We start from the raw sequence: 115,343 nt of genomic DNA, 5'->3' as shown, positions 1-115,343 counted from the left end.
GTTTTAAAGAAAAGAATCACCCACTAAGAATATACATTGCAAAATATGAATCTGTTATTGTTTTTTTCAAACCATAATGATGGCAGCTTCGTCTAAAATGTAGGAAGAGGTGATAACTAGATGAGTGAGCTTAGGCATTTTTTGGTGACAATTGAAAGTTTGGAAGAAAAAGAACTGATCATTGATCAATTAATGCAAGAATATAGTGATGATCTTCTGCATCTCGTATATACATATGTAAAAAATCGAACGACAGCGGAGGATTTAACCCAAGAGATATTTATTAAGTGTTATGAAAAATTAGGTCAGTTTAGTCAACGATCTTCAATAAAAACTTGGGTATATCGAATCGCTTGCAATCATTGTAAAGACTATTTAAGAAGCTGGCATTATCGCAAAATAACGCTAAACGAGAAAATTTTTGATTATATCCCTTCCAAATCCATTCATGTTGAAGAGGAGATCATTGCGAAGAATGAAGAAGAAAGTTTGACTCAAGCTGTCATGAATTTACCAATTAAGTACAGAGAAGCAGTTTTTCTTCATTACTATGAGGAGATGCCATTAGCAGAGATAAGCAAAGTTACTTCTGTCAATATAAATACGATAAAAACTAGATTAAAACGAGCGAAGGAGTTACTTAAGGACAAGCTGATTAAGGAGGATTAATCAATGGACAATCCCTTCAATAATTTAAAGAATGTCATGAAAAAAACGGTCTTTAAGGATCTTACCTTTTCAAATGAGCGGAAAGATGCTGTGAAAGAAGCGATTCAAGGAAAACAGTCACAACTAAATCTCCATTCTTGGAAAGAGTCAACCATAATAGCTCTATTAGAAACACTTCAACTTGAATCAAGGGATGGATACGATATATCCACTCTTCTTTTTCAAAAACATGAACTTTGTTTCCAAAACAATGAAGGACAGCTCTATACCCTTTTACATCTGTTAGAAAACAAAGGAATCCTTTCCTCAAAGTGGATAAATGAAAAAAAATACTATACTTTGACCACAAAAGGGAAAAAATACGCAGCTGCATACAAACAAGAAAGCACGAAGCAACTTACATCTCTAAAACATTTAATTGAGGAGGCATCCTTATGAACTCTTCAAGATTTGATGAATTTTTATCTAAAGTAACATCTAAAGTAAAATCCAAAGAAGCTCACAAGATGATCAAAAAAGAACTAACCAATCACTTGGTAGAGTTAAGCCAAACCTTCCAAAAGGGTGGAGTATCTAAAGATGAAGCGGATGATAAGGCAATAAAAGAAATGGGTAACCCCTTCACCATTGGAGATAATTTAAACCGCATCCATAAGCCCAAAATGGATTGGCTTCTTATTTTTTTATTTATTATTATTGCTGGCATTAGCTTTCTTCCACTAGTAGGCGGTGTTCCTGAAATGGCAATATTCAATACCTTCTTTATTGGGCGGCAAGCAATCTGGTTAACACTTAGTATTTTAGTAATCGTAGGAATTTTATTCTTTGATTACAGAAAGCTAACAAAAAGTTGGGTGTTTTTTTTCGGAAGTGGTTTGGCACTGCTAATATTTACTAATATATCTGGTTATACAACAAATGGGATAAAGACGTGGATTTCTTTTTTTGGATATAGAATGAATGTAACAGTTCTCTCCTTATTTTTTCTGTTCCTTGCGTGGGCTGGTATCTTTAACAAAATTAATACATTTAAAAGCTGGAAAAAACAAATATTACTCTTTTTCTTATTTTGGAGCCCTATTTTTTTCTATATGATGCTTCCTAATATAATGTTTAGTATCATTTACTTTTTTTGTATAGGATCAATGTTTGCTTTTTCTCAAGTTCAGAAAAGGTTAGCTGTTAGCATAGGACTGGTTAATATGGCTGCAGGTTTAATTTTTTTAAGCACATTGATTACGTCCTATCGCAAAGATTACTTTTTTATTAGACTAGCTGCTTTTATTAATCCTGATGCTGATCCAAATGGAGCAGGATTTATGTACATTTTGGTTAAAGACATTTTATCAAATTCAGGCTGGTTCGGTCGGGGGCTCTACAACGATATTAATATCCAACAATTTCTGCCTGCAGCACATACAGATTTTGTTTTTCCTTATCTTGTCTATTCCCTAGGATGGTTATTTGGAATACTCCTATGTATAATCCTATTGATATTTATTTTACGAATTTCAATCAATGCGTTAATAACAAAGGATCTATTTGGAAGGCTGTTAGTAATCGGAGGTGCAACATTATTCACTGTTCCTACTTGCTGGAATGTCCTAATGGGCTTTGGAATTGTACCAATTATGGGCGTCTCCCTCCCTTTTATTAGCTATGGTGGAAGTATGCTGCTGTTTTACTCTGCAATACTTGGTCTCATTCTGAATGTGTACCGTAAAAAGGATTTTGTAGAGCCGACAATAACATATTTGCATTGAACCGTGTTTTTTAAAGAACTTTTTCGGGTACACAGCAATATTTTTAAAAATAATAAAGGGAAACCAAATTAACTCTCTGGCTTCCCTTTATTTATTTTTGTACCACATGCTCATTTTTTACTATTTATCAGTTTCTTTCGATTTGTCACCAGCGGGGGCTGCTCCAGCCACTTCTTCTCCACCACTATATCGAAAGTGTCCTTTGCGTACATCATAACCTCTGCAATAATTTTACTATATTGAGCCGTAAGATCGGTTCTCATCGTTACAGACATTGCATGTGAAATTAAGCTAATATCTACGGAATTTAATACATTTATCATAGAAAGGATAAGTTTATCTGAGAATGGTGAGAAAGTAGAGTCAGTTACTTCCATGCCAACGGTCACAGTCCCAAGCAGTCCTTCTTCCATTAGTAAATTATTGAAGAAGGAAATTTGCTTTTCACTTATCGTTTTTCCCTTTTTTATATGTTTTTTTAGACTCTTGTCTTTTACTACTTGAGCAAAGGCTAGCATTATAAGTATCGAAAAGTAATTACGCTCAATATTAAAAAATATCTCGGATAATTCTATGGCGTTCAACGGACGTTTAGCACCTATAAATCCTGTTAAAAAGGAATCCTTCTGGACAAATTCAATTTCTTTAGGGTAGTTCATTTTAGGCGGTCGATCATAAATGCCTTTTGACAACATCATCTTGACTGCTTTTCCGAACATTTCTGTAGAGGTATGAATACACTCTGTAAAAAAATCAAGCACATCAAGCCGAACGTTATTGGATGCAGTATAGCTAAAATTAATCATCCCTAAACGATTCATCATATAAATATAACTTAATGTAAACACATCATTGAATAATGGAGGGGCTGCAAAATTCACATCTCCTTCTGAAAAAGCAGCAGGCAACGGAAAGTTTTCTGAAAGGAAAAAGCTTTTTATCTTTTCTAATCGGACTTGTGAAACTTGTAGTGCCTCTTTTGCTAATGGAATAATTTCTTCATCTTGAAGATGATGCAAAAAGTATTTAAGAAAACATGAATTCATACTTTCTTGTAAATAAACACCCCAAAGACCACCAATTTCTGTGCAAGATAATTCAATATTTACTTGCTTTTTTTCAGATTCCAATGTGAAACTCCTCCTTCTTTATATTATAGATTTAGTATCCCATTTAAATTTTGCATTTACTCTTGATGAAAGGAGGAACAATGGAGGGAAGCATGCTTAACTGCTTATTTGGCGTGAATGATATTTAATTATAAAATAACGAATAATGAACCCAACAGCCAGACCAGGAATCAAAGACAATATTGGAAGCCATATGGGTCCAAAAAAAATACCAAAGTATTTGTTTGGAGAATACATAAGACCAACTGTGACAAAATAGGCCCCAAAAGCAAATGGAACATACGAATATGGCGGATTTTCCCCATCAGCAAATTTGTAAGCGTCATACATAGCATACATATATAGACAAGGGTAAAACATGAGCCATTGATGATTGACCACTAATTCAGCATCCATTATTTTTCCAAGAAAACTATACATAATAGCTTGATTAAAGAAACTGTTTACATTTATGATAAACTCTAAAAAGATAAAAACAAATCCTTTAAATAAATGTCTGTTTAAGAGTTGCCCAAAACCTGGAAAGGCTATGCTCCATAAAATGGCTTCTAATTTTTGTACTTTTTTCATAAATAATTAGTCTCCACTATTCTGTGGAAGGCTGTTTATTTTTTAATAAATCAATTTTTTTGATTAATCCAACAAACCCTCTAATTGTAAATAGGGTAAAACAAACACTGCCAAATGTATGGAAAATAGACCATTTTTCCCACTTAAATAGTTTAGTGTTTTTTTCAAAATACCATTGTCCAATACTCATGGGTACACTAAATAGTAAACTTTTGAGAAGAATCATAGGCAGCCTATCATTGTAAGAAATTTTAACCCAGATCACACTTAAAATAGGGAAAAATAATATATCATAAATGAGGTTAGTCTTAAATATTGATGGGAAGGGTCGGACTGGATAGGCAACTCTTTTCGTACCAACAACATAAGCATCCACTAGTGTTGCTAGAACTCCTTTTGAGAAAAAAACAACTAGGTTTTCTCGCATTTTTTCCCCTTTAAATAAGAATGGAACTGTACAAATACATATGCAAAAAAGTAGATTCAATAGTTTTTTCTCCATTTATGATATCCGCCTCTTCTATTATTAATATTTATAAAATTCCCTGGAAGATTTTATTTATGCGTAAAAACACTTCCTTTTTGATTTGATAAGATTCCTAATCTGAATAATGATTCTAGTACATTACATGGTTTATTACCTGAATAAAAAAACCTGATAATAAGCGTATTATCAGGAAAAGAAAAATTCTCTTTATTTTATGAATTTAACACGTTCTTCAAGTGGCTTAAATTCTTTTTCACCAGGTTGTGCAGTTGGATTTCCAAATGGAATTTGAGCAATTAATTTCCAAGTTGAAGGAATATTCCATTCCCTTTTTACTTCTTCATCAATTAGTGGGTTATAGTGCTGTAATGATGCACCTAGACCTTCTGCCTCTAATCCAGCCCAGACTACTAATTGGTGCATACCAGAAGCTTGTTCAGACCAAATAGGAAAATTATCAGCATATAAAGCAAATTGTTCTTGAAGGGCTTTAACAATTGCTTCATCTTCAAAAAATAAGACTGTACCATACCCTGCATTAAATGAATCCATTTTTTGCTGAGTTCCAGTGAAATCCCCATTTCCAACAACTTCTTTTAATGTCTTTGTTGTAATATCCCATAATTTATTATGGGCATCTCCAGTTAATACAACAAGACGCGCTGTTTGAGAGTTAAAGGCAGACGGAGTATATTTTACTGCAAATTCAATTATTTCCTTTATTCTCTCTTCAGATACGGAGATGTCTTTATTAATTCCATAATATGAACGTCTTTCTTTTAAAACAGAATAAAAATCTTTTGACATAAATAAAATCCTCCATAATTTTGATTTAATAAAATTGTGTATAATGCATCTATGCCAGCTTATCACTGTATACATGCTTGCTATTATTTTTCCCTATTCTTCATTTTATCAGTCAGTAATTGTATATCAAAAATCTTCTAATATGATATGAAATGCAATTTAGACTACAAAACCACTCTGCTGCAGCTTCACTTTTTGAATTCATAATAGATGCCTAATTTTTTCATAAAGAAGATGCACAATTGCATTCGCATTCTCACATGTGAATAAAGTTCCTTAGATTTCATTCGAGAACAAATAGGATCATTTGTTCTAAGTGCAAAAAAGCCGGCTTACTTGATAATCTGGAAGAGTGATTTCTTTTCTTAGCACTTTGGATCAATTCTTCCAATTGCATAAATTTCTTCATCAAAATGAAATTGGGCAACCTTCCCTATTACCAAATCACAGCCATATGATTTTGTTCCCCATAGCTCTATAGAATGTTCCGGCAATAGGATCATTGTTAGCAAAGAGAATCATTCCTTTCCAGTCCTAATCAAATTTACGAATTTCAAAAGGCAATAGGACACGTTCGATTTTCTCTCTATGTGATTCATATTGAGCAGACAGCATCAGCTTCTCACCCAAAATTTCTTGTGTTTCGTCATGTGCAAATCCTGGAGGATCTGTTGCAATTTCAAAGAGAATCTCTCCATGCTCTCTAAAGTAAATCGCATTGAAATAATTTCTATTCTTTCATTATTTTAATGCAGGAAACCCAGTGAAGTAAAAAAACCGCCATACACAAATGTAAAGGCGGTTCAAACTTTGAATATGGATAATAGTTGTCAGTTAAATGGTTGGATTAATGATTTAAATTGTATGGAACAAATGAACAATCGCTAAAATAATTTCTTGATATTTTTCATTACTATTCTGCTATTAGGAATACTTGGCATACTATCCATGCTAAAGCTTAAATCTTGATCAGGAATTTCATACTTTATTTGGGTTACTAAAAAATCAAGGCTTACTTTTAATACTTCAAGGGTTACCCACTCCCCTGCGCAGCGGTGACCCAAAAAATAATCACCACCACCTTGAGGGATAAAATCATATAAATTTTCTTTACGGTTTTCAAATCTTTTGGGATTAAATCGATCAGGATTATCCCAAATGCTTGTGTCATGATTTGTACCGTAGATATCCAGCAGCGTCAATGTGTCTTTTTTAAATGTATAGCCCTTCCAAGTAAAATCCTTTTTTACCAATGCCGCTACAAAAGGAAAAAAAGGATAGAAACGGCGGACTTCTTGTATAAACAGTTCAGGATATTTTGTATCATTGGTTTTCAGCTTTTTACCTTCTTCTGGATGATGATACAGGGCCAATGCTAGAAAGTTAATATATATGGCAATCGCCACAATTGGCCGTAAAATATTGATGATCTCTACAGCAACAGTCTTAGTATCAAGTAGATTTCCATCTGGATTACGGTACCAGACAAATTGCTCTAATACAGAATTCTTAGAAGGCTGTACGTTTCCTGCACGAACCTTATCAATAATATCTCCCATCCACTTTTCTACTTGATTTCTTGCGTTCCTCCCTTTCCAATGACTTGGACCTACTTTCGCAGCCGACTCGAACATTGCCCCTAAATCTTTTGACAGCTCAGCAGCTTTCTCTTCTGGAAGCGGTACATCTGCCCATTGGCAGGCGGTCCGGCACAAAAGTACCTGTACTTCATCATAAAGGGTAACTTCGTCCATATCCCTCCATTTATTTACTGCTGCCTGCCATTGTTCCTTTGTGATGTTAATCAGTTTTTTTAATTGATCTGGGGACATGATGGACATAAACATTTCTTTACGCTGTTTATGTTTCATATCGTCTAAACTTTGGACGCCATTTTTCCCGAACAATGTTTGCACCGCCCGATTAGGTGCTGCATTTTTTCTTTTGAACTTTTCAGTGTCATAAAAAACCTCAGCTGCTTCCTTTCCACCCATACAAATTACTTTACTTCCAAGTAAACGGGTTTCAAAGATATCAGATTGAAAGCTTCGGCGTCTATTTAAAATATACATATATCCTTCTCTCAAAAGGCTCAGACTATGATCCATTCCATCTTCTCGAGGTATTTGATTCGTATTTGACATAGGATCCATCTCCATTTTGTTAAGTTATACAATTATTCTTTGTCATCCTATCTGGTTTACTCACAAAAAGGTTGACAATGAAAAATATTTAATCATGAAAAAAATGGCGATTGGATAAAAAAAGCCGATCGGTGAATTGTCTCCAATCGGCTAATTGCTTTTATATTTAATCCTATTTAATCCACTCATTAAAGAATAAACGATAGCCTTCTCTCATCACCGTGTTTGAAAAGGCATCAAATGCGTAATTACGATTCTCCATAGATGCTTTAATTGGAACAGAAGCTGCCATATTAACAAGTTCAAACCAATTCTTTTCATTGCCGGAGAAGGAATACTTCGCACTGATATGATCATAGCATGGATGCTCTGGTTTAACGATAATCTTCCCCATTGCTAAAGCTTCAGTTAGAGGCATGGCGAAAGTGTCAAATTTAGAACAGCTCCAATATACCTTTGCAGAATTCATCAAGGTGAAAATTTCATCTTGTGATAGAGCAAACTGGAGTTTCACATTACTTGGAATTTGATATTTCTTCATACTTTCTCGATATCGTTCGCCACCGAAAACCATAAACACTTCTTTATCCGGGTTTTTATGTGCATACTCAATCACTAGATCAGGGCGCCGATTTTCTTCATCTCTGCCAATCCAAAGGATGCGATTATCTACAACTTGAGATGGATCATAGTATTTATTCGCAAGAGTTTCATTGAACCCAATTGGAATAACCGTTACATCATGAACACCATAATGACGTGCCATTTCCTTTTTCAAAAAATCGGTTTGGACAATTGCCTTATCCACAATTTGATAGAAAGGCTTCATCATCTCATATCCTGTCAAAGCCGGATCTGGGAAACTATGTGGAAAAAGCACACTATTTTTCAAGAACATTTTTAAATAAGTAAAACCAGACACTGTGTAGATAACGTGATCAATTTTTTGAGAATAAATTTGATCTAGTACGATATCATAGTTAACAAGATCTCCTTTTTCATGTTCGTATCCAGGAAGCCAGTCATATCCGCTCACATGCCGTTCTGGTGAAATAAAAATAATTTCAATGCCTAGCTCTTCTCCAATCACTTTAAGACGTTCAGCGAAGATACGTGGGCCTTGTGCCTCCGTAAATTGTATTTTTCTCATTACTAATCCAACTTTTGTCATTACTTTACCCCTTATTAAACATATAAATGTTGTTATTGAATAAAGTTATTTTACCATAATATGAATAAGAAAAAATTCTACTAATCCTTAACAGTAAAAATCCACTTGTTTTTAATGGATAACAAGTGGATTTTCGGAGTTTGCTCCGTATTATTGACCAGAAGTTAACTCTGTTCGTACATGTTCAATTTCCTCTTGTGTAGCTGTTTGTGCAGGCTTATAATCCCCTTTTTGAAGAGCATAATTATAAACTGTTCTCTGCCGGGACTCATCTGCATTTCTTAATTGAATTAATGTTTGTCTTAGCTCTGTATTATTTGCATCGCTAATATAGCCTGCATAGCTTTTTAAACTTGCATTTAATCCATTTAAATAATCATTAACAATATCTTTATCTTGCAGCACGAATAGTCCCCCTTATTGTAAGAATGTTAGAAGCTGCTGTTGCGCTGTTTTTGCTGCTTGAGCATCTCTTTGCAGCATCGTTTTTAACTCAGAATCCATAGCTGTTTGAGCATAAGCTTCTAATTTGTTGGCGATCATTCCATGTTCGCCAATGATTCTTCGCAAATTTTCCACTTCTGTTTGTGTCAACGATTGCATTATGTCCTATTCCCCTTTCTTGAGTATTCAAATTTAGCATTTCCATGAAAAAAAATGTAATTCTTTATTTATTGAATAAGTGAAAAAGAGAAAGTACATATCTAAATGGACTCTCCCTTTTCTTTCTGCTCATTCTTGCTTTTCCATGACAATACTAATGGCTCCAAGGTACTTTTCATATTTTTTAAAAGTATTTCGCATGTCTTCTATTCGTTTTCTCGCGTCTGGATTCACAGCGATATTTTTGACAATTGTAGCAAACCCCTTTACACCCTCATCCTGAATCATCCGCTTCTTTTCTAATAAATACATAGGCCGCATTTCGATGATTACAACATTGAACCCTTTATTTTCAAAAAGAGATTTCCATTCAAATACTGTCAGAGGTTTCGCATTTACACGAATCACATTCGCTAAGTCACGCTGGATCGTCGATTTTAATTCCTCATCAATCGTATTAGGATTTAAGCAGAGTTCATGAATCCCATATCTTCCGCCTTTGCGTAAGATTCGATAAGCCTCTTCGATAATCTCTTCTTTTTGCTTCGGTGATTGCATTGTTAGCATCGCTTCTCCGTATAAGACATTTACCGATTGACTTGGCAGTTTTGTATTTTGAGCATCACCAATAATACAAGCTGCCTTCTCAGGAGGCAAATATTTATTAACCTGTTTGGCAGCATCATCATTTTGTTCAATGGCAATATAAGAGTTAGGATTCTTATCTAGGACGATTTTTGATGTAACCCCAAGTCCAGGAGCAAATTCCGCAACATCATCATCTTCTGTGATATGTAAGTGTTCGATCATCTTTTTTGTTAGTTCAATTCCACCAGGGCGCAGAACACGTTTTCCCATTTTAGCAAGTAGCCAGTGACCAGGCATTTTTGAAAAATCGGTTTGTATTATTGAAGTCAAAATATCACTTCCCTCGACTTATTGATAATGATAATTGTTATCAATTACTATTATATGAATAGCCCAAACTTTATGTCAAGTGATCCTGTACTAGTAATATTAAAAAAAGCCATTATTACAAAATGTAATAATAGCTTCCTAACTTATTTTTGCATAAAGGCTTCAATATCCTCTACTGAACGAATGATATCCTTAGTAAGCACCTCATAACCTGTCTCTGTTACTAATACATCATCTTCAATTCGAATGCCGATTTCTTCATCCGCTATATAAAGACCTGGCTCTACAGTAAGTACCATTCCAGGCTGCAGAACTAAATCTTTATAACTTCCAACATCATGTGTATCTAATCCGAGAAAATGGCTGACACCATGATAATAGTACTCACTAATCTCATGTTCCTCTTTTATTAAGCCCATCTTTATACATTCATCTGCAAGTACTTTCTTTGTCATTTCATTTAACTTTGCAAATGGTACGCCTGGTTTAATAAGAGCGGTTGTTTCTCTCAAAGCTTTTAAGACGATATTGTAATACATTTTTTGCTTTTCTGTAAATTTCCCATTAACAGGAAACGTGTAGCTAATATCGGCATTATAATATTCAAATTGCGCCCCTAAATCAAGAAGAACGAGAGTACCGTCTTCGGCAAAAGCATTATTTTTCTCATAATGAAGGACTGTTCCATTTCCCCCACTGGCAACAATTGTTGGAAATGCATGCTCTTTCACGCCCTCAGAATTTAAAATAAAGTCAAAATGGGCTTCAAGCTGATATTCCTTCATTCCTGGCTTAGCATGCTTCATGACATTTCTAATGCCATTTTGGGTAATTTCAATCGCTTTTTTGATCTTTTCAATTTCTGCCGGTTTTTTATAAACACGAAGCTCACTTATGACTGGATAAACATTATTTATATGTACATATGGATAATTTGTTTGGATTTTACGAGCAAATTGCTGTGCCTTTGTTGTCACAGAATCTAATTCTCTTCGTTCTAAATCTAAATAAACGTGAAAAACTGATTCTGAAATAAGGGTTTGAGACAATGTAGATTCGAATTGATCAAGATATAAAATATTCTCTATTCCAGAAGTTTCTATTGCCTCACTGATGGTAATGGATTTCCCAACCCACTTTTCTAAGACAGGATCAGATTTTTCAATAAAAAGGAATTCTTCCACTTTACTTCCTTTTTTTCGAGCTATAAATATAATATTTGGTTCGTCGATCCCTGTTATATAGTAAAAATTTCGATTAGGTACAAACTTATAGGCTTCATCCGCTGACTTTTGCGGTGCTTTTCCTCCAAATAAAATAAGAAGAGACTCGTCTTTTAATTCTTCATATAAATGATTACGATTAGTAATGAAAAAATCCTTGTGCATAATATTCCCTCTTTTCGAAAGATATGAAAATATAAGTATATCATAACATACTTGTTTTCACTTACTCCATATAGTGTAATTCGATTTTTACATGATGTTTTTCGTTAGCAGACTGCTTATCTATTACTTTCCAGTTTAAAGAGATGAAGTTTTGTAAGTCCTCAATCTGGCTTTTTGTTAATACCAGACCATCTAAGTAAAAATCAAAGTCCTGATAATCAATATTCTCCACTAAATCATATTTAATCTTCAATAGTGTTTTTAGTGCATTTTTTGTGAGAAAAGTAATTGTATACCCATTTATGATGGCTTTTTCTAACTTTTCTGTATGGGTTCGATAAAAATCAATAAACGTTTGCCAGTCTGGAATCCCTTCGCCATAAGGAGTAAATTCCTTGCTATCACCGTTTTTAAGTAAATGAATCATTTCGAAATCTGTTGTTCCGCTTCTTCGTATCATCTCAATCATTATTGCATGATTAAGTGCGAGTTTTTCTCTGTTCAATCGCTCTTTCACTCCCAGGTAAAATAATATATGATCACTGACGTTAAAGGTTATTGGAACAAAGAAACAATAGTGTCACTTATACTAACTATTAAAATGCTTTGTCCAAACCCACAAATGATGCCGGTAAATAATCTTATTGTATTATTGCTCACTCTATACTTCTTCTTCTGCGTCCAGCCATCAATGATCATTGGAATATTTAGAAATAATCCTAGCCATATTGAAATATGTATATCAATAAGAAGTAATATCGGAAAGAAAAGATACCCTATTAATATCCCTGTACATCTTGCACATAATGGCAAAGTATACCCTTTAATGGTTATGCATCTGTTTTTCATTCGATGACAGGGGACAATTGCTAATACTCTATTCATCTTAATTACAATCTGGCCCGCAATCACAGTCTAGATCGGGTCCACAATCACAATCAGGCATGCAATCAAACTTTTTTTTTCGATTTTTCTTTTTTCCATAATAGAAAACAATGATTAGGAGTATGATAGTTCCTATTCCAATGGAAACAACGCCGAAAAGTATATTCCCGTTCAACATTAAAGTCGTGCCGACAACTATCGAAATTATTAAGCCGGTTAGTAACAAGAAAAACATAAACCTCACCTACTTATTCGTCCCTTATTAACTGCTATAATCTGCATTCCTTAAAAAGTCCCTTACTACCATCAGATACTCATCAGTTTCTTCTATATAAGGCATATGTGCACTGTTTTCAAAAATATGGAATTTAGCTCCAGGTGTAAGGCTGCTAAAATATTCAGTTGATTCTGGGGTCGCTTCATCATATCGGCCACATGTATATAATGTTGGGATAGCAATTTCCTTTAATTGTGAAGTGCAATCAAAGTTTTTCAAATTTCCAGTTACGTGAAACTCTGACGGCCCCCACATGATATTATAAATAGCTGGATTTTTGTATTGTCCTCCTTGTTTTAAGAAAGTAGGCAACGGGTCAAGACGACAGACAAAGTGCTTATTGAATTCAGCGGTCGCCGCTTTATATTCCTCTAAGTCTGTTGTTCCATTTTCTTCACATGCTTGTAAAGTAGCTTGAACCTCTTTTGATAATTGCTTGCGATTTCGATCCTGGTCTTCGGCCCAAAGCGGAGCACTTAAACAAGGGCTTGAAAAAATAATACTTTCTACACCTGCTGGTTTTGATAGAATATAAGCAGCTGCTAATGTTGTTCCCCAAGAATGCCCGAGAATATGAACTTTGTCTAAGCAAAGTTCTGTTCTAATTTGTACTAATTCTTCAACAAATCTTTCAATCTTCCATAAGGAGGTGTCCTCTGGCCGATCCGACTTTCCACAGCCTAATTGATCATAAAAGATAACTGGACGATCTTCTGAAAGAACCTTAAGACCCTGCAAAGAATAATGTGAAGAACCCGGCCCTCCGTGGAGTATAATTACAGGGGTTTTATCTGTATGCTTATCATGAATCTGATACCACACGTTCCCTCCTGTAACTCTTATGAATCCTTCTTTGACTCTCATATCAATCTCTCCTATCATTCTATGAATATAGTTTACCTTTTTAATTATATATGAACATTTTTCTATAATGCCTATTGATTTCCTTTAATTTAATTAGTTACAAAGTTTAAATTATTTTTACGAAATAATCAATAAAACACAAAAGTTCAGAAGAATCTGATATAATTATCATATTTAAATCATTTTTTTAGATGATTTACATGATTTCCCCTACTATCGCGTATTTTCCCCCCTCAGAATTTTTTCATTTTGCTAAGCAGCTGCTTCGTCATGTACCGTCACAATCAAAATCAATTTATTTAAGGAGGCTTACCTATGTACGAAATTAAAGGACAAGAAAAATTATTTATTTACACGGGTCCTGATGGATCTGGAAGGAAGACGATTTCTAAGATGGTCGCGACCATGTTTGATATGGAAACCGTTCTTTCCTATACGACAAGACCTCCACGTCATTATGAACAAGATGGCGAAGATTATCATTTTGTTGATACTGAAGCTTTTATTAAAATGGAGGAGAACCATGAATTTCTTGAAAGTGTTGAAATTGATGGATTCTATTACGGTATTCGAGAAGAAGATATTATAAAGGCTTTTGAATCACATGCTCTTGTTTATTTAACCTTAAATCCTGAAGGAACAGAAAAATTAAAATTGATGTATGGGGATCGCGTTATTCGCTTTTTTATCTATGCTGACAGAGATACGGTTATAAAGAGACATAAAGCTAGAGAGGATAAAGAGGAAGATATTAATCGTCATCTGGCTCACTATAACGAAATTATGGGTTATAAGACAAATTGCGAATATACTTTTGAAAATTATGATTCACCGCAAGTCTCTTTTCAAGTAAGTGAAGTGGTTGAAAGCATACTAGATCGGGATATTATTATAACAGATTATTAATATTAAAAAACTGCCGCTCAAATGAACGGCAGTTTTTTATACATCAAGATTATTTTACTAACTCTAACTCAACCGGAATAAATTCATCCACAGTTTCGTCGTTAGCCACTTTTAACGCTGTAGTTACACCTTGCTGACCAATAATGGCAGGCTTTTGAGCTACCGTTGCGGCCATATTTCCACTTTCAACAGCCTTCACTGCATCGTCAGTTGCATCAAAACCTACAACAATTACATCAGTTAAGCCAGCTGCTTGTATTGCTTCTAACGCGCCTAATGCCATTTCATCGTTATGAGCAAATACTGCTTGGATATCTTTATTTCCTTGCAAAATATTTTCCATTACAGATAAGCCTTTTGCACGGTCAAAATCTGCCGCTTGTTTAGCAACTACTTCAACATCTGCAACAGCATCTACAGCTTTATGGAAACCTTCTCCACGCTCACGAGCTGCTGATGATCCGGGAATTCCTTCCAATTCAACGACTTTCCCTTTATTTCCTAACTTTTCTAAAATGAATTTTCCAGCCATTTCACCGCCAGCTACGTTATCAGAAGCAATATGTGCTACTACCTCTCCGCCTTCAGCACTACGGTCTACTGTGATTACAGGGATATTTGCATTATTTGCTGATTCAATTGCTACTGCTACTGCAGCAGAATCTGTTGGGTTAACTAGTAATACATCAACACCCTGCTGAATTAAATCTTCAATATCACTTACTTGTTTAGCAGAATCGTTTTGTGCATCTACTGTTACAATTTCCGCACCTTGTGCTTTTGCTTCATCTTCTGCACCTTGTTTAAGAGAAACGAAAAATGGATTGTTCAAAGTAGAAACAGAAAGACCAATTTTTACACTATCATCCTTTTTACCGCCAGTTTCTTTTTCGCTCTTATCTGATGATCCGGGAGCCTCTGTTGAACAGCCAGCTAATAAAACCATCATTAATGTGATAAACAAAAATCCTTTAAATGCTTTTTTCACGTAATTGACCTCCTAAAATGTATGAATTAAATAAGATGCTCTTGCGGACAAATTTGCTCTAAACATTATATTATGCCGCTTTTTTTCGATCTAATAGAACTGCGAGAAGAATGACACCTCCTTTAACTACTTGTTGATAAAAGGAACTTACATTCATCAAATTTAATCCATTATTTAAAACCCCAATGATGAGGGCTCCAATCAATGTTCCAAAAATCCAGCCTTTTCCGCCAGACAAACTTGTTCCGCCTAATACAACAGCTGCAATTGCATCTAATTCATAGGATGCCCCTGCGGTAGGCTGAGCAGAATTCAAACGAGATGTTAAAATAATTCCTGCAAGTGCAGATAATGTTCCTGTAATGGAATAAATCCAAATTTTCACTTTGTCTACACGAATTCCAGATAAAATAGATGCTTCTTCATTCCCGCCAATTGCGTAAACTTTACGGCCGAATGTAGTCTTCTTTAGGATAAAGTAAAGGATACAATAGGAAATGAGCATCCAAATAACAGGAACCGGTATCCAGCCTAGGTATCCACGCCCCATTAATTCGAAAAACTGACTATCTGATAAGCCTGTAATTGGACGTCCTTCAGTATAAACGAGAGTTAATCCGCGAAAAATAGTCATTGTTGCTAGTGTGGCAATGAAAGGAGCGACCTTCCCTTTTGTAATAATGAATCCATTAATTGCCCCCATTACAGCACCTGCTAGTAAGCCAATAAGAATGGCTAAGATTGGGTCCATTCCACTAGCTAATAAACCAGCAGTTACAGCAGATGAAAGAGCTAGTATTGACCCGACCGAGAGATCAATTCCTCCTGTTAAAATAACAAATGTCATTCCGAATGCGATTAAAGCATTGATTGATACTTGACGTAGTACATTAAAGATATTGTCCAATGTTAAAAAGCTTGGACTTACAATAGCTAGAATGACTGTGATGATGACTAATCCTAGTAAAGGTCCTAATTTTTGTAACTGTTTCGAAAATAAAGCTGAGGACTTCATTTTTTATTTCCCCCTGTCGCGGCTTGCATGATCATTTCTTGGTCAGCCTCGGACTTATTTAATATTGCGGATACTTTCCCTTCATGAATAACAAGGATTCGGTCGCTCATTCCTAAAATTTCTGGAAGCTCAGAAGAAACCATAATAATGGAAACGCCTAATTTTGTTAATTCATTCATGATTTGATAAATTTCTTTTTTTGCTCCTACATCGACACCGCGAGTTGGCTCATCTAATATTAAGATTTTTGGGTTAATTCCTAACCATTTCCCAATAACGATCTTTTGCTGATTTCCGCCACTGAGTGATTTTACTAATTGTTCGCTGCTGGATGTTTTAACATGCAGCTTTTGAATCATCTCATCAACAAAACTAGCTTCCTCTTTTGCAGAAATGATATTCTTTTTCGAAATTTTCTTAAGATTGGTCAATGAGAAGTTTTCTCTTACAGATAAATCGAGTACTAGACCTTCACTTTTACGATCTTCCGTAATAAAGCCGATCCCAGCTTTTATCGCATCATATGGTGATTTGATTTTTGTCTCTTTTCCATCAATAAATAGCTTTCCTTCCTGTATCCTCCGATAGCCAAAGATCGCTTCCATAATTTCCGTCCGGCCAGCACCCATTAAACCGGCTACTCCGAGAATTTCTCCTTGATGAATAGAAAAATGTACGTTTTCAAACGATCCCTTACTTGTGAAATTTTCTACTTTTAACCTTTCAGAACCTATAGCTGTATCTCGTTCCGGGAAGCGGTCACCTAGCTGCCTGCCAACCATCATTTTGACAATTTCATCAAAGTTTGTTTCTGGAATCGCTTTCACACCAATGAATTGTCCATCTCGTAAAACAGATATTCGATCGCAGATTTGAAATATTTCCTCCATTCGATGAGAAATATAGACAATTCCGACGCCTTGTTCTTTAAGGGAATGGATCACTTTAAACAAGGCTTCAATTTCTCGATCTGTTAATGCTGCAGTAGGCTCGTCCATAATTAATACTTCCGTATTTGCGGCAACCGCTCGAGCAATTTCAATCATTTGCTGCTGACCGACAGATAAATTGCCAGCCTCAATGGCAGGATCTATATCGATCCCTAGACGGTTTAAGTATTCTTTCGTCTTTTGCTTCATTTCTTTATCTTTTGTCATTCCGAATCTACCGAATGTCAGTTCTTTTCCTAAAAACATATTTTCGGTGACTGTTAAATATGGAATGATATTTAGCTCTTGATGAATAACGGCAATTCCAGCCATTTCTGCTTCTTTCGCATTTTTGAAATGTACCTCACTCCCACGAACAGAAACAGTTCCGGCATCTCTTTCATATATACCTGTTAAAATTTTCATTAAGGTTGATTTACCAGCCCCATTTTCTCCCATAAGGGCATGTACTTCCCCAGGCATAATTTCAAAGTCTACTTTTTCCAAAACGATATTTCCGGAGAACGCTTTAGAAATACCTTTCATTTGAATCATTGGTTGGCTATTCATATTAGAATATCACTCCTGCATGTAAAATAATGTTTGCATATGGAGTTACTTCACCTGTTCGGATGACTGCTTTTGCCTTTTTTGTTAGTGCCTTAAATTCTTCGTGAGAAATATACTCTATTGATACATCTTTAAGAATAGAGGTAACCTTCTCATCAATTTGTTTGTTTTGCTCCTTAATTTCTACAGCAAGTGTTGCATTTTCCACTGCCATATCCTCAAGCAATGTTTCTAGCGTATCAATGAAACTAGGGTCTCCCTGTTTTAATGCTAAATCGATTCGAATCGTTTCATCTGGAATAGGAAGTCCACAATCAGCAATAACAATTGTATCGGTATGTCCAAGTCGCGCAAGCACTTCAGATATATGACTATTTAAAATCCCTAACTTTTTCATTTTCTCTTTTCTCCTCTTTGCTGCAGGAATTCCTCTACCTCCTGGAGGGTAGGCATTCCGCCTTGAGCACCAAATTTTGTTACGGATAAGGCAGCAGCAGCGTTAGCGAAATGGCAGGCTTCTTCTAGCTGATAACCGATACTTAAGCAATAAGCAAGTGCGCCATTAAACGTATCCCCTGCACCTGTTGTATCCACAACATCCACGTTGAAACTAGGAATTTGGCGTTCATTCCCCTTCAAAATGGAAACACCTTTTGCACCTTTTGTAACAATGCACTTTTTGATAATTTCTTTTCTTTCTTCGTCTGTCCAATCAGAAGAAGAAAGCAGCATTTCTTGTTCATGCTCATTTGGTGTAATATAGTCAATTTTTGATAAAAGCTCTTTTGATAAAAGCTGAATCGGTGCTGGATTTAAAATGATTGTTGCATGATGCTTGCTGGCAATTTCGACTGCTTTCTCAACCGTCTCTAAAGGAATTTCCAGCTGAAGTAAAACAACATCACTCTCTGCAATCATTTTTTCTAATCTTTCGATGTAAACAGGTGTGACTTGATAGTTGGCTCCCGGAACGACAATGATACTGTTATCTCCATCAAAAACTGTTATAGTAGCTGTCCCAGTTGAAGTTTCTGTAACCGGTTCCACATTTTGCACATCTATTCCTTGATTATTTAAATGCTGTTTTAACTCTTTGCCAAATGTATCTTTTCCGACACACCCGATCATGCTTACATCTGCGCCTAATCTTGCAGCTGCAACAGCCTGATTTGCCCCTTTGCCACCGGGGATGGTGTGAAACGCTTTTCCTAAAACCGTTTCACCCATTTTTGGAAGGATATTTGTACTTGTTACAATATCCATATTAATACTGCCGATGACAGTGATTTTCTTTTTTGTCATTATTTTCACCTCAAGACCTTAGTTGATTGACCTATTTTTAAAGATACTTTAAATTCTTGCTGGGCAGGATTTACAGCTTTTCCTTCAATCATATCAAGTAAAAGTTTAGCTGCTGACTCCCCTAATTCATATATAGGCTGTGCCATCGTTGTAATTTCTGGACTTGTAAGTTCACAAAGCTGAATGCCATCAAAACCAATCAAGGAAAGATCTTGTGGAATTCGTATTCCCATTTGTGTTGCTGCCTTCAATACGCCTAAAGCCATATAGTCATTCCCTGCAAAGATTCCATCAATATCACGGTGCTTGGATAATAGGACCATTGTCGCCTTCGCAGTTTCTAAAACGTTATAATTTCCATTGATAATGTAGTCCTTATTAAACCAAGGCTCATTGCATACTTCACTTAAATAGCCTTTATAACGTTCGTCTGCATTAATGACACTTACTGGACCGCGGACATGGGCAATTTTTTTGCAACCAATCTTTTTTAGATATTGTACCGCTTCCTTTGCTCCTTCATAATTGTTGACAGAAACAGATGGAATACTTTGATGTATTGGACGGTCAAGCGAAACGATTGGAATATTATTTTTCTCAATATAGTTCGGTGTAAGTGTACTTGTAACAATAATCACACCGTCCACATATTTTTGCTTCATGACATCAAAATATTTTTTTTCCTTATCCTCATGTTCATCTGAATTGCAAAGGATTAATGTATAATCATTGTTATTCAAAACATCCTCAATCGCTCTGGCTATTTCAGGGAAAAACGGGTTTTTAATATCAGGTACGATGAGAGCAATTGTTTTAGATTGTTTTTTAAAAAGACTTCTAGCAACCGCATTTGGTTTATAGTCTAATTTCTCTATGGCTTTTAAAACTTTTTTTCTCGTATCTTCATTTACATAGCCATTGTTATTTAACACTCTTGAAACAGTTGCGACAGATACATTCGCTTCGTTTGCTACATCTTTAATTGTGCTCACATCATACCTTCTTTCCGAAAAAACATGTAACCGGTTACACACAAGAATAAAAAAATAGTTTTCTATAAATATAAAGAAAAACTTTGTATTTGGTAACTTCAGATTGTTTACTATTTACTAATAGGTAATCGCTTACAAATAGTTTTTAATAATATTCCCTCTACTGATTTGCATAGGGAACTTTAATTGAATTTTAATTGCTTAAAAAGTATTTGTCAATAGATTAATAGAGGAATTCAGCATGAAAATTCTTGCATTCTCATGCGATCCTCTATTCCCGCTTTCTTCATTCACCCAATCATTCGGTTTGAATAGGATAGGTAAAAATGTTAAAAGGATGGAGTAGTATGCCGATATCATTTCCTGTAAGTATAAGAACAGAAAAGATAAGTAACGGGAAGGATAAAAATATTTATTATCCTCAAGTGTATAAAATGAAAAATGTAAAATTAGAACAAAATATCAATCAAAGGATTGTCCATCAGACCCAGCAGCTGGTTAATGAATTAGTTGGTGGCGATCCATCATCAGTCGTTGAAATAATCGGTTCTTATGAATTGAAAAATAACCAGCGGGAGGTTCTTAGCTTATCACTTTCGAATTATACGTACCATTATCATGCGGCACATGGAATGACGATTATTAAATCTTTAACATTCGATCTAAAGAAAGGAAAGCCTTGCGAGCTTAAAGATTTATTTAAGCCAGGAAGCGATTATGTTAAACGGCTTTCCATGCTCATACAGAAACAAATTAAACAGCGGGATATACAGCTACTCAATCCATTTACAGGAATTAAGCCAAATCAAGACTTTTATATAGCAGATAAAGCATTAGTCATCTATTTTCAGCTTTATGAAATAACACCTTATGTATTTGGCTTCCCTATGTTTCCAATTTCCGTCTATGAGCTGATGGATATCATTGATGAAAATGGCCCGCTTGGCAGGATGGCTGAAAATAATTAATGCCGATCTTTTTATGAAATGCAGCTTTTACACATTTACGACATGCCTAGGAATTTCTCCATTTAAGACCCTAAGGAGATTATCTGAAGCAACTTCTGCCATTTTCATACGTGTTACAATGCTGGCACTTCCTATATGGGGAAGTGTCACTACATTTGGTAATGTGAGCAGCGGGTGATCTAATGAGACCGGTTCCTGTTCAAAAACGTCAAGACCTGCTGCCCAAATTTGCCCTAGAGATAGCGCTTGATAAAGGTCATTTTCATTTACAATTCCTCCGCGAGCAGTGTTTATCAAAATGGCACTATCCTTCATTAATTGGAAATGCTCTTTCCGAATCATATTATGTGTATCGGTCGTATAAGGAGTCATAATACAAACAAAATCAGATTTTCTTAATAAGTCCTCTAAAGACGCAAAATGTAACCCTAATTCTTCCTCAGCCTGAAGCTTCCTGTTTCGGCTATGGTAGAGGATGTTCATATTGAACCCCTTTGCTCTTCTTGCCAGTGCTTCACCAATTCTCCCTAATCCAATTATTCCTATTGTAGATTGATAGATATCTTGTCCGGTTAACTGCATGGGAGACCATGTCTGCCATTGTCCGGCTCGCAAAAAAGCAGAAGCTTCTGTAATCCTTCTAGCAGTTGCCATTAAAAGAGCAAAGGTTAGGTCAGCGGTTGTTTCTGTTAATACACCTGGGGTATTAGTAACCATGATCCCTTTTTTTGAGGCTGCTTCAATATCAATATTGTTATAGCCAACTGCCATGTTGCTAATTACTTTGAGCTTTGTAGCTTTACTTAATATTTCTTCATCAATTGTTTCGGTTAATAAGCAAAATAATCCATCGATCTCACCCATTTTTTCTTCCAGTACATCACGAGGAACTGGCGTATCTTCATGCTCCCAAACAGAAACATCACAGCTTTTCTCAAGGTGCTTTATAATCGGAACAGGTATTTTTCTAGTTATGTAAATTTTTGGCATCAACATAATTCCCTCCATCTTATTAGAATGATACACCCTTAAGTAATCTCATTATTTGCTCAGTACGCTCAATCGTCCATTTTTCAGAGCTTGCCATAGCCGTTTCAAGTGAATATGGACCTGGTACGATGGAAAATGCGCTGTTAATTCCAAGCTCGTTTATTTGATTTCCGTTTAATTGTAAGCTTCCGCATAATGCAATAACTGGAATTTGCTGCTTTTTTGCATATTTACTGACCCCAGTGATTACTTTTCCTGAAAAAGTTTGGCTATCAAGTTTTCCCTCACCCGTTATGATAAGGTTCGCCTTTTCTATTCTTTCTTCAAATTGAATCGATTCCATTACAACATCAATTCCAGATCGTATTTCAGCCTGTAAAAAGGCAGATAATGCGGCACCCATTCCACCAGCCGCTCCCCCTCCAACAATCTGGCTGACATCCATCTTTTTTTGCTTCTGAACAATTTTACTATAATGTAATAATGCTTGGTCCAGATTAATTACGTCGCTGGCAGAAGCGCCTTTTTGCGGACCGAAAATGGCTGAAGCTCCATTCGGACCACATAATGGATTCGTTACATCACTTGCAATTAAAATGGAAGATTCTTTAATGCGCGGATCTAGTCCTGCATCATCAATAAATGCCAAATTTATTAAAGCTTCCCCACCTTCAGCTAGTTCGTGTCCATCATTTGAGAAAAATCTTACCCCTAATGCTTTTAGCATCCCGGTGCCTCCATCATTTGTTGCACTTCCACCGAGGCCAATAATAAACTTACGATAGTTTCTATCGAGTGCATGCTTGATAAGCTCGCCTGTTCCATAAGTAGTTGCCAACAAGGGGTTTCTTTCGTCTTCCGATAATAGTGTAAGACCAGATGCTTGAGCCATCTCTATTACTGCTGTCTTTTGATCAGATAGTAATCCAATTGAAGCCAGTACTGGTTTTCCTAATGGTCCCTTTACTTCAACTTCTATGAAAGTACCTCTGGAAGCTAAGACGAGTGTTTCCATTGTCCCCTCCCCGCCATCCGCTAAAGGAAGTTCGATTACATCAGCTTCCGGAAAAACATGTTGCACACCTGTTTTTACAGCGGTACAAATCTCACGGGCTGTGATTGCGCCCTTAAAGGAATCAGGTGCAACGACTATTTTCACTGAAATACCTCCTTTATGCTCTACGGATAAAATATACCTTAAACTAGAAATCTAATACCCCTTTGAAACATCAACTTGATTAAGCAATTTCTCTTTTTTTTCAATGATCCTAAATGTGTCAATAAAACATGAAATTGCTTCATTCAGATCTGTTACCGCTGAAATATGAGGAGTGATAATGAGGTCATCTCTTCCCCATAATGCTGAGTCATTTGGAAGAGGTTCAGCAGTAAGTACGTCTAATACTGCGCACCTTATTTTTCCTGTATTCAACCCCTCTATCATTGCACTTTCATCAACTGTCGCCCCCCTGCCGACATTAATAAAAGCAGCTCCTTTAAAGTGGTTAAATATCTCGTCATCTATAAGTTTCATTGTTTCCTTTGTCAAAGGCAGTGTACTTATAACCCAATCTGCAAGTGTTAATAATGAACCCGCAGAAGCAGGTTTCGTGATCTCTTTGAAAAACTCCTTTTGCTTTCCACTTTGAGATACGCCATAAACGGTCGCGCCAAACCGATGAAATGTCTTTGCAACTGCTTGTCCAATTTCTCCTGAACCAAAAATAACAATTGTTAAATCCTTCACCATTTTTGGTGTCTTTGTCGCCCATTCCTTTTCGACTTGTTTTTCCTTAAAATACTTATGAAATTGGAGATCACTTAACACATAGCTCAAGCAATACTCACTAATTCTTTCACCAAAAGAGCAAATGGTACGAGTAAGAAGAGTATCCTCCTTCCATCCATCAACTTCTAGAAAGTTATTTACGCCTGCATTAAAGGAATGAACCCATTTTAAATTTGAAGGATTGAAGTTAGAACACGGTTTAGATCCAACATATGCATCTGCCCACGATAAATCATCTAAAGTTATTTCATCTACAGGAATAAATCGGAAATTTAGAGATTCATCATTGGTTATTTGTTTTTGAAAAAGTTCTTCATATTTTCCAGCAACAAGAATATTTTTAATGTCCATCAGAATTCCTCCAAATCATTTTGAGCGAAATAGGACACAACAAGTAGATTTATACTTTTTGTTGTCCCTTATTATTAACTACTGTCATTACATTCCGAAAAACGATAGAATTGCTTTAATTACTTGTAAACTCTTGCTTCACTATTTAACTGAAGCTATAACATGTTATTTCAATGGCATAAGCATAAGGCGGATTGTCTGAATTGTTTTTTTATTTAACAATCGATAACTATCATATCATTTCATTTTAACTTGAATAATCTAGGGACGTTCCACTTGTTTTTAAGCGTTAAGCAAACAGAAAATACACAGGCATTCGCATGGAAAATATCATGGATGGAGCTTGCTCTTATATAAGAATCGGGTACAATGACTAGAATGATAGAGATGGACTCCCCTAGTTTTTTAATTCTTCTTTAGTTATAGAATAGTAATCATAACCTTCGAAATAATCATATTGCTTATCAATATTTTGTAATGAATATGATTTTATTAAGTATATGAACAGAAGCAATGTTTTCAGTGTGGACAGTTGTGACTATACGGTCTAATTTTATTACATTAAAACCATAGTCTATCAATGCCTTTACTTGCTGGAAACTTAATAATATAGTTCAATTTCTTTTTCATTTAAATCGTAAGGTCCCAATCCACAATATCCGATAAAAGTATTGGAATCCCTAATAGTTATTCCAAAATTGAATGGGCACTTGTAAACATGTCCATGGCACCCCAATTCATCATTCATTCGCAAATAGAAATTGTAATCTATATTCCAATTATTGAAATAACTTATTTTCATAAATAAATATACCATAATTTGTATGAATGGTAGTTAGTTCAATGGAAAATTAGGGACTAATCACTAATCGTTTACTAGTATTACAATAGATAAAGCTCCTTCAATAAAATAGAAAATACCTAGTACGAACTAGGTATTGCTGTTTTATATGAACTGGAGAGTTGTGAATTATTGAATATGATTGCTAATCGAATGAGTGAGGGCGGTATGCCTCCTGAAAGCTATTATTAATTCTGCAATAAAGTATAGAACTGCGATTGGCCAAATCAAATTCCATACTGGCTCTACTCTTTCATAGAATCCAGCGATTTCAGGATGAATGAATTTTAAACATACAAAGGATAAAGCAACCCAGCAGATTGAAAAAGGAAGACAAATATGGCCATGCAACTGAAGTGGAAGGCTTGAATAATCCCACCATTGCCTGTTAAAGAACTTTTGTAGCAGTACCCCACTTACATATTCAACAAAAGTTGGGATTAGGAAGCATAGAAGGATGACAATCATCCAATTCGTTTCGGGTGTGACTAAATAAACCAGCAGCAATGGAGCAAAACCATACATAGGTTTAAAAGGACCAAAGAAAAAGTTTGGTTTGAAAAATTTACGGTTGATGATGAGGTTATAACAGTTCTCTAATAGCCAGCCCATAAGAGAATAAATAGTAAAAAAATAAATGATCAAAGCTGCTTCATTCATTAATCCCATTTGTGGAAAATGAAGAACAATATCATTTAAAAAAATGCTCATTTATGAATCTACCTCCACCTAAAATGATTTCTCACTATAGGATTTGCAGGCAATTATATATATATACTAATATTTAGTTCTTTTACATTTTTTTAATAGCCTAAAAACATATCAGCAAAAAAATGCAGTGTGTTTGGATTTTGGACTACACTTAGTGTAAATTAACGCCACACCTAGCTTATCCAAATTTCTTTGGACTCTTTTATTTGCCATTCTCCATCTTTATAGTGAACTATACATTCAACACCAATCGCTCCTTTCCCAGACCGAAATTTAGAACCTTCAAATAAAATAGTATGGTTGAATTTAAAATCGACTTTCTCAATTCTTAAAAGTACACCATCCAATGTCATAGTAATGGGATTATAGTATCCCTTCTCCTCTAGTTCCCCGAAAGTGGCATCCATTGTTATTACTTTATATTTTTCTTTGAAAAAATTTAAAATTTCTCTTTTTTGCTCATTATTTAATTCTTCAAAATTACTCATGTCAATTGCTATAAATTCCATATCACGACTCAACGCTGGATCTTTTTCCATTATGGAGTTTAATACAATCGTGTAAATTTCCCCTAAGTGGTCTTTTGAATTTTCTCCGTTATTACATGCTGTAAGAAGAAATGTAATGATAAAAAGAGTTAATATCCATTTAATCTTCAAATAAATCCCCCTTTATATTTTATTCAAAAAAGTTTAGCGATTAATGTACACAAGAACATTCATTTGCAATCGTTATATGATGAGTTTCAAATCATGCTTTATCTTTAATTATACCAACTTTCTTAATAGTGAATGCCTATATCTCTTTTCATCGGAAGGATAACTAACAGCATAGCAAAAAGGTCCTATTCTTTTGAGAATGGGACCTCTGATTATAACTTAAATTATGCATTTGTATTATTTTCCCGAATCCGGTACAAAAACTTTACTTGAATCCTATCCTACGATAAGATTCGTTTTTCCCCATTAATTGCCTGAATCGGGTCAATATTTTGAGTAAATTCCAGTGTACCTACATATTCCCCTTTTTCATCCCGGACAGCAAAATAGCGAATGTATACATATTTATCTCGGAACTTAATATAGAAATCTTCCTGGTCCTTTATGCCGGATTTAAAGTCTGCTAATAGTTCCTCCACTACATGAACACTTCTTGGCGGATGGCAGTTTTGGACGGTTCGTCCGATGACTGCTTTTGTACGTGCAAAGATTCTTTCTTTCCCATGTGAGAAGTAGCGGACGACATCTTCCTGATCAATGAATGTAATATCAACAGGCAGATGATTGAGAAGCAGCTCAAGCTGTTTTAAGGATAGTAAGCCTGTCTCCATTTTTATATATCCATCGGAAACGGCTTTCTCACTAATTTCATTTCTGTCAGGCTTCCACTCTCCAGCAGGGCCAGTTAAACAAAAGCCAATTTCATCACTTTCACGAGCTATTTTCACCCATTCATCCTCTGTTAAGTTTTGCAAGGCCATTGGGAACAAGATGTTTTCTTCTCGATAAATCATATTAATGACTTCTTGAATGATAAAGTTGACGACTCCTGCAACAGCCTGCTTATCCCCATCATAATTTGTTAATTTTTGCTTTGCTTCTTTAATGGAATCACGGATAAAATCATCAATCCTCCACATATTGTTGGTCGGCCCATAAATGCCGTACTTTTCTAAATAAGGGAATATTAAATTTTCCTTTCGGCTATAATGCTTATCAATATCCAGTAAAAGATTGCAATCTTCTAGTAATTGATAGACATTTTCTTCAGAATCATCTTTAATAAATTGCTCAAAATGTGCCTGAACCTTTGTCTTTATAAGCTTGTCAATTTCTTTGTTTTCCAATATAAATGTATGGACCGGATGACCGGGTTCATCCTCTGGATGCTTGCTTCGAGGTGTCACTTCAATTGAATCTCTGAAAATCTCTGTGTGCAAAGAATATAATCGCTGAATTTCTTCTACCGGTAATTCGTTGTCTAGCATTTCTTCGTGTTTCAGCTGAGAGATTTCCTCAACAGTTACCTTCCCGAGAAATGCATCGAAATGCGCTTTCACTTCCTTCACGTTTTTACCATTATAAAGATCTTTAAATATTTGCCTCAAGACAGTCAGACGTTCTGTATGGTTATTGGATGGCTGTTCACGGTTATTAATGAATTCACTCATTCTGATTCTCCTTCATTTCATATCATAAAAACAATATAAGTGATAATGCTTCTCGTGAATAAAATACCATTAATCTAAACGAGGGATTGTGATTCATATCATGGAAAGGGAAAATATCTGCTATTGAATGACTTTGAGTAAGGAAACTTGAAACTTTATCCGTGCTGAGCCGTAAAGTAATTGTAGAGAACGACAATAAGTATGAGGAGAATCATAATGAAAAAACTTTTTTTATCACTTACTGTACTCGTATTGTTTATGTTAAGTGGGTGTTCGTTCTTGGGGGAAGTCAATGATTCATTAGAGTATGCCAACAAGGCGACAGATCATATAAACACATTAAAAGATTTTGCTGAAACAGCACCGCAGATGATACAAGATGCCGCTGCGAATGGAGAATCAAAAGAGGAATTAGAAAATCAAATAAAAACGCTCATTGAAAAAATGGAAAAATTTAATGCAATTGATCCTCCAGCAATAGCCGAAGATATCCACCGACAGCTTGTTGAAAAGAATATGATCATTATCGAGGAAATGAATCAGGTAATGTCTGACGGTGAAATTATATTGGATCAATTGGAATCTACAGAGATATTTACTACCATCAATGAGTTTACAGCATTATTAAATCAATTGAATGAATTAGGATTATAAATGAGCTCCACCAAAAGGTGAAGCTCATTTTTATATTTATAAACAATGCATTAATTCCTCCGCCTCATCCCATGGGACTGAATAACCTTGTCCCTTTGAACAAAAGATGGAGGAAGAAGTGTATGCAGGATCAGCATTCTTATCGTAATCAATTTTTTCTATTACGTCTTTTTTATTATGACAGCGTTCATAGCCTGCAAACCGAAGACTTATCGTACCTTTTCCATGTGTGAAAGCAGCCAGCTGTGTACTATAGTTCATGAAGGTTGCTACAGGTACTGTTCCTGTTAGAATCACCTTATTTCCTTCGGTTAGAGGTGGTTCGAATTTGCCAGATGCTGTTTGAATATCTGCTAATACACGTCCCATCTGATCGATATCTACTTTGATCTTATACTGATAAATGGGTTCGAGTAAAATGTTTGAGGCTTTTTCAAGGCCTTGTCGTAAAGCCCGATAGGCAGCCTCCCTAAAATCGCCGCCAGATGTATGTTTATTATGGGCTCTGCCAGTTAACAATGTTATCTTCACATCAGTAAGAGGGGATCCAGTTAAAAGACCATTATGTTCTCTTTCAAATAAATGCTGTTCAATTACGTTTTGGTTCCCTATAGTCAAATCGTCAGCATGACAAGCATTACAGAAGGTAATTCCGCTATTTCTTTCGCCGGGCTCTAATTTAAGATGTACTTCAGCATAATGCCCTAAAGGCTCGAAATGTCCGTAGCCTACAGCAGATGTATCAATTGTTTCTTTATATAGGATCTCTGGCTCCTCAAAAGAAACTTTTAACTGAAACCGTTCTAAAACTACTTGTTCTAATACCTCAAGCTGAATGGTCCCCATGACATGAATATGTATCTGCTGCAGACTTTCTTCCCATATTACATTTAATGAAGGATCTTCTGCATCCAATATTTTGAAGAAGCGCAATGCTTCTTTTATATTTACAGATGGTTCGAAATTAACTTTGGATCTTAGTGTTGGTACCATTTCAAAATCAACGGTCTCGGTCTTTTCACCAATGTAATTCCCTATAGTTGTCATTGATAACCCTGTAACAGCGAAAAGTTCGCCAGCATTAACATGATCGACTGTTTTATATTTATTCCCGCCATAAACGCGTATTTGGGTGACTTTTTCTGAAATCTCATGTTGACCATTCCAGTATCTTACTTCATCTCGAACTTTCATGCTGCCGCTTAATGCCTTAATAAAAGAGATTCTTGTTCCATTCTCATCGTGCCGAATTTTATAGACACGTCCTGAGAAGGGTGCTTCAGGCGCATAATCCGTAACTGTTAATTGATTAAATACCTCTAGAAAATGATCGATTCCAATATCCTGAAGTGCTGATCCGCTTCCACAGAGGAAAAGTTGGTTTTGATTAATCATTTCCTGTAGTGTCTTTAGCCATAAATCTTTTTGATATCCGGTTTCCATGTATTGCTCTAAAAGATGCTCATTACGCTCAGCTGCAAATTCAATGAATTCCTCATCCATCTCACCATCATTAAAGGAGTCTGTTATTAAAAAGATATCCTTTGTTAGGTTAAGTTTAATCTCCTCAAGCACACTTTCCACATTTGCTCCAACACGATCTGTCTTGTTGATAAAGAAAAATGTAGGCACTTGATACCTTCTTAAAAGCGTCCAGACGGTTTCCGTATGTCCTTCAATTCCTTCTACCGCACTAATGATAATGATGGCATAATCCATCACTTGAATAGCTCGCTCCATTTCAGGAGAAAAATCGACGTGGCCCGGTGTATCAATTAGAAAATAGGTTGAATTTTGATAACTGAATATGGCCTGATCTGCAAAAACGGTAATTCCACGTTGCCGTTCTATTTCATGGCTATCTAGAAATGCGTCCTTATGATCCACTCTGCCTCTTTGTTTAATACTTTTTGTATGATAAAGAATCTGTTCAGAAAATGTTGTTTTTCCAGCATCCACATGTGCTAATATTCCGATCGTTTTATTCATTCTATACCCTTTCTGCTTTGGAATTGTTCCATTCCATTATAACAAATGCTCTTTTCCTGTGAAAAATGTAAAATTCCCGTGAATAAGAAGGATTTAATATGTAAAAGAAGAATAAGGAATGGTATTCAATTTAAGGAGGACTTAAAAATGTATCATACAATTGAAGAATTTACGAATGAATGGAATCATGAAGCCAATTTAACTCAGAAGGTTTTGGATCATCTCACAGATGAATCCTTATCATTGAAAGCTACTCCAGAGTATCGCACATTAGGCAGTTTAGCATGGCATCTCGTTACGTCCCTTCATGAAATGCTTTCACGGACAGGACTTGATTTTGTTGGTGCAGAGCATGAAGCTATCGTGCCAGTAAGTGCTAAGGAAATTGCTGACAGCTACCGCACTGCAAGCGATAATATGATTGCTGCAATGAAAAAACAATGGACAGATCACACATTAAATGATCTTGATGATATGTATGGAGAGAAATGGCCGAAAAGCCTTACTTTATCTGTTCTGAACTCACATCAAATTCATCACAGAGGTCAATTAACTGTTTTAATGCGTCTAGCAGGTCTAAGAGTACCAGGCATGTATGGTCCTTCACGGGAAGAATGGGCAGAGGCTGGAATGGAAGCACCTACGAATTAAAACTTAATGAATCGAATCTGTCAAAATATAAAAGGAATATATATTTGAAAGAACAGCTTTAGAAGTTCAATGGGATGATATAGATACATCAAAGGGATATGGAAAGGTTATCTTTTATATCCCTTTATCTTTAATCAGTGCTGAACATCAAGTGAATAATATGGAATATAAAAAGGGCAAAATTCCTTGTATTAGAAATTCACCCGATTGTTTAAATATAAAACAATTTAACTTTTTCAACTTCTTTTGATAAAAATGTTCCCTATACTTTCTCATTCATCCAATTTATTGTTTTCTTAATTCCATCACTATACGTCGTCCACGGTAGGGTTCCAATTTTTTCTTCATACTTTTTACCGCTCAAAATTACCGGTTCCTTTGTTAAGTACATCATCTCTACCATCTCCCTCATAAATGGCTGAAACATTCCTAGGAAGAAAATCATTTTATTTGACACAATTCTAATCGACTTTTTATATCCTAGCTCCTTACGTAAAATCTCAATAATTTCTTCACCCGTTATCGGATGCGCTGATGGGATATTCCAGCTTTGATTGTAAGTATCCTTTCTAGAAGCTAGCTCCACCATCGCCTTTGCACCATCAAAAGTAAAAATAAACTCTCGTGCTACCTTGAGATCACCAACAAAATTTGCAGATTTGTTTTGAACTACATTTTTGAGAGTTTCATGAAGGATCGTACTTTCTGCGTTAGGTCCGTACAAATCTGGCATATGGACAATTAAATAAGGAACGTTATTTCTCTTCAATGTTTGTTCCATTGCAAGTCTGATTTTACCCTTTTTTGTATGTGGTTCTTTCTTGGCATCTTCACTTATTTCTAATTTGGTGTGCCTCCCATAAGCATAAATATTATCCACTAAGGCAATTTTTGCTTGTTGTATCTTAGCAACCCGAACCAAAGTTTCCATGCACAATGGATGTTTCTTATCCCAATCTTGATAAGGAAAACTAACTGCATGAAAGATTACATCCACGCCATTCGCTGCCTCGAGTACCTCCTTTTCCACTAATGCATCCCCTGAAAAAATAGTTATCCTTGATTCATGCTGATAAAGTGAATGTAATTTTTCTTTTCCTCTAGCAAAAGCAACTACATTCACCCCTCGATTATTCAATTCACGAACTAATGCATAGCCTATTCCACCCGACGCACCTAGTACTAATGCTTTTTCCATAAATATCTTCCTCTCCTTATTATTAACCACTGGTCAAATAATACAAAAAAAAATAAATACAAACTCTAAATCAGAATATGATTTAGAGCAGTTCTATCCATTTAATCCTTTTACTATAAAATTTACATGTAACTTAGCAGCTGGCTTTGCTTCGTTAAAATTTTCAACATATCCACGGTAATGAGAGACAAAACCATGAAGTGCTATAAATGCAGACCATATATCTATTATCTCATGTTTTTTCTCGGACAAGGATTGGACTGTTTGGGCAAACTTTTGATAACTAAGGTTGGCTGCTGCTTGAGATAAACTATCTACCTCCGTATTTCTTACCATAAACATAATTTCATACTGGCTTTGATGGTTTAAACCAAACTCAATAAAACGAATAAAAACGTTATAGAGCTTTGTTGTGTTATCCTCAGGACCTTGAATGGATTCATCCAACAAGTTGTTTAGTTCAGAAAAGTCATCTTCTACAATCGCATAAAACAGTTCAGCTTTATTTTTAAAGTGGTAATAAATCGCTCCATGACTGCAGTCTAGCTGTTTTGCAATGCTTCGCATGGAAACATGATGAAACCCCTGTTTTACAAACTGAGTTCGTGCTTTTTGCAAGATGCTCTCTCTTGTCAGTTCTTGAGAAGTGGTTTTACGCGGGGACATCCTTTCAGCTCCTTTATTGACCATTGGTTAATAATAATTATAACACTTATTTGTTCGATATAAAAGTAGTCTCCTGTATCTTTAATTACCTATTAAAAAAATAAACATAATGCATAACATTAAATTTAACAAGTTTTGTTCCCAATTCGAGCCTATAGGGGTAGATATTTCTTTTATAAATACCTAAAATGGTACAATAACCATGAAAGGATGTGTAAGTATGGCGATTACATTACCGCATATTGAAGATGCCAACCGGACTGCTTATCTTCCGCCAAAGGGAGAATTTGAACAATTTACAGATGAATCCCACTATGCTGAAAAGGTTCGTGAATGGGGATTATCATCTACCAAAGAAGTAAAGAAGGAATTCTGGTACAAGGAAAGAGATCATCAGCGCCTTGTTACCATTAAAGGGTATGAGACATACGGGCAAGGTGGAGAATTTAATACGATCATTGTCGAATTCCAGGATGGGAACCTAAGCTGTATTCATCCTGCTTATCTAAAGGAAATGCAGGCATCAAGCTTTGGGAAAGTATCATTTTCTAATGTGGCAGAACCATCCTCTGCACCAGTGCAAAAAAGCGAAAAAGTAAATGCACCTAAACAAACGGCTGTAAAAAAAGATGAAGCACCAAAAAAAGAAAAACAAGCAAAAATTCAATTACCAGAGGAAAAGGTACATTTCACTGGGACGGTTAAGCAATTTGCTTTAAGCTGGAACCATTTTAATGAAGAAAATGATGAAGTCGTCGTTCTTGAAAACGTTGTGATTGAACAGGAAAATCCAATTGAAGTGGGACTTGCCTGGTGTGCTCACTCAAAAACCTTGAAGAAATTTGAACTTGCTCCAGGTGAAAAACTTGAATTCGACGGAAAAATCGTAAAGAAGAAATTGCCTAATGGTAAAGATGTTGAAGAGGAATTCATTGTAGGTGATCCAGTTTTATACAAAGTAAATAATCCATCAAAAATGAAAAAAAGCTAAAAGAATGACCATATTCTTTTAGCTTTTTTGCTTGAAATTACCACCTCTCCTCCCTTCCCTTTTTTGTTACACTTTTAAGGTTGAAGGATTATATGGAGGGATTAATGGATGAAAAAAATATATCTGCTGCTTGCGATCCTATTCATTTTTTCAGGAGGATTTGTGGCAGGCTCTTTATTTTCAGTAAAAAATAATTCGTCAGACCTATTGGACATCGGTCAAATTCCTCAGTCTTCGAAAGCATTAGAACAAAAGGCGCTGCCTAAGTTAGAACACTCAGCATCCAACTTGCTGATTGGCTATGTTCAGGATTTTCGGGATCCGTCTGTGGTAAATTACAATCAATTAACCCATGTGATTTTTTCATTTGCTCATCCGACGAAAGATGGAAATGTATTATTAAATGGTGACACTGCGTTAGAGCATTTACGAACAATGGTCTCGAAAGCCCATCAAAATAACTCGAAAGCAATACTAGCCGTTGGTGGCTGGTTTCATATGAATGGCGGAGAATCATATGATTATTTTAAAGTTGCAATTGCTGCTCCTCTTGCACGTACAAAGCTTGTTAAAGAACTTATGAATTTAACTGAAAATGAGAATTTAGATGGCATTGATATTGATTTTGAACATCCTCGTTCACAGGAAGATGCAGTGAACCTCAATGCTTTTATTCAAGAATTAAGCTCGAAGCTTCACCTTCAGGGAAAGGAACTTTCCATCGCTGTACATTCAAAGATTCATAGTGTAACTGGAACTGAGCTTGGTTTTGTTGTGTACGAGCCTTCTATGTTTCAGTATGTTGATCATGTAAACATTATGGCGTATGACGGCCAATGGGATGGCGGATATAATGCGGCAAATTTATCCCCCTATCCGTTTACTGAGAATATCGTAAATTATTGGACGACACTTTTTGATAAACACAATATATCAAAAGAAAAGCTTGTACTTGGGGTTCCTTTCTATGCACAACCGGAGGATCCAAAAAGTAAACAAGTTTCCTATGAGGCACTTATAAAAAATGATCCTGACAATGCAGGCAAAGATTCTGTAAAATTGAATGGGACTACCTATTTTTATAATGGAGCAGAAACGATTCAAAAGAAAACAAAACTCGCACTTACTAATGGCTTTGGCGGCATGATGATATGGGAAGTGGGGCTAGATGCCAAGGGTGTGTATAGTTTGACAGCAGCAATTTCAGAGGAAATGAAGGAAATTAAGTAATTAGCAAGATTAACTTATTTAAGTATGTTCTTTTGGGGAGGTAATTATAAAAGCGATGAAATAACTTGCTGAAAAATTCGAACATAAATGTCTATGAATTTGCTACATTTGTATAAAGAAATTATGTTCGGACACGTATTCACTTGTTTTCACAAAATCTGTCTGATGTAGCCTCAAGTTTGGACATCCTAGTTTATAATCTATAATTCTGCTAAACTTGTCTAAAGCCAAAAACAGGGAACGAACCTATTTATGGTTTCGTCCCCTGTTTTCTTTTCGATTAGACACTCAGTTTATTTGTGTTCACTCTACAACTCAAATTCCCATTCTTCTTTTAACAGCAAGTAAAGGATTAATAAAGTATCTTCAATTTCACGCCCGCTTTTTCCCTCTAATTGGAGTCCGGCCTTATTGAAGAGGATTTCAGCCACTTGAATAGTAAGTTCATTTCTTTCTTCTAAAGGCAATTGTGCAAATCGGCTGCAATACGTTTTAACCAAGTTCCATTCTTTCGCGCCTAATGTTTTCAAAGTCCATTCTTCTATTTGCAGCTCTTCTTTTGTAAGACCCCTTTTTACAATTTCCCGTTCAATCGCAGTCAGTTTCTTTTTCTTCTTAGCTTTTCGCTCATGAACAACAATCGTCCCTGCGACAAGATCGCCAATCCGCTTATGTTTTGAATGGAAAAAGATCATAATCAGCCCAAGAAAATAATTGGCTGGCAAGGAGTCAATGATTCGGAGCAGATTCCGGATAAAACTAGAAAGCAATGTTAAACTATGTCCATTATCCTGTATGACCCGAATCCCAATCAGTTTCTTTCCAATCGTTTTTCCGCCTGAAAAAAATTCGAAGACAAAGAAATAGCCCCAGTTAATGAGAAATATGACAATAATGGTAATCGCTAATGGAAGTGAACTCATCTCCAAAAGCATAATATCTGCTGTTCCATACATAAAAAAGAAAAAAGCAATGATGATTAGTATATTTACAACCATTAAGATCAACTGATCAATGATAAATGCAGCCGTTCGACTGCCTAAACCAGCAAGCTGAAATTGAAGGGAGACAAATTCAGGTGTTTTAATCCCCACATTTTCTTGATTCATTTAGTTTCCCTCTCTTCTGTTGTTGAATTTAGCTAAAGCGGTTTCTATTTTTCTACAAAATTACTATAATAAGGAGATAGAAACATGTTCCCATTATTAAAAAGTCATCACTAAAGAAGGTGTTAATTTGAATATTAAACAATTTGTTAAGCAGCATCGGGAGGAATGGAAGCAGCTGGAACAGCTCGTGACCACCCTCCATAAAAGGAGAAATCGCATTGCTGGTAAAGATATAGATCAGTTTCATCGGCTCTATCAAAAGGCAGCACAAAATCTGTCATACTGCCAAACATACTTTCCAACGGAAGAAGTCACACCATACTTAAATGGTCTGGTTTCAAAATCACATAATTTATTATATAAAGACCAAGTTTCAAGCTTGAAGCAGATTCGTTATTTTTTTAGTACGAAATTTATTGGTTTATTAGTAGAGCAATGGAAGTTTGTCCTTGCCGCGATGATTTTATTTACACTCGGTGCTGCAGGAAGCTTCATTTCTGTTGTCAATGATCCATTGCATATGTATGCCATCCTGCCGCCAGAGATAGCTCAAGGAGTCGATCCCAGTGCATTAGGATCAAGTGATGGAGAAGTTGATTCTTCATTCATGTCTGCAAGCATAATGACAAATAATATTCAAGTGGCCATCTTAGCTTTTGCTGGCGGCGTGACATTTGGTCTTTTGACCGTTTATTTATTAATTTATAATGGCATCCTTGTAGGTGCACTCGCAGCACTCTTTTGGCATCATGGAAAATCGTATGATTTTTGGGCTTACATCGTGCCTCATGGGATGATTGAGCTTACTGCCATTTTTATTGCAGGCGGAGCAGGTTTATTAATGGGCTATAAGCTCTTTGTCCCTGGTAAGTTTTCAAGAGGATACCAATTAAAGGAGCAAGCAAAACGGTCAGTCCAGCTGCTGCTCGGTACTATCCCGCTCTTTGTCATCGCTGGAATCATTGAAGGATTTATTACCCCGGCAGCCATTTCGTTAGAAGCTAAATATATCGTTGCCTTTATAACTGTTATTGGTCTAGTCCTCTATGTTGTGATTGGAAAGCTTCTACTCTTGAAAAAAAGACCTACAGCAGATTTCGATTCATAATATCAATATAGGAAGATACTGCTGCTGTTGCTAATCTTTCTTCCCGGGCCTCTATCATTTGGAGGCCTTGTTTTTCCCACTTGATCTTTTCTTTTTTCTTAAAAAGCATTTGCTGCTGGGCAATGCTTTTTATCATGGCCATCTGTGTATTTTCTGGCTGCATCTGAATTCTCTTCTGGAGTGTCTGATCTTCAATTCCTATCATGAGAAACAAATGCCTCTGTCTAATTCTTTTTAAATAGGAAAACGCACTTTCCTCATGCAGGAATGTACGAACATCACTGAATAATAGGATAAAACTGCGCTTCTTCTGCATCGTTTCTAAATAATGCAATACAGCAGCGTAATTCGATTCCGCAGCATCCACTTCGATGCTGTATACAGCCTGGAGAATGGTTTGCAAGTGTGCCATCCCTTTACCTGCTGGAACAAACACTTTTACATCCTTTGAAAAAGCAAGAACAGATACGTAATCCCCTTTTTGCAGAGCTGCTGCTGCAACGGTGATGGCGGCTTCTAATGATTTTTCTAAACGGTTTCCTTTTTTCAGTTCCGCTCCCATCATTCTGCCGCAATCAATTAAAATCGTCACATGCTTTCCATGCTCTGGTTCATATTCATTTGTCATCACTTCCCGGAGCTTTGCTGTTTGCCTCCAGTTGATATTGCGCGGATCATCACCGACGACATACGATCGGATTTTGGCAAACTCACCGACACCGCTTTGCTGCTTTCGGATTTTTACTCCTTCATACAGTAAAAATTTTTGCGCATTCTCCAAGTATTGCTTCGTTTCAGTTAAATCTGGAATCACTTTTACACTGTCATACTGTTCAATTGTGATCTGTTTTTCCCATAACCCTAAAGGGCTTGAATACCGAAAATAGATCTTATCGATCCTGTAGTCTCCCCTTACTGGTGCAATCACTTCATATGCAGCAAGAACGGTTGATTGCATAGAAACACTCCCTTTTAGCGGGAATTGCTGAATAAACGATTGAGGGATTCCATCAATTAACCGAAACGATAATGAATACGGCGAGTTATTCTTTATTTCAATTTTAACTTGATAAGCAATGCCTCTTTCCATTTCTGCAGGAGCAATCCTTTTAAAAGAAAGCTCCTTCTTATTTGCTGAAAACAGCAAATCTAATAGACTTGCAATCAATATGAGAATGTTCATTGTAAGTAAAAACGTCCAAGAAATGTCCCAAATGGATACAATGATTAAAGCGATAGATAGGAGGGTGAAAAGCCATAATAAACGTTTTGTTGGTAGAACCCCTCTACCTTGGAACAGGAATCGAGCCCACAAGCTCTTCAATGATCTGGTCAACAGTCAATCCCTCCAATTCCACATGTGGGGAAAGTTGAATGCGATGTCTTAATGCAGGTTTGGCAACCATTTTTATATCATCTGGTGTCACATAATCACGACCAGAAAGGTACGCCCATGCTTGAGCCGCTTTACCAATGGAAATGGCTGCTCTCGTACTCGCACCGAAACGAATTGATTCAGCCTCTCTTGTCTTTCTGACCAGCTGCATAATATAATCGATTACTTGATCTTCCAATGTTACACTTTCAATCTCTTTCTTAATTACTAAAAAAGTGTCCATATCAAGAATGGATGCAAGCGTTTGTTTATCGAATTTATTTTCAACTACTTGCTTAAGGACATTTTTTTCCTCATCAAAAGATGGAAAATCAATGTGAAGCTTGAACAGAAATCGATCCTGCTGTGCTTCAGGCAATGGATACGTCCCTTCAAATTCGATGGGATTTTGTGTGGCCACAACGAAAAATATATCAGACAATGGATAGGTTTCGCCTTGTATCGTAACTTGTTTTTCTTCCATCGCTTCAAGAAGGGCTGCTTGTGTCTTTGCAGGTGTACGGTTAATTTCATCAGCTAATAGGATGTTTGTAAAAACGGGACCCTTTATTGTTTGAAACGTATTATCCTTCATATTGTAAATGGTACTTCCAGTAATATCACTTGGAAGCAAGTCTGGGGTAAATTGAATTCTGCTAAAGTCTCCTCCAAGAAGAGCAGCGAGTGTTCTGACCATCTGTGTTTTGCCTGTACCTGGTACGCCTTCTAAAAGGACATGCCCCCCTGCTAAAATAGCAGATAAAAGGAGTCTAAGATTTGTATGCTGACCTAAAATTCGTTCCTCGTATTTTTCCAATAAATTTGTTATTTCTGTCTTCAAGATTCCTCCACCTCTTTCCTTAAACGGTCAAGCTTTTTCGACCAAAGCAAGTATTCTTGCTTGTTTACATTTTCTTTTTGCAGGATTGTAATAAGCTCATTTAAAAATGATTTAATCTCGTGAGCAGGTATGTTTGTCCACTTTCGTTCTAATGGAGCAGAAAGATCCTTCCATTCTTTACTGACTGGAATTCCCCATCGTTCCTGGAGCAAAAGCTTTACATACTCAGCTTGAAATAATAATGATTCATGGTATCGTCTGCCTCTAATGTACCAGGCAGACAAGGCACGAATGCCTTCATCACTGAATCGGACGCTTTCTTCCCGTGGAATAAAAATCGGTCCAAATCGCCTTCCGCGTGACATTAGCCAAAGAATGGCAATGAGTGCACTTTGCAGGAATAAAAGTAAAAACCATTTAGGATACAATGTCAAAAATGTGGAACTGTTTTCCGCACCATGAACAAATTCATCATATAAGAGACTAGTATTTTCTTCTTCATTTAGTAAAGAAAGAATGAGAGGAAGATGATCAGCACTTAAAATACTTCCATTTATTATCCATTCAGGCGAGTTAGAAACGATCAATTGACCTTTGCCATATGATCGTTTGATGGCAAGGACTCCAGCTTCATCTTCTAGCAAGATTTTATCTTTTTCGTTTGTTTGAAGACGGACAGGTGAATACAGATCCGCACGGTAATCAGTACCACTATTGTCATTTACAACTAAATCCTCGCCCGAATAAGTATTAGAGTCTATATGCTCAATTTCTATATCAAACATTCCTTTTGGATTCGTGTGAAACAAAAGTATGGTATTCCCTTTTTCCATAAACTCCAAATACGCTTCCATTTCTTCCTTTTCAGGAAAAAAATAAGGCTCGACCATTAGGAGCAAATTCTTTTCGCCGCTTTTAGGCAGGTGCTCAGGTGAATGAGACCATCTTTTCACTTCTTTTTTATCCTTTAAATATGTATAGAATGCTTTAACTCCAGTTGGTGAAGGGGAATCAGACACAAAATTTGGATATGGTTTTGGCTGTTTGGAAAAACTGAAATAACTAATGAGTATAAATAGAATAAGAAGAATAACTAGCCAAATCCATGGTCGTCTCTTTTCAAAAGTCTTTTGCAAATTAGCTGCTACCTCCTTTCTTCTCTTAATTCACGAATCTCCTCTAAACTTGCAAGCCATTTCATTGCAGTAGTATGAAATTGTGAATACTCCTCTTTATGAACAATGTGCTTTCCATATGTTACTTCATCAAATAATCGTGCAAGGTGATAAAATTGGTCAGCCCATTCTTGATTTACTTTTCGAAGCTCATCATAATACTCCCAGTTTGTCTTCCAAATTCGGGCGACAAGCCATTCTTTTTCATGAAAGTAGAGGAGCAATGCTAAAAATAAATGGCGGGTTGCTAATGTATATTCTCCACTCGTTTCGTGCTTTTGTGATTCAGAGAAATGTCTTTTAAAAGACCAATCTATTTCGTTTATAGATTGTAATGGCTTATGATCACCAAGCATTCGGTTTCTTTTTCTATTTCGAAAGATAAAAAAAGCAACAACGCCGAGTAATATGATCATAATAACAATGATTCCAATGAGAATTGGCCCTGCAGCAGAACTGGTGGGAGCAAAGGATGGGAACAAATCTGCTAACAAATCGGCAAACCACTCCTTCACCTTTTCCCACCACCTGGCAATCAATCCTTTCGAATCATCGTAATAAGCCTGATATTCGCGTTCCTTAAGTATCTCCTCAAGCTCATCTCTTGCCTGGCTATCCTTCAACATTGATCGTCACCTTTTATTAAGACTTGTAATCTTCAATCATATCTTTAATATCATCAGCATCATGTCTTGTTTTCAAATCAAGATACATGACTGCGTATCCAACAGTGAATAGCATAGTTGTCACAATGGTTGCTAAATTGACAATGATGGATAACAGGACGCTATTCCCTAAGAAAATCCCAAAGGTGAGTTCAATTGCACTGCTAATGGTCGCTATAATGATATAAAAAATAATATAAAGCCCCATAAGCAGCCATGTACGCTTCTTTGTAAGACTCCAGCTTCGTGATAAGCCAGGAGATTCTCGGTCTAGAACGACTGAGCCAAAATAAAAGCTCCAGCGAGTCAATAGGTATCCAATGCCAACAGCAAAACCTAAAAATAATAAAATGGCCAAAATAATCCCGATTGCAGGATGTATGATTGCTCCAAAAACACCAGTTAAACTAATCATAAGAATGGGTACGATAATTAATCCAAACGTAATTAATCCAAATAAAATCGTGCTCCAAAAAATTGGCCAAAAACGTGAAAATGCTTCTTTTATTACTGAGCCTACTGTATATTCCTCGTTTTTTCGAATATGATTGATCGCGAAAAGAACAGCTGCTTCAGCAACTGGGAATAATATGATTCCAAATAAACCAGTCAATATTAGTGCAATATCCGCACCAATTGAACTGTCAAGCGGGATAGCTGTTTCATCAAAACTCATGAGAATCTGCTCAAACCACATTTCCCCGCTTCCCAGTTCTCTGAAAAAGCTAACACCTGATAAAAGCTGAATAAGTGCTTGCAATAAATAAATAGGTCCCATTAATATAAGTAAAATCAAGAAAAAGTCTTTAAAGCGATTTTTACTTAAGCTGAATGTATGATCTAATATCTCACCAAAGGTTTTGGGCTTATTGAATTTTGTATCCAATAGTTGGAATCCTCCTTATTAAAATTATAGTCATATCGCCTATTTTAACATTTTTCTGGCATTTGTAGTGTAAAAACTTGTAAATGGAAATGAAGCTAGGATAATGAGAGACAAAAGATAGGTTCAATTAATGTGTAAGATATTTATTTTGATAATGTGCGAATGCAAGTAAAGGAAAAATAAAGCGGTAACTGTGGTAATGAATATAAAAGTCACCTGCCATTCCCTGCCCCTTGGGGTAATCTGTTGTCCAGTCTTTTTGATGGAGTTGATTCAATAAAAAATTTATTCCAGCATTGATTGCTTTTGTTGGTTTATTAGAGACTGCAATTAAAGCATCCACCGCCCATGCAGTATGAGTGAGCGTACTTGCTTTTAATGGGATATAGACTTGTTTACTATCACTTTTACATGATTCTCCCCAGCCGCCATCTGGATTTTGAATAGAACATAGCCAATTGTTTGCAGCTTTAATGGAATGATGATTCTCTCTTACAGCTGCTGAACGAAGTCCGGTTACAGCTGCCCATGTTCCATATATATAACAAATCCCCCACCGTCCATACCAGGAGCCATCCCTTTCTTGATTATGAAGGAGCCAATTCATTCCTTCTTTTATTGCTTTATGATTTTTTGATAGATTTGTATAGGAGCATAGAAATTCCAACGTTCTTCCTGTTAAATCTGCTGAAGATGGGTCAGTCAGCAGAAAATCTGCCTTATCAATCGGCAGAATGCCTACTAGCTTGCTATTCGTATTCCTTTCAAATGCTGGCCATCCTCCATCATTGTTCTGCATGGATAGAGTCCACAGAACTCCTCTCTCCCATGATTGACGGTAAGCCGGTGTACTTAGTACATTTCTTGTAATTGCCCGTAAAGAAGCCGTTGTATCGTCCACATCAGGATGAAGCATATTATTGTTTGCAAACCCCCAGCCTCCTGGAGAGCTAGAAGGATTATGAATGATCCAATCCCCGTATTTATAATGCTGCTGACTGATCAAATAATTGTTGGCTCGATCTGCCATTTGATGTTTTGGCGAGACCCCAGCTTCCTGAAGAGCATAGCTAATTAAGGAAGTATTCCAAACAGAAGCATTTGTATATTGTATATGGATCAAACCATTTATTTCACATTGCATAGACTTTAGCCCTTTAACTGCCCGGATTATGATAGGATCCTTTTTCGAATAACCCAATGACAGCAAGGCAAATATCATTAAAAAGGTAGAGCTAAAGTAGCCAAGGAATGTACCATCCGGTTCAATACGCGCAAGCATATATTGTTTTGTCTGTTCCGTTGCTAGTTTATGTATATAGCTTGGCATCCCCATTAGACTTTTGATTCCTTTCTCAATCGTGGCACATAAAGAACGCCAATCTTCTGTGTTATTAAAATGAAAGGAATCCCTATTGTAGTCCATCTTGCGGGTATATAAATCAGACAAATCTGGACTGTTTTCCAGACGAATTTGATATTTTCGATTGGCTAAAATCATGATTGGAGCCATATTTGCCCTTCCAAACACGGAAAAACTATAAAAATTTATTGGGAATGTCGGCGGAAGCAATATTAGTTCTAAGGGCAGCGGGAAGCGTGCGGGCCATTTCAGCTGACCAGTCATGGCAAGCATGAGTTTTGCAAGTAGATGAGCGCTGTCTAAACCGCCGTTTGCTACTATATACTGTCTTGCCTTTTTAATCAGCGGATCCTTTTTGCTGTAATATCCAGAATAAAGGAGTGCATAATATGCCTCTATGGTAGCCGTAATATTCCCCTCTCCTTCATCATAATAAAGCTTCCATGCTCCGTTTTTCTCCTGCTTACTTATTATTCGCTCAGTTAATTGTATGATTAAGTTTTCATCATGAATTTCTAATGTTCTTAATAAAATGATCATATAACAATCAGTGGATATTCCTGTTTCAAATGGATAATCCCATGAACCAGTAGGCGATTGATCCTTTTTCAGCTTTTCAATCAGCTGGTTTATCCCAGCACTGATGCGGCTCTTCATCATCTGTATTCTCTCCCTGCTTTTTAATATATACAAATACATATTCAACATTTGCAGGAACCATTCATTAGGGGGTGGTGAACATCTTTTGTAAGCTTAAGAAACCGGAAAAACATCAACTTTCTGAACGGCTGCTTAAAATAAAAAAGGAGCTGAAAAAAAGGGCTAAAAAACAAAAAACCACAGAGGAACTATCCCTTAGAGAGAATGCTTTTATTCAAGAAATCAAAAGGGAAACTAATCGTTTAAATCAAAATAATGTAACTAGAACCAAAGCATATCTTGCCTTTTTTAATCGGCATCCAGAAATCCACTGGGCTTTTTTAGGTCATATGGTGTCAAGAAACGGTGGATGGAATATGTCAGACTTGAAGGGTGGGATTCTATCAAAGTTATTAACAGGCAAAGAAGCGAAGTCGTTTTTTTCATTTTTAGAACGGGGAAATTGGCTGATTTTTCAAGATGCTTTTCCACAATTCTTGCTCTATGAAGCAAGTTTAAATAGTGGAAGAAATCTTTTTCACTTCTTGCCCTATTTAAACGTTTCTATGTTCATGGAAGTTATCTGGAATGATTTTTGGACGGAACGGGATATGTATCTGTTGACGATGGCTTTAATCGTGAATGAACAAAGCTATTTGGAGGCAAGAGTTTTACAAAACGCTGCTTTTAAAAAGAAGGTATTTAATACATTGGAATTCAAGCTGCATGAGTTTCTATCTATGAATCATATTCTTTTTCCCTATTCATTTAATGGCAGCTTAAAGCTCGTTGGACAAACATTACGTCATTTTGAAAGTTTGCATGAGCGAATTTTACTTGGTAAACGATTATATCATCTTCTTTTTAATCATAATAAACGATTTGAAATGACTGTCAACTGGGCTAATGAGCACCCGCATACGGGTTCGCGAATGGATTACTGGCCTCATTTCTTCCATGAAGTGGATGAAGGAGTTCCTGGGAGAATTCTGAAGCAACGGATTAAATCATGTCAAATTATCCCGGGTTCAGCGCGTATCTATAGTCCTCGTTTAGAATTTGCGTGGAAAAATCAAACCCATCCTTGTGCAGAAATAGGTGATTGGTATAAGGATGCAAGAGTCATCAATTACTTAACCCATGTAGAAGAAATAATAGATGGAGAGATTGAAAATGACTATTGTAAAACACTTGAAAGGCTCGAACTTGCGGTTATCACGAAAAAAGCCATTTCTTTTCGTGATTAAAAGCATAATGAATTTCCTTCCAATTATCCTGTTTTCTTCTTTATACGGAACATACTTAGACCTTTATTTTGTTGGCAGAGGTCTTTATTCTTTTCCAGCAAGACCATGGCCCGAAATTTTCTCTATACATATTTTTTTTTCACTCATTGGCCTCCCATTACTGACAGTATTTTTCTTAATTGTGTGCAGTAAGTTGAAATGTTGGGAAAAAGCGATATTTATTCTGGCTTTCAGCCTGATCATGGCTGTTTTTGAAAAACAATCTGAAGCATTCGGATTGTTTATGCACCATCATTCTTGGAAACATTTATATTCGTTCATTGGTTATAGCATCTTTTTTACAACGATACTCTCTCTTAATCAGTTCAGTAAGTATATAAAAAAGAAGTAAGCGGTCATTATTAACCGCTTACTTTGTATCTTTATATTCCTTCCATGCAGTAATTCCGCCCTCAAGCAAGGTTACGCTGTAGTCTTTTTTAGCTAAAATCTCTGCACATTTCCTAGCGGAGTTTCCAGTTGTACAGGTGATAATTATTTCTTTATCCTTTGGCAAGCTAGAAATTGCCTCGCTATCATTTTCATTAAAAATATGTGTTTTTTCAATGTTTACACTATGTATATGTTGTTCTTTGATATGATAATGATTGTATTTTTCTTCTGCTCTAACATCGAGAATAAATACCTCTTCATTTTTCTGCAATCTGTTACTTAGTTCAACTGGCTTAATTGTTTTCATATGAAATCGATGTCCTTCCAAACTTATATTTTTATCCAATATTATACTATAAAAATAGGTAATAAAGTATAAATGGAACTTACGAGATACTCGGGAACGATAGTGTTATAGATGTGCCAATATCGATTTCGCTTGTTACATTTACTGTGCCTTTCATGCTGTCTACAATTCGATAAACTACCATCATTCCTAACCCTGTCCCTTTTTGTCCCTTTAATGAGAAATAAGGCTCCCCAAGTCTAGCAATATGTTCCGGTTTCATGCCATGGCCAGTATCAGTTATTTTTATTAGGATACGATCACGGATTTCAAAGGTTTGGATCGTCAGCATGCCGCCTTCTGGCATTGCTTCAATACTGTTTTTCACGATATTTAGTAATACTTGATGGAATTTATGGGGATCCCCTTTAATCGAACCTTCATGTTGAAGAAAAGTCTCTATATCTACATTTTGCTTTAAAGTAAGCGGGTGTAGAATATCCTGACACTTTTTGATTTCCTTTTCAATCTTCATTAAACATTCTTCATTTGAATGTGGCTTAGCAAAAGTAAGATAATCATTTATGATATCAGATGCTCGATTGGCTTCTTCAATAGCATACATGGCATATGATTTACTTTTTTCATTTGCATGCTCATTTTCCCCGATTAGTTGTAGAAAGCCGATAACAGCAGTTAACGGGTTTCTTACTTCATGACTGATACTAGCGGCTAAATGACTGACAATTTCCATTTTCTCAAATTTCAATGCCTCGAGCTGCAATACAAATGCAGTTCTGAGGATCTCTGTAAGGTATGTTACAAAAAAGGTAGAAATAACTAAAATAATGCTGTAAATAACGAATTCGGTAAGGTCGTGAAAACCATATAATAGTGCAGGGATTAAATAGCCAATTACTGCATATCCAATGGAAAATATGGATACCATGCTTAATTTAGTCCAAAGTGATTTTTTCACATAGATCGGTGAGATTACAAAAATTCCAATTGTTGAAATTAGGATAAGAAATAAGGATAACCAAAATCCATCTCCGCCAAGAATAAATCGAATGACTAGGAGAAAAATGCCTAATCCGATTGTTATCCGCTTCCCACCGTATAAACCACCGAGAAGGAACGGGACAAACCGTAAATCATAAATAAAACCATGTCCTACCGAAACCGATAGAAGCAGGCAGATGACAATTAGTGCGCAAATGATAAAAACAAAATATACGTTCCAAACTGAAGATTGAGTAAATCTATTTTTGTGTAATAACAGCATATTTGTTAATAAAACGAAAATAAGAATAAAGAGTAAATTAATAAGCAAGCCGTTCATCATTTCCATCGGGCACACTCCCTATGCAACAAAAACCTTTCTCTTATTTTACGTTTATATTCTATATTTTGGCAAGATTAGGATTTGTTTGAAATATTATTTATTTAATAATATTTACTTAAATTAAGTTAATACCTCATTCGTTTGGCTTTTCTGGGAGATTTTTGTTTGACGGATCCATTTTGTTGCCACCCATTTCTCCCCAGTTATGACGGGAATACTGCTATGTAAGGACATTCGGTCAACTTGACCATGACTATTGCCATAATGGAAATAAACAGCAGTTCCCTTTTTTGGAACGATAGATAAACCGACTTTTGGAAAAATCGTTTCACCTCCTGCCCCTACATCATTTAAGTAGATTAAGAAAGTTGCAATCCGCTGTCCACCCTTATCGATGTCAATTTGATTGGCAGGAAAGTAATCGAAATGTGCCTTATATTCCTCGCCAATGTTATAGTTCAATACTTGAAGGCCTTCCCCGTGATTAAGCGGGTGACTCGTTATTTCTTCTATTCTTCTTTCAATCGTGGCAATAAGATTTGTTTCATTTAAATGATAATAGGCACCTTTGCTCGTTCTTCCAGGTACAGCTTTTTTTTCTCCTGTTATTGGGTCGATAATTTCTGAAGGTTGAAGTCGATTCGTTGATAAATGAATTAACTGATCACATTCTTCTGTACTTAGTACATTGTCAAGATACATGATGAATGGCTTATCCATTTTCAAAAGCACCTTAATTTCTCGATCAGTTGTAGTTATACGATTCCCCTTTTTTTCCATGTCAATAGGTTCATATATATAAGGGCTTTGATTGCTATCAACGGTTTTTAGAGATTGATTGTTTAGGATACGTAACATTGTTGAATAGGCAAATGCTTGATCAAATCCTTTCTTAACCATAGCAGCAACAATTGATTCAGGATTTACACCGCTTTTTAATGTTTGTAGAATCCAGTCCTTCAGTTCATTTGAAATGCGGGTAATTTTTTCCATAAAAGATTCTCCTTATTGTTGAAATTATTTTTATATTTAGACCCTTAACTATAATTATAGAACTTTTTAAGTTTTTCTGAAACTACTTACATAAATAGGGAAAGGGGCAGGCAACAGAAACAGGTCAACTAGCGTACTAGTTGACCTGCAGATTTAATAGTAGAATCTATTCTAATAAGCGTGCTGTTCTTGATGTTAGATGCTTTAAAAAGACTGATTAATATGTTTAGTGACACGCTTCAAGATTTCTGGCATAGTGGAGAACCTTTCTTATTATTGCTCCTATGTGACAGTCTGGATATTTCGGAAAAATATCACATGGAAAGCTTCTATGAGACACTAACTTTTTGTATTTTAGAGTTTCAGTCCCGTATTTTATTCGGGATGATCAACTATTAATCAAGACTGCTCATTTTCTTCCGGTAAGAGCTTGCTGCGTTGTAAGGATCATCTGCCTTCATGATCCCAGATACAATCGCCACTCCAGCAATATTCATTTTACGAAGCTGAGAAATATAATCAAGTTTTATTCCTCCAATTGCAACAGCAGGGATTGCAACAGCATTCGTAATCTCTGCTAGCATTCCTGAAGGTAAAATTTTCGCATCGTCTTTGGAGTGAGTCGGAAATACGGCACCTACTCCGATATAATCCGCACCGATTTCCTCTGCCTCTTTTGCTTCATTAATTGTAGAAACAGATACACCAACAAACATGGATGAAGGTACTATACTTCTAACTACTGCCAATGGAAGGTCGGTTTGTCCGATATGAACCCCGTCGGCACCAACGGCTAAAGCGACATCCACACGATCATTGATGACCAGTGGAACATGATAGGCAGATAACAAAGCCTTCACGCATTTTGCTTTTTCAAAAAAGTTTTTTCCCGAAGCATTTTTTTCTCGGAGCTGGACGATGGTGACTCCTCCTTTGACAGCTTCTTCAACTGTTCGAAGCAGCTGTTCTATCGGCATGGACTCCTCTGTAACTAAATACAACGTGTAATCTGGTTTCATAATAAACGCACTCCTTCAGCCCAGATTTGGTTATCCATAAGGAAGATTTCATCCATTAACTTCATTCGATATGTTCCGATTCCTTCATTGTCTTGAATTGCTTTTCTTGCACGCTCTCCAGCTAAGCTCATGACAGACATCCCTGCAATCGCTGCCGAGAACCAATCTTCAGTAACTCCTGAAAAACATGCAATTAAGGAAGCTGTCATACACCCTGTTCCAGTGATTCGAGTTAACCAAATATCCCCATTTTCGATTTGAACTATTTGGTTTCCGTTTGAAATGGTATCCAATTCCCCGCTAATCACAGCAATTGTCTCAAGTTTAGCTGCTGCATTTTTAGCTAAATCTCTTACTGAAACGGACAAGGTGCCTGAGTCAACACCTCTTGTGCTTGCTTCCCCGCCGATTAAGGCAAATACCTCCGATGCATTCCCTCTAACGATCGATACCCTTACATGCTTTAAAAAGTCCTTGGCACGATTGGTACGAAAAGGAGTAGCTCCTACACCAACAGGATCGAATATAACTGGTATCCCCTTTTTATTTGCTGCTTGCCCTGCTCGAACCATTGAAGCATATGTTTCATCATCAATGGTGCCAAAGTTTATGACAAGTGCATTTGCCAGTTTCACCATATCTGCGACCTCTTCGTTACTTGTTGCCATGACTGGCGAACCACCAATCGCGAGCGTCGCATTAGCACAATCGTTAATTGTAACATTGTTTGTAATATGGTGAACGAGTGGGTTCTGGTTTTTTACTTTTAAAAATAAGTCCTTAATCTCTTGTTTATTCATATGTTATATCCCCTTGACGTGTAACTTTTTCACTAGTTTTGCATTGTTATAAAGCTCAAAGAAATGATGTGTTGGCCCATGCCCATTGCCAATTTCAAGACTATGTGTGATGGCCAGTGTAATATATTTCTTTGCTTCCTGAACGGCATCTATTAATGAAGCACCGTTTGCTAGATTTGCTGCAATTGCTGATGATAGAGTGCAGCCTGTTCCATGCGTGTTTTTCGTATGAATTCGGGTTCCATTTATCCAAGTGAAAATTTCTCCATCAAATAATAAATCATTTGGTTCCCCATTCAAATGTCCCCCTTTAAGCAGGACGGCTTTAGCACCAAGAGATTGCATGGAACGGCAGGCTTCCAACATATCTTCTGCAGACTGAATGTTGCCCCTAACTAACACTTCTGCTTCAGGTATGTTCGGTGTTATGATCGTTGCCATAGGAATTATTTTTTCTTTTAATACAGAAATGGCATCAGACTGCAGTAAATGATGCCCGCCTTTAGATACCATGACAGGATCAAGAACAACAATCGCAGGTTCATATTTTTGTAATGAGGCAGCGACTGTCTCTGCGGTTTTAGCAGATGATAACATGCCAATTTTCACAGCATCTACACGAATATCGTCAAAAACAGCCTCTATTTGATCCTTGATAATAGAAGTTTCTATATCCTGCACGGATCGAACCTCTACTGTATTTTGTGCTGTAACGGCAGTTATAACCGACATTCCGTAAACCCCGTGTGCGGAGAAGGCTTTCAAATCTGCCTGAATGCCAGCTCCGCCTCCAGAATCAGAGCCCGCGATGGTAAGTGCTGTTTTCATCGAGCATTCCTCCAATTGCCTTATTTCGAACTAATATCTTGAGCAAACCATACCCCATGAGCGCACCAGTGAATGAACTGATCATAAATGCAGGAATAAAGCCAAACAATGCTGCTTCCTGCCCTAATAACAGAATGGATATTGGATAGGTTGCCATTGCTCCAAGTATTCCTGTCCCGAAGACTTCCCCTGCTGCAGCAAAGGTAAGTTTCTTTGTTTTCTTATATAGAATGGCTGCAAAAAATGCCCCGATCATACTTCCGGGATAAGCAAAAATACTTCCTGTCCCGAGCAAGTTCCTTAAAGTTGAGGAAATAACTGCTTGAAAGACTGCATACCATGGGCCAAGCAGCACAGCTGATAAGACGTTTGCAAAATGCTGAATCGGGAAAATCTTCGCAAATCCTACTGGAATGTAAATGAGACTGCTTGATACGGTCGTAATGGCTGCGATGAGCGCAGTTAATGTAAGCTTCTTTGTTTTATCCAAATTAAATCCTCCCCTCGATTTGTAGCATTCATTATTTCGAAACGATGTTAACAAATGCTTCTTTTGCATTCATTTTCTGCTTGATTACCTTTGATTCATAAAGCCAGTTAGCGACTTGATTCCAAGTGTCCTCCTCCTGATATCCGAACGGCACATTTGACTCCTCCATTAGGGGTAAAAGCACTTGTAAACTTTCAGCTTCCACTTCCTTATCTAGAGGAAAGCTGTCATTTTCATGATCAAGCAGAACTTTAAGACCGGAAGCAGGATCTTTTTTAACCTCTTCCTGTGCTCTTGTTATAGCTTTCCAGAATTTTTCAAAGGATGTTTTTTTCTTCTTTAATGCTTTCTCTCCTGTAACAATTACAAGTTCATAGTTATCTGGAACTCCAAAGTCAGTAAGTTTAAGGATATCCATGTCATACCCTTCTTTCTTTAATAGGACAAGTTCATGGTTAATATAAGCCCCCGTAAGCGCATCCACATTATCTGTGGCAAGTGACGGCATTAAATCCCAGCCAACATCGGTCATTTTTACATTATTCATGTCGCCGCCATCTTTTTTTACCATCGTAGAAACAACCGCTTCATTGACAGATGCTGAGGGATACCCAATATTTTTTCCTTCCAAATCCTTTGGAGATTGTATGCCACTATCCTTTTTAAACATAATGGCATCAAGTGAATGTCTGACAAGAGCTGCGACTGATACAACCGGAATCCCTTCAGCTCTTGATACTAAAAGCTGTGTTTGATAGCTGATTGCCAAGTCGACCTTCCCAGTAGCCGCAAGCTTCAACGGATCATTTGTATCTGCAGGCATCTCAATGTTGACATTCAGCCCTTCATCGGCAAAGTAACCCTTTTCTTTTGCAACATAAATCGCTGTATGTACTGCATTTGGATACCAATCTAGCATAATGCTAATATCTTCTAGCTTCTCTTTCTCATTGCTATTTGCTTTATTTTCTGAACAGGCTGTTAGCAGCATTGCTAATATTAAAATTAGAAACCAGATTTTTTTCATTACTAACCAACTCCAGTTGTTTGTTATTCTGTATTTTTCCAGTGCAATGCTTTCTTTTCAATTGCTGACATGATGGCAAAAAGAAGAATGCCAATGATCGTCAGTATCGTGATGGCCGCAAAAACCCCTTCTGCATTTAAATTGCCAGACATGCGCCGGCTGTAATAACCCAACCCTTCACTTGCACCAAGCCATTCGCCAATCGTCGCTCCAACTAATGCATAGACTGTTGCAAGCTTCAGCCCAGAGAAAAAGGATGGCAAAGCCATTGGAATGTTCAGCTTTATAAACGTGTGCCATCGTGTTGCACCCATCGATCGAAGCAGTTCAATATACTCTTTATCTCCTGACTTCAGACCATCATATGTACCAACGACAATTGGAAAAAATGAGATTAATACAGTCACAGCAACCTTGCTCCATATCGTGTAGCCAAACCACAGAACAAAAATTGGGGATAGGGCTATAATTGGCATCATCTGAGAGATCAGTACAGCAGGGTATAACATTTTCTCAACAGTTTTTGAAAAAAACATCCAAACTGCTAGTAATACACCGCCTATTACAGAAATTAAAAAGCCGATAATAAATTCAAGCATGGTAGCGTTTAAATGATCAAATACTAATGGCCGCCAATTTTCCAAGATCATCATCATGACGCTGGTTGGTGCAGGTATGATAAATGAAGGGATGAACTTCCACCTAACCAGCCATTCAAATACGATTAATAGTAAACTCGCAAAAATGATAAATAGACTATAACTTTGAATCCATCTCTTAATCTGTTTCATTTGCAATCTTTTTCTCCAGTTCGTGCCGCAGCCCAGCCAATTCTGTTGAATGCAGCAGTTCAGGAAATCGTGGGCGCGGCAGATCTACATTGATTTTTTCAACCTTTTTGTCTGGGTGCAGAAGGATGATTCGATCACTAAGAAAACATGCTTCCTCCAGATCATGGGTGATAAACAAAACTGTTTTATTTAGCTCCTGCCAAATGGATAACAGCCATGCTTGCATCTCTCTTTTTGTGAGTGCGTCAAGAGCACCGAACGGTTCATCTAGCAAAAGCAGGTCCTTGCCTGTCAGGAGTGCCCGAAGGAAGGCAGCGCGCTGCCTCATTCCTCCAGACAATTGTTTTGGAAGGGCGTTTTCATATTCAATTAGGCCAACACGGTTCAGCCAATGTCTTGCTTCTTCTCTCGTAATTTGTAAATCCTTCCGGAATTCCGCCGAAATGATGATATTGTCAAGAATTGATCTCCATGGAAGCAGCAGGTCTCGCTGAGGCATATAGCCAACATCCCCAAGCGAAATAGGCTTGCCGTCAATGGATATTTCTCCTTCATCTTGTGTAAGCAGGCCAGTTACCAGTTTTAATATCGTGCTTTTTCCTGTGCCGCTTTTGCCAATGAGAGAGACGAACTCCCCACGATTTACTTGCATACTTAATTCCGAGATCACTTTATTAGATTGGTTTCCTTTATTCGTAAATGTGTATGAAACATTTTTTAGCACTAGCGTCATTACTTCTCCCCATTTACTTTTAAATTGGCCAGTCTTGTTTGTAATAGTTCATGTCCCAGAATAAATATTCGTACTTTGAGGTCATTTGGAAATGCTCCTCAAGGATTGCGAGTTCCCGTTCTGGCTTCCCTTCCGCTAATTCATCCATCAGCTGTATGAGCCACTTAGCTCCATTGCCAAAGGTTTCAGAATCGTATGTTTCAATCCATTTGGCATATCGATTTGTCTGTATTTGATTTCCGTATTGTTTTCTTAGCAATTTCCCAATTTCCCAGTAATCCCATGCACAAGGCAACAGACAAGCAACAACCTCAGCTAAACTGCCATTTTGGGCAACGTTTAACATATAGCGTGTATACGCAAGATTAACTGGCGTTGGCTTTGTTGCTTCTAACTGCTTTCGTGAAATGCCAAATTCAGCAGCAAATTGGCGGTGAAGCTCCATTTCAACATTCAATGTCTCATCAAGAATTTGAGCAAATTTCCCCATCGTATGTAGATCTTGTGCTTTTAGTACCCCCACGGCAAATAGCTTTGCGTAATCGATTAAATATACATAGTCCTGCTTCATATAGTGAATGAATTTTTCCTCAGCCAATTGACCTCTCCCAAGCTCTTGAACAAAAGGATGATTATGATTCTTCTCCCAGATTGGCTGAACATTTTCAAACAGTCTTTCAGTGAATTTCTTTATTTTTACAGTTCCCAATTTATTTCCTCCTTTGAATTTAAATGAAAGCCAATAAAAAAACCGCTATCCAAAGGTGGAAAGCGGTTAAATCATTACGCACAAATAGCTGTAATCATCTTACCTACTTCCCTACGCTAGTATGATCTAGATCAGGTTCAAAGGGTTACATCTCAGCCATAAGGCGCCCCTAGTAGAAAAAGTATTTAATTAGTATTTAAGTATAATAAAACCCCCACTCCTTTAGACATAAGAGTGGGGGTTGATAGATATGTTCATGTTCAACCATTTACCACTTCCCTACGCCAGTGTGAACTAGATCAGGTTCAAAGGGTTTAGAACGGCCGTTCAATCTCAGTCTTTTACAAGACACCCCTAGTGTTTCTTATTTGAATTCATTCATAGCATACCATGTATTTTGAATATTGCAAGCAAAATAATTAAATCTTTAATGCTTCCTCTAATACTTCTACACGCCATCCAAACGGGTCTTCATGTGTTCCATATTGAATCCCTGTTAGTGTATCATATAATTTTTTCGCTAGTTCCCCTGTTTCTCCATTATTGATTTTAAGTTCTTCATTTTGCCAGTAGAACTCCCCAATTGGTGAGATGACAGCGGCAGTACCCGTACCAAAAGCTTCTTCTAAAATACCTTCTTTATGTGCCTGATAGATTTCTTCCATTGAAATTTTTCGTTCAGAAAAAGGAATATTCCAATGTTCAATTAGGCGAATAATTGAATCACGGGTAACACCGTCTAAAATGCTCCCATTTAAAACAGGTGTGATTACTTCTCCGTTTATCTTGAAGAATACATTCATGCTGCCGACTTCTTCGATATATTTCTTTTCTTTGCCATCTAGCCAAAGAACTTGTGAATATCCCGCATTTCCAGCTACTTCTTGTGCCTTTAAGCTGCCAGCATAGTTGCCGGCTGTTTTCGCATTACCAGTCCCGCCTTGAACTGCACGAACAAATTCTTGTTCAACAGAAATTTTCACAGGATTAATGCCTTCTTTATAGTAAGCCCCAACTGGGGATAAAATGATCATAAAACGATAGCTGTTTGATGGCGCAACGCCTAAGAAAGGCTCAGTTGAGATGATAAATGGGCGTATATAAAGAGAAGTGCCTTCATATGAAGGAATCCAGTCCTTTTCAATAGAAAGCAATTGTTTTAATGCATATAATGCAAATGCCTCATCAATTGGAGGCATGCATAGTCTCACATTTGAACGATTCATTCGTTCCATATTTTTCTTTGGTCTAAATAATAATACTTGCCCTTCTTTTGAGAGATATGCCTTCAATCCTTCAAATACTGTTTGCCCGTAATGAAAAATCATTGCCGATGGTTCCAATGTGACAGGTTGATAAGGAATAATTCGTGGGTCATACCAGCCTTTTTCTGTAGAATAATCCATTACAAACATATGATCTGTAAAATGTCTTCCAAACTGAAGCTGGTCAAATGCCGGTTTTTGTTTTCTCGCTGTGGTTAAGTTGATTTCCATTTGATAGTCTCTCATCCTACTTCTTCTCCCTGTCTTTTTAATATGTAATTCTCATGATTCTTGCTTAAAAGCGCTGCCGTTTATCAACTCTTTTAAGCGGTACTTAGTAAAAGTAATTTATTTTATTTTTACAATTATCCTCCAATTCATATACTTTGTCGAGTGGTTTTTTTAAAAAATTCAAAAAATATAAAATCGTATGTATTTGCCTGCAAATTTATTTGAACTAGAGGATGAAATACTTGTTTACGCTGTCTTTTCTAGTAAGGACTCTTGTCTTATAAAAACCTCAAATATGGCAGTCATGAATGAATCATGGAACCCAATTTTAAATGGAGCAAGATAATGGATAGCCATGAATCATCTAAGCCGTCAAGTTTTAAAAAGTCCTATCAAAGAACAGGCTCAATACCCTCGTATTAAAAATAAAAAAGAATGGTTTACTTAAACCATCCCTTTTCTTTCGATTGTGTAATCGCTTCTATTCGGTTTTTGACCTCAAGTTTGTCAAGTATTTGTGAGATATAGTTTCTGACTGTTCCTGTTTTGATTTTAAGCTCATCAGCAATTTCTTTTGTATTCTTTCCATCAGCAACAAGCTCAAGGACTGCCTTTTCACGTTCGGTTAGCGGATTTTCTTCACTGTAGACATCATCCATAAGTTCAGGTGCATAAATCCTTCTTCCAGCCATAACCATTCGAATGGAGCTAGCTAATTCTTCACTCGGGCTATCTTTCAGTAAATATCCACTTACCCCTGCTTGTAGTGCCCTTTGAAAATAACCAGATCGAGCAAAGGTTGTTAAAATAATGACTTTACAACCGAATCCCTTTAAATCCTCGGCCGCCTCAAGTCCACTTTTCTCAGGCATTTCAATATCCATGATACAAATATCAGGTTGATGGTGTTTAACTAAAGTGACGGCTTCCTTTCCATTATTCGCTTTTCCGACCACTTCCATATCATCTTCCAGGTTGAGCAAGGATCCTAATGCACCTAGCATCATCCGTTGATCTTCAGCAATTACAATTCTAATCATACTTGCTCCTCCTTTTAAGTCTGTTTTACAACACTTGGAACCCACATTGTAATCGTGGTGCCATCATCCGATTTTACATCTAAGCTGCCGTTTACAAATTCTAGCCGTTCTTTTATACCGAGCAAACCGCTGCCTTTAGAGAAGTAATATTGATCGGGAATACCGATGCCATTATCCTTAATAATAATACATACTTCATTTGCTGATTGTTCAAATTTGATGTGGCAGTTAGTGGCATTGCTATGTTTTACGACATTTGTGACCGCTTCTTTCATACACATGCTAAGCAGATTTTCGAGAAAGATTGATATGTTCAGACGATTTAAATCATTTTCTACAATAAGTGTGATTTCTGCTGCTTGAAGGATTTGTTTGACACGGATAATTTCTTCCTCTAAACGAATTCCTCGCATTTGCGAGACCATCGTACGAACTTCGTTTAAGGCAGTCCTTGCAGTTTGCTGAACATCCTTCATTTCACTTCGGGAGCTTTCAGGATCTTTGTATACTAGTCTCCTCGCAAGGTCACTTTTTAGACCAATTAATGAAAGCTTTTGTCCTAATGTATCATGAAGATCTCGGGCAATCCGTTGACGCTCCTCTTGTTTCACAAGCTCTGAAATTCGCTGATTTGCAACCTCTAGCTGTTCTTCTAGTTTTTCCTGCTTCTTTTTATTATAGAGGTTGAACGGGAGAAGGATTACGCTTATTCCAATAATAATCACAAATGGCAATTGCTTCAAAAACAAAGGTTTCCCTAGGACTAAATTATAATTAATCGATGCAATTGTAAATATAAGATGAATAATATATAGCGTTAGGAAAGCAATTCTGTTTTTGATATTTCCATTATAATAGGCAATATAGAAGGCAAAATAAACAAATTGAAAAATAATCGTCATGGCAGTGGAAATGGCGATGAGGATTCCTGTCCATAAATAAACAGGCCATTTTTTCGAAAGAAAAGCCAATCGATAAGAGATAAAAAAGATAATTGTCAATAAAACACCAACAATGATTTCAATTGTCGAGGAAGATTGAAAAATGAAGTAAAACGGCAGAACGGCAAATACACTCCAAATATATGGAGATATACCAGAGCTTTTTAAAGTTGTAAAATAGTTTTTTATCATATGAACCCCTTTTTAATACTAAAAATAGGTGAAGCTCATCCAAGTGGCTTCACCTATATTGTACTACTTTAATCTAGATGCCATCTCACTTTTTTTCGAATGCTGGAGATAATTTGTGATTTCTTTATATGCGACAAATTTCTTTCCTTTTTCATCCCAAAGGTGGAATTTAAGTGATTGCAAGCTTGTACTTAGTGTGATAGTCGGTACATTTTTTAATGGTTCTGTATTATTATGAGCCTCTTCTAGTTTGTAGTTCGGTACTCTTGGGCTTAAATGGTGAACATGGTGGTAGCCAATATTCCCTGTAATCCATTGCAATGGTTTTGGAAGTTTATAGAAGGAGCTGCCTTCAACAGCTGCTTTAACGTACTCCCATTCTGCATCTTCCTCGAAATATGAATCTTCAAACGTATGCTGTACATAAAAAAGCCATATTCCTGCAGCACCTGAGATTAAGAAGATTGGTAATTGAACAAGGAGAAACGATTCCCATCCTAATCCCCAGCATAGGAGACCATATAAGACAACAATTGAAATATTCGTTAAATACGTATTCAATCGCTCCTTCGTACGAGCGCCTTTTCTGTTAAATCGATTTTTAATAAGAAAGACATAGATAGGTCCAAGACCAAACATAATAATTGGGTTTCGATACAAGCGGTAGGCAATTTTTTGCCAAGCAGATGCTGACATATATTCATCAACGGTAAGCATCCAAATATCACCAACCCCACGCTTATCTAAATTGCTGCTTGTGGCATGGTGAACAGAATGATCATGCTGCCATTGGCTATACGGAAAAATAGTTATAATCCCTGTGATAGTTCCGATAATCTTATTAGCCGACCGGTTTTTAAAGAAAGAATGGTGGCAGCAATCATGAAAGATGATGAAAATTCTTACTAAAAATCCCGCGGCGAAAACTGCGATGATTAATGTTAAAATATAGGAAACGGATAAGCTTTTATATGCCAAAAACCAAAGCCCGACAAAAGGTAAAATAGTATTAATCAACTGCCAAACACTTTCTTTTGTATTCGATTTTTCATACGGAGCCATTTGTTTCTTTAATTGAATTTGTTTTTGTTTTGTCATATTATTTGTATCCTTCCGCCATTTTAATGATAATACTACAGAAGAAAGGAACTTGTTAGAAGACATACGTGTCATGTATAAACCATGATAAGTGTCATGTTTTGAAAGAATATATTAAGAAAAAGCGAGGAGTTTTTTATGAAAAATCGAATGGATAGTATGATTCATAAAGCAAAAGTCACTTTCAATAAAGCGAATGCAAAAATGAAAGAAAAAATTTTTGCTTTTACAGGAACTTCATCTGCCTCGGTAAAAGAAATAGCAGATTTTATTAAAAATCATCCTGATATAAAAGTGATAAAAAAGGATTTCCTAGGCTTGCAGTTTAGTTTTTATGAAATGGAACTGGATGGAATGTATTATTATTTAGAAATGAAAAATTCATCAATATTACAAGTGGATGTACAGGCCTTGAATGAAAGGATAATTGCTTATCGTTCCTACCGGGATAAATATTCCTTACATACACCGGTTAAGTTTACACAGCTAGAAAAATAAAAAGCAGGGGTCATTCCCTGCTTTTAAGAAAATAGATTTTTAATCCCATCAATAAAATTTTTAAAGAAGTCACCAATCGCTTGCAGAAAGCCTTTATCTCCAACTGCTTCCTCAATGCGGCTTTGAATGTCTTTTGATAAATCTTCTAGCTGCGATTTTACATTGTCAAAGTTAATATTAAGGCTACGCATTTTTTCAAATAGATCGATGAGGAGCTGGCGGTCCTCAGGACTTAATTGGATTTCGAGCGTCTTTAATTGCTCATTGATTATCTTCTCAATATCCTCTTTTGTAGCAGGGTTTTGCGCCGCAATTTCTTTCTTAATTTCAGTTAAGAGCTCGGAAATTTTGTCTTTATCGAGTCCTTCCTGCTTTGCCAATTTAGAGGCTAGGCTTAATTCTTCATTGGCTACTTCCGTATGTTCTGTATTTAATTCAGTTCCTTCTCCCTCGTCATATGCTTTATAGATTCCGACAAGAGCGGAATGACCGCTAACCTTAACCACGGAAGCAACATCGACGACCGCATCTTGAATGCCTGCCGTTAAAAGGGCATTTGCATACATTTCATCTGAAACTTCAGTAATATTTTCGGGTGTTACTTGATTAATATAGAGACCAGAACCTGAATCCTTTAGCGTAATTTTGGCAGAGGAATACATATTAGAATGTTTGTTTCCTTTAATATAGCGTTCTAGATCTTCGCCAGTGACTGTTATTTCCTTTACCATTTTTGGATCTTTCACACCTAATAATTTACGGACCTCTTCCTTTTGTGCTGGACTTAAGGCTGAGCCATATACTACAACTGGCAGACCGAACTTTTCGTTAATACTATCTTCGTTATTACTATCTCCATTGGAGGCAAATGCACTTGTTGAAATCGTCATTGTCAAAAGAAATAAAAGAGCGATGACAATCCATTTTTTTGAATGTTTGAACATGTTAAACAACTCCCTTATTTATTTTCTTCTACCGTTTCAGCTAATTTGAAAAGGAAACGGTATATAAGAACAAGAACTTCGCCAATTGTTAGGTCTTCGTTGAATCCCTCAAGATTATTCAAGGCAAAGTTAAAATCCCATAATCCATCAGTCTGGTTAAATAGTAAACTAACTTTTATTTCTCCAATTAATTCTATTTCTAAGAACGCTTTAATAACTTTTTCATATTTTTTTTGAAGTTTTAAACCAAGCATGACTTCATATGTACGAAAGATATCATCTACTTCAAGACACATGGATTCAGCATGAATCATTGGAAAAGAATCTGATTCTATATAGATAAATTCATTCAGGTGTTTCTTTAAATAAAGAATTGGCTGATTTAAGAAGAGTGCTGATTCTTCACCGAGAAACTCTTCTGTTTCTTTGTCACTGCGTTCAATGTATGCATTGCTGAAACGGGAAACGGGATCCATTTCCTTTATCACACTTGATTCATCGATAATCTGATGCTTTCTTGCATATTCGATTTCTTCTTTAAATGATGCTGTTTTTTCTTCGGAAAAATAATTTTTAATTTTTGTCTGTAACATGTTTACACCTCTTTATCGTGTTCTTCTATTTTTGCTTCTGTTTGCTCTTCCATTTCCCTTTGAAGGGCTATTCAAACTAATGGAACTGGAAGATGCCTTCTGTTTTCTAGTGGTTTTGCGTTCCGCTTTCTGATTGCTATTATTTTTTTGTGGTTTATGCGTTTTTCGAGATTGGTGTGATTTGTCTGTTTTAGAATCATGGCTATTTGTTGTTGAGCGCGCACCCTTATTTTTATCATTATCTCGTTTTTTCTCAATTTTTCCAGTCGTTTGCTTTTGAATCGTAATATCAAGCTCTTTTTCAATAAGATCAAGTGTCGGACGATCAGCAGATGAATACAAAGTAATAGCAAGTCCCTTCATACCCGCTCTTCCCGTTCTGCCTATCCTGTGCACATAGCTTTCAGCGTCCTGAGGAATATCATAATTAAACACATGTGTGACCCCGTCAATATCTAGACCTCTTGCAGCAATATCAGTTGCTATAAGTAATTGAAATTCTGCATCACGAAAACGCTTCATTACCAGTTCTCTCTTTGCTTGTGAAAGGTCGCCGTGTAATTCATCGCATGTAAACCCGTTTATTTTTAGTACGTCATATAACTTTGAAACTCTGCGTTTTGTCCGGCAAAAAATAACTGCTAGAAATGGACGGTGGGTTTCAATTAAATGAATAAGCGTTCCTTGCTTAGCACGGTCAATTGTATGAATGGCAACCTGTTTCACGTTGACTGCTGGTCCCTGGGTTTTTTCAATTTGAAGATATTCGGGCTCATTCATATGCTTCTTGGCTAATTTTTTGATCTCAGCTGGGATAGTAGCTGAAAATAACAGCGTTTGTCTAGAATTTGGCGTTTGCTTAATAATTTCTTCCACTTCAACTAAAAAACCAATATGAAGCATTTGATCGGCTTCATCTAATACAAGAAAGGAAGCCTTATCCAATTGGATCGTTTCTCTTCTAATATGGTCTAATAAACGGCCAGGTGTACCAACTACAATCTGAATGTTGTTCTTTAATTTATTTAATTGCTTGTCTACATCTTTGCCGCCATATACTGCTAAAACGTTTATTCCATCCATATGTTTAATGAGCTTTTCAATTTCGTCAGTAATTTGTATGGCGAGTTCTCGGGTAGGCGTGACGATTAAAGCTTGTATGTACTCGGTATCTCTATTCACTTTTTCTAAAATAGGTAAAACAAATGCAAGTGTTTTACCTGTTCCAGTTTGGGATTGTGCAATGAGATCTTTTCCATTCAAAATAGCTGGAATCGCCTTACCTTGAATGGGAGTCGGTTTAACAATACTTCCTTTCTGTAACGCATTTGAAACACTCGAAGATATTCCTAATGGTAAAAAATCAGGCAAAAAGACCCCTACTTTCCATCATTCCTATTTTATTATTTTGCTTGTTTTCCTTTAAAATAGCAAATTTTTTCACAGAATAACGGGTTGCAGCCTCCTCACTACAAGAAGTTTAAGGAATAAAATAGTCTAAGTTGGGGTCTAACAGCTTGGAGATACCGGATGACGGACAGGATATCCTGGTTAGGTTAAAGCTAAAGAATACATGGCGTTTCTAATCCCAGGAATGACAGTGCCTTTCTGATTGAAAATGGATGTTTATTCATGTATAAAGGCGATCCCGTTGATTGGAATCGCCAATTAATTAATGTGCAGTATTAGGATTTTGCATTTGCCCATTCATTGTTGCTGGAGCAAAGGAATTGACTAACTGCTCCATATCCTGTTCTGAAAGCTGTGGTACTTGATAATAATGATGTTTGTTTTGATAAACGGCCAATTCATAAGCCATTTCAATACAATTTGGAATGGAGTCGGCAATGACTCTTCGTACGACAGGATTGGTAATCTCTAGAGCTGCCATAGCTTTTGAGCCAGCACCTGCTTTTAGAGAACCAAGCATATAACTGGAAATACATTCATCAGTCAACTCTGAAGCAGATTGTAATGGTTTTTTCGGCTGGGACGGCTTTAATCCATATATGAAATCATTTCCTTGCGTCATATTGTAAGGCTGCATTCGAGTCGAGGGATCTTGTCCGGTTTTAAAACAATCTACAGTCGTATTATACTCTGTTTTCATATATTGAGTTTGTCGATCAAGTATATTTAATAGTTCTGTGTCCTTTACTTGAGGACGCAGCAACGTATACAAATCTAATGTTCCGATTGTTCCCGATAATACTTCATGAACATCAAATACTTCATGCCCGCCATGATTTAATTGTTGATTAACGAAACCTGTATGCATGTTTTGGTGCATCTGGCCCTGACCTTGCTGGTTTTGAAATTGCATATGACTCCTCCTCATAATAAAAATCATTGTTATTTTGCAACCGGATGAAATTATTATTCATTACAGTAGTACCAATTTTTTGGGGAGTAAGCCGGTGTTACAGGAGAATACTAAATTAAAGGTAGCAGTAATAAATACTGACTGGAGTGTTTAGAAATGAAAGCTGTCACATATCATGGACCGAAGAATGTATTAATTGATAATGTGGAAGACCCTACCATAGAGAAGAATGATGATATTATCGTTAAAATTACCTCAACCGCTATTTGCGGATCAGATTTACATTTATATCAAGGAAATATGCCTTTGCCTCCTGGTTATGTCATCGGTCATGAACCTATGGGAATTGTTGAAGAAGTTGGATCAGAAGTGACAAAGGTAAAAAAAGGGGATCGAGTAGTTATCCCATTTAATATTGCCTGTGGTCATTGTGCATTCTGTGAACAGGATTTAACCAGCCAATGCGATAATTCAAACCCACACTATGATTCAGGAGGTTATTTTGGCTATTCAGAAAAATACGGAAACTATCCTGGAGGCCAGGCAGAGTACTTAAGAGTTCCGTTTGGAAATTTCACTCCATTTGTTATCCCTGAATCATGTGAATTAGAAGATGAGTCGCTTCTATTTTTATCTGATGTGCTACCGACAGCCTATTGGAGTGTCATCCATGCTGGTGTCAAGAAAGGTGATACAGTCATTATACTTGGCAGCGGTCCTGTGGGCTTAATGGCACAAAAATTTGCCAGGATGCAGGGGGCAAAACGTGTAATCGCTGTAGATTATTTAGATTATCGAATTAATCATGCAAAAAGAACGAATCATGTTGAGGTTTATGAGTTTACGAAATATCCTGATATGGGAGAGCATTTAAAAGAAATTACCCACGGTGGTGCGGATGTTGTTATTGATTGTGTTGGAATGGATGGGAAGAAATCTCCGATTGAATTTCTTGAACAAAAGCTAAAGCTTCAAGGCGGTACACTTGGTCCAATCCAAATTTCCACAAAGGCAATAAAAAAAGCAGGAACCGTTCAAATGACAGGCGTTTACGGAGGGAATTATAACCTATTTCCATTAGGGGCATTTTTCGCTAGAAATATTACCTTGAAAATGGGACAAGCTCCAGTGATCCCTTTTATGCCAAAGCTTTATGAAATGATAAAGGATAAAGAGTTTGATCCAACAGATATTATCACACATAAACTTCCCCTCGATAAAGCGAGTCATGGATACCAGATTTTTAATAACCATGAGGATGATTGTATAAAGGTAGTATTAAAACCGTGAGCGGCTGTTTTCTCTGAGTTAGTGTAAATCTAACGGCTGCGGCAGACACTTAGGCTAATTTTTAAAAAATAACACCAGCGGCAGCCAATCAACGTCAGATTGGCTGCCGCTGGTAAATTAATTATGGGTATTTGTTATTCCCCGTATCTTCTTCTTGACTGGTTCATATGGCATTCATCACAAATTTGAAATTCATGTTCCCATGGAAGTTTTCTTCCACATCGACGGCATTTCTTTGCCATATTTTTCACATCTGTCCTCAATCTTTCATGAACATGATCGCTAATTTCCTCCCTCAGCCTTTCCCAGTAAAGAGCTTCGGTTCGCTGATCCAAACGGTATAAAAACAGGAGATGGAGGCCAATTGCTTTATAGGATAGCTCTAATTCCTCAAGATTTCGTTTTTTAATCCTTGGCTCGGGAAGATCGGCATTATTTAAGATCGCATACATCGTTTGTTCCCATTGCCAGATTAAATCAGGTTCTTTTTTTGAAAAAGGAAGATGTAAAAATCCATAAAGATCCGTTATTGAGAGCCTTGCCTCGATTTCTGTTCCATGGATTCGATTATAAAGTTCCCTTTCTTCAGATAATGAAGCTTTCTTGGTTCCATTTGGACTGTCAAACTGCTCCCAAAGTTCAAAAAAGGTTCCAAGGTCACGGTAGTATTTCTGAAATCTTTCAAAAATAGCATTTGTCGGAGCAACAGAAAAGGTTTGAACAGGCTTATCCTCGGAGTCAAGAAGCCTTTTCATTGTTTTGATATCAGAAACAAATGAAACTTTTCCAACATTATAGATACCCTTTCGACCAGCTCTACCCGCAATTTGCTTCACCTCTTGTGATGTTAGCAGACGTCTCCTTGTCCCATCAAACTTCTCATTCTCAAGGAAAACAATTCGGCGAATGGGAAGGTTTAAGCCCATCCCGATGGCATCCGTAGAAACGATAATCGACGTTTCACCATTAATAAAACGTTGGACTTGCTTTTTTCTTGTTTCTGGAGGCATGCTTCCATAGATCATACTGACAGAATGCTTAGCATTTTCAAGTCTTGAGGCTGTTTCAAGGACGCGTTTTCTGGAAAAACAAATAAGTGCATCCCCTTTTTTCACTTGATTAATCTTGAATTCTTTCTTTTCGACTTCCAGGGGTATGTCACGAGTATATTCGTATATTTCAATTTCTGCATCTCCAAGGAGCTGAAGGATCATCTCTTTAGCACTCCAGCTGCCAATAATATGTACTTCCTTTGCATTAGCTTTCGTAATAGCTTTGTACCAAGAGAAGCCCCTGTCCTTGTCATTTAGCATTTGGGCTTCATCAATGACTATACAATCATAGAAATCTTTTTCATGGAACATTTCCACTGTACAGGAAATATGATTTGCTCCGGAAATTATTTTTTCCTCCTCCCCAGTTTTTAATGAACAAGGAGTCTCTTCTCCATTCAGCTTTTCATATACCTCAATTGCCAGCAGACGGAGTGGCGCCAGATACATACCGGTATTTGCGGCTTTCATTTTTTCTAATGCATGGTGCGTCTTCCCGGTATTTGTTTCCCCAATGTGCAAGGTGTAGCGTATATTTCGTTCCAAAGCAGGGCGATATTCCTGACCAAAGATATCATCTAGAATCCGTTTTTCCTCTTCCTTTTTACGCTCAATTTCTGCTTGCTCTTCTATCCACTTCCGTTCTCTATCTTCAAGTGCCTCTTCATATAACTTCTCATGTTCATTCAAATCAAAAGGGATAGTTGAAAGCATAAGCAAGTCAGAGACATATTCATCTTGAATGCTCTCAATCAGCTCATTTGCTAACGGTTCATATACGTATTCGAGTATATTTTCGATCATAGCTGCTGTAGTTGTTTCAGAAAAGGTATTTCTATACTCATTTGCAATCGAATCAGGCATTTGTTCTACAACTAATTTCGGGAGAATTTCTGCCAAGTATTCCGCATATAGTCTTTCGTACCGATCATAATAGGTTTCGTATTCAAAATAAGCTCGTCCGTGATGGCGAGTTTTATGAATTTCGCCAGTCAGCTCGTAAAAGAATGTTGAAATTGTAAGATATGAAGTCTCACTAAACGCACCAATTTCAACTAGTTTTTCTTCTAAAGCAAACGTGTCAACAGGAGCAAATTTTCGTTTATGTTTAAAATCAGATGCTAATTGTTCTGCAGTAAAATACCTAATATATAAATATAATGCCCCTTCATTGGCATCAATTATTTTTTCAATTGTTTGTTCCATTTCATCCTGCAGTCTTACCATTTCAATACGCAGCCTATCCTCCTCCTCTCTTTGGAGAAAATGAGCGCGTGCCTTATGATATTGATCAGACCATTGTTCAATTTGGTCGTTGAATTTTTCATTTACCCAATTGTATGTATCAAAAGTTTTGTATGTCCGTATTTCTGTTCGGAAAAGATGATTAATGATCTTTCTGCTTACATTTTCAGTTTCAAACCCTTTTTCCATCAAAAATGTTATTTTTTCTTGCTTAGGTACATTATTCGTTGCTTTATTCAGCCAGACATTTGTCCAAATTTGCTCAAGGTATTGTCCCCTGTCAGCAAGATAGTCTTCAAATGTTGGGATATTTTTTTTGCTGCCAAAATAATTATTCATATCCTCTATTATTTTATTTTTTGTCTGTTCAATTGCATTACGGTAAGTCATCTCCAGATGCGTCATTCTCTGAATCCCCTTCGATCGCTAATTATTACTCCTTATTGTATCACTAGCCAATCAGAAACATGAACGTTATAGACTTTTATGAAAAAATAAAATAATTTATTGACAAAGAGCTTATACCTTTCTTATAATTTATCTAGAATTAAATTATCTTGAATTAAAATAAAATGAATTCAAATGAAATGAATTCAAATGAAATTGGAGGCGTAATAAAATGACAAACACAAAATGGGCAATTGATCCAGTACACAGCAGCGTAGATTTTTCAATTAAGCATATGATGATTGCAAACGTGAAAGGAACTTTTAATAATTTTGATGCGGTGATCGAAGCGAATCCCACAGATTTAACTTCAGCAAACATTGAATTTACTGTTGATCTAGCAAGCATTGATACACGAAATGAAGATCGTGACAACCATCTTCGATCAGCTGATTTCTTTGATGTGGAAAATCATCCATCTATGACTTTCAAGGCAACAAAAATTGAAAGCAATGGGGACAATGAGTATGATTTAACTGGAGATTTGACACTTCATGGTGTAACTAAATCTGAAACGTTTACTGTTACTTATGAAGGGTCAGGAAAAGATCCATGGGGAAATGAAAAAGCAGGATTTACAGTTGAAGGATCTGTTAAACGCAGTGACTACGGCTTAACTTGGAACTCTGCTCTTGAAACAGGCGGCGTTTTAGTTGGAGATAAAGTGAAAATTAGTTTAGATGTTCAGGCAGCAAAGGCTTAATAAGCAAATAAAAGAAGCGGCAAATGCTTAATGCGCCGCTTCTTTTTATTTAGCCTAACATCTAGAAAAGTGAAGAATTGTAAAGGTGTACCACGTAAAATAGTTATAGTCATCTAATTATCCAATAGTAGTTCGGTTACTAAAAACACATTTTGTGACGGTTCCCCATTGTTCGTATATGTTACAGCCAAAAAGCAACTTTGATTCGTAAATTTTCATTTAGTTTATTCTGGACTTATTTATTGCTCTGCAAAAATAACAGCTATTTTATCCTCAATCATTTTTCCTTTTGCATCATTCATTAGATTGTTTAGGATAATTGAAAATATAAGTCTTTCCCCGCTCATTGTTTCTACAAAACCGGATAATGAACTAACAGAAGCAATCGTCCCGGTTTTTGCTCTTACCTGCCATTGAGCAGGAGAGTTCAGCATTCTATTTCTTAGAGTTCCCCCGATCATTCTTTCAGGTGATCCGCTAACTGGAAGAGAATAAAGAAAGTGATCAAACCACGCTTCCTTCTGAACAGAAAAAAGAAGGCTAGTAATTTCATTTGGTGGAACTAAGTTTATGTGGGAGATGCCTGAACCATCTCTTAATTCAATAGTATCGGTATTAACGCCCAGTTTGGTTAATTCAGATGTTAAAACTTCCAGTCCTTTATCCCAGCTTCCCTCACCCTTTACCACTTTTCCCATTTCCTTAACTAAGATTTCACCAATTGTATTATTGCTTAATTTCATAAAAGGCAGCAGCAGTTCAGATAATGGCTGGGATTGATACTTTTTCAACACTTGAGCATTCATAGGTGTTGATGCTATCTTTACGCTTCCTTCTATATGAATCCCACACTCTTCTAATGATTGCTTGAATAAATCAAGTGCATAGGGAGTAGGCTCCCAGACAGCAACCCATTCTTTTTTGCTTTTCACATTTTTCGGAATCGTGCCTTCAACGATAATTGTATTTTTTCCATGTACACGTTTAATTGTGATTTTGTTCTCCCCATCTTCTTCCACTGTAGAGGCTTGATTGTTAATTTCTACATACTTAGTTCTCGGATGAAGAACAATAGATGGTTTTTTTCCTATATTTGCACCGGGCTTTACTTCAACAATCATTGTACCCGCATCGTAATCCTCGTCAGGTGAGGCAGTTAATGCTGAAATTTGAGCTCCATAATAATAGGTTTCGTCACTCCAATTCATATCTCTTGAATGGCGTATATCATCATACCATGTGTCATCTCCAATGAGATTGCCTTTTATTCTATTGATCCCTAAAGTTTTTAGATCCATTGCCATTTGGTCAAAATCTGCCTTTAATAATGTAGGATCGCCTTTTCCTTTTACATATAGGTTCCCGTCAAGTAATTTCTTTTTAACCTCTCCATCAGTTAGTACTTCAGTCGAAAAAGTATAATCTGCTCCTAATACAGATAAAGCAGCGGCTGCGGTGAAAAGCTTTAAATTTGAAGCAGGTTTTAAACGTGTGTCACCCATTCGCGAATATAGAATTTCACCAGTTGCCGCATTTCGTATGCTAATGCCGGATAATGCCCCTTTTAAGTCAGATTCAGAATCAATGAGCTTATTTAGTTGCTGTTCTAGTCCAATGCCTTCTCTGGTTGCTTGTACATGAGGTCGTTTAGAATGAATAAGAGAACAAATAGCCAAGATGAATAGGGTACTTATAGAAAGAATAAGCATTTTTCTCAATTTAACCAGCCCTTTAAATGAAATAAGTAATTATTCAGTATAGCCAAAAGGATGGTAAAAAAACCATTTCGAGCTTAACGATAATAAAATTAATTGGTATGATAATTTATATTTGTAATTGAGGGGTGAAAAAATGAGTGTACATAAAGCAATATCCGCGCACGTAAATAATCAAAATAAAATGATTACTGCCTTTTTGGAGTTAGATCAAAAACGAGAGGCTTATATTGAAGAAGCCATTACAAATTGTAAACAAGGCATAGCATTTTCAACGGATAAAATTAATAAAGTAACATCCCTGATGAATGAGATTTCTAAGCAAGGAGTCGTTCCCGTCAGGAAATACGTAACTTCTGATATGGTAGAGGAATATGTAAATAGAATATCGTAAACTTTAATGTAAAATAACCTGAAATGTATCTAATAAAAAGTACATTTCAGGTTATAAAATGAGTGTTATTCTTCTAGTTCAGGAGAAAATTGAAATTTTGATAGGTCTATTCTTCCGTTATTGAAAAATTCCACTCCCTCACTTTCAAGAGAAAGTCTTTGAATAGAATAATGTTCGTCATCCTTTAAACCAATTTCACCTTTACTATTGACCACTCGATGCCAAGGCAATCGATGTTTTTTGCTCATAGAATGAAGAATTCTGACTACCTGCCTGGCTCCTCTCGAGCTGCCGGCTAATTTGGCAATCTGTCCGTAAGTCATTACCCTTCCTTTAGGAATATTTTTAATGATTATGACTGCCTTTTCCGTAAAAGTTTCCAAATGTCTGGCTCCTCTTCCCAGTTCGTTTCGTTTTCCACATTTTTTAATTCGCCTAATAACTGAGGAATTTTTATATATATAGCTACAACATCATTCATTTTCATTCGTACTAGTCCACTTGATGAAGGTGCCACAAAATCAATGGTACCTGGAATCACTGATTGCTCCTGTTTTCCCCATGGGAGTGTTTTCTTCCCACTAAATTCCTGATATACCCCTTTTCCTACATAGCAAACAATTTTCGGTTTAAGAAGGCTGATTTTCTTTATCAGCTCTTCTCTGCCCTTTTGATATTCTTCCTTCGTAATTTCATCAGCCGCCTTTGTAGGTCTAGAAACAATATTCGTTAATCCATATCCTAGGTCTAATAATTTATAATCTTCTTCTGCTGCTAATTTATTTTCTGTAAGACCTGATTCATGGAGAATCTTCCAAAAGCGATTATTTGGATTTGCAAAATGATGACCCGTTTCTGCAGACCGAATGCTCGGATTAAAGCCAACAAATAAAAGGTCAAGGTTTTCCTTTAAATGATCCTTAATGGGGTTCAATAAAGACACCTCTTCTTTTCCTATTCTTATTATGGAGAATACAAAAAAAGCATGAACATGTCTAGTCATTTAATGAAAAAGAGCCTATAAGAATAGGCTCTTTAAAGCTTTCGAATTTATATCCCGTGTTGAAAGCAATAATGATTGACAAGTTCTTCGATTTGATTATGCTCAGGAAATTCACCAGTAAAATCAAAATGAACCTCTTCAATGAATTTGCCATTTTTGGTTACATGTATGGCCCCATTCTTTTCTATAACACTGAACTCTGTCTCAAAACGATACCCATTTCTTTCGATAGCTCCCATAAGTACGACTCCTTTTTTTATTTAGTATGGGATCTATTCGTTGAAAAAACACGTGAAAAGAAAAAGAGCCAAAAAAGTTGGCTCTTTTTCTTTTCCTATTATGCTTCTGTAACTTCGACCTTCTCCATTACGACTCCGTTAGTCATAGCTTTTACAATATCGATTCCAGAAGTAACTTTTCCAAACACTGTATGAACGCCATTTAAATGTGGCTGAGGCTCATGCACGATAAAGAATTGGCTTCCGCCAGTATTTCTTCCAGCATGTGCCATTGATAATGATCCTACTTCATGCTTATGTGGGTTTCCTTCTGTTTCACAATTAATTGTGTAGCCAGGTCCACCTGTACCTGTTCCATCTGGGCAGCCTCCTTGGCTAACAAAACCAGGAATTACACGGTGAAAAGTAAGTCCATTATAGAAGCCTTCATTCGCTAACTTTTCAAAGTTGGCTACAGTTCCTGGAGCTACGTCCGGGTATAGTTCAAATTCAATTTTTTCTCCGCCTTGCATAAGTATGTATCCTTTTTTTGCCATGAGTAATCATCTCCTACTATTAAGTTCAGCCTTAATAATAACATTATTTACCCTTCAATTAAAAGTAATAGCATCAGAATTTGAATTAACTGAATAACTCCATAAAAAAAAGTAAGATAAATACGATTAAACAGTAAAATGATACATGCAAAAATAAAGTTGTCAATCCAAACTTCAAATGATCTAAATTCTTTGTTTCTCTATTTGTTTTTGTTCGCATTATATCACCATCCTAAATTGAATAGTATATAATTCTAACTATTTTGACAATGATGTTTTTTAAATATGCAATCAAATGCTGAAATTTAAAATTTCTTATTTGCATTCTGCTGTTTTTTCATCACTTCGTAAGATTTTTCAATAATATCAGTCAGCACATCACCTTTATAAATCCTGCCAAGCTTGGTATTTTGCTGATAATATTCGACAATTTCATCAAGCATTTTAGACGTTTCATTTGCAATACGTACATTTAATTGAATACGTTTAGCTTCACTCATAACTATGAAAAACCCTCCTGTATAAGCAATCTATCATAATGATATTATTTTGCTAGCACTTTGATAGTTCGAAAATAGCGATTGCTTTCAACTCGCTAGCGTACTAAACCTATTATAACACTTTAGTAAAATAAAAGGAGAATAGTGTCCTTTTTTAAGGACTGCTATTCTCCTTTTTTTAATTATTAAAAGTATTGTTCCATTTATCTTTAAGGAAATCGCCAAATTGGTCGAGCTCATCCACTACATCCATTAGCTTTTCCTTCCATTTTGGCAGCTCTTCTTTAATTTTTTCTGCAGATTCCTTAATCGTTTGCTGGACTTCCTTTTGTTCTTCCTGTTGAGCTAGTTTCTCATTTACAGATTTTGTTGAGAAGTTCTCTTTCTCGATATATGGAAGCGAGTTCTCGATGATTTCTCTAAATAAAGGGACGACCGTTTTCGTCGTACTGCTAGATAAATAATGTTCACGATCTGTTTGATCATAACCTAGCCAAACCGCTCCAACGATATTTGGAGTATATCCAACAAACCATTGATCTTTTGTCCCATTTATATCCTTGTACGGAAGCTGAGTTGTTCCTGTTTTTCCGGCAATTTGAACGCCATTAATTTTCGTTGCTTCTCCTGTCCCTGATTCTACAACATTAAGAAGCATAGAGTTCATTTGCTTGGACACTGTTTTTGATGTGACTTTAACTGTTTTTTTCTTTCTTTCAGCAATGATATTGCCAGTCGGTCCAACAATTTTAGTGATTAGGTGAGCGTCATGACGCCTCCCTTCATTAGGGAAGGTAGAGTACGCTTCTGCCAGCTTCATTGGCGAAATTCCTTTATGCATTCCTCCTAAAGCAATTCCTAAATATTCATCTTCCTCTTCAAGTGGAATGCCAAAACGCTTTAATGCATCCAGTCCTTTATCCAGACCAATTTGATCAAGCAGCCATACAGCTGGGATGTTTAAGGAATCCTCAATAGCTTTATACATCGGAACATCTCCACCATATTGTTTTGATGAGTTCTCAGGTCTGTAGTCACCAAAGTTCATTGGCTCATCCTTTAAGATGGATGTTGCCTTGTAGCCTTCTTCTAGTGCTGGTGTGTATACTGCAAGAGGTTTCATTGTTGATCCTGGCTGAGCCTTAATATGGGTAGCTCTGTTAAAGCCGCGGAATACATAATCCCCTCTGCCGCCAACAAGCCCTCTTACTCCGCCTGACTGGGGATCTAATAATACAGCACCACTTTGAACGAGAACACCGCCTTTTCCTCTTGGGAATAGTGAATCCCTTTCATATACTTTTTCCAGATTGGATTGAAGATCCTGATCCATTTCTGTGTAAATTCGATACCCTCTTGTGAAAATTTCTTCTTGTGTTAGACCATATTGATTAATGGCTTCATCAAGGACGGCATCAACATAATAAGGATACTTTCTTTCAATGAAGCTGCCGTGCCCTTCCTCTAACTCAATTTTTTCAGAAATTGCTTTCTTATATTCGCTGTCATTAATCATTTTGTGTTCCTTCATTTTTCCTAAGACGACATTTCTGCGCTCGATTGCACGGTCATAATACTTAAAAGGATCCCTGCCGGAAGGTGATTGCAATAATCCTGCAAGTAATGCTGCTTCACTTACTGTTAAGTCTTTAGCATTTTTGTTGAAATATTTATTCGAAGCCTGACCAATGCCCCAAGCTCCACTTCCAAAATAAACTTGGTTCATATACATCTGCAATATTTCATCTTTTTTATAGTTCTTTTCTATTTCGACAGCTAGAAAGAGCTCCTCGATTTTACGTTTATAGGTTTTTTCAGAGGAGAGCAAAGCATTTTTAGTTAACTGCTGTGTGATTGTGCTCCCTCCGCCAGTGATTCTTCCAGCAAAGAGATTTTTAAAAAATGCTCTTGCAATCCCCTTTACATCGAAGCCATTATGTTCATAAAAACGTTCATCCTCAATAGCTACGATCGAGTTCTTAACATAATCTGGCAATTCCTCTATCGAAATGCCCTCTGACCGATTAGTGGCTAAATGGCTGGCCACTTCTTCATTTTTATCATAGATCACTGTAGATTGCTTTAGTCCTTCTTTTAATGTTTCTACATTCGCTGTAGCGGCTATAAAGGCAAAAAAGAGAATGGTTAATAATAATAGTGTAAGTAAAATGAGCAGCAATATTTTAGTTAGGTGCTTATTACGCCAAAACCGTCTAATTGCTTCCCAAATGGGTTGAATTTTTTTCATCGTATCTCCCTACTAATTCCTTTTCAAAGTTATATCTTTATAATAAACGAAAATGAGCTCAAAAGGTTTCATAAAGTATTCATTTGCAGTGTAAAGAAATGTCGTAACATGTTGGTTGATATTATTTATTCTATATGTTATATTAGATTTGCGATGAGCTAATTGCGTAAGACGATTGACAGTCCTTCAAAGGAAATGCACGATGTGGCGTGCAGTCATCGCCGCAATACGTAAAAAGACGCCTTATTGGCGTCTTTTTTTATACCCTTTCATCTTTGTAAATAAATTAGAAAGAAGGTATGACATGAAGCGTAATAATAAATTCGAAGCGGATGAAGTTGTTATTTTAATTTCAACAGGAGAAAAAGTTACGATAAATAAATCTAGTTATATTGCAAATATGAAAAGATATTCATACACCATTAAAGAAAATCCCAGTATGTTTTATTTTGAAGACGAATTAGAAACTATCGATTAAAAATAAACAACGTCCTAGGTAACTATATAGTTTTGATCCATAAAAAACCAGTTTTGTGGAAATTCAAGGCTTAATTGCCAATAGGTTGTTCCTAAAAGGCCATATTGATCGATAAGCTTATATTTTTCTTGAAAGCTTCGAATATCGTCGAACCAGACGATGTGTTCTTCCGCTCCAGTCCAATAAGTAAAAGATGGTGTTGCGGCTTGAGGATTATAATAAATGACTGCCCCAGTTGAAATCGATAAATTTTGCGCCCCTAGTAAGGAGTGTGCACTTGTTTTGTTATCGGACAGTCGCCAATCATAGCCATATAGAGGCAAGGCCATTTGCAGCTTTTGAGGATTAATTAATGCAGTAGCATAACGGATAACCTGTTCCATCCACCATAAAGGTGAAACGGGATTAGGCGGTCCTGTTGGATAGCCATAATCGATCGTCATGACTGCAACAATATCTGCTGCTCTCCCTATAGCTTCATAATCGTACGCGCCGATGATTCGATTTGTAGGAATATCTTCTGTTTTCGCATGGACATTTACATGGAGGATGAGAGAGCCTAACGCCCCTTTCAATTCTATAAGAAATAGGTTAAAATCGAGCCTTCTTTGCGGAGGAATAAATTCAAAATCTATGCTCACTCCTCCATACCCTTTCTGCAATATAAAACTCATTAAACTATTAATTAAATTTTGCCGATAGCGCGGGTTTTCAAGCACTCTGCCAATGAGTTCCGGACTAAATTCGTCATTAACGAAATTTCTAATCATTAGAAGAGGAATGACATTTAATCTTTTGCTTTCGGTAATGAGTTCTGAATCATCCAACAGGATATATGCGAACCCTTCATCTGTTAATGAATAGGAGACAATTGATAAATAGGTGAGATTATTAGCTATTTGATTTAGGACTGGCAGGAATGATTTCGGTGAATACGGAACAATAAAACCAAGCGTTTCCATAACTAATTTTAGCGGAGAAGGTATATTAAGTTTTTGTCCAATTCTTAACTGATATGGATTAATTCCAGGATTTGCCATAAGAATCAAATTAATTGTAGTTTGAAACTTGGCTGCTAACTGGCTAATTGTATCTCCTTGGGTGACAATCTGAGACCTTACAGGTAAACTGTTGTTTGGTATATAAAGAGCTAAACCAGGTATGATTGTTCCAGTTTGGTTTAACTGATTAGCTTCAAATATTGATGAGATGGGTACCTGATAGCTCTGTGCAATTGACCAAATGGAATCACCCGTTTTCACGACATGAACTGCCATGCTCTCACCCCTCTTTTTCCCCTCTTTTTAAAAGTTTATGGTTTATCCTCCTGCTAATAGTACAATTAAGAATGAAAAAAAGCCCTTTCAATAAATATTTGAAAAGGGCTTAGTAGTAACGAAGAAATTTGCAGCTATACTTGCAGACCATAATTTCGGCAAAGTGATGCAAGTCCGCCGGAAAAACCGCTGCCAATGGCATTGAACTTCCAATCACTGCCATGACGGTATAATTCACAGACAACAACTGCCGTTTCGATTGAGAAATCTTCCCCTAAATCAAAACGCAGCAATTCCTGGTTATTCGAATCATCGACTAAACGTACGAAAGCATTTGATACTTGTCCAAAGTTTTGCATCCGCTGGTCTGCATCGTGAATGGTCACAGTAATTCCAATACGATGAACATTTGCGGGGATTTTTGTGAAATCAACGACAAGTTGCTCGTCATCGCCGTCTCCTTCTCCTGTACGGTTATCACCCGTATGAATGACAGCACCACTTGGATGCTGCAGATTATTATAAAAGATAAAATCTAGATCGTTTTGACATTTATTATTCGCATCCACTAAAAAAGCGGAAGCGTCTAAATCAAAATCATGTCCGCCTTGATACTTGTTCGTATCCCAGCCAAGTCCGATAATTGCTTTTGTTAATCCAGGATTTGTTTTTGTTAGGTCAATTCGTTGTCCCTTTGATAATTGAATTCCCATCATAAACCCTCCCCTATAATATCTTTTTTAAAGAATGAGCCAGATAGAGTATAGTCTACCTGGCTTTTTCTATTTTTTGAAAAAAAATCATCCTACCTGCAAGCCGAAGTCAGTAGCAATGCGAGCTAAGCCGCCTTGGTAGCCTGACCCAACTGCTGAGAATTTCCATTCACCAGAATGACGGTATAATTCACCAACAATAACTGCAGTCTCAATAGAGAAATCTTCTCCAAGATCGTAGCGAATTACTTCCTCGTTAGTTTCTTCATTTACAATACGAACAAAGGCATTTGATACTTGACCGAAGTTTTGCCCACGGTTCTCTGCATCGTGAATGGTAATAACGAAAGAAATTTTTTCAATGGCAGCTGGAACAGCACTTAAATTCACTTTAACTTGCTCATCATCACCGTCCCCTTCACCCGTACGATTATCACCAGTATGTACAACAGAACCATTGCCGCCTTCAAGCTGGTTATAGAAAATGAAATCTTTATCGGAAGCGCATTTGCCTGAAGAATCTAGTAAGAAAATACTTGCGTCTAGATCGAAGTCTTGGCCTCCATCATATTTATTTGTATCCCACCCAAGACCAACAATTACTTTTGATAACCCTGGATTCGTTTTTGTTAAATCAACTTTTTGTCCCTTAGATAGTGAAATAGCCATAATCGTTTTCATCCTCCCAAATAAGTAATTTACAAAAAAAGCGGAATTGAAAAGATATCTTTTCATTTACTAGTGTAACCGTTTTATCCTATTTACGTAAAACATTTACACCTATATGCCCTTTTTTATAAATCTATTCTACTAAAGTTAGACTTTACTGGCTACAATATTATATCAAAAATTTTCCATTGCCGTAAAAATGATGGAATTTACTATTGTTGAATCAAATTGAGCGCCCAATCTTGCAACCATTTCTTGTCTGCATACATAACATAACATAAAAAAAGAACTGCTTAATGCGGTATGAATAGGAAGGAGTGAAATGTAAGGGGATGTTTTCCAATCGTGACATTCAACCAAAGCTATTTCAGAGGAATGAAATAAATGAAACATCTAACCAAGAAACCTTTCGATATAATTATTTGCAAAATATTCTTGAGGATCAACAGAAAGTGAACCATCAGCTTTCAGAGACTTATGGAAAATTAAATAGGCGTATCGGCCATTTATTTAAAAATGTTCATGCGAACCAAAATGAATATTTCAATACACTTAATAACAAATTTGAACATCAGAATGGGCTTATAAACCATTTATTAACGACAATTGAACAGCAAGAGGACGAAAATAAGCTGCTGGTCGAACGTCTTGACCTGCTTGAAAATAGTAATAAACAAATTGTTGAATTAATTGAACGGGAGAATTTAATTAACCAGGCGGTATTAGACCAAGTTTCGACACAGCACCATTCCACTGAATTGCTTGCAGGAAAAATCACTAATTTTGAATCAATTTCAACCAAGATGTTGGATCAACTTGAAAAACAAGAGGAACAGTATGATAAAATGACGAAGCAGCTTGATATACAGGAAGTCTATCATTCCACAGTAATGGAACGGTTAGACGAGCAAGAGGCATTGACGCAGAAAATTATTCGTCAGCTTGAAAATCTGCGTACAGTTGTTTATGAACGCGCTTCCTTTATAAGTCAAAGGGTTGACGAGAATTTCAAGAAAATAGTAAAACCTGTTCAAAGCTTTTTTGTTCATCAAAATGAGAAAGAAGATAGACATACAAAATGATAAAAGAGAAAAAGGAAGGTCTGCTCCTTCCTTTTTCTCTTTTATGAGGCTGTTTTGGCAGGTAATTTAATTGTGAATGTTGTACCCTTATTGAGTTCGCTTTCAACATCAACCTTGCCGTTATGACTTTCAATTATATGGAAGCTAACCATCAACCCAAGTCCATTCCCCTTCTTTTTCGTTGTGAAAAATGGTTCACCTATTTTTTCCAGTTTGTCTTTTGGGATTCCAATCCCTGTATCATGAATGGATACATGGACGTTTTGACCAACAGTCCTTACACGTATTCTGATTTCTCCTCCATTGGGAATGGCGTCGATTCCATTTTTTACAAAATTAATAAGAACCTGCTTCAAACGGTTTTCATCACAATCAACAATGACATTCTCTTGGTTAAATTCGAAGTAAATATGAATATTCTTTTTTCTTGCTTCAAATTCAAATAACGAAAGAACTGTTTTAATAAGAGGAATAATGTTTTTTTCCTCTAATACGACCGCTTTTGGTTTTGCAAGCATCATAAAATCTTCGACAATATTATTTACACGATCGATTTCATCAAGAATGATCTCTAAATATTCTTGCCGTTCTTTATTGGTTTCATCTAATTGCAGGAATTCGGTGTACCCTCTCATTGAAGTTAATGGATTGCGGATTTCATGTGCAACACCAGCTGCAAGCTGTCCAACAGTTGCCAGCTTGTCTTGACGATGCATGATTTCCTCGTTTTTCTTTCTTTCGGTGATATCGTTCCTAATCGCTAAATACTGATAGGGTTTCCCGTTTTCTTTAAGAAAAGGAACAATTGTTGTATCAACCCAATAAAGCGTACCATCCTTCGCTTTATTTTGTATTTCTCCCTTCCATACCTTTCCTTGTCCGATCGTCTTCCATAGCTCTTGAAAAAACTCTTTTGTATGGTGCATGGAATTTAGCAAAGAATGTGTCTGTCCGATAATTTCTTCTCTAGTATATTTCGAAATTTCACAAAACCGATCATTCACATTTGTAATGATTCCTTTTTCATCAGTAAATGCAACGATAGAAGATTGATCAAGGGCAAATTTAATATCACTTACTTCTTTTAACGTTTCCTTTAAATGCTTTTCGGTTGTTTTCAAGGCAGTAATATCAGAACGAATGGAAACGAATTGATAAGGTGCTCCTTCCCGATTGAGAAATGGCACGATTGTTGTTTCTACCCAATACAGTTTTCCTTCCTTCGAGCGATTACATATTTCACCTCTCCAAATTTCCCCAGAAGATACTGTATCCCATAGATCCTTGAAAAACTGGGCAGAATGAACCCCGGAATTTAATAGATTATGAGTCTTTCCCAGCACCTCATGCATTTCATATTTTGAGATTTCAACAAATTTATCATTCACATAGGTTATTTTCCCATCCGGATCAGTGATGGTAACGATTGATGATTCATCGAGTGCAGACTTAATATCGCTTAAATTAGTGTTGCTTACAGCAAGCATCTTTCCTGTAATCGTTCTTGAACCAATTAGTCCGCTTAAGATAAGAATAGATACAAAAAAGACGAGATAAATCAGGTAGGTCTCTGGGTTTGACGTTTGCTGGGAAGTTCCTGAAGCTTTGAGTGAGGAAGATGCTCGCAGCAGCAGCAAATACCCTTCAATAATAGCACCTGTAATAACTAGTGAACTAATTGGCATAATCCATATCTCATTAAACCGTGAAAAACTTTTCGAATAAAATAGCATCCAATATGAAAATACAAAAGAGCAAAAAATAAGAAGTGTAGATATTGAAAATAGGACAGGATTATAATGGATATTCATTTTCATGGCATACATGCCGGTAATATGAATGGACAAAACCGCAATGGTCATAAAAAAGCTGCCTAGCAGCAATTGGCGAAATTTAAGTTTCATATCGATCACACAATAGAATGACATGCCTGTAAATGCAATGCCAAAAACAAGTGATAAAACAGTTAGAGGGATATGATAGGTTGCTGAGCCATTCATATTAATGGCAACCATCCCTATAAAATTCATAATCCAAATTCCTACTCCTAGGGAAAATGTTCCCCCTAAAAATAGAAAACCTTTATTACTTTCAGTTGATCTTGTAAGAGAAAATAAATCTAAACCTGTATAGGATGCGATAAATGTAAGAACCATCGCTACAAAAATAAGCATTGGATTAAACAATTGTAAAATATCTAGCATAAACGTTCCAAAAGCCCCCTTTATTTAAGGCGTAAAAAAATAATCACAAGTATGATTGTAATCCAAATAACAAGTGGTTGGAAGTGGAAAACAGAAATATCTTTATTAATCTGACCTTTGTTCATGATTGCATGAACGATTTAATTTTTATAAAATACTTTTAATTTGAGTACACATTTCAGATATCTTCGTGTATACTGTACTATAACAATAAGGAAATGAATAATCTGTATTATAAAAAGGAGGGCTAGTTATGATTAATGTGGCAAATGAATTACCAAAAGGAATACAAGGTAAAGTATGTCCAGAATGTGGTCAAAAGGTTCATGAACATGTTGAAACATATATGTTGGAATGTGATCGATGCTTATCAAAAAAAGCGGAATAACAGATTGAAAATAGAGCGTACGAATATGGATACAACAGTCCCTCATCACACTGAGGGATTTTCTTTTTCAAAAATGAATAAGGGGTCAAGATAATTGTCATGTTATTGATAAGAAAGAAAGGAGAAATTCAATTGAAGAAGCAAAAAAATACAAATGAAGGAATCAATGATTATAGAATTATGAGCAAGGATGAGAAGTACCCTAATCAAAACAATTATAGAGGCGATTCATTAAACGAACACCATTCTATTGAGACAGCAAATATTATTATTAGTGAAAATGAAATCGGTCAGCAAAATGAAAACTTATAACGAACACATATACGAGCAACTTGCTCTCTACACACAAGCTCAAGTTAAACTTCTTTGAAAGCTATCTTTTCCCGTTATGGAAGGATTGACTGGTGATTTTAAGATAACGGATGCCCCTCCTCTATAAAAGCGACAGCTAATGCTTATTCGGTGAAAATATTGGTAAAGCATTACTAGTTGAGTGGACGCTGACCAATGCTGCACAAGGTTAAATCACAATATCTTTTCAAATGATTTTTCTTAATGATACAAAAAGACTGTTGTCTACTTCTCCTCAACAGTCTTTTTGTAAAACACTTATTCAATTTGCGGAAGTTCACGCATTTCAGCATTCGTATCATTTCCGCATAAAGGGCATTTTAAGTCATCTGAAGCAAATTCTTTTCTCATCCACCCATTACAATCATTATGACTGCAAGAATAGATTTCAGTATCTAACATGACAACTTCAGGTTTATCATCTTGATTTTTTCGATTGAAAAAAATAGCTAACGCCCCCTCATATCTAGTACTAGCGCTACAGCATTACCTTTACAGGAACGATCCGTAACGATGATGGTTCCGAAGACACTGACGCATTTCTTACTTAGTATGGTCATGTTAAGGAAGATTTAACCTTCGAAAAGTTTAAGGAGTTTAATTGAATAAGGAGGATAACAATGGAAAATAATAAAACAAAAAAATACACAGTTGTAGGAACTGATATCGAAGAGGTTAAACGGCTTAATCGTAATTCAGGTTTATCCTACAATGAAGTAAAAGAACTTTTGGCTATGAGATTAGACAACAGAAAGAAATAAGAACAAAAAGAAGTTGCATCTTAGCAACTTCTTTTTGTTCTTATTCCCCTTTATTAATAGGAATATCTTTCCCATTTACATCTTCAATTACTGGATTTGCCTGTCCTTCGGTATATACATCACTTACCTGTTCATGAGTAGTTGCTAAACCAGAAGATAATGGATCCTTTTTTTTATAATCTTCTGGTTTATAGTGCCTCTCGGCAATTTTTGTACTAACATGTTCCTTCCTTTCCATGGCAGTCCCTCCTTCCACTTTAGCTCTTCCCTTTTATGAACTGTTATGTATTTGTCAATTCAGTTAGAATTTAAAAATATAAGCCCTCCATATTGGAGGGCTTATATTTTAAAGGTTCATTTTACTAGTGACATGTATTTTAGATCTTCCTTTTTCCTCCTTAATTAACCATAAACTCAAACAAATTCCAATAAAAGCCAGAATGGCAAAAAATAAGTATACGGTAAAAATAGAAGATTCCTCAAAGATGATTCCTCCGACAAATGTACAGAACCAGTTTCCTAGGCCATTTCCGATTGCAGAGTAAAGCGTAATCGCAGTTGCTGTTATATGGACGGGTGTGATATCTCGAATATACTGTAAGCCTGCAGGTATAAATAGACCGATTGAGAAGCCCTGTAAGATGGAAGTAACATAGATGATCCAAAGGTCAGGCTCGGTAAAATAAAGCAGCCACCTTGCTAAGGACACGATTCCAGCAATAGTCGCTACCTGAAGTAATCCAATCCGGTTTATCCAGCTTGCAGCTACCTTCATAAAAGGCACTTCAGATAAAACAGCGAGTAAAAAAGCAATCCCGATACCTGTATAGGTTCCTCCACTCCCGTCAATAAATAATCCAAAATATGTATTGTTAGCTAGGTTTGGACCAAAGACTAAAAATGTGATTCCAAGAAAGACAAGAAATTTTTTGTGAAAAAGAATCTCTTTTACTCCTCCGAGGAGATTCTGATTTTTTGAACTTTTTTCAAACGGCATTCTAGAAGCAAGAAAACTCGCCAAAAATAAAGAGATGAAAAAAGAATAGAAAATAATTTCTGGATCTAGTTCTGATAGCCTTCCCATAATAAAAACAGCAATACCAAAGCCAAGAGAACCAAACAAGCGGATATTTCCATAATTCACCTTGACCTTACTTGTATATTTTAAGGATAAACTATCTGACACTGGTATAATGGCGCTTTGGAAAATGGCAACGAATGTAGCTGTCATAAATACCCAATAATATCCATTAAAGGTGATGTATCCTAGCCCTAAAATCCCAGCAACTAGTGTGGCAATTGTAAGTATCTTAATAGGGGCGTTTAATTTATCAGAGACCATTCCCCAAATAGGCTGAAAAAATATCATGACAATCGGACTGATTGACATAATTATCCCGATTTGATAACCATTTAAATGTTCAACATCACTTAAATAAACACTTAATAAAGGATATAAACTTCCAGTTCCAAAAAATGTTAGTAAATAAAATGATTGCATTGTCCAAATATTTCTTTTTATTTCCTTTGTCATTATTCATCCTCACATATTATTTAGTTTGAAATTTCTAGTATTTAAAAAGAATGCAAAATATATTGTATCACCTTTAAAGTAACTAAACGTCATTATCTTTATATTTCAGCAAAATATTTTTGTATGATTCTTTTAATTTTGGGGAAATTCTAATGGTAAATTGTTTAGAATGTGATGTGTTTACAATTGCATGAATCTTCTAACCTCTACAAAGCATAGGAAAAGTACTTTACTGCAAGTAAATTCATGTTAGAATAATCAAGGTGAAAACAGAAGATGTCTGACGTCTATTTTCATACCTCTTTAACGAGAGGTATATATTTTTGGCTAAAATGAAAAGCGTTTTCATTATGATCAATATTTTAATAACGAGGTGTATGTTTCATGAATTATATTTGGGGATTATTAGGAATTGCGACGATCTTTGCCATCGCACTTCTCTTCTCTTCCAATCGAAAGGCAATTAATATTCGAACAATCCTTGCAGGACTTGCTATTCAAGTGGGGTTTGCAGTTATTGTACTTAAATGGGAGTATGGAAAAAAGGCATTAGAGAAGTTTACAAATGTGGTAAATGCAGTAGTTGGCTACGCCAATGAAGGAATAAACTTCTTATTTGGTGGATTGTTTGCGGAGGGTACTAATATTGGGACAATCTTTGCGTTTCAGGTTTTGCCGATAGTAATTTTCTTCTCCTCGCTCATTTCTGTTATGTACTATCTTGGGATTATGCAAGTGATTATTAAATTTATTGGCGGTGGATTAGCTAAATTACTCGGTACAAGTAAAGCTGAATCAATGTCAGCTGCCGCAAACATTTTTGTTGGACAAACAGAAGCCCCATTAATCGTTCGTCCATTTTTGGCGAGAATGACCATGTCAGAACTGTTCGCAGTAATGACTGGGGGACTTGCTTCTGTTGCCGGTTCTGTTCTTGTTGGATATGCTTTATTAGGTGTTCCTTTAGAATACTTACTTGCTGCAAGTTTTATGGCAGCTCCTGCAGGGTTAATCATGGCAAAAGTGATGATGCCCGAAACAGAAAAGTCAGAAACGACAGATGATATTACGATTGAAAAAGATAAAGAATCTGTGAATGTGGTGGACGCAGCAGCACGCGGTGCGAGCGTAGGGTTATCCCTTGCCTTGAATATCGGTGCGATGCTGTTGGCATTCATTGCTTTAGTCGCGTTAATCAATGGCATAATAGGTGCTGTGGGAGGCCTTTTTGGAATTGATCATTTAACGTTGGAAATGATCTTGGGTTATGCTTTCTCGCCAATAGCATTTGCAATCGGTGTTCCATGGAATGAAGCTGTACAAGCTGGCGGGTATATTGGACAGAAATTAGTGTTAAACGAATTTGTAGCTTACTCCTCTTTTGCACCTGAAATCAGCAATTTGTCTCCAAAGTCAGTGATTGTTATTAGTTTTGCTTTATGCGGCTTTGCGAATATTTCATCAATGGCTATTCTACTCGGAGGCTTAGGAAATCTTGCTCCTGAACGGAGAAGTGACATTGCTAAATTAGGAATCAAAGCAGTAATTGCAGGTGCACTTGCCTCCTTATTAAGTGCGGCTATTGCAGGAATGTTTATATAGTAAATTAGAAAGCATGCTGATTCAGTTGGTCAGCATGCTTTCTTTTATTTTTATTTATAATTAATTTAATTGTTACCTTATTTTTATTCTCCTACGTGTAAGTACACGGTTAAGTAAGCTATCCCCAACAGATATAATAAGTGCAAATAAGCTGCTGGAATGGTAAGGGGCGTTTTATTTTCCGCTTTCCATTCCAGTAACGTAAAAAAACAGTCCAAGCATTCCTGGTGCTCTCTCTCCTTCTTGAAAAATGATAAGAGCATATGTTGGTACTATAAAAAGGATAACGGAGGGTAGACCTGCAAACAAAAATTCTTGAGCCAAGCCGTGGATTACAGGTGGATTTTCCTCCTCATTATTAAAACTAATTTCCTTTTTTGATTTTTAAATGAACATTTTATACATTACATACACCCCATATACAGTCTAGTAATCAGACAAAAAGATACATTTAATTCATTTAGTAAAAGGTTTCTAAACTGCATTTTTATCGTCTACAACGAAGAAACAGGGCAAAACCAAATGGCTTTGCCCTGTTATTTAGGTTTAATTTTTAATATTGTACCATTTTGCCAGTCTTTCCCTCTCTATCAGTTCCTTTTCTATCACCAAATCTTCTTGAAATCGAGAAGTTGGAAGTTGTGCGGTAATTTTTAATGCACCAAATGGACAATGGTCGACACAAGCTCCACAGAGGCTGCAATCACCAGACACAACAAATTTACTCTCTCGAAATATGCCAGGTTCTAATATAACTGGATCTGCAAAGCAGACTGAGCGGCATTTATCACAGCCAACACATGCATCATGATCAAATTTCACATTGAACATCCCGGCCTTTCCAATCGCTTGATAAAATCCTCCTAAAGGGCAGAAATAACGGCACCACCCACGTTTGGAAATTAGAAGTTCGAATAAAACAATGGCTACGATGATCCAAATGCCTATCCCGAAAGTAAATAAAGCATTTCTCATAGTAAATCCAATAGGAGAAAATAATTCAAAAACTGGAACCCCAACAAGAAATGATAAAAGTAATATGGCAATAGCTAAATGTTTTTTTGTATGCCTGTTGTACTTTATATCTGGAACCTTCGTATACCTTCTTAATTTTTCGGTAAACTCTAATAAAGTATTAACAGGACAGATCCAGCTGCAAAATGTTCTGCCTCTTACAATTAAATAAAACAAAAAAATAATCAGTGCTCCAGTTAAATAAGAAAAATGAATCTGTTTCGATGCCATCATCACTTGCAATGCGGCGAATGGATCTGATAGCACAATCCCAATAATTGTGGAGGAACTTAAAGATCCAAAGAAAAAATTATCTCCCTCAACTGCAACCAAAAATAGTGGTGAGCAAAAAAGAGCGATAATGATGAATTGAGTGACCCTTCTAGCTATGGTCCATTTTCGAATTGAAAATACCTTATTTCTCATCCTGCTCATTCCTAACCTAATGTTTGGATGACAATTCCTTTTTGTTCAGAGATACAGTTTGCCACACAGATTCCGCAGCCTGTACATTTATCATCAATTACCTTTGGTATTCCATTCAGTGAAACAATTGCTCCTTTAACCGGGCAGGAACGGACACAATAATCACACATTACCTCTTGAAAAGCTAGACAGCGATTGGTTATAATTTCTGCCTTTCCAATCGAAGGTTCTTCACGTAAACCTATTCTGCTTAAGGCATTAGTTGGACATACCTCAACACATTCCAAACAAAATGTACATGGGCTCTGATTCGGATTCAAGAAAGGTGTATTTATCAGTTTAGCTCCATCCGATAAAGTAAATAGATTGATAATTCCCTCTGGGCAACGATCTTTACATTTCCCGCACCTCGTGCAGGATGTTAGAAACTCAAGCTCATTTAGGGCACCAGGAGGTCTGAAAAAATCTCTTTCCTGATCCAATTGGGTACCGAGAAAGTTCCCCAAAAAACCAACAGTTGCCTCTAAATTAATAGATAAGAATTGCCTTCTGTTTATTCTTTCATTCATCTGACAACACCTGCTTCTTGATAAGCAGGTTCCTCTTCAAAATTACTGTAGGCTAAACAAATCGTAAGAACTCCATCAATAGGCTTGAAGGTTTCAGCAATTTCGTAACTTTTATTAATGGTTTCGGCTTCAATCGTAAGAATTATTTTGTAATTATCCTCTATATGATGAACTTCAACTCCATTTATTTCATTTAATAACGCAGCAGCTTTATTGGCTCCACCCGGAATTGTTTCTATATAAATGCCTGATACCACCATAAAAATCCCCGGCTTTCTTTTGAAATTTTATCATTCCATATGATTAAAACTTTATAGGAACAATATTTGTACACTCCTTTGCCAATGGCGTTTTCCTTCTCTATATGTACGTTAGTATTAAACGTGTACACCATTGGCACCTTATATCAATTTTAAAAACTATTCTTCTTCATTAAACGCAGTTTTACTATCATTTTGTGTAGCATGGCATTGCTGGCAATTATCTCTAAAGATTGTTCCTTTTGTGTTCTCCTCATAATAATGATTAGCCGGAGGCGTAGGAGCCCCAGTTTCTGGTACGGCATGACAAGTCATACAGCTTTCATGATGAGCCTCGGGGTTCCAGCGATCAATATGATCTGCAGGCTGCATTGGTGGAGCACCGAGGAGCACCATCGTTGCTGAAGCTTCTCTTCCTTCCTCTTCCAGTTGAGGGATGGATACTGTGTCCTCTTTTTTTGGAGTTTGATCATCTGTTTCTGCCGATTGTGGTGTTGATAATTTTGTTGCTCCAATTGCAATCGATACGATTAGCATAAATGCAACTACAAATAGGATTTCTCTGCTTCTCATGATATTCCCCCCATTCTTTATGCCTTAACAATTTTAACTGCACATTTTTTATAATCAGGCTGTTTTGAAATCGGACAATAGCAATCTAACGTGACGAGATTGATTAAAGTTTCCTCAGCAAAAAATGGCACATATAAGAGTCCCTTTGGGGGATTTCCTCTTCCTTTCGTTGTGGCTTTTACTTCTACTTCTCCTCGTCTTGATATTACCTTGACCAAGTCTCCGTTTTGAATGCCTAATGCTTTGGCATCCTCAGGATGAACCTCACAAAAAGCTTCTGGTACGGCCCGATGGAGTTCAGGTACACGTCGTGTCATTGAACCGCTGTGCCAGTGTTCTAGAACACGTCCCGTACATAACCAGAATGGGTAGTCGGCATCAGGAATTTCCGCAGCATCTTCAAATGGACGGAAAATTACGCTTGGACGGTGATCATCTGATTTATAGAAATCAATATCTTTATATTTTCCGACTGTTCCAAATTCTTCAACACCATATTGGTCATAGCCTTCTTCCTGTTTACCATGGACATAGCGCCAGTTTGTTTCTACCCACTTGCCATTTACCTCACGGACAGGCCAGCAAATGCCATGCTGTTTGAAATATTCCTCGTATGGAGCCATTTGCTTTGCTTTTAATTTAAGTTTTTTACCGAGTTCCTGAATTTCTTTGTTTGTACTTTCATGAGGATTTGTAAAAGAGCGATATTCAGCCCACAGACGGCTATTGACTTCATGGCCATCTTCAAGTAAATCATTTTTATCATAATCCCAAATATTACCAAAGAGGACATCGAAAGCTGCCTTGTTGCCGATCATTTTGCCGTCTAGTACACGTTTAGCTACTTGCACAAGTGTCCAGATATCCCATTTAGCTTCACCTGGAGGTTCTGTGCATTTTTCAAACACTGAGGTACGTCTTTCTGCATTGCCAAATTGCCCTTCCCTTTCTACCCACATAGCTGCTGGGAAAACAACATCTGCCATTTCAGTCGATTTAGTAGGATATACTTCCGAAACAACAATAAATCCATCAAGAACACCCTTGCCATCAGCGTCCTTCCCGCGATAACGATTGAGCTTCGGCATCGTCTGTCCCCAGTTATTGGACATACTCCATAGGAATTTGACATTTCCTTTCCCCAATTCCCTAAACATTTTAACCGTGTGGAACCCTGGTTTCTCAATCGGGTCAAGATAACCAGCAGGAAGATTCCATATCATTTCTGTATATCTTCTATGCTCTGGGTTGCTTACGACCATATCCGAAGGGAGTCTGTGTGAGAATACACCAACTTCCCTTGCTGTACCACAGGCACTAGGCTGACCTGTCAATGAGAACGGTCCGTTACCTGGCTTGCTTATTTTTCCAGTTAGTAAATGAATATTATAGACAAGGTTATTTATCCATGTCCCACGTGTATGCTGATTCATTCCCATGGTCCATAATGACATGATTTTTTTATTTGGATCTGCAAATTCTTTCGCAAGCGATTCAATATCTGCAGCAGGTACGCCGGAAATTTCAGCGGCTTTTTCGAATGTATAAGTACTTACACTCTGTTTATATTCTTCAAAGGTAATAGTCCAAACTTTATCAGCATCTTTTCCCTCCGTTACATCGTAATCATCTTTAAAGGAGTGACCAAGATTCTCTGTTCCTGCTTTAAATTGGAGATGTTCATCTATGAATTTTTGATCATATTTTTTATTTTGAATGAGATAATTTGCAATGGCATTTGCAATGGCCAAATCTGATTGTGGTCTAAATACTAAGACAGAATCTGCAACTTCTGAAGTCCGAGAATGTCTAGTGGTAATGTCATAGAGTTTAACGCCAGGATTTGCTAGCTTCCTAGCGGTTAAACGTGAAAACAGAACCGGATGCATCTCTGCCATATTGGCGCCCCATGTAACAAAAACATCTGCTTCATCTAAATCTTTATAGGAGCCCATTGGTTCGTCCGACTGGAAAGTGGACATAAAACCAGTAACTGCACTAGCCATACATAGTCTTGCATTCGGATCAATATTATTATTTAATAAGCCGGCTTTCCAAAGTTTAACAGAAACATAGCCATCCATAATTGTCTGCTGACCTGATCCCCAGAATGCAATCGATTTTGGATCCTTATCATAATTTTCTTTTAATTTCTTAGCAACCAAGTCTAGTGCTTCATCCCATGAGGCTTCTCTAAAGCCCTCCATTGTGCCTTTTTTTGATTTGTCTTCACGTATTAACGGTTTTGTCAGGCGATCCTTGCCAAATAAAATTTTTCCTACATAAAAACCTTTAATACAATTAAGTCCTCTGCTCGAACGGTTATCTGGGTCACCCTTAGTGGCTACCACTTTTCCATCTTTTATTCCTACTAATACACCGCATCCTGTACCGCAGAATCGGCAAACAGTCGATTTCCATTCATCTGGTTCTGTTGATTCTCCTGCTATTGCCACTTCTGTTCCTGCAGGTTTTGACTCTTTCTTTTTACAGCCAGCAACAGCCATTGTCATGGAGATTGCAGTTGCTTTAAGCAAGGTTCTTCTAGTTAATTCCATAGCTTACTTTCCTCCCTTTTAAATGAAGAGACTTAATCTATCTATTTAAAGTGGCTCAGTTTGTTGAGCAGTTTGTATCTAATCTGTGTGCTCTCCGCCACTAAAAACCGCTATTAAAATAATCCCTTTATTTCTCGAGGTTTAACTCTTATTGCAACTGGATTATCTATAACACATCTTTCTTCGCAGATCCCACAGCCAACACATTTTTCAGGATCTATAATAGGTGCAAAGACCGCGTGTGTTGGGTCATCTAGTTTGACATAAATATTTAGTTTAATTGCTTCGTCTATTAAAGGACATTCACGATAGCATACTTCGCATCTCATACCTTGATAAGCAATACAGTGTTTCGTATCAATAACTGCTGTGCCCATCTCCACATCATATACATTGTTAATTCCTGTTAGAGCTTTTGTTGGGCAAACGGTAACACAAGGGAAATCATCACAAAGGCGGCACGGATTATCTCTTGCATCGATATAAGGAGTTCCAATCCCAAAACCAAAGTTTTCATTTCCCATTTTGATAGAGTTATAGGGACATGCTTGATTGCACTTCCCGCATCTAACACAAAGGGCAAGAAATTCATCTTCATCAACTGCTCCTGGGGGCCGAAGAACAGTTTTATTTCCTGCCTTCATCATTCCGAGAAGTTCATATGCCGCTAGCCCGCCAATCAATAGTTTGAATAATCCTGTACCCTTCATTCCATAGTCCCCCTTTGAATACAGGTCTTTTAAGCGATTAATGGAAATACTTATCTTTATCGTATTCTTTACCTTATCGTAGTTCTGTGACATATTCCTCAAATCACAGAATGTTCAAAAAGAGGAGAAGTAGCATCAACACAGGCTTTTCGGGTCGGACAGGTAAATTGTTCACCTTTAGTTCAAACTCCTGCCATTTTTCTGACATATTCTTGCTGATTAAATAAAAGAATTATAGAAGATGTATGTCGATTATTGTCAGAATATTTGTTTAATTATTCGTTGAATACCAATTTTTCATAGTGTTAACATAGTATTGTAAGCGTTCACAAAAGCATACTTCTTAAACTAGCAACATGAAATACATAGATTACTATTTTAAAGGAGGAGTAAAATGAGTCAGTTAACAGTTAGTTTAAAGGAAAAGGTAGAAAAATTTCTGAGTGGAAAAAAACATCTATATATTAATGGAGAGTTTGTTGAAAGCAAGTCTCAAAAAACATTTGAAACATATAATCCAGCTACTGGTGAAGTGCTAGCTAACGTATTCGAGGCAGGGCCTGAGGATATCGATCTTGCTGTGAAAGCTGCAAGAAAGGCCTTTGATGAAGGACCTTGGTCTAAGATGAGTGCTTCGAAAAGAAGCAGACTTATGTATAAACTTGCAGATTTAATGGAAGAAAATCGTGCAGAATTAGCCCAATTGGAAACATTAGACAATGGGAAACCTATTCGTGAAACAACAAATGCGGATATTCCGCTCGCTGTTGAGCATATGCGTTATTATGCGGGCTGGTCAACGAAAATCGTAGGACAGACCATTCCTGTTAGCGGACCATTTTTCAATTATACACGTCATGAAGCTGTAGGTGTTGTTGGGCAAATTATTCCATGGAACTTCCCTCTTCTAATGGCAATGTGGAAATTAGGTGCAGCTCTTGCGACTGGATGTACAGTGGTATTGAAGCCTGCGGAGCAAACACCGCTTTCCGCTTTATACTTGGCAGAATTAATTGAAGAAGCTGGTTTCCCAGCTGGTGTAGTGAATATTGTACCAGGATTTGGCGAAACTGCTGGGCAGCCATTAGTCGATCATCCGCTAGTTGACAAAATTGCATTTACCGGTTCAACTGAAGTCGGCAAAATGATTATGGAGAGAGCATCTAAATCATTAAAGAGAGTTACGCTTGAATTAGGAGGAAAATCACCTAATATTATTCTCCCAGATGCAGATTTGACTAAAGCAATTCCAGGTGCTCTAAATGGCGTCATGTTTAATCAAGGCCAAGTGTGCTGTGCTGGTTCTCGTGTATTTATTCAAAAGAAACAATTCGATAATGTTGTTGCTGATATGGTTAGTCATGCGAAGAATATTAAACAAGGTGCTGGGATTCATGCGGATACTGAAATTGGCCCGCTCGTTTCAACTGAACAGCAAAATCGGGTACTAGGCTATATTGAAAAGGGTGTCAGCGAAGGTGCACAGCTTCTTGTTGGCGGTGAAAAACCACAGGAGCAAGGATATTTTGTCTCCCCTACTATTTTTGCAGATGTACGGGATGAAATGACGATTGCGAAAGAAGAGATTTTCGGTCCTGTCATCTCTGCTTTGCCATATGAGGATTTAGATGAACTAATTAACCGTGCGAATAATAGTGAGTATGGATTAGCTGCTGGTGTTTGGACACGTGACATTGCTAATGCCCATTATGTTGCAAGCAAGCTTCGAGCAGGTACAGTATGGGTGAATTGTTATAATGCCTTTGATGCCGCTTCTCCATTTGGCGGGTATAAACAGTCTGGAATGGGACGTGAAATGGGTTCTTATGCACTTAATAACTATACTGAAGTGAAAAGCGTTTGGATTTCCATGAAATAAATGATTGAAATAGAAAAAAGGAACTCGATGGTTCCTTTTTTCTATTTCTGTGCTTAATTTGATCGCAAACATTTCCCCTTCTCCTTTTGATATGTTCAAACTCCCCCTGAAATAGAAGTCTTTAATGAAAACCTATGATTGATATCACTTGTTCACAGATTATCCATAGGATTTTTGGTAAGTTTTCATTATTCTTATAAAGGGAGGGTTAATAATGAAAAAAATATATATGATAGGCTCAATTATTGTTGTACTTGGAATTATCGCAGGTATTTCCTTTTTTATCATTCGTGACATGACTTCAAAGATTCCTGATAATATTTCACTAGTAACCATGCATAATGAGAAGTATGAATTTTCTAAGTCTGAGAAAAAGTTAAAGCTCGTTGAATTTATGTACACACATTGCCCAGATATTTGTCCGACAACAACTCAAAGAATGAACCTTTTGAAAAACGATTTAGTTGCTGAAGGTGTTTTTGGGAAGAATGTTGAATTTATATCTGTAAGTATCGATCCATATCGGGATACACCAGAGAGAATGGCCAAGTATATGAAAACCTTTGACATTGAGGACGATGGCAATTGGACGTTATTGACTGGAGATCAGGATAATATGAAACAAGATCAAAAAGAAATTCGGGAATTAGCAGAAACGTTCCAATTTCAGTATCGCGATCCTGGTGATGGCTTCTATGTTCATAGTACTTTTGTTTTCTTACTTGATGAGAACAATAAATTTATTAAAAAATTCCCAATGGGAGAAGACTTTGATAAGAATGAAGTGTTTAAAAAGATTATGAAGGAAATATAAATAGGTGAGTTAAAGCGAGTGAAGAAAAATTTCCATTTTTCTTCACTCGCTTTTCTTTTACCATCTAAATTTATAGAAAAGAGGTTTGCATGGTTTTTCCATTAATCGGGGAAAGTAGGGAAAAGGAGGAAGATGAAATGGGTGAAAAAACTGAATTTGTTAAATTGACTTGTGCAGAAATTTCTAGCTTATGGGGAACGTTTATAAACGATAATATGGTTATTTGTGTGATAACACATTTTATGGAAACAGTTGAAGATCCAGAAGTAAAAACAATACTTGAAGAAACCTTACAAGTCGCAATCAACCATAAGAATATAATAGAAGCAATTTTTCTTAAAGAAAACATTGTAGTGCCACAAGGCTTTCCGTTAGAAAAGCATGTTGTGTCAAATGCACCTAGGCTTTTTTCTGATATTTTTTATATGCAATTTGTCGTGCAGTTAGCTAGATACGGAGTCATCTCCCATACAAGTTCACTTACCATGTCCGCACGGGAAGATATTTGTCAGATGTATCATGACTTCTTGAATCATACTTCCCTGGTTTATCAGCATGCAGTTTTTTGTATGCAAAAAAAGGGCGTATTTGTGCGGATGCCTTTAATGAATTATCCGGAAGAGATTGATTTTGTTGATGAACAGAAATTCTTAACTGGGTGGTTTGGACGACGCCGAGCATTATTAGGAATTGAAGCAACACATTTAATGATGAATGCGATCAATAATGAAGTTGGCAAGGCGACTTGTATTGGTTTTTCGCAAGTTGCATCAGAGCAAGTGCTGCGTGATTATTTTCTTCGCGGGAAACATGTTTGCACTCATCTCATGAGCTCCATTCATGAGGTACTTGAAGAAAGTGATGTGCCGACGGCCATGTCTTGGGATCAAAATGTTACTAATTCGACTACCTCTCCATTTTCAGACCAACTCATGCTTTATATCGTAGGGACACTCTCCTTTCTTGGAGTAGCCGCTTATGGTACTGGAATTTCGACAAGTATGCGCAGGGATATTATTTCTATGTACCTTGGGTTTATGTCTAAAGCTGGAGCTTTTGGTGAACATGGGATGGATCTAATGATAGAGCGAAATTGGCTGGAACAGCCCCCGCAATTTGAGGACCGTGAAAAAATAGCTAAAAGAAAAACTAAGTAAAATAAAGGCTGCCACTAAAAGCCATTTTCGTTGACTTTAGTGACAGCATTTTTAGTAATACTAATTTGTTGAAGTAGTTAATCTTTTGTTTTGTGGAAGTGCGATCAGCATTTTTGATCTTGGTTTTGTAAAGCTTACATTAATACCTGCTTTTTTTAAACGGGTTACTAATTCAACGAGCTGTTTTTTGGCCACAATAAAAACTCCTTTTTTATCCTGCCTGTATGGATTTATTGTACATGAAAAATATGAAAAAATTATGAACAATAGGTCGTTTTTTAAAAATTATTTAATGAGGAATTTGGCATATTTCACAATATATTCAAAGATAATCGTTTATGGATTAAGTGTCAGTTTTTCACCTTTTACATCAGCTAGATAGGTTTGATGATAATCCCCTTCAACCCATGCCATCATCTGATTGTGATACCATTTGCTTAATGGATGTTCTGATTGACCAGGTCCGACTAGATGATAGCCAACATTCATATCTGCTGTATCAATGACAAATCTCCAGGAGCCACCATGATTAACGGTGCCGTCTTCCTTATTTGCTGCCGCTTGTACAGTTACCGAGCTTCCTCCTACTGGAATACTGCCTTCCTTATTAAATAAGTAATTTAATGGTTTGACACTAGATAACGAATGCGGGAAGTATATTTGATGGTATTCTCCCCACTTCCATTTAGAAATTGTAGTTCCCTGCAGTTTTTCGGCATCCTTTAGTGCTAGTTTTAGAGATTCGTGCAATACATTAGAAAGTCCGCCCTTTTCCTCTATCCATGGTCCTTCATTACCTTTCGCTGCTCTTCTAATTAATTCATCGACTGCTTGTTTTTGACCCTTGAATAATCCTCTCATTTCAGTTGAAATTTTATCTTGAAATAGGACATCTGAAATCTTTTTCATCCAAAGATTAAAGATCAATGGAGCTGCTTCATCTTTACTATCCTGATAATCCCAGTCTTTTAAAATGGCTATGGCTTCTTTTTCGTTTCCATTTAATAAGGCATCCAGATTATCTATAAAAATTGGAACAAACTCTTCTGCCTGTAAGTTTTCCTGATCCATTTGCAAAGCCATCATATCCTCTGCAGTGAGCTTTTCATCAGTCTTTAAGAATTCCTGAATCCTCATTTGACGATAAGGCTGTGCCCAATCATTGCTAATATGGAAAGGATAACTTTCATCTATAACCTTATTGTTTGCGGTTGAAATGAACCCTTCCTCTGGATTAACTGTTTTAGGAAGCTCCTCATATGGAATATATCCTTCCCATCCATATTCATCTGTCCATCCAGGGACAGGCAAAAGTCCTTGTCCTTGTTTACGGATCGGGATCTTTCCGTTAGCTTTATAGGCAATTGTCCCATCCTGTGAGGCAAATACAAAATTTTGAGCAGGTGTATGGAAAAGTTCAAGTGCTTTTTCAAATTGTTTCCAATCACTTGCCTTGTTCATTTCGATGATTGCCTCCAATTCAATGGAGGGCTCAAGTGCTGTCCATTGCAGGGACAGTACGTCTTCCTTTCCGCTTTCTTCTGCAAATTCGGAAATAACCGGTCCATGACGGGTGATTGTTACTTCATAGTCTATTGTTTTTTTATCCTTTACCTTAATTGGCTCGCTCACTATTGTAGCTTCTACCCATTTGTCATTATAAAGAAACTCTTTTGGATTGTCTGGATTTCTTTTTTCGATATATAGATCCTGAACATCGGGTCCGGTATTTGTTACCCCCCATGCCACTTGATCGTTATGTCCTAATATGATCCCTGGGATTCCTGCAAAAATCACACCGCTAACATTCATTTTGGGTGCTTGTAAATGCATTTGATACCAGATAGAAGGTGTGCTTAACGATAAGTGAGGATCATCTGCTAATAATGGTTTCCCAGAGGCTGTTTTCTCCCCGCTGACAACCCAGTTGTTGCTTCCATTAAATTCTGGCGGAATGATTGCTGAAGCCAAACTTTTTTCTATATTGAGCTTATCTGCGCCAATGATATATGGTGCATCTGCCGGGTAAGAAGGAAATAGGTCGTATGCTTCTTCCTCAGTAAAGTTTTGGAGCAAATAATACCTAAATGCCTGGTTTTCCCAATGACCTCCAAGATCATATGCCATGTATTTTCCTATGGTTAAGGAATCAATTGGCTTCCATTCCTCTGGCTCATAGCCTAATAGCGTGAAGCCAATTGGCCATTTTCCGTTTTCCTCATGTTCTTTTATGTAAATATTTACACCTTCTGCGAACCAATCCAATATCTCTTTTGCTTCTTCAGAATATTGATCATACGAGGCTTCGGCAGCTCGCCTTAATCCAAGTGTACGAAAGTACTTATCATTATCCACAGTTGCCTCTCCAATAACTTCGCTTAGCCTGCCAGATGCTTGCCGGCGGCTTAGATCCATTTGAAGGAGACGATCCTGAGCCTGTATATACCCTTGGGCAATATATAAATCTCGTTCATTTTTTGCGAGAATATGCGGTACACCATTGTCATCCCGTGTTACTTGAACAGGTGATGTAATGGAACCGATTGCTATTTCTCCTTTCGTCACGGGAAGTGACCGCGAAATATATAGATATAATGAAATGGCTGCAATCACTATGATTGCCGCTAGTATAGCTAATGACCAAAGGGAGAGCTTCTTCCAATTGGCTTTACGCTTTGTTTGTCTATTCTGAATGACTTCCATTTTGCTTTATTTCCTCCTTCTAACTGAAGACAAAAATTAATTTTCTTACTATAATTCGATAAATTCATGCCACTTCCTTCTAGTTATCAAAAATTTCTGATTTTTAAATGATAAATAGTTCGTGATTAGAAATTATAGATTTCAATAATATTCGCGATTCATTGAGGAAAATGTTATAATTTAATGGATTATGTTTTTTGGAGGAATATAAATAGATGATAACGGTTAGTAATGTAGGTCTTCGCTATGGCGATCGTAAGCTGTTTGAAGATGTGAATATTAAATTTACACCCGGCAATTGCTATGGTTTAATTGGTGCCAATGGTGCGGGTAAATCAACGTTTTTGAAAATTTTATCAGGAGAAATTGAATCCCAAACGGGTAATGTTCAGCTTGGGCCTGGTGAGCGGATGGCTGTATTAAAACAGAACCATTATGAGTATGAGGAACATGAAGTATTAAAAGTGGTTATCATGGGTCATACACGCCTTTTTGAAGTTATGCAGGAAAAAGATGCGATCTATATGAAAGCAGATTTTACGGATGAAGATGGAATGAAAGCTGCTGAGCTTGAAGGTGAATTTGCTGAGCTTAACGGATGGGAAGCAGAATCTGAAGCGGCAATTCTCTTGAAAGGTCTTGGCATAGGTGAGGATCTTCATGAGAAGAAGATGGCTGATATATCTAGTTCTGAAAAGGTAAAGGTATTGCTTGCACAGGCATTATTTGGCAAGCCAGATGTATTACTATTGGATGAGCCTACAAACCACTTGGATATTAAAGCAATTCAGTGGCTAGAAGAATTCTTGATCAACTTTGAAAACACAGTTATTGTTGTTTCTCATGACCGTCACTTCTTGAATAAAGTATGTACACATATTGCAGATCTTGATTATGGGAAAATTCAAATTTATGTTGGAAACTACGATTTCTGGTATGAATCCAGCCAGCTTGCATCTAGGATGGCTTCAGATGCTAATAAGAAAAAAGAAGAGAAAATTAAAGAGTTACAAGCGTTTATCGCTCGTTTTAGTGCAAATGCCTCAAAATCAAAGCAAGCTACATCACGTAAGAAACTTTTAGATAAGATCTCGCTAGATGACATTAGGCCTTCTTCTCGGAAATACCCATTTGTCGGATTTACCCCTGAAAGGGAGATCGGCAATGATTTACTTCGTGTAGAAGGAATCAGTAAGACCGTAGATGGAGTTAAAGTTTTAGATAATATTAGCTTTATCATGAATAAGGATGACAAAATTGCCTTAGTAGGAACGAATGAGATTGCAAAGACAACATTATTTAAAATCTTAGCTGGTGAATTAGAGGCGGATAGTGGTACATTTAAATGGGGAGTAACAACTTCTCAAGCTTATTTTCCAAAAGACAACTCCAAGTATTTTGAAAACAGTGACTTAAATCTTGTTGATTGGCTTCGACAATTCTCACCAAATGACCAAAGTGAGAGCTTCCTTCGAGGTTTCCTAGGGCGTATGCTATTCTCTGGCGAGGAAGTTTTAAAGAAAGCAAGCGTGCTTTCTGGAGGAGAAAAAGTTCGTTGTATGCTATCGAAAATGATGTTAACTGGTGCAAATGTGTTGATGCTTGATGAACCAACGAACCATTTAGACCTAGAGTCAATTACTGCCCTAAATAATGGTTTAATTAATTTTAAAGGATCAATGATCTTTGCTTCCCATGACCATCAGTTTATTCAAACAATTGCCAATCGGATTATCGAATTAACTCCAAATGGCATGATTGATAAACAAATGTCATACGATGAATATTTAGAAAATGGCGATTTGCAAAAGCAAATAGCTGAAATGTATAAATAAGCGAGTATTTATGAAAATGAAGAAATCGGCATTGAGCCGATTTCTTTTTTTATCGTAATAAAGTATAACATCTTTTATATTTGAGTACTGTCTATCTAAAGAAGCACAGCTTTTATTAGAACTCCCTTCCCCACATGCAATAACTCAAGCACGAATGCGCTTACCGCTCTTCGTATTTCCTTTATATACGCCTAAAAGTGGGTCCTGTCCCATAGAGAGCTAAAAATGGTGCTTCCGCTTTTTTATATATCCTGTTTCTTCTTTTTATGACGTGAAGAAGATGAAGCGAAACCGCCTGTTTCTATATTAGTTGTCCCCTGCCCTTTTACTTCTGGGGAGCTCAATCCTGCTTTTGATGGGTCCTTTTTACGCTTTCCCAATATGTAATCACCTCCCCCCTTACTTTTTCATTCTCCTTTCAATTTTATACTTGAAAAAGTGAGAATAATTGAGGGAAGGAAAAGGCATTATACAACATAGGAGGTGTGATTAATTATGAAAAAAATTGCTGTGGAACAATCGCTAACTAATGTCTCAGAAGCACTTAGGGAAAAAGGGTATGATGTCGTTGATTTGAAATCAGCTGCCGATGCAGAAAATTGCTCGTGCTGTGTGGTAAGTGGAATGGATTCAAATGTAATGGGTATGCAAGATGTATCGACAAAAGCACCTGTCATCGAAGCGAGCGGATTAACTGCAGATGAGGTTTGTTCTCAGGTGGAATCAAGATTACAATAAAATAGGATAAAAGACTAAAGAATGACTCTCTTTAGTCTTTTAATTTTCAAAAGGTTTCATACATAACCTTTCCTGTTTCAGTCATATCGTAATCCCCCATTAATTGAATGTCTTTCTTCATCTCCTCTGAGTTTAATATGTGATGAATTCGATTAATGATTTCTTTATTTTCTTCATTTTTTATTAACACAAGATCATATCGTTCTTTAATTAGCGGGACAAATTCAACACCGACAATTTTTGCCGCTTTTTCAATTCCAATCCCAATATCTGCTTTCCCGCCAGCAATCGATGATGCAATGATTAAATGACTTGTTTCTTCACTGAAGTAGCCATTCACTTCACTTGATCTGATCCCATGAACCCTCAACTGTTCATCCAATAGAATTCTTGCACCTGACCCTCTTTCTCGGTTAATAATTTTCACATCTTCTCTATTTAAATCAACCCAGCTATTAATGTTTTTCGGATTCCCGTTTTTCACGTAGAACCCAGCCCATCTAGATAAAAAGTTAATGACAATAAACGGAAAACCTGTGAGGATTTTTTTTACATATGGAATATTATATGTCCCTGTATCTCCGTCATAAAGATGCAGGCTCACTAAATCACATTGATTATTGTACATAGCAATTAAACTGTTTAAGCTGCCAGAATATATACGTAAAGGTCTTAACTCTTCTTCGCCTTTTTCCAGTTTCTTTGCGAGTAAGTCTAATGCTAGATCTTGCCCGCTAATTACAAATGGTTTTGGCTGGCTGATAGGAATAGAGCTTTGACTAACTGAAATTTTTATATTTCCTCCAGTTTTTTTTCTATCTTTATATTCCTCTAAATCCTTCATGTCCACTCTCATTTGCCTGCCAACTCGATAAGATGGCAATTCCTCTTTTTTTATCAAATCATAAACAGTAAGCTTAGATACCTTTAATAAGGAAGCGACTTCTTCAATTGTGTATGACACATCTTTATCAGACATAGAATCCATCCAATCATTTGTAATAATGTGATAAATATTACTGTTATAATTAGTTATAACTAATTATAATTAATTATAACGTGTTAAATAAAAATATAAATAGAAAGTGAGATTGAAAAATGAAAAATAAAGGGTTAATATCTTTACTACTTCTGCTGTTCATGCTGATTATTTCTGGATGCTCAAATAAGCAAACGGATCAATCATCAAAAGAGACTGCCGATGCAGAAAAAACAGAAACTATTGAGCTAACGATTTCAGCGGCTGCGAGTCTAGAAGATGCGATGAATGAAATGAAACCCCTCTTTGAACAGGAAAATAAGAATATTAAAATTTTCTTTAATTATGGAGGCTCAGGATCTCTACAGAAGCAAATTATTCAAGGTGCCCCTGTCGATATCTTCTTTTCCGCAGCGAAGGATCAGTACAATGAACTCGTTACAAAAGGTATTATTGATAAAACTCAAGGAAAAGATCTATTGGAAAACTCTCTTGTCTTAATCATACCAAAAGAATCGAAAAATCGGATAAAAGGATTTAAAGATCTGACAAACTTTGAGAATAAGAAACTGGCACTTGGAACACCTGAAGCAGTTCCTGCTGGTATGTACGGGAAACAAACACTTGAAAATATGAATATTTGGGATCAAGTGGAGAATCATCTTGTCTTTGCAAAAGATGTGAGACAAGTGTTAACATATGTAGAAACTGGAAATGTCGATGCGGGGATTGTCTATAAGACTGATGCGTTATCTTCTGACAAAGTTGAAATTGTTGAAGAAGCTAACAAGAAAAGTCACGATCCAATTGTTTATCCCGTAGGAATTGTGAAAGGAACGATACATATGCAAGCAGCCGAAAGCTTTTTTCAATTTCTCCAAAAGGATTCTGCTAAAGAAATATTTGAAAAATACGGATTTATAGTAACGGATTGATAGAAATGAATGATGCATTTTTTTTCCCTGTACAGCTCTCATTAAAAATTGCCTTTGTTTCACTAATTATTGTTTTCATACTTGGAATTCTTCTAGCCAAATTTATGGTTAAAAAGAAGTTTAAGGGAAAGATTATTGCTGAAACAATCATTTTGCTCCCTCTTGTGCTCCCGCCAACAGTTATCGGTTTTTTATTAATAGTGGTTTTCGGGAATACAAGTCCAATCAGTAATTTAATCGAGTGGTTATTCAGCAAGCCAGTGATGTTTACTTGGTGGGCAGGTGTTATTGCATCTACTGTTGTTGCCTTGCCACTCATGTATCAATCTGCAAAAACAGGATTTTCAACTATTGATCCTGCCATTGAAGAAGCTGCAAGAGTGGATGGTGCTGGTGAATGGAGGGTGTTTTTTCTAGTAACAATGCCTCTTGCTTATCACTCTCTTATATCCGGTGCGATTCTTAGCTTTGCCAGAGCTTTAGGAGAATTTGGAGCTACATTAATGTTTGCAGGCAATATACCTGGTAAAACACAAACGATGTCTACTGCTATTTATATGTCAATAGAATCTGGCAATATGGAATTAGCCTGGCTTCTTGTCACAACGATGATTATAATTTCTTTTTTTATGTTGCTTGCAGCCTCTCGATTTAGATAGATTGATTTTATAAATGAAATTAATGATAAAGTAGACAAGTTCTCCCCCCCTACCTGCATATCTATAATAATGGAAAACCATATATTAGGGGGAGAACAAATGCCATTTTTTGTGTTGAAGAAAAGGTCCATTATCATGTTTTTCATTTTACTTACTGTTGTAGCGTCGGCATCTATTTGGCTAATTATGAACACAGGTTCTGAGACAGTGTTTAATCAAGAAATGAAGGATGAAGTTCGCGAGATTCATATGGTTACGGGAGAATTTAAAGCAACTTTATCAGATGGCAAAGAAATTGAATCTTATCGTTGGGATCCAGGAACAATCTTTATGGAAAAGGGAGAAAAAGTAAATTTAATGATCTCAGGTATAAATGGAGCTGAGCATCCCTTTTCTATTGAAGGGACAGACATTAAAGGAATTGTGAAAAAAGGCGAAGAAACTGTTGTTCCATTACAATTTAAAAAAGATGGGGTCTACCGATTAATTTGTCATACTCACCAAGATAAATCACAAAACGGACCAATGATTGCATACATTGTTGTTGATTAAAAAGAGAGGCACTGGAAAAATTTCCGGTGCCTCTCTTTTTAATTTAAGCGGGTGTCATTAACTTATATGGGTAAAAATGAATTCCCGTGCTTCAGAAAGCTTGCAAGTGAGCACCTCCAAAGTGAATAAACCAATGTGAAGCTTCACTTGCACCACTCCTCTGAGCAGCATTCTTGCATCTTCCACTCCTATCAACTCAACTTTTTTTCAAAAAGCATTTATAAATAGCGTTAGTTCAAAATAATATTTTTTAATCACTAAGTAGATTATTTAGAAATAAACATTTGCGTCCAGTAATGTCCATAGGAGCCACCTTTTACATATCCAACCCCGATTTCTGTGAAAGTACTGGAAAGAATATTTTTGCGGTGCCCTTCACTGTTCATCCATGCTTGAACGACTTCGTTTGGAATAGATTGTCCAGCAGCAATATTTTCTCCAGCAGAACGGTATGATATGCCGAAGCTCTTCATCATTTGGAATGGTGTTCCATAAGTAGGTGAATTATGGTCGAAATATTTACGATCAATCATATCCTGAGATTTGTATCTTGCAACTCTCGCAAGCTCCCAATTTGATTTTAATGGGTTTAGTCCATACCTAGCTCTTTCCTGATTAACAAGTTGTACAACCTGATCTTCTACACTCGTTGTAGCAACTGATAAACTAGGAATATTCACTTTTTGTCCAGGATATATCATGTTAGGATTCGTGATTTGCTTGTTTGCGCTGATAATTTCAGGTACACCAATTTGGTATTTGACAGCAATTTTCCACATGGTATCACCTGACTGCACAGTATGTACGGTAGAGGCGCTTGCATTAATAGAAAGTCCAAGGGCTAGAGCAACAGACAATAGAATAGTGAGTGATATCTTTTTAATTGTTTTCATAATTCTATTAAACCAAACTCACTTATTCTATTAAACCGGTAAATGCTGCCTATTCATTTCGCTATATTTCCATATCCGTTGTATTTTGTCATTGCTAAATTAAATTGAACTAAATTTATATAACAGTAATACGAACTTTGATTTCCGTTATAATACAGTTAGTTAAAGAAGTGAAAAAGATATTTTATCATCAACCATTCCTCTTCATTTAATCATTGATAAATCAATGTTCACAATTCAGTCGAAAAGATTGTGATGTCCTTCACTAAATATCTGTTATACTCAAATTGTAAAAATTATAAGAACTGTATTATACAACTCTAAACCCTGAGGTGAATGACAATGGAACAATGGAAAGGCTTTAAAAGCGGAAACTGGGAAAATGAAGTAAATGTCCGTGATTTTATTATAAACAATTTCACTATTTACCTTGGAAACGATAACTTTCTTGAAGGCCCAACAGACTCAACGACTTCCCTTTGGAACCAAGTGATGGAACTAACTAAGCAGGAACGAGAAAGTGGCGGTGTCCTTGATATGGATACTGAGATTGTTTCAACAATCACTTCACATGGACCAGGCTATTTAAATAAAGACAAAGAAAAAATTGTCGGCTTCCAGACAGAAATGCCTTTTAAACGCTCCCTTCAGCCTTATGGAGGCGTACGGATGGCAATTTCCGCCTGTGAATCCTATGGCTATGAAGCTAGTAATGAAATGGAAAAGATTTTTACTGAGTATAGGAAGACGCATAATCAAGGTGTATTTGATGCTTATACAGATGAAATAAAGCTTGCTCGTAAAGCAGGAATTATTACAGGTTTACCGGATGCTTATGGACGCGGAAGAATTATTGGAGATTACCGCAGAGTTGCGCTCTATGGTGTGGACGCACTAATAAAAGCAAAGAAAGAGGATTTAAAAGCAACGAGCCGTGTAATGACAGAAGCAAATATAAGGCTTCGTGAAGAGATATCAGAACAAATTCGTTCTTTAAAAGAATTGAAGCAGCTCGCACTAATTTATGGCTTTGATATTTCAGAGCCTGCCAGCAGTGCAGCAGAAGCATTTCAGTGGCTTTATTTTGCCTACCTTGCTGCAATAAAGGAACAAAATGGTGCAGCGATGAGTCTTGGGCGTGTATCGACTTTTCTTGATATATATTTAGAAAGAGATCTTCAAAACGGTGTGATGACTGAACAAGAAGCGCAAGAACTTGTTGATCATTTCGTTATGAAGCTTCGTCTTGTTAAATTTGCAAGAACGCCAGATTATAATGAATTATTTAGTGGGGATCCAACATGGGTAACGGAATCAATTGGCGGGATGGCATTGGACGGTCGGCCTTTAGTGACGAAGAATTCTTTCCGGTTCCTTCATACTTTAAATAACCTTGGCCCAGCACCTGAACCAAATTTAACTGTTCTCTGGTCATCGAAACTGCCTGAAAACTTTAAGCAATATTGTGCAAAAATGTCGATTGAGACGAGTTCTATTCAATATGAAAATGACGACATTATGCTGCCTGAATTTGGCGATGATTATGGAATTGCTTGCTGTGTCTCAGCAATGAAAATTGGTAAACAAATGCAATTCTTCGGTGCACGTGCTAATTTAGCGAAAGCCCTTCTCTACGCCATTAATGGAGGGCAAGATGAAAAGCTACATGCTCAAGTCGGACCTGAGTATGCGCCGATAACTGGAGAACACCTTACCTACGAAGAAGTAATGAATAAATTTGATCATATGATGGAATGGCTGGCAGATTTGTATATCAATACGTTAAATATTATCCATTTCATGCATGACAAATATAGCTATGAAAGAATTGAAATGGCGCTCCATGATTCGGATGTTATTCGTACCATGGCAACGGGTATTGCAGGACTAAGTGTTGTTGCAGATTCATTAAGCGCAATCAAATATGGACAGGTAAAAATTGTTCGAGATGAAAATGGTTTAGCAGTTGATTTCATCACGGAAGGCGATTTTCCGAAATACGGGAATAATGATGATCGTGTAGATGGCATTGCGGTTGATATTCTCAAACGCTTTATGAAAAAACTGAAAAAGCATCAAACCTATCGTGATTCCGTTCATACATTGTCTATTTTAACAATTACGTCCAATGTGGTGTATGGGAAAAAAACGGGAAATACACCTGATGGACGACGTGCAGGTGAACCGTTTGCACCAGGAGCCAACCCAATGCATGGCCGTGATACGAAAGGTACGCTCGCTTCCCTTTCTTCAGTAGCGAAGCTCCCCTATCAATATGCATTGGACGGTGTTTCAAATACATTTTCGATTGTGCCTAAAGCGTTAGGTAAGGATAATGAAAGCCGTATTCGTAATCTCGTATCTATACTTGATGGCTACACAATTAAAACGGGGCATCACTTAAATGTGAATGTCTTTAATCGAGAAACATTGGTAGATGCAATGGCGCATCCAGAATTATACCCGCAATTAACAATTAGGGTATCAGGTTATGCGGTAAACTTTATTAAGCTGACGAAAGAACAGCAGCTGGACGTTATAAATCGTACGTTTCACGAAACCATGTAATAAGAAAAGCGGAAGCGTTCAAGAAACCAGTATTATTGTCTATTCTTGCACACTCTTTCTACCGCTCAAATGAAAGGAAGATAATTATGATCGGAAACATTCATTCAATTGAAACATTTGGAACTGTTGATGGACCCGGCATCCGATATGTTGTATTTACACAGGGCTGTCTGCTGCGCTGCCAATATTGCCATAATGCGGATACGTGGGAGATAGGCACAGGCAGGCAAATGTCTGTTTCTGAAATCATGTCTGACTTACATTCCTACCTTCCTTTCATTGAAGCATCTGGAGGCGGCATTACTGTTAGCGGTGGTGAACCGCTGCTGCAAATCCCTTTCCTTATTGAACTCTTTAAAAAATGTAAGGAGGCTGGGATTCATACTACAATTGATTCATCTGGTGGCTGCTATTCAAATTCACCGTTATTTCAAGAACAATTAAAAGTGTTATTGCAATATACTGACCTCGTTTTACTCGACTTAAAACAGATTGATAAAGAGAAACACAAAAGACTGACTGGTTTAACAAATGAACATATCTTAACATTTGCTCGCTACTTGTCTGAAAATGAAATACCAGTTTGGATACGCCATGTACTTGTTCCAACCATTTCAGATGATGAACAGGACTTAATAAAACTAGGTAAGTTCATCCGTTCATTAACTAATGTGGAAAGAGTTGAAGTCCTCCCCTACCATAAGCTTGGTGTATATAAATGGGAAGCGCTTGGTCTAGAATATCCTTTAAAAGAGATAGTGCCGCCTAGCGAAGAAACAACTGCAAGGGCTGTCCGAATCCTTACAAAAAATTAACACACTTTTCTTACATGCAGCATCTGGCCATTGCTGCATTTTTTGTTTTTCTTCTTGTTTAAATACAGTATAATTAAATCGAAGGAGTGGATATATTTGACAAATACAAATGCAAAAAGGACAAAACTTCTCCTATTTTTCATTTTTATTAGTTTCATACTCACTGCAAATTTTATTTTATATAGCATACCAATATTAGAGCCCGTACCTAGTGGTGCGGTAATTGGTTCCATACTCGATTTCATGATTGTAATTCCTTTGCTCGCTTACTTTTTTATCATTCGGAAGAGGTTTTCACTTAAGTACATGGGGGTTGTCATCATTGCTGCATATGGTGCTGCCTACTTTATTATTCCGAATGAGCATTTTTCACAATATTCTTTTTTGCCATATATTATTTTCCTTTCCGAAGGATTGCTTGTTATAGTTGAGCTCTTCATAATTTATAAGGTTATATCAAAGCTGCCTAGACTCATTAGAAATTATCGATCCATTTCGAATCAAGATTCACTTTTTCAATTTAATGTTAGGAAAACTCTTCAAATTCATCTTCCGAATAATCGTCTTGTTGCAGTTTTCTTGACGGAGGTATCCATGTTTTATTATTCTCTGTTTACTTGGCGGAGAAAGGCAAATATTCAAAACGGGTACTCCTACACTTATCATAAAAAGTCGAGTGTTAATGCCGTTTATATCATGCTTATTCATGCGACAGTCATTGAATCGATTGGCCTTCATTATTTTCTTCATCAATGGAATGAAATGGCTTCTTGCATTCTTTTATTCATTAACTTATATGCCATTCTTTATTTTCTGGCTGAAATTCATGCGATTCGTCTTACTCCGTTCGTACTCACAACAGATCGCCTTCTTCTGCAGACTGGCTTTTCCAAAAGCATGGATCTTCCTTTAGCGAAGATTAAAGAAATTAAATATTACGATGGTCCAGAAAAGTTGAATAAAAGAGAGATGAATAACCTTTTTGATGCAAGGGTTATTGACTTTTTTCAAGAAAAACCACAATTTGAGATAAATCTAAAGGAGCCTCAAGAGGTGAACTTCAATTATGGAATAAAAAAAGAAGTCAAACGAATTATTTTAAATGTTGATGATCCAGAGGTTTTTTATCAGGCTGTTCAAAAAAAGCTTCGTGAAGAATGAAACTGTTTCTGAGTAAGAAACAGTTTTTTAATTGGCTAATTTCGTATTGAAGGTAATTATGACAATAATCCAAATAAAAAAAGGAATAGCACCTATCCCTTTTCTTAAACCTTTTTACAAAAATATTAGTTTCTAGGATCTACATAATCCGGGTAATCAGTGATGATCGCGTCAACCTTCATATCGAATAGAAAGTCCGCTGCTTCTTGACTTCGTACCGTCCATGATCCTATTTGCATACCAAGAGAGTGAACTTGATTGACTAATTCTTCTGTCACAATTCCATAGCTTGGGTTAAACCAATCCGCATAGGTTGAAAATTCTTGTAAAGCTTCCGCAGTTGTATCTTTAAGGTTAGAAGTTAATACACCGATTGGAACTTTAGGAAGAAGCTGGTCCATACTTTTCATTGATTCAAAGTTAAAAGATTGAATAATGATTTTTTCATTTTGCGGTTTATCGAGATTTCGTTCTTTTAATGCTTCTGCCACTTGTTTTTCAATACCTGGGTAAAGCTCCGGAGCCTTTAATTCTATTAAAATTCCAACTTTTCCATGGTAACGATCAAGAATCTCTTCAAATGTTGGAATTGGTTCTCCTGCAAATTGTTCCCCTTTCCAACTACCTGCATCAAGACTTCTAAGCTGTTCAAATGTTAAATCCCCTACTTTTCCCGTTCCATCAGTTGTACGATCTACTGTTGTATCATGTATCACTATTATTTCACCATCTTTACTTCTTTGTACATCGATTTCAATATAATCGGCTTTCATCTCAACTGCTAGATCAAAACCAGCAATCGTATTTTCGGGTGCATACCCTGCTGCACCACGGTGTGCTACATTATCCACTTGTTTTCTTTCGCCTACTGTTGGTTCTTCTGCAAACGCCTGACTGAATGAGCTGAATAACAACGAAAAGGCCACCCCTGTACCAATTAATAATTTTTTGCTCATTTTCTCCATCTCCTATCTAAAATATATATTCAAATATATTCTAGGAAAGGAATGTTGAAGCAGTATGTAGATATATTTATAGCTTAATAAAGATTGTGTTAACAAAATCCGATCTTTTTCCTTACGTTTTTTTACAAATCTACTAATGAAATTTATAGAATAGAAATAATTTACTACGCCATTTTGCCTACGTCTCTTTATAAGAGTACATGTGATATAAAACATCATGACAATTTCATTTATAAAGGTTCCCAATTGAGTGAAGCTTTTCCTCTTCAGCAGTAATTTTTTTATCAAATAAGATTATTTTATCTAGAACAGTCAATGGGATATTCATAGAATATCAATAATAGGAATTGTGTTACAAATATCGAAGATAATAATCAACAAAATTTTTCATTATGATTTTCTATTTCGATTTCTGCTTGATACTGATCCTTATGGTATGCTTGGAAGAATTGTTCCTCTGAAGGTTTGAGGTCTGAGTGATAACCTTTTAGTTAATTTGATGAACAACAAAATATTAATAATGTTAAAAATTAACCCTTCTATCTATATTTAAATTTAAAATATTTTATAAGCCATCTGTGTAATCAAAAAGAACATAATTGTAATTAATAATAACTTTGCCATTTTTAATGAAACTTTAGGTAAAACAAGTATGCCAAATTGAGAGCCAATAATGGAACCGATAGCCATCGCTAAAGCATATGACCATTGAATAAATCCAGTTTGATAAAAAATGATAAATGCTCCTGCACAACTTCCAAAAATTAAAACCCTTGTTAGTTGAACAGCTTTTATATAAGTCTGTTCTTTTTTCATGTAGTACAAAATACTAAATGTGGAGGAGCCGGGACCAAATCCTCCATCATAAGCTGCTATAGAAAAGATAACAAAATGTGTCCATATTTTTTTAGTTGATTCATGATGAGCACCTTGACCCGTCTCATTCCATCCCTTATTTTTCAAAGTAACAATTAAAGCAAAAAACAAAAGAATGAATGCAATCATATTCATTGTTTTTTCAGAGAGATGCGTCGTAATTAGAGCCCCTCCAACTCCTCCTAAAAATGCTGAAAATAAATTTTGAATAATTGTTTTAATACTTAGGTGCTTCTGTTGGATAAGATAGAATACACTTAAAAATGCAGCAATACCTGAGGAAAATTTATTAGTCGCAATACTAGTCTGAATAGGAATACCAGTTAATATCATCGCAGGAAGTGTAATCAGTCCGCCTCCACCTGCTAAAGTTCCAATAAAAGAAGAAATGATTCCGATAAAGAATAGGATAATTAAATGAAAGTTTAAGAATGAAGCACTCACTAAATACAGAGCTAAGATAAGAAAAAATAATAGAATTATTTGTTTTTTCATTATGTTCTCCTTTTTCATCGTCATTGATAATAAAAGGATATATAATGATTATTAATAAATCTAATATATATTTTTAGTCAATTCATAAATAAATTTTATGAAAGGATTTCGAGTATGAATCTTCATGCGTTGCGCCTCCTTATAAAAGTAGCTGAATTAAAAAGTGTAACAAAAGCAGCTGATGCTCTTTCAATTAGCCAACCGGCAGTAACCATTCAAATTAGAAATTTGGAAAAGGAAACAGGACTAAAACTAATAGAAACAGTGGGAAGACGGATAAATCTTACAAAAGAAGGAGAGTTCTTGGTTGAACGTGCTCTAACCTTATTTGATATGGAAAAGGATATTGAAAATAAGCTTTTTCAGCTGAAAAATGGTGAATTACAAGAACTGCGAATAGCCTCCACCTATTTGCCAGCTAATTTTTTATTACCTGTATGGCTGGCAAAATTCAAAATGGATTTCCCATCTGTTAATGTGAACCTTTATAGCGGCAATTCCAATCAAGTATTAGAAAACTTACTTCGCTATAATTCTGATATTGCTTTCGTAGTGAAAGAAGAGTGGAATAATCCTGATATTTATCTTGATCACTTAATGGATATCGATTTTTGGTTTATTGTCCCACATGGTCATAAATATGATGGACAAGAAGTTTCATTAAGAGAATTGATGACGGAGCCTTTTTTATTAAGAGAAGACGGAAGTTCTACAAGGGAAATCCTATTTTCATTATGCAAAGTCTATCGTGTCCCTATCCCCAGAATTGGATTGCAATATCATGGTCTAAATGAATCCATTCGTTCTGTCGTTGCTGGATATGGTACGATGCTAGCTCCGCAACTAGCAGTTAGAGAATATTGGGAACGAGGGGAAATAGGCAGAGTGATTGTTAATGAAATTGAGGTAAGACGACCTGTTTATATTTGCAGCCGTAAAAATGACAAAGAATTTCCCCTAAATCTGAATAGATTTATTGATTATGTAAAAAGCAGTTATGAGGTGCAAAATCCTATATAAAGTAAAATTAATTAGATGTGAACAGTCTGAAACCGCATTTTCTAAAACGAATGCGGCTGTTTTGTTATGATAATTTTATCTTAATCTATTATATATTCTGATCGTGGAATAACAAAATTCTGCATATTAACACAGGACTTTTAATCAACCTTTATTAATAATAATCAATCCTACTTTCTAAACTACACCTTCCATTCCTAAAATAAAGTCAAGCACGGATGCACTTTCGATCTTATTCAAGTCCAAACGGAATAAGAAACATCCTCTTCTCTTAAAAAAGTTAACGAATATGTAATTAATTAAGAAATCACTTGCGTGTATATTTGGTATTCTTAATAGTAAGATATCCTACAGCTTTGGAGGAAAAAAGATGTATCAATTGCTCAATGATCTTTCTCAAGCTTTAAGTGGTCCTTTTCTATCCATGGTTGATGAGAGTAAAGAAATTCCATTGCTGGGTGCTTTTATACTTGGTTTAGTTGGTGCGCTGGCACCTTGTCAGCTTACAGGAAACATGGGTGCAATTACCTTTTATGGGAACAAAAGCATTCAGACGAATAATCATTGGGTAGAAGCATTCTTTTTTATAATCGGAAAAATTACCGTTTTTTCAGCTTTAGGCTTTTTTGTCTGGCTTCTTGGTCAAGAGCTGCAAATGATGCTCCCTGAATATTTTTCGATTTTTCGAAAGTTAATGGGTCCATTGTTCATCATTATGGGACTTGTCCTAATCGGAGTGATTCAACTTAAATGGGTATCTAGAGTAAGTGGAAAAATGCCAGCATTTAAAGGGAACGGAAAATTGGGATCATTTTTAATGGGGGCAATCTTCTCTATTTCGTTTTGTCCGACGATGTTCTCACTATTCTTTTTTGGGCTTATGCCTTTAGTTTTAAATTCTACTTATGGTGCAGTCCTCCCTCCTATTTTTGCGATTGGCACATCTGTCCCGCTCATCGTATTTTTAATGATCATTTATGTATTAGGTATGGATGGTTCCTTGATGAGAAAAAGCCGGAAAATTGGGCAATTTATCCAAAGAATTGCCGGAGTGATTCTGTTGTTGATTGGCATTATGGATACAATTACATATTGGGCATAAAAAAACGCTTGGTTCTGGTGGTTACCCCCAAAAATTAGAGTTTTATTATGCAGCTGATTGGCTGGATTGAGTTCGGTATTCGACTGGACTCAA

118 protein-coding genes, 1 pseudogene and 2 riboswitches are annotated in these 115,343 nt (G+C 36.5%); of the genes and pseudogenes, 35 read left to right on the top strand and 84 right to left on the bottom strand.

Annotated features, from left to right (window positions below):
- Positions 1-120 precede the first annotated feature (120 nt).
- From ASU02_RS08685 to ASU02_RS08675, 3 genes are read left to right on the top strand one after another with little or no spacing between them, the layout of a single operon-like run.
- The gene (locus ASU02_RS08685) at positions 121-669 is read left to right on the top strand and encodes a sigma-70 family RNA polymerase sigma factor (protein WP_057763030.1); all 549 of its coding nucleotides are present in this window, start codon (positions 121-123) and stop codon (positions 667-669) included.
- A 3-nt stretch (positions 670-672) separates the two neighbouring features.
- A complete protein-coding gene (locus tag ASU02_RS08680; protein WP_057763029.1) occupies positions 673-1,107 on the top strand; it encodes a PadR family transcriptional regulator in 435 nt (144 codons plus the stop codon).
- The gene (locus ASU02_RS08675; RefSeq protein WP_057763028.1) at positions 1,104-2,432 is read left to right on the top strand and encodes an FtsW/RodA/SpoVE family cell cycle protein; all 1,329 of its coding nucleotides are present in this window, start codon (positions 1,104-1,106) and stop codon (positions 2,430-2,432) included. The genes ASU02_RS08680 and ASU02_RS08675 overlap by 4 nt, the downstream gene beginning before the upstream one ends.
- A gap of 110 nt (positions 2,433-2,542) precedes the next feature.
- Here ASU02_RS08675 and ASU02_RS08670 read toward each other — a convergent pair whose 3' ends face one another.
- From ASU02_RS08670 to ASU02_RS08605, 15 genes and pseudogenes are all read right to left on the bottom strand, one after another.
- On the bottom strand, positions 2,543-3,562 hold the full coding sequence (locus tag ASU02_RS08670) for a DUF3231 family protein (RefSeq protein WP_057763027.1): 1,020 nt from the start codon (positions 3,560-3,562) through the stop codon (positions 2,543-2,545).
- Positions 3,563-3,658: 96 nt separating this feature from the next.
- Positions 3,659-4,132 carry a hypothetical protein gene (locus tag ASU02_RS08665; protein WP_057763026.1) on the bottom strand — a complete coding sequence of 158 codons (474 nt, stop codon included), beginning with the start codon at positions 4,130-4,132 and terminating at the stop codon, positions 3,659-3,661.
- A gap of 16 nt (positions 4,133-4,148) precedes the next feature.
- Positions 4,149-4,559 carry a CBO0543 family protein gene (locus ASU02_RS08660; RefSeq protein ID WP_332307634.1) on the bottom strand — a complete coding sequence of 137 codons (411 nt, stop codon included), beginning with the start codon at positions 4,557-4,559 and terminating at the stop codon, positions 4,149-4,151.
- Positions 4,560-4,826: 267 nt separating this feature from the next.
- Positions 4,827-5,426 carry a nitroreductase family protein gene (locus ASU02_RS08655; RefSeq protein ID WP_057763024.1) on the bottom strand — a complete coding sequence of 200 codons (600 nt, stop codon included), beginning with the start codon at positions 5,424-5,426 and terminating at the stop codon, positions 4,827-4,829.
- 365 nt (positions 5,427-5,791) lie between these two features.
- Positions 5,792-5,938 carry a hypothetical protein gene (locus ASU02_RS26385; protein WP_157684500.1) on the bottom strand — a complete coding sequence of 49 codons (147 nt, stop codon included), beginning with the start codon at positions 5,936-5,938 and terminating at the stop codon, positions 5,792-5,794.
- A gap of 22 nt (positions 5,939-5,960) precedes the next feature.
- Positions 5,961-6,164: pseudogene (locus tag ASU02_RS25750) on the bottom strand (ring-cleaving dioxygenase); the annotation flags it as partial.
- Positions 6,165-6,310: 146 nt separating this feature from the next.
- On the bottom strand, positions 6,311-7,570 hold the full coding sequence (locus ASU02_RS08650) for a cytochrome P450 (protein WP_057763023.1): 1,260 nt from the start codon (positions 7,568-7,570) through the stop codon (positions 6,311-6,313).
- Positions 7,571-7,742: 172 nt separating this feature from the next.
- The gene (locus ASU02_RS08645; protein WP_057763022.1) at positions 7,743-8,741 is read right to left on the bottom strand and encodes a glycosyltransferase; all 999 of its coding nucleotides are present in this window, start codon (positions 8,739-8,741) and stop codon (positions 7,743-7,745) included.
- A 150-nt stretch (positions 8,742-8,891) separates the two neighbouring features.
- Entirely contained in the window at positions 8,892-9,143 is a 252-nt protein-coding gene (locus tag ASU02_RS08640; protein ID WP_057763144.1) for a spore coat protein, read from the bottom strand.
- Positions 9,144-9,158: 15 nt separating this feature from the next.
- Positions 9,159-9,344 (bottom strand): hypothetical protein, encoded by a 186-nt coding sequence (locus ASU02_RS08635; protein ID WP_057763021.1) that lies wholly within the window; start codon positions 9,342-9,344, stop codon positions 9,159-9,161.
- Positions 9,345-9,473: 129 nt separating this feature from the next.
- Positions 9,474-10,262, bottom strand: coding sequence for a class I SAM-dependent methyltransferase (locus ASU02_RS08630; RefSeq protein WP_232426209.1), 789 nt, complete (start codon positions 10,260-10,262; stop codon positions 9,474-9,476).
- A gap of 143 nt (positions 10,263-10,405) precedes the next feature.
- Entirely contained in the window at positions 10,406-11,650 is a 1,245-nt protein-coding gene (locus ASU02_RS08625) for an aminopeptidase P family protein (protein ID WP_057763020.1), read from the bottom strand.
- 61 nt (positions 11,651-11,711) lie between these two features.
- Positions 11,712-12,155, bottom strand: a complete 444-nt coding sequence (locus tag ASU02_RS08620; RefSeq protein ID WP_057763019.1) for a hypothetical protein — start codon at positions 12,153-12,155, stop codon at positions 11,712-11,714.
- A gap of 50 nt (positions 12,156-12,205) precedes the next feature.
- The gene (locus tag ASU02_RS25745) at positions 12,206-12,535 is read right to left on the bottom strand and encodes a DUF2085 domain-containing protein (protein ID WP_082631744.1); all 330 of its coding nucleotides are present in this window, start codon (positions 12,533-12,535) and stop codon (positions 12,206-12,208) included.
- Positions 12,536-12,797: 262 nt separating this feature from the next.
- On the bottom strand, positions 12,798-13,676 hold the full coding sequence (locus ASU02_RS08605) for a proline iminopeptidase-family hydrolase (protein WP_057763016.1): 879 nt from the start codon (positions 13,674-13,676) through the stop codon (positions 12,798-12,800).
- A 315-nt stretch (positions 13,677-13,991) separates the two neighbouring features.
- Between ASU02_RS08605 and ASU02_RS08600 the strand changes: the two genes are divergently transcribed.
- On the top strand, positions 13,992-14,582 hold the full coding sequence (locus tag ASU02_RS08600; RefSeq protein WP_057763015.1) for a guanylate kinase: 591 nt from the start codon (positions 13,992-13,994) through the stop codon (positions 14,580-14,582).
- A 49-nt stretch (positions 14,583-14,631) separates the two neighbouring features.
- Here ASU02_RS08600 and rbsB read toward each other — a convergent pair whose 3' ends face one another.
- The 6 genes from rbsB to ASU02_RS08570 form a co-directional block, all read right to left on the bottom strand.
- Entirely contained in the window at positions 14,632-15,531 is a 900-nt protein-coding gene (gene rbsB, locus ASU02_RS08595) for a ribose ABC transporter substrate-binding protein RbsB (RefSeq protein WP_095396706.1), read from the bottom strand.
- Positions 15,532-15,640: 109 nt separating this feature from the next.
- Complete coding sequence (locus tag ASU02_RS08590) at positions 15,641-16,585, bottom strand: ABC transporter permease (RefSeq protein ID WP_057763013.1); 945 nt, start codon at positions 16,583-16,585, stop codon at positions 15,641-15,643.
- Positions 16,582-18,069: a sugar ABC transporter ATP-binding protein gene (locus ASU02_RS08585; protein WP_198317422.1), complete on the bottom strand. Its 1,488-nt coding sequence runs from the start codon at positions 18,067-18,069 to the stop codon at positions 16,582-16,584. The genes ASU02_RS08590 and ASU02_RS08585 overlap by 4 nt, the downstream gene beginning before the upstream one ends.
- Positions 18,070-18,085: 16 nt before the next feature.
- Complete coding sequence (rbsD, locus tag ASU02_RS08580; protein WP_057763011.1) at positions 18,086-18,481, bottom strand: D-ribose pyranase; 396 nt, start codon at positions 18,479-18,481, stop codon at positions 18,086-18,088.
- Complete coding sequence (gene rbsK, locus ASU02_RS08575) at positions 18,478-19,386, bottom strand: ribokinase (RefSeq protein ID WP_057763010.1); 909 nt, start codon at positions 19,384-19,386, stop codon at positions 18,478-18,480. Before rbsK ends, rbsD begins: the two co-directional genes overlap by 4 nt.
- Before the next feature lie 5 nt (positions 19,387-19,391).
- Complete coding sequence (locus ASU02_RS08570) at positions 19,392-20,378, bottom strand: LacI family DNA-binding transcriptional regulator (protein WP_057763009.1); 987 nt, start codon at positions 20,376-20,378, stop codon at positions 19,392-19,394.
- A gap of 347 nt (positions 20,379-20,725) precedes the next feature.
- On the opposite strand from ASU02_RS08570, the gene ASU02_RS08565 reads away from it, so the two are divergent.
- A complete protein-coding gene (locus ASU02_RS08565) occupies positions 20,726-21,346 on the top strand; it encodes a DUF3298 and DUF4163 domain-containing protein (protein ID WP_082631743.1) in 621 nt (206 codons plus the stop codon).
- 27 nt (positions 21,347-21,373) lie between these two features.
- Here ASU02_RS08565 and ASU02_RS08560 read toward each other — a convergent pair whose 3' ends face one another.
- The 6 genes from ASU02_RS08560 to ASU02_RS08535 all read right to left on the bottom strand — a co-directional run bounded on the left by ASU02_RS08560 (position 21,374) and on the right by ASU02_RS08535 (position 28,198).
- Positions 21,374-22,339 carry a 2-hydroxyacid dehydrogenase gene (locus ASU02_RS08560; RefSeq protein ID WP_082631752.1) on the bottom strand — a complete coding sequence of 322 codons (966 nt, stop codon included), beginning with the start codon at positions 22,337-22,339 and terminating at the stop codon, positions 21,374-21,376.
- A gap of 19 nt (positions 22,340-22,358) precedes the next feature.
- Positions 22,359-23,495, bottom strand: coding sequence for a glycerate kinase (locus ASU02_RS08555; RefSeq protein ID WP_057763008.1), 1,137 nt, complete (start codon positions 23,493-23,495; stop codon positions 22,359-22,361).
- 51 nt (positions 23,496-23,546) lie between these two features.
- Positions 23,547-24,476 carry a D-2-hydroxyacid dehydrogenase gene (locus ASU02_RS08550; RefSeq protein ID WP_057763007.1) on the bottom strand — a complete coding sequence of 310 codons (930 nt, stop codon included), beginning with the start codon at positions 24,474-24,476 and terminating at the stop codon, positions 23,547-23,549.
- Positions 24,477-25,446: 970 nt separating this feature from the next.
- Complete coding sequence (locus tag ASU02_RS08545) at positions 25,447-26,028, bottom strand: putative ABC transporter permease (protein ID WP_057763006.1); 582 nt, start codon at positions 26,026-26,028, stop codon at positions 25,447-25,449.
- Between the two features lie 173 nt (positions 26,029-26,201).
- On the bottom strand, positions 26,202-26,687 hold the full coding sequence (locus tag ASU02_RS08540; RefSeq protein WP_057763005.1) for a hypothetical protein: 486 nt from the start codon (positions 26,685-26,687) through the stop codon (positions 26,202-26,204).
- A gap of 281 nt (positions 26,688-26,968) precedes the next feature.
- Entirely contained in the window at positions 26,969-28,198 is a 1,230-nt protein-coding gene (locus ASU02_RS08535) for a DUF438 domain-containing protein (protein WP_057763004.1), read from the bottom strand.
- A 216-nt stretch (positions 28,199-28,414) separates the two neighbouring features.
- On the opposite strand from ASU02_RS08535, the gene ASU02_RS08530 reads away from it, so the two are divergent.
- On the top strand, positions 28,415-28,852 hold the full coding sequence (locus ASU02_RS08530; protein WP_057763003.1) for a DUF6376 family protein: 438 nt from the start codon (positions 28,415-28,417) through the stop codon (positions 28,850-28,852).
- A gap of 36 nt (positions 28,853-28,888) precedes the next feature.
- Here the strand turns inward: ASU02_RS08530 and ASU02_RS08525 are convergent, their stop codons facing one another.
- The gene (locus ASU02_RS08525; protein WP_057763001.1) at positions 28,889-30,841 is read right to left on the bottom strand and encodes a GTP-binding protein; all 1,953 of its coding nucleotides are present in this window, start codon (positions 30,839-30,841) and stop codon (positions 28,889-28,891) included.
- A gap of 147 nt (positions 30,842-30,988) precedes the next feature.
- Here ASU02_RS08525 and ASU02_RS08520 point away from each other — a divergent pair, with 147 nt between their 5' ends.
- Entirely contained in the window at positions 30,989-31,492 is a 504-nt protein-coding gene (locus tag ASU02_RS08520) for a DinB family protein (RefSeq protein WP_057763000.1), read from the top strand.
- Positions 31,493-31,754: 262 nt separating this feature from the next.
- Here ASU02_RS08520 and ASU02_RS08515 read toward each other — a convergent pair whose 3' ends face one another.
- Positions 31,755-32,690, bottom strand: coding sequence for an SDR family NAD(P)-dependent oxidoreductase (locus ASU02_RS08515; protein ID WP_057762998.1), 936 nt, complete (start codon positions 32,688-32,690; stop codon positions 31,755-31,757).
- A 93-nt stretch (positions 32,691-32,783) separates the two neighbouring features.
- Positions 32,784-33,356 (bottom strand): TetR/AcrR family transcriptional regulator, encoded by a 573-nt coding sequence (locus tag ASU02_RS08510; protein WP_057762996.1) that lies wholly within the window; start codon positions 33,354-33,356, stop codon positions 32,784-32,786.
- Positions 33,357-33,576: 220 nt separating this feature from the next.
- Between ASU02_RS08510 and ASU02_RS08505 the strand changes: the two genes are divergently transcribed.
- Positions 33,577-34,347 carry a hypothetical protein gene (locus ASU02_RS08505; protein ID WP_057762994.1) on the top strand — a complete coding sequence of 257 codons (771 nt, stop codon included), beginning with the start codon at positions 33,577-33,579 and terminating at the stop codon, positions 34,345-34,347.
- Between the two features lie 108 nt (positions 34,348-34,455).
- Positions 34,456-35,577: a glycosyl hydrolase family 18 protein gene (locus ASU02_RS08500; RefSeq protein ID WP_057762992.1), complete on the top strand. Its 1,122-nt coding sequence runs from the start codon at positions 34,456-34,458 to the stop codon at positions 35,575-35,577.
- 308 nt (positions 35,578-35,885) lie between these two features.
- Here the strand turns inward: ASU02_RS08500 and ASU02_RS08495 are convergent, their stop codons facing one another.
- Positions 35,886-36,686, bottom strand: coding sequence for an RDD family protein (locus ASU02_RS08495; protein WP_057762990.1), 801 nt, complete (start codon positions 36,684-36,686; stop codon positions 35,886-35,888).
- Between the two features lie 127 nt (positions 36,687-36,813).
- Between ASU02_RS08495 and ASU02_RS08490 the strand changes: the two genes are divergently transcribed.
- The gene (locus ASU02_RS08490) at positions 36,814-37,794 is read left to right on the top strand and encodes a stage II sporulation protein M (RefSeq protein WP_057762989.1); all 981 of its coding nucleotides are present in this window, start codon (positions 36,814-36,816) and stop codon (positions 37,792-37,794) included.
- On the opposite strand, the gene ASU02_RS08485 is transcribed toward ASU02_RS08490, so the two are convergent.
- From ASU02_RS08485 to shc, 6 genes are all read right to left on the bottom strand, one after another.
- Positions 37,772-39,130, bottom strand: a complete 1,359-nt coding sequence (locus ASU02_RS08485) for a DUF58 domain-containing protein (protein ID WP_057762987.1) — start codon at positions 39,128-39,130, stop codon at positions 37,772-37,774. The two genes, ASU02_RS08490 and ASU02_RS08485, sit on opposite strands and share 23 nt — an antisense overlap.
- A complete protein-coding gene (locus tag ASU02_RS08480) occupies positions 39,081-40,010 on the bottom strand; it encodes an AAA family ATPase (RefSeq protein ID WP_057762985.1) in 930 nt (309 codons plus the stop codon). The genes ASU02_RS08485 and ASU02_RS08480 overlap by 50 nt, the downstream gene beginning before the upstream one ends.
- Entirely contained in the window at positions 40,007-41,146 is a 1,140-nt protein-coding gene (locus ASU02_RS08475; RefSeq protein WP_057762983.1) for a DUF4350 domain-containing protein, read from the bottom strand. The genes ASU02_RS08480 and ASU02_RS08475 overlap by 4 nt, the downstream gene beginning before the upstream one ends.
- A gap of 8 nt (positions 41,147-41,154) precedes the next feature.
- Positions 41,155-41,811, bottom strand: coding sequence for a DUF4129 domain-containing protein (locus tag ASU02_RS08470; RefSeq protein ID WP_057762981.1), 657 nt, complete (start codon positions 41,809-41,811; stop codon positions 41,155-41,157).
- Between the two features lie 16 nt (positions 41,812-41,827).
- Entirely contained in the window at positions 41,828-42,736 is a 909-nt protein-coding gene (locus ASU02_RS08465; RefSeq protein WP_057762980.1) for a hypothetical protein, read from the bottom strand.
- Between the two features lie 127 nt (positions 42,737-42,863).
- Positions 42,864-44,759, bottom strand: a complete 1,896-nt coding sequence (gene shc, locus ASU02_RS08460) for a squalene--hopene cyclase (protein ID WP_408607260.1) — start codon at positions 44,757-44,759, stop codon at positions 42,864-42,866.
- A gap of 80 nt (positions 44,760-44,839) precedes the next feature.
- On the opposite strand from shc, the gene ASU02_RS08455 reads away from it, so the two are divergent.
- Together ASU02_RS08455 and ASU02_RS27295 are read left to right on the top strand one after the other, a co-directional pair.
- Entirely contained in the window at positions 44,840-45,985 is a 1,146-nt protein-coding gene (locus ASU02_RS08455; RefSeq protein WP_057763139.1) for a DUF2515 domain-containing protein, read from the top strand.
- Complete coding sequence (locus ASU02_RS27295) at positions 45,897-46,376, top strand: CBO0543 family protein (RefSeq protein WP_332307633.1); 480 nt, start codon at positions 45,897-45,899, stop codon at positions 46,374-46,376. Before ASU02_RS08455 ends, ASU02_RS27295 begins: the two co-directional genes overlap by 89 nt.
- Positions 46,377-46,394: 18 nt before the next feature.
- On the opposite strand, the gene ASU02_RS08450 is transcribed toward ASU02_RS27295, so the two are convergent.
- From ASU02_RS08450 to ASU02_RS08380, 15 genes are all read right to left on the bottom strand, one after another.
- The gene (locus ASU02_RS08450) at positions 46,395-46,724 is read right to left on the bottom strand and encodes a rhodanese-like domain-containing protein (RefSeq protein WP_057762978.1); all 330 of its coding nucleotides are present in this window, start codon (positions 46,722-46,724) and stop codon (positions 46,395-46,397) included.
- A 79-nt stretch (positions 46,725-46,803) separates the two neighbouring features.
- Positions 46,804-48,054 carry a sensor histidine kinase gene (locus tag ASU02_RS08445; protein WP_057762976.1) on the bottom strand — a complete coding sequence of 417 codons (1,251 nt, stop codon included), beginning with the start codon at positions 48,052-48,054 and terminating at the stop codon, positions 46,804-46,806.
- Between the two features lie 114 nt (positions 48,055-48,168).
- The gene (locus ASU02_RS08440) at positions 48,169-49,041 is read right to left on the bottom strand and encodes a 2OG-Fe(II) oxygenase (RefSeq protein WP_057762974.1); all 873 of its coding nucleotides are present in this window, start codon (positions 49,039-49,041) and stop codon (positions 48,169-48,171) included.
- Positions 49,042-49,436: 395 nt separating this feature from the next.
- On the bottom strand, positions 49,437-50,060 hold the full coding sequence (gene thiE, locus ASU02_RS08435; protein ID WP_057762972.1) for a thiamine phosphate synthase: 624 nt from the start codon (positions 50,058-50,060) through the stop codon (positions 49,437-49,439).
- Positions 50,057-50,860 (bottom strand): hydroxyethylthiazole kinase, encoded by an 804-nt coding sequence (gene thiM, locus ASU02_RS08430; protein WP_057762970.1) that lies wholly within the window; start codon positions 50,858-50,860, stop codon positions 50,057-50,059. The genes thiE and thiM overlap by 4 nt, the downstream gene beginning before the upstream one ends.
- Positions 50,861-50,863: 3 nt before the next feature.
- A complete protein-coding gene (gene thiD, locus ASU02_RS08425) occupies positions 50,864-51,688 on the bottom strand; it encodes a bifunctional hydroxymethylpyrimidine kinase/phosphomethylpyrimidine kinase (RefSeq protein WP_057762968.1) in 825 nt (274 codons plus the stop codon).
- Positions 51,657-52,178 (bottom strand): energy coupling factor transporter S component ThiW, encoded by a 522-nt coding sequence (gene thiW, locus ASU02_RS08420; protein ID WP_057762966.1) that lies wholly within the window; start codon positions 52,176-52,178, stop codon positions 51,657-51,659. Before thiW ends, thiD begins: the two co-directional genes overlap by 32 nt.
- 31 nt (positions 52,179-52,209) lie before the next feature.
- A complete protein-coding gene (locus ASU02_RS08415; RefSeq protein ID WP_057762964.1) occupies positions 52,210-53,205 on the bottom strand; it encodes an ABC transporter substrate-binding protein in 996 nt (331 codons plus the stop codon).
- A 23-nt stretch (positions 53,206-53,228) separates the two neighbouring features.
- Positions 53,229-53,996 carry an ABC transporter permease gene (locus ASU02_RS08410; protein WP_082631750.1) on the bottom strand — a complete coding sequence of 256 codons (768 nt, stop codon included), beginning with the start codon at positions 53,994-53,996 and terminating at the stop codon, positions 53,229-53,231.
- Positions 53,983-54,729 carry an ABC transporter ATP-binding protein gene (locus ASU02_RS08405; protein ID WP_057762962.1) on the bottom strand — a complete coding sequence of 249 codons (747 nt, stop codon included), beginning with the start codon at positions 54,727-54,729 and terminating at the stop codon, positions 53,983-53,985. The genes ASU02_RS08410 and ASU02_RS08405 overlap by 14 nt, the downstream gene beginning before the upstream one ends.
- A 19-nt stretch (positions 54,730-54,748) precedes the next feature.
- Positions 54,749-55,438, bottom strand: a complete 690-nt coding sequence (gene tenA / locus ASU02_RS08400; protein ID WP_057762960.1) for a thiaminase II — start codon at positions 55,436-55,438, stop codon at positions 54,749-54,751.
- 91 nt (positions 55,439-55,529) lie between these two features.
- Positions 55,530-55,619: riboswitch (TPP riboswitch) on the bottom strand.
- Between the two features lie 78 nt (positions 55,620-55,697).
- Positions 55,698-55,804: riboswitch (TPP riboswitch) on the bottom strand.
- Between the two features lie 53 nt (positions 55,805-55,857).
- Positions 55,858-56,949: a branched-chain amino acid aminotransferase gene (locus ASU02_RS08395; protein WP_057762958.1), complete on the bottom strand. Its 1,092-nt coding sequence runs from the start codon at positions 56,947-56,949 to the stop codon at positions 55,858-55,860.
- A 425-nt stretch (positions 56,950-57,374) separates the two neighbouring features.
- Positions 57,375-57,974 carry a response regulator transcription factor gene (locus ASU02_RS08390; RefSeq protein ID WP_057762956.1) on the bottom strand — a complete coding sequence of 200 codons (600 nt, stop codon included), beginning with the start codon at positions 57,972-57,974 and terminating at the stop codon, positions 57,375-57,377.
- A 14-nt stretch (positions 57,975-57,988) separates the two neighbouring features.
- Complete coding sequence (locus ASU02_RS08385; protein WP_057762953.1) at positions 57,989-59,107, bottom strand: sensor histidine kinase; 1,119 nt, start codon at positions 59,105-59,107, stop codon at positions 57,989-57,991.
- Between the two features lie 63 nt (positions 59,108-59,170).
- The gene (locus tag ASU02_RS08380) at positions 59,171-60,205 is read right to left on the bottom strand and encodes a fatty acid desaturase (protein WP_057762951.1); all 1,035 of its coding nucleotides are present in this window, start codon (positions 60,203-60,205) and stop codon (positions 59,171-59,173) included.
- Positions 60,206-60,343: 138 nt separating this feature from the next.
- On the opposite strand from ASU02_RS08380, the gene ASU02_RS08375 reads away from it, so the two are divergent.
- Positions 60,344-60,703, top strand: coding sequence for a hypothetical protein (locus ASU02_RS08375; RefSeq protein WP_057762949.1), 360 nt, complete (start codon positions 60,344-60,346; stop codon positions 60,701-60,703).
- Positions 60,704-60,726: 23 nt separating this feature from the next.
- On the opposite strand, the gene ASU02_RS08370 is transcribed toward ASU02_RS08375, so the two are convergent.
- The 4 genes from ASU02_RS08370 to ASU02_RS08355 form a co-directional block, all read right to left on the bottom strand.
- Positions 60,727-61,647: a DUF1002 domain-containing protein gene (locus tag ASU02_RS08370; protein WP_057762948.1), complete on the bottom strand. Its 921-nt coding sequence runs from the start codon at positions 61,645-61,647 to the stop codon at positions 60,727-60,729.
- A gap of 14 nt (positions 61,648-61,661) precedes the next feature.
- Positions 61,662-62,240: a hypothetical protein gene (locus ASU02_RS08365; protein WP_057762946.1), complete on the bottom strand. Its 579-nt coding sequence runs from the start codon at positions 62,238-62,240 to the stop codon at positions 61,662-61,664.
- A gap of 12 nt (positions 62,241-62,252) precedes the next feature.
- Entirely contained in the window at positions 62,253-63,611 is a 1,359-nt protein-coding gene (locus ASU02_RS08360) for a DEAD/DEAH box helicase (protein ID WP_057762944.1), read from the bottom strand.
- A gap of 301 nt (positions 63,612-63,912) precedes the next feature.
- Complete coding sequence (locus ASU02_RS08355; RefSeq protein WP_057762942.1) at positions 63,913-64,563, bottom strand: spore coat protein; 651 nt, start codon at positions 64,561-64,563, stop codon at positions 63,913-63,915.
- A gap of 156 nt (positions 64,564-64,719) precedes the next feature.
- Between ASU02_RS08355 and ASU02_RS08350 the strand changes: the two genes are divergently transcribed.
- Positions 64,720-65,853, top strand: a complete 1,134-nt coding sequence (locus tag ASU02_RS08350) for a zinc-dependent alcohol dehydrogenase (RefSeq protein ID WP_057762940.1) — start codon at positions 64,720-64,722, stop codon at positions 65,851-65,853.
- A gap of 134 nt (positions 65,854-65,987) precedes the next feature.
- Here ASU02_RS08350 and ASU02_RS08345 read toward each other — a convergent pair whose 3' ends face one another.
- Positions 65,988-68,555 (bottom strand): helicase-related protein, encoded by a 2,568-nt coding sequence (locus ASU02_RS08345; RefSeq protein WP_057762938.1) that lies wholly within the window; start codon positions 68,553-68,555, stop codon positions 65,988-65,990.
- 214 nt (positions 68,556-68,769) lie between these two features.
- On the opposite strand from ASU02_RS08345, the gene ASU02_RS08340 reads away from it, so the two are divergent.
- On the top strand, positions 68,770-69,300 hold the full coding sequence (locus ASU02_RS08340; RefSeq protein ID WP_057762937.1) for a YceI family protein: 531 nt from the start codon (positions 68,770-68,772) through the stop codon (positions 69,298-69,300).
- A 239-nt stretch (positions 69,301-69,539) separates the two neighbouring features.
- On the opposite strand, the gene dacB is transcribed toward ASU02_RS08340, so the two are convergent.
- Positions 69,540-71,018 (bottom strand): D-alanyl-D-alanine carboxypeptidase/D-alanyl-D-alanine endopeptidase, encoded by a 1,479-nt coding sequence (gene dacB, locus ASU02_RS08335; protein WP_057762935.1) that lies wholly within the window; start codon positions 71,016-71,018, stop codon positions 69,540-69,542.
- Positions 71,019-71,151: 133 nt separating this feature from the next.
- Here dacB and ASU02_RS08330 point away from each other — a divergent pair, with 133 nt between their 5' ends.
- Positions 71,152-71,409, top strand: coding sequence for a YpbS family protein (locus ASU02_RS08330; protein ID WP_057762933.1), 258 nt, complete (start codon positions 71,152-71,154; stop codon positions 71,407-71,409).
- 65 nt (positions 71,410-71,474) lie between these two features.
- Here ASU02_RS08330 and ASU02_RS08325 read toward each other — a convergent pair whose 3' ends face one another.
- From ASU02_RS08325 to ASU02_RS08300, 6 genes are all read right to left on the bottom strand, one after another.
- Entirely contained in the window at positions 71,475-71,732 is a 258-nt protein-coding gene (locus ASU02_RS08325; protein ID WP_057763137.1) for an MGMT family protein, read from the bottom strand.
- 29 nt (positions 71,733-71,761) lie between these two features.
- The gene (mug, locus tag ASU02_RS08320; RefSeq protein WP_082631740.1) at positions 71,762-72,343 is read right to left on the bottom strand and encodes a G/U mismatch-specific DNA glycosylase; all 582 of its coding nucleotides are present in this window, start codon (positions 72,341-72,343) and stop codon (positions 71,762-71,764) included.
- A gap of 116 nt (positions 72,344-72,459) precedes the next feature.
- Positions 72,460-72,651: a YbxH family protein gene (locus ASU02_RS08315; protein WP_057762931.1), complete on the bottom strand. Its 192-nt coding sequence runs from the start codon at positions 72,649-72,651 to the stop codon at positions 72,460-72,462.
- Positions 72,652-72,749: 98 nt separating this feature from the next.
- A complete protein-coding gene (locus ASU02_RS08310; RefSeq protein ID WP_057762929.1) occupies positions 72,750-73,187 on the bottom strand; it encodes a peptidylprolyl isomerase in 438 nt (145 codons plus the stop codon).
- Positions 73,188-73,492: 305 nt separating this feature from the next.
- Entirely contained in the window at positions 73,493-73,687 is a 195-nt protein-coding gene (locus tag ASU02_RS08305; RefSeq protein ID WP_057762927.1) for a hypothetical protein, read from the bottom strand.
- 178 nt (positions 73,688-73,865) lie between these two features.
- Positions 73,866-75,935, bottom strand: a complete 2,070-nt coding sequence (locus ASU02_RS08300; RefSeq protein WP_057762925.1) for a transglycosylase domain-containing protein — start codon at positions 75,933-75,935, stop codon at positions 73,866-73,868.
- A gap of 304 nt (positions 75,936-76,239) precedes the next feature.
- Here ASU02_RS08300 and ASU02_RS26930 point away from each other — a divergent pair, with 304 nt between their 5' ends.
- Positions 76,240-76,413: a hypothetical protein gene (locus ASU02_RS26930; RefSeq protein ID WP_165571556.1), complete on the top strand. Its 174-nt coding sequence runs from the start codon at positions 76,240-76,242 to the stop codon at positions 76,411-76,413.
- Between the two features lie 14 nt (positions 76,414-76,427).
- On the opposite strand, the gene ASU02_RS08290 is transcribed toward ASU02_RS26930, so the two are convergent.
- The 3 genes from ASU02_RS08290 to ASU02_RS08280 all read right to left on the bottom strand — a co-directional run bounded on the left by ASU02_RS08290 (position 76,428) and on the right by ASU02_RS08280 (position 79,072).
- Positions 76,428-77,690 (bottom strand): glycosyl hydrolase family 18 protein, encoded by a 1,263-nt coding sequence (locus ASU02_RS08290; RefSeq protein WP_057762921.1) that lies wholly within the window; start codon positions 77,688-77,690, stop codon positions 76,428-76,430.
- A gap of 134 nt (positions 77,691-77,824) precedes the next feature.
- Complete coding sequence (locus ASU02_RS08285; protein WP_057762919.1) at positions 77,825-78,403, bottom strand: TerD family protein; 579 nt, start codon at positions 78,401-78,403, stop codon at positions 77,825-77,827.
- 87 nt (positions 78,404-78,490) lie between these two features.
- Positions 78,491-79,072: a TerD family protein gene (locus ASU02_RS08280; RefSeq protein ID WP_057762917.1), complete on the bottom strand. Its 582-nt coding sequence runs from the start codon at positions 79,070-79,072 to the stop codon at positions 78,491-78,493.
- Positions 79,073-79,404: 332 nt separating this feature from the next.
- Here ASU02_RS08280 and ASU02_RS08275 point away from each other — a divergent pair, with 332 nt between their 5' ends.
- A complete protein-coding gene (locus ASU02_RS08275) occupies positions 79,405-80,154 on the top strand; it encodes a hypothetical protein (RefSeq protein ID WP_057762916.1) in 750 nt (249 codons plus the stop codon).
- A 41-nt stretch (positions 80,155-80,195) separates the two neighbouring features.
- Here ASU02_RS08275 and ASU02_RS08270 read toward each other — a convergent pair whose 3' ends face one another.
- Positions 80,196-82,358 (bottom strand): PAS domain-containing protein, encoded by a 2,163-nt coding sequence (locus ASU02_RS08270; RefSeq protein WP_057762914.1) that lies wholly within the window; start codon positions 82,356-82,358, stop codon positions 80,196-80,198.
- 253 nt (positions 82,359-82,611) lie between these two features.
- Here ASU02_RS08270 and yhfH point away from each other — a divergent pair, with 253 nt between their 5' ends.
- Entirely contained in the window at positions 82,612-82,746 is a 135-nt protein-coding gene (gene yhfH / locus ASU02_RS25735; RefSeq protein ID WP_082631739.1) for a protein YhfH, read from the top strand.
- Positions 82,747-82,878: 132 nt separating this feature from the next.
- Positions 82,879-83,058: a hypothetical protein gene (locus ASU02_RS08265; protein WP_157684499.1), complete on the top strand. Its 180-nt coding sequence runs from the start codon at positions 82,879-82,881 to the stop codon at positions 83,056-83,058.
- A gap of 297 nt (positions 83,059-83,355) precedes the next feature.
- Here ASU02_RS08265 and ASU02_RS25730 read toward each other — a convergent pair whose 3' ends face one another.
- Positions 83,356-83,544: a cold-inducible protein YdjO-related protein gene (locus tag ASU02_RS25730; protein WP_082631738.1), complete on the bottom strand. Its 189-nt coding sequence runs from the start codon at positions 83,542-83,544 to the stop codon at positions 83,356-83,358.
- 173 nt (positions 83,545-83,717) lie between these two features.
- On the opposite strand from ASU02_RS25730, the gene ASU02_RS26640 reads away from it, so the two are divergent.
- The gene (locus ASU02_RS26640) at positions 83,718-83,858 is read left to right on the top strand and encodes a hypothetical protein (protein WP_057762910.1); all 141 of its coding nucleotides are present in this window, start codon (positions 83,718-83,720) and stop codon (positions 83,856-83,858) included.
- Between the two features lie 40 nt (positions 83,859-83,898).
- Here the strand turns inward: ASU02_RS26640 and ASU02_RS08255 are convergent, their stop codons facing one another.
- Entirely contained in the window at positions 83,899-84,096 is a 198-nt protein-coding gene (locus ASU02_RS08255; protein ID WP_057762908.1) for a YozQ family protein, read from the bottom strand.
- A gap of 108 nt (positions 84,097-84,204) precedes the next feature.
- Positions 84,205-85,392 carry an MFS transporter gene (locus ASU02_RS08250; RefSeq protein ID WP_057762906.1) on the bottom strand — a complete coding sequence of 396 codons (1,188 nt, stop codon included), beginning with the start codon at positions 85,390-85,392 and terminating at the stop codon, positions 84,205-84,207.
- A 384-nt stretch (positions 85,393-85,776) separates the two neighbouring features.
- Between ASU02_RS08250 and ASU02_RS08245 the strand changes: the two genes are divergently transcribed.
- Positions 85,777-86,994, top strand: a complete 1,218-nt coding sequence (locus tag ASU02_RS08245; protein WP_057762904.1) for a NupC/NupG family nucleoside CNT transporter — start codon at positions 85,777-85,779, stop codon at positions 86,992-86,994.
- A 546-nt stretch (positions 86,995-87,540) separates the two neighbouring features.
- Here the strand turns inward: ASU02_RS08245 and ASU02_RS08240 are convergent.
- The 6 genes from ASU02_RS08240 to ASU02_RS08215 all read right to left on the bottom strand — a co-directional run bounded on the left by ASU02_RS08240 (position 87,541) and on the right by ASU02_RS08215 (position 93,104).
- Positions 87,541-88,434, bottom strand: a complete 894-nt coding sequence (locus ASU02_RS08240; RefSeq protein WP_232426207.1) for a NapH/MauN family ferredoxin-type protein — start codon at positions 88,432-88,434, stop codon at positions 87,541-87,543.
- Between the two features lie 11 nt (positions 88,435-88,445).
- Complete coding sequence (locus ASU02_RS08235; protein WP_057762899.1) at positions 88,446-89,003, bottom strand: 4Fe-4S dicluster domain-containing protein; 558 nt, start codon at positions 89,001-89,003, stop codon at positions 88,446-88,448.
- Entirely contained in the window at positions 89,000-89,263 is a 264-nt protein-coding gene (locus ASU02_RS08230; RefSeq protein ID WP_057762897.1) for a chaperone NapD, read from the bottom strand. Before ASU02_RS08230 ends, ASU02_RS08235 begins: the two co-directional genes overlap by 4 nt.
- A 159-nt stretch (positions 89,264-89,422) precedes the next feature.
- Positions 89,423-89,836, bottom strand: coding sequence for a nitrate reductase cytochrome c-type subunit (locus ASU02_RS08225; protein WP_057762895.1), 414 nt, complete (start codon positions 89,834-89,836; stop codon positions 89,423-89,425).
- 17 nt (positions 89,837-89,853) lie between these two features.
- Entirely contained in the window at positions 89,854-92,394 is a 2,541-nt protein-coding gene (napA, locus tag ASU02_RS08220) for a nitrate reductase catalytic subunit NapA (RefSeq protein WP_057762893.1), read from the bottom strand.
- A 113-nt stretch (positions 92,395-92,507) separates the two neighbouring features.
- Positions 92,508-93,104 carry a 4Fe-4S dicluster domain-containing protein gene (locus ASU02_RS08215; RefSeq protein ID WP_057762891.1) on the bottom strand — a complete coding sequence of 199 codons (597 nt, stop codon included), beginning with the start codon at positions 93,102-93,104 and terminating at the stop codon, positions 92,508-92,510.
- Positions 93,105-93,498: 394 nt separating this feature from the next.
- Between ASU02_RS08215 and ASU02_RS08210 the strand changes: the two genes are divergently transcribed.
- The 3 genes from ASU02_RS08210 to ASU02_RS08200 all read left to right on the top strand — a co-directional run bounded on the left by ASU02_RS08210 (position 93,499) and on the right by ASU02_RS08200 (position 96,954).
- Entirely contained in the window at positions 93,499-94,983 is a 1,485-nt protein-coding gene (locus tag ASU02_RS08210; protein ID WP_057762889.1) for an aldehyde dehydrogenase family protein, read from the top strand.
- 214 nt (positions 94,984-95,197) lie between these two features.
- Positions 95,198-95,797 (top strand): SCO family protein, encoded by a 600-nt coding sequence (locus ASU02_RS08205; protein ID WP_057762887.1) that lies wholly within the window; start codon positions 95,198-95,200, stop codon positions 95,795-95,797.
- A gap of 137 nt (positions 95,798-95,934) precedes the next feature.
- On the top strand, positions 95,935-96,954 hold the full coding sequence (locus ASU02_RS08200) for a DUF3231 family protein (RefSeq protein ID WP_057763136.1): 1,020 nt from the start codon (positions 95,935-95,937) through the stop codon (positions 96,952-96,954).
- Between the two features lie 60 nt (positions 96,955-97,014).
- Here ASU02_RS08200 and ASU02_RS27185 read toward each other — a convergent pair whose 3' ends face one another.
- The gene (locus tag ASU02_RS27185; protein WP_256376271.1) at positions 97,015-97,149 is read right to left on the bottom strand and encodes a hypothetical protein; all 135 of its coding nucleotides are present in this window, start codon (positions 97,147-97,149) and stop codon (positions 97,015-97,017) included.
- A 141-nt stretch (positions 97,150-97,290) separates the two neighbouring features.
- On the bottom strand, positions 97,291-99,657 hold the full coding sequence (locus tag ASU02_RS08195) for a penicillin acylase family protein (RefSeq protein ID WP_057762885.1): 2,367 nt from the start codon (positions 99,655-99,657) through the stop codon (positions 97,291-97,293).
- Between the two features lie 215 nt (positions 99,658-99,872).
- Between ASU02_RS08195 and ASU02_RS08190 the strand changes: the two genes are divergently transcribed.
- Positions 99,873-101,492, top strand: a complete 1,620-nt coding sequence (locus tag ASU02_RS08190) for an ABC-F family ATP-binding cassette domain-containing protein (protein ID WP_057762883.1) — start codon at positions 99,873-99,875, stop codon at positions 101,490-101,492.
- 242 nt (positions 101,493-101,734) lie between these two features.
- Here the strand turns inward: ASU02_RS08190 and ASU02_RS25725 are convergent, their stop codons facing one another.
- Positions 101,735-101,872, bottom strand: a complete 138-nt coding sequence (locus ASU02_RS25725) for a YuzL family protein (protein WP_082631737.1) — start codon at positions 101,870-101,872, stop codon at positions 101,735-101,737.
- Between the two features lie 115 nt (positions 101,873-101,987).
- Between ASU02_RS25725 and ASU02_RS08185 the strand changes: the two genes are divergently transcribed.
- Positions 101,988-102,230, top strand: coding sequence for a YkuS family protein (locus ASU02_RS08185; RefSeq protein WP_198317420.1), 243 nt, complete (start codon positions 101,988-101,990; stop codon positions 102,228-102,230).
- 46 nt (positions 102,231-102,276) lie between these two features.
- Here the strand turns inward: ASU02_RS08185 and ASU02_RS08180 are convergent, their stop codons facing one another.
- Positions 102,277-103,209, bottom strand: a complete 933-nt coding sequence (locus ASU02_RS08180) for a substrate-binding domain-containing protein (protein ID WP_057762878.1) — start codon at positions 103,207-103,209, stop codon at positions 102,277-102,279.
- A 119-nt stretch (positions 103,210-103,328) separates the two neighbouring features.
- Between ASU02_RS08180 and modA the strand changes: the two genes are divergently transcribed.
- From modA to ASU02_RS08165, 3 genes are all read left to right on the top strand, one after another.
- Entirely contained in the window at positions 103,329-104,144 is an 816-nt protein-coding gene (gene modA / locus ASU02_RS08175; RefSeq protein ID WP_057762876.1) for a molybdate ABC transporter substrate-binding protein, read from the top strand.
- A 5-nt stretch (positions 104,145-104,149) separates the two neighbouring features.
- Positions 104,150-104,803, top strand: a complete 654-nt coding sequence (gene modB, locus ASU02_RS08170; RefSeq protein WP_057762874.1) for a molybdate ABC transporter permease subunit — start codon at positions 104,150-104,152, stop codon at positions 104,801-104,803.
- Between the two features lie 99 nt (positions 104,804-104,902).
- Complete coding sequence (locus tag ASU02_RS08165) at positions 104,903-105,355, top strand: cupredoxin domain-containing protein (RefSeq protein WP_057762873.1); 453 nt, start codon at positions 104,903-104,905, stop codon at positions 105,353-105,355.
- A 266-nt stretch (positions 105,356-105,621) separates the two neighbouring features.
- Here the strand turns inward: ASU02_RS08165 and safA are convergent, their stop codons facing one another.
- Positions 105,622-106,248 carry a SafA/ExsA family spore coat assembly protein gene (safA, locus tag ASU02_RS08160; protein ID WP_082631736.1) on the bottom strand — a complete coding sequence of 209 codons (627 nt, stop codon included), beginning with the start codon at positions 106,246-106,248 and terminating at the stop codon, positions 105,622-105,624.
- 342 nt (positions 106,249-106,590) lie between these two features.
- Here safA and pflB point away from each other — a divergent pair, with 342 nt between their 5' ends.
- The 3 genes from pflB (at position 106,591) to ASU02_RS08145 (ending at position 110,792) form a co-directional block, all read left to right on the top strand.
- Entirely contained in the window at positions 106,591-108,816 is a 2,226-nt protein-coding gene (gene pflB / locus ASU02_RS08155; protein WP_057762869.1) for a formate C-acetyltransferase, read from the top strand.
- 86 nt (positions 108,817-108,902) lie between these two features.
- Positions 108,903-109,631, top strand: a complete 729-nt coding sequence (gene pflA, locus ASU02_RS08150; RefSeq protein ID WP_057762867.1) for a pyruvate formate-lyase-activating protein — start codon at positions 108,903-108,905, stop codon at positions 109,629-109,631.
- Positions 109,632-109,727: 96 nt separating this feature from the next.
- On the top strand, positions 109,728-110,792 hold the full coding sequence (locus ASU02_RS08145; protein ID WP_057762866.1) for a hypothetical protein: 1,065 nt from the start codon (positions 109,728-109,730) through the stop codon (positions 110,790-110,792).
- Positions 110,793-110,917: 125 nt separating this feature from the next.
- On the opposite strand, the gene ASU02_RS08140 is transcribed toward ASU02_RS08145, so the two are convergent.
- A complete protein-coding gene (locus ASU02_RS08140) occupies positions 110,918-111,748 on the bottom strand; it encodes a glycerophosphodiester phosphodiesterase (RefSeq protein ID WP_057762864.1) in 831 nt (276 codons plus the stop codon).
- Positions 111,749-112,312: 564 nt separating this feature from the next.
- Positions 112,313-113,128, bottom strand: coding sequence for a sulfite exporter TauE/SafE family protein (locus ASU02_RS08135; RefSeq protein ID WP_082631735.1), 816 nt, complete (start codon positions 113,126-113,128; stop codon positions 112,313-112,315).
- Between the two features lie 114 nt (positions 113,129-113,242).
- Between ASU02_RS08135 and ASU02_RS08130 the strand changes: the two genes are divergently transcribed.
- Entirely contained in the window at positions 113,243-114,148 is a 906-nt protein-coding gene (locus ASU02_RS08130; protein WP_057762862.1) for a LysR family transcriptional regulator, read from the top strand.
- A gap of 370 nt (positions 114,149-114,518) precedes the next feature.
- A complete protein-coding gene (locus ASU02_RS08125) occupies positions 114,519-115,250 on the top strand; it encodes an urease accessory protein UreH domain-containing protein (protein WP_057762860.1) in 732 nt (243 codons plus the stop codon).
- Positions 115,251-115,343 lie beyond the last annotated feature (93 nt).

This window comes from Cytobacillus praedii (genome assembly GCF_001439605.1).
Classification (GTDB): Bacteria; Bacillota; Bacilli; order Bacillales; family Cytobacillaceae; genus Cytobacillus; species Cytobacillus praedii.
The sequence above is the reverse complement of the archived record's forward strand: the minus strand, read 5'-3'. Positions and strand labels throughout refer to the sequence as shown.

What these genes read in the sequence shown, in the direction of transcription:
- ASU02_RS08685 (WP_057763030.1), top strand. Translation starts at nt 121, where the DNA reads ATGAGTGAGCTTAGGCATTTTTTGGTGACAATTGAAAGTTTGGAAGAA.
- ASU02_RS08680 (WP_057763029.1), top strand. Translation starts at nt 673, where the DNA reads ATGGACAATCCCTTCAATAATTTAAAGAATGTCATGAAAAAAACGGTC.
- ASU02_RS08675 (WP_057763028.1), top strand. Translation starts at nt 1,104, where the DNA reads ATGAACTCTTCAAGATTTGATGAATTTTTATCTAAAGTAACATCTAAA.
- ASU02_RS08665 (WP_057763026.1), bottom strand. Translation starts at nt 4,132, where the DNA reads ATGAAAAAAGTACAAAAATTAGAAGCCATTTTATGGAGCATAGCCTTT.
- ASU02_RS08660 (WP_332307634.1), bottom strand. Translation starts at nt 4,559, where the DNA reads ATGCGAGAAAACCTAGTTGTTTTTTTCTCAAAAGGAGTTCTAGCAACA.
- ASU02_RS08655 (WP_057763024.1), bottom strand. Translation starts at nt 5,426, where the DNA reads ATGTCAAAAGATTTTTATTCTGTTTTAAAAGAAAGACGTTCATATTAT.
- ASU02_RS08650 (WP_057763023.1), bottom strand. Translation starts at nt 7,570, where the DNA reads ATGTCAAATACGAATCAAATACCTCGAGAAGATGGAATGGATCATAGT.
- ASU02_RS08645 (WP_057763022.1), bottom strand. Translation starts at nt 8,741, where the DNA reads ATGACAAAAGTTGGATTAGTAATGAGAAAAATACAATTTACGGAGGCA.
- ASU02_RS08635 (WP_057763021.1), bottom strand. Translation starts at nt 9,344, where the DNA reads ATGCAATCGTTGACACAAACAGAAGTGGAAAATTTGCGAAGAATCATT.
- ASU02_RS08625 (WP_057763020.1), bottom strand. Translation starts at nt 11,650, where the DNA reads ATGCACAAGGATTTTTTCATTACTAATCGTAATCATTTATATGAAGAA.
- ASU02_RS25745 (WP_082631744.1), bottom strand. Translation starts at nt 12,535, where the DNA reads ATGAATAGAGTATTAGCAATTGTCCCCTGTCATCGAATGAAAAACAGA.
- ASU02_RS08605 (WP_057763016.1), bottom strand. Translation starts at nt 13,676, where the DNA reads ATGAGAGTCAAAGAAGGATTCATAAGAGTTACAGGAGGGAACGTGTGG.
- ASU02_RS08600 (WP_057763015.1), top strand. Translation starts at nt 13,992, where the DNA reads ATGTACGAAATTAAAGGACAAGAAAAATTATTTATTTACACGGGTCCT.
- rbsB (WP_095396706.1), bottom strand. Translation starts at nt 15,531, where the DNA reads ATGATGGTTTTATTAGCTGGCTGTTCAACAGAGGCTCCCGGATCATCA.
- ASU02_RS08590 (WP_057763013.1), bottom strand. Translation starts at nt 16,585, where the DNA reads ATGAAGTCCTCAGCTTTATTTTCGAAACAGTTACAAAAATTAGGACCT.
- ASU02_RS08585 (WP_198317422.1), bottom strand. Translation starts at nt 18,069, where the DNA reads ATGATTCAAATGAAAGGTATTTCTAAAGCGTTCTCCGGAAATATCGTT.
- rbsD (WP_057763011.1), bottom strand. Translation starts at nt 18,481, where the DNA reads ATGAAAAAGTTAGGGATTTTAAATAGTCATATATCTGAAGTGCTTGCG.
- rbsK (WP_057763010.1), bottom strand. Translation starts at nt 19,386, where the DNA reads ATGACAAAAAAGAAAATCACTGTCATCGGCAGTATTAATATGGATATT.
- ASU02_RS08565 (WP_082631743.1), top strand. Translation starts at nt 20,726, where the DNA reads ATGCCGATATCATTTCCTGTAAGTATAAGAACAGAAAAGATAAGTAAC.
- ASU02_RS08550 (WP_057763007.1), bottom strand. Translation starts at nt 24,476, where the DNA reads ATGGACATTAAAAATATTCTTGTTGCTGGAAAATATGAAGAACTTTTT.
- ASU02_RS08545 (WP_057763006.1), bottom strand. Translation starts at nt 26,028, where the DNA reads ATGAGCATTTTTTTAAATGATATTGTTCTTCATTTTCCACAAATGGGA.
- ASU02_RS08535 (WP_057763004.1), bottom strand. Translation starts at nt 28,198, where the DNA reads ATGAGTGAATTCATTAATAACCGTGAACAGCCATCCAATAACCATACA.
- ASU02_RS08530 (WP_057763003.1), top strand. Translation starts at nt 28,415, where the DNA reads ATGAAAAAACTTTTTTTATCACTTACTGTACTCGTATTGTTTATGTTA.
- ASU02_RS08525 (WP_057763001.1), bottom strand. Translation starts at nt 30,841, where the DNA reads ATGAATAAAACGATCGGAATATTAGCACATGTGGATGCTGGAAAAACA.
- ASU02_RS08520 (WP_057763000.1), top strand. Translation starts at nt 30,989, where the DNA reads ATGTATCATACAATTGAAGAATTTACGAATGAATGGAATCATGAAGCC.
- ASU02_RS08515 (WP_057762998.1), bottom strand. Translation starts at nt 32,690, where the DNA reads ATGGAAAAAGCATTAGTACTAGGTGCGTCGGGTGGAATAGGCTATGCA.
- ASU02_RS08510 (WP_057762996.1), bottom strand. Translation starts at nt 33,356, where the DNA reads ATGTCCCCGCGTAAAACCACTTCTCAAGAACTGACAAGAGAGAGCATC.
- ASU02_RS08505 (WP_057762994.1), top strand. Translation starts at nt 33,577, where the DNA reads ATGGCGATTACATTACCGCATATTGAAGATGCCAACCGGACTGCTTAT.
- ASU02_RS08500 (WP_057762992.1), top strand. Translation starts at nt 34,456, where the DNA reads ATGAAAAAAATATATCTGCTGCTTGCGATCCTATTCATTTTTTCAGGA.
- ASU02_RS08495 (WP_057762990.1), bottom strand. Translation starts at nt 36,686, where the DNA reads ATGAATCAAGAAAATGTGGGGATTAAAACACCTGAATTTGTCTCCCTT.
- ASU02_RS08470 (WP_057762981.1), bottom strand. Translation starts at nt 41,811, where the DNA reads ATGTTGAAGGATAGCCAGGCAAGAGATGAGCTTGAGGAGATACTTAAG.
- shc (WP_408607260.1), bottom strand. Translation starts at nt 44,759, where the DNA reads ATGATGAAGAGCCGCATCAGTGCTGGGATAAACCAGCTGATTGAAAAG.
- ASU02_RS27295 (WP_332307633.1), top strand. Translation starts at nt 45,897, where the DNA reads ATGGAGAGATTGAAAATGACTATTGTAAAACACTTGAAAGGCTCGAAC.
- ASU02_RS08450 (WP_057762978.1), bottom strand. Translation starts at nt 46,724, where the DNA reads ATGAAAACAATTAAGCCAGTTGAACTAAGTAACAGATTGCAGAAAAAT.
- ASU02_RS08445 (WP_057762976.1), bottom strand. Translation starts at nt 48,054, where the DNA reads ATGGAAATGATGAACGGCTTGCTTATTAATTTACTCTTTATTCTTATT.
- ASU02_RS08440 (WP_057762974.1), bottom strand. Translation starts at nt 49,041, where the DNA reads ATGGAAAAAATTACCCGCATTTCAAATGAACTGAAGGACTGGATTCTA.
- thiE (WP_057762972.1), bottom strand. Translation starts at nt 50,060, where the DNA reads ATGAAACCAGATTACACGTTGTATTTAGTTACAGAGGAGTCCATGCCG.
- thiM (WP_057762970.1), bottom strand. Translation starts at nt 50,860, where the DNA reads ATGAATAAACAAGAGATTAAGGACTTATTTTTAAAAGTAAAAAACCAG.
- thiD (WP_057762968.1), bottom strand. Translation starts at nt 51,688, where the DNA reads ATGAAAACAGCACTTACCATCGCGGGCTCTGATTCTGGAGGCGGAGCT.
- ASU02_RS08415 (WP_057762964.1), bottom strand. Translation starts at nt 53,205, where the DNA reads ATGAAAAAAATCTGGTTTCTAATTTTAATATTAGCAATGCTGCTAACA.
- ASU02_RS08410 (WP_082631750.1), bottom strand. Translation starts at nt 53,996, where the DNA reads ATGAAACAGATTAAGAGATGGATTCAAAGTTATAGTCTATTTATCATT.
- ASU02_RS08405 (WP_057762962.1), bottom strand. Translation starts at nt 54,729, where the DNA reads ATGACGCTAGTGCTAAAAAATGTTTCATACACATTTACGAATAAAGGA.
- ASU02_RS08395 (WP_057762958.1), bottom strand. Translation starts at nt 56,949, where the DNA reads ATGAGAGACTATCAAATGGAAATCAACTTAACCACAGCGAGAAAACAA.
- ASU02_RS08390 (WP_057762956.1), bottom strand. Translation starts at nt 57,974, where the DNA reads ATGATTAGAATTGTAATTGCTGAAGATCAACGGATGATGCTAGGTGCA.
- ASU02_RS08385 (WP_057762953.1), bottom strand. Translation starts at nt 59,107, where the DNA reads ATGATAAAAAACTATTTTACAACTTTAAAAAGCTCTGGTATATCTCCA.
- ASU02_RS08380 (WP_057762951.1), bottom strand. Translation starts at nt 60,205, where the DNA reads ATGACAAAACAAAAACAAATTCAATTAAAGAAACAAATGGCTCCGTAT.
- ASU02_RS08375 (WP_057762949.1), top strand. Translation starts at nt 60,344, where the DNA reads ATGAAAAATCGAATGGATAGTATGATTCATAAAGCAAAAGTCACTTTC.
- ASU02_RS08370 (WP_057762948.1), bottom strand. Translation starts at nt 61,647, where the DNA reads ATGTTCAAACATTCAAAAAAATGGATTGTCATCGCTCTTTTATTTCTT.
- ASU02_RS08365 (WP_057762946.1), bottom strand. Translation starts at nt 62,240, where the DNA reads ATGTTACAGACAAAAATTAAAAATTATTTTTCCGAAGAAAAAACAGCA.
- ASU02_RS08355 (WP_057762942.1), bottom strand. Translation starts at nt 64,563, where the DNA reads ATGCAATTTCAAAACCAGCAAGGTCAGGGCCAGATGCACCAAAACATG.
- ASU02_RS08350 (WP_057762940.1), top strand. Translation starts at nt 64,720, where the DNA reads ATGAAAGCTGTCACATATCATGGACCGAAGAATGTATTAATTGATAAT.
- ASU02_RS08345 (WP_057762938.1), bottom strand. Translation starts at nt 68,555, where the DNA reads ATGACGCATCTGGAGATGACTTACCGTAATGCAATTGAACAGACAAAA.
- ASU02_RS08340 (WP_057762937.1), top strand. Translation starts at nt 68,770, where the DNA reads ATGACAAACACAAAATGGGCAATTGATCCAGTACACAGCAGCGTAGAT.
- ASU02_RS08330 (WP_057762933.1), top strand. Translation starts at nt 71,152, where the DNA reads ATGAGTGTACATAAAGCAATATCCGCGCACGTAAATAATCAAAATAAA.
- ASU02_RS08325 (WP_057763137.1), bottom strand. Translation starts at nt 71,732, where the DNA reads ATGACTTACGGACAGATTGCCAAATTAGCCGGCAGCTCGAGAGGAGCC.
- ASU02_RS08315 (WP_057762931.1), bottom strand. Translation starts at nt 72,651, where the DNA reads ATGGGAGCTATCGAAAGAAATGGGTATCGTTTTGAGACAGAGTTCAGT.
- ASU02_RS08310 (WP_057762929.1), bottom strand. Translation starts at nt 73,187, where the DNA reads ATGGCAAAAAAAGGATACATACTTATGCAAGGCGGAGAAAAAATTGAA.
- ASU02_RS08305 (WP_057762927.1), bottom strand. Translation starts at nt 73,687, where the DNA reads ATGAGTGAAGCTAAACGTATTCAATTAAATGTACGTATTGCAAATGAA.
- ASU02_RS08300 (WP_057762925.1), bottom strand. Translation starts at nt 75,935, where the DNA reads ATGAAAAAAATTCAACCCATTTGGGAAGCAATTAGACGGTTTTGGCGT.
- ASU02_RS26930 (WP_165571556.1), top strand. Translation starts at nt 76,240, where the DNA reads ATGAAGCGTAATAATAAATTCGAAGCGGATGAAGTTGTTATTTTAATT.
- ASU02_RS08290 (WP_057762921.1), bottom strand. Translation starts at nt 77,690, where the DNA reads ATGGCAGTTCATGTCGTGAAAACGGGTGATTCCATTTGGTCAATTGCA.
- ASU02_RS08285 (WP_057762919.1), bottom strand. Translation starts at nt 78,403, where the DNA reads ATGGGAATTCAATTATCAAAGGGACAACGAATTGACCTAACAAAAACA.
- ASU02_RS08280 (WP_057762917.1), bottom strand. Translation starts at nt 79,072, where the DNA reads ATGGCTATTTCACTATCTAAGGGACAAAAAGTTGATTTAACAAAAACG.
- ASU02_RS08275 (WP_057762916.1), top strand. Translation starts at nt 79,405, where the DNA reads ATGTTTTCCAATCGTGACATTCAACCAAAGCTATTTCAGAGGAATGAA.
- ASU02_RS08270 (WP_057762914.1), bottom strand. Translation starts at nt 82,358, where the DNA reads ATGCTAGATATTTTACAATTGTTTAATCCAATGCTTATTTTTGTAGCG.
- yhfH (WP_082631739.1), top strand. Translation starts at nt 82,612, where the DNA reads ATGATTAATGTGGCAAATGAATTACCAAAAGGAATACAAGGTAAAGTA.
- ASU02_RS26640 (WP_057762910.1), top strand. Translation starts at nt 83,718, where the DNA reads ATGGAAAATAATAAAACAAAAAAATACACAGTTGTAGGAACTGATATC.
- ASU02_RS08255 (WP_057762908.1), bottom strand. Translation starts at nt 84,096, where the DNA reads ATGGAAAGGAAGGAACATGTTAGTACAAAAATTGCCGAGAGGCACTAT.
- ASU02_RS08250 (WP_057762906.1), bottom strand. Translation starts at nt 85,392, where the DNA reads ATGACAAAGGAAATAAAAAGAAATATTTGGACAATGCAATCATTTTAT.
- ASU02_RS08245 (WP_057762904.1), top strand. Translation starts at nt 85,777, where the DNA reads ATGAATTATATTTGGGGATTATTAGGAATTGCGACGATCTTTGCCATC.
- ASU02_RS08240 (WP_232426207.1), bottom strand. Translation starts at nt 88,434, where the DNA reads ATGAGAAATAAGGTATTTTCAATTCGAAAATGGACCATAGCTAGAAGG.
- ASU02_RS08235 (WP_057762899.1), bottom strand. Translation starts at nt 89,003, where the DNA reads ATGAATGAAAGAATAAACAGAAGGCAATTCTTATCTATTAATTTAGAG.
- ASU02_RS08230 (WP_057762897.1), bottom strand. Translation starts at nt 89,263, where the DNA reads ATGGTGGTATCAGGCATTTATATAGAAACAATTCCGGGTGGAGCCAAT.
- ASU02_RS08225 (WP_057762895.1), bottom strand. Translation starts at nt 89,836, where the DNA reads ATGAGAAGCAGAGAAATCCTATTTGTAGTTGCATTTATGCTAATCGTA.
- napA (WP_057762893.1), bottom strand. Translation starts at nt 92,394, where the DNA reads ATGGAATTAACTAGAAGAACCTTGCTTAAAGCAACTGCAATCTCCATG.
- ASU02_RS08215 (WP_057762891.1), bottom strand. Translation starts at nt 93,104, where the DNA reads ATGAAGGGTACAGGATTATTCAAACTATTGATTGGCGGGCTAGCGGCA.
- ASU02_RS08210 (WP_057762889.1), top strand. Translation starts at nt 93,499, where the DNA reads ATGAGTCAGTTAACAGTTAGTTTAAAGGAAAAGGTAGAAAAATTTCTG.
- ASU02_RS08205 (WP_057762887.1), top strand. Translation starts at nt 95,198, where the DNA reads ATGAAAAAAATATATATGATAGGCTCAATTATTGTTGTACTTGGAATT.
- ASU02_RS08200 (WP_057763136.1), top strand. Translation starts at nt 95,935, where the DNA reads ATGGGTGAAAAAACTGAATTTGTTAAATTGACTTGTGCAGAAATTTCT.
- ASU02_RS08195 (WP_057762885.1), bottom strand. Translation starts at nt 99,657, where the DNA reads ATGGAAGTCATTCAGAATAGACAAACAAAGCGTAAAGCCAATTGGAAG.
- ASU02_RS08190 (WP_057762883.1), top strand. Translation starts at nt 99,873, where the DNA reads ATGATAACGGTTAGTAATGTAGGTCTTCGCTATGGCGATCGTAAGCTG.
- ASU02_RS08185 (WP_198317420.1), top strand. Translation starts at nt 101,988, where the DNA reads ATGAAAAAAATTGCTGTGGAACAATCGCTAACTAATGTCTCAGAAGCA.
- ASU02_RS08180 (WP_057762878.1), bottom strand. Translation starts at nt 103,209, where the DNA reads ATGTCTGATAAAGATGTGTCATACACAATTGAAGAAGTCGCTTCCTTA.
- modA (WP_057762876.1), top strand. Translation starts at nt 103,329, where the DNA reads ATGAAAAATAAAGGGTTAATATCTTTACTACTTCTGCTGTTCATGCTG.
- modB (WP_057762874.1), top strand. Translation starts at nt 104,150, where the DNA reads ATGAATGATGCATTTTTTTTCCCTGTACAGCTCTCATTAAAAATTGCC.
- ASU02_RS08165 (WP_057762873.1), top strand. Translation starts at nt 104,903, where the DNA reads ATGCCATTTTTTGTGTTGAAGAAAAGGTCCATTATCATGTTTTTCATT.
- safA (WP_082631736.1), bottom strand. Translation starts at nt 106,248, where the DNA reads ATGAAAACAATTAAAAAGATATCACTCACTATTCTATTGTCTGTTGCT.
- pflB (WP_057762869.1), top strand. Translation starts at nt 106,591, where the DNA reads ATGGAACAATGGAAAGGCTTTAAAAGCGGAAACTGGGAAAATGAAGTA.
- pflA (WP_057762867.1), top strand. Translation starts at nt 108,903, where the DNA reads ATGATCGGAAACATTCATTCAATTGAAACATTTGGAACTGTTGATGGA.
- ASU02_RS08140 (WP_057762864.1), bottom strand. Translation starts at nt 111,748, where the DNA reads ATGAGCAAAAAATTATTAATTGGTACAGGGGTGGCCTTTTCGTTGTTA.
- ASU02_RS08135 (WP_082631735.1), bottom strand. Translation starts at nt 113,128, where the DNA reads ATGAAAAAACAAATAATTCTATTATTTTTTCTTATCTTAGCTCTGTAT.
- ASU02_RS08130 (WP_057762862.1), top strand. Translation starts at nt 113,243, where the DNA reads ATGAATCTTCATGCGTTGCGCCTCCTTATAAAAGTAGCTGAATTAAAA.
- ASU02_RS08125 (WP_057762860.1), top strand. Translation starts at nt 114,519, where the DNA reads ATGTATCAATTGCTCAATGATCTTTCTCAAGCTTTAAGTGGTCCTTTT.